Below are 92,531 nucleotides of genomic sequence, written 5' to 3'. Positions count from 1 at the left end.
AACACTCACCCTCCCCCCGCCCCTCCTTTCGCTTCTTGTCCTGGGGTCGGGTTATTTCGTTCTGCTCCCCTCCGGCCGGGGCGGGCCGGCGCCCGCCCGCCCGCCCCCCCCCACCCCTCTGCGTTGTGGGGCCCGGGCAGGGCGTCAGGCCTCCCGGGGGGTGCCCATGACGCGCGCGAAGGTCGCCGGGTCCTCGTCGTAGCCTTGGATGCCCGGGTGGAAGGTCCACTCGCCGGTGTCGTCGCGGACGAACTCGGCGACCGTCGCGGCCGTGCAGCCGAGGACGCCTCCGAAATCGTCCTCCGCCAGGACGGTGTAGTCCTCACGGATGCGCAGGGCGGGCTTGTTGACGTTGGCGAAGGTCTTCGGGCCGGATCCCTGCTGTATGGCGACACCGATGACGACCCGGCCGTACCGGCTGTCGAGGCGGTTCAGCTCGACCGTCATGACCTCGTCCCAGCCGAAGCCCTGGCCGGTCTTGCTGTCACGGTTGAGAGTGATGGTGCCGTCCGGTGAGCGGCTGTCGAAGTGCACGACATAGGCGGGACTGCCGCTCGGCTCGGCCGCCGGGTAGGTCGCCGCGACGATGTCGAGATCCGTGGGCGGCTGTCCGGCGGGGCTCGGGTCCCACTTCACCGCCACCTCGACCTTGCGGATGCCCTTGTTGAGGCCGTTCAACAGAACTCCCCTCCCCGTTCTCCTGTGCTTGCGGGTCGAACTGCCTGGCGGTCCAGGCCAGTTGCCCATCCTCGCATGCGCGCGCGGGCGCTCGCCCGAGTGCAACCGGCCGGAGAGTGACCGGCGCCACGCTCCGTGGCCTTACCATGGCGCGGTGCTGGTCAAGTGGATTCGCTGCACCGTGGTGGACCGCCGCGGTTACGAACGGGGGCAGCGAAAGTGGGCGGGGCTACTGGGGGAGCCGGGATTCCGTGGACAGGGTGGGGGTTGGAGCCGGGCACGACCCGGGGTGGCGCACATCTTCTCCTTCTGGGAGAGCCGTGCCTTCTACGACTCCTTCATGGCGCGCTCCCATGACCGGCTCGCCGCCTCGCAGTCGGGCACCTACAAGGACATGCAGGTCAAGCTCTTCGACCATCGCTTCGATGTGAAGACCGGTTTTGAGCCGCGCTTCACCGACGCCGATCTGGTGCGGGTGGCGCACTGCCGCGTCCACGAGGAGCGGGCGGAGCACTTCGCGCTGATGCAGGAGAAGGTCTGGAACCCCGCGATGGCCGGCTCCCCGGGCATGGTGCGAGGGCTGTTCGGCGAGGCGCCGGGCCATGAGTTCGTGATCCTCTCCATGTGGCAGTCGGCCGCCGAGCACGGCAAGTACCGCGTGGAACGCATCGAACGCCTCGCCCTGAGGGCCCAGATCGAGGCCGATGTGGCCGCTCTGACGGGTGACATTGTGGAAATGGAACCGAGTTGGACGGTTTGAGATCCGGACCGACGTGAGTTTGGATTCCCAACTCTGCTGGTCGATGTGCGGGACTTGTGTGACGTACGCCGTATGACGAGGGACGAGTGCTCGATCCGTCGTCGCCCCCTTTAGGGTTTTGGCATGGCACGACCACGGCGCATCATCCTTGTCCGACACGGCGAGTCAACGGGCAATGTTGATGACACCGTGTACGAGCGCGAGCCCGACCACGCCCTCGCGCTCACCGATCTCGGCTGGCAGCAGGCCGAGGAGACCGGTAAACGGATCCGCGACATCCTGGGGCGCGAGCGCGTCAGCGTCTACGTCTCCCCGTACCGCCGTACGCACGAGACGTTCCAGGCGTTCCATCTCGACCCCGAACTGGTGCGCGTACGGGAGGAGCCCCGGCTGCGCGAGCAGGACTGGGGCAACTGGCAGGACCCCGACGACGTGCGACTCCAGAAGGCGTACCGGGACGCGTACGGGCACTTCTTCTACCGCTTCGTGCAGGGGGAGTCCGGCGCGGACGTCTACGACCGGGTCGGCGGATTCCTGGAGAGCCTCTTCCGTAGCTTCGAGGATCCCGACCATCCGCCGAACGTCCTGCTGGTCACGCACGGCCTGGCCATGCGGCTCTTCTGTATGCGGTGGTTCCACTGGACGGTCGCTGAATTCGAGTCGCTGTCGAACCCGGGGAACGCGGAGATGCGGATGCTCGTTCTCGGGGACGACGGCAAGTACGCGCTCGACAGGCCGTTCGATCGCTGGCGGGACCCGGAATCGTACGGGGCCACCAGTTAGAGTGGCAGGGCGATGACCGCTGACTTCTCTCCCGACGGCCGCCTGGAGCGTGCCCTGGCCAGCCTGCGCGGGCTCGCGGTGGGGGACGCGCTGGGCTCGCAGTACTTCGTGCCTGTGAACTATCCGCTGCTCAAGCGCCGTGAGATCCCGCCCGGCCCCTGGCAGTGGACCGACGACACCGAGATGGCCTGCTCCGTCGTGGCCGTCCTCGCGGCCCACCACCGGATCGACCAGGACGAGCTGGCCCGCTCCTTCGCCGTGCACCACGACTTCGACAGGGGCTACGGACCCGCGGTCAACCGCCTGCTGCGCCTGGTCCGAGAGGGCGGGGACTGGCGCGAGCTGGCCTCCGCGCTCTTCAAGGGCCAGGGGTCCTGGGGCAACGGCGCGGCCATGCGGATCGCCCCGCTCGGAGCCTGGTACGCGGACGACCCCGAGCAGGCGACCCACCAGGCGGAGATCTCCGCCTATCCCACGCACCAGCACCGCGAGGCCGTCGTCGGCGCCATGGCCGTCGCCGCGGCCGCCGCCCTCGCGGCCGATCCGGCCGGCCCGCCGAGTGCCGGGGCACTGCTCGACGGCGTCATCGCGCTGGTCCCCAAGAGCGCCGTCGGCGCGGGGCTACGGCGCGCCCGGGACATGCTCGACTACGCCGACGCGGACACCGTCGCCGCCGTACTGGGATGTGGGCGGCGTACGACGGCGCACGACACTGTGCCGTTCGCGCTCTGGTCGGCGGCGCGCGCCCTCGGTGACTACGAACAGGGTTTCTGGACGACGGCCCAGGTCGGCGGTGACGTCGACACGACCTGCGCCATCGTCGGCGGAGTGGTCGCCTCCGGGAAGGCCGGGGCGCCTCCCGAGGCGTGGGCGGAGCAGACCGAGGCATTTCCGGACTGGCTGCAGGTCGGATAGCCGGGCGAAGGGAACGGCGGTTCCCAGGCCCCACCTGTCCCAACCGCCTCAACTGTCACAGGCTTGCCACAGTGCGCTCTCGACCGTCGTTGAGGGCTGTCCTGCGGCATAGCCTGTCCGCCACGCCGCCTGTTGATCATGACGATAAGCGGCGACGAGGTACCGGCCAGGCCGCCTTCCGCCGCAGCTGCGCGCTGGGCACGGGGGCGTTGCGGGCCGGTCGGGGGAGGGGGTCCCATGTCCGAAAGAGCGCCGACGTCCGCCGCGTCGGAGCCCGCCGGTGCTGTGCCCAGGGCGCGCGCTTCGAGCGCTGATGACCGCTCCGGGGCGGCGGCGCCCACGGACGCCGTACCGGAACGCAAGGGAGGCGGGCCCGCCCCGACAGCGGGCGGACAGCCGACCGCAGCGCCCGGGCTGAGCGACTTCGGTCCCGGCGATCCCGCGCCGATCCGCACCGTGACCCTGTGGGCCGCCCTCGCGGCTGGCGTCCTCAGCATGCTGTTGCTGGGCGACGGACTGGCCGTCAACATACTCGTCGTCGCCGTGCCCGCCACGCTCGCCGTGTACTCCGCCGGACGGCGGGCGGGCCGGCGCCCTCGCCCCTGGGCGCTCGTCTGGGGCGGCGGCGGGCTCGCCCTGCTGACCGTGCCCGCGCTGCGCGCGGCCGAGTGGCCCACGTTCCTCGCCGTCGTCACCGCGCTCGCTGCGGGCTCGCTCGCCCTGCACGGCGGACGCACCTGGCCCGCCGTCCTGCTCGGCCCGGTCGGTGTGTTCACCTCGCTGGTCACCGGGCCGGCCTGGGCCTTCCAGGGGCTGCGCGAGCGAATGGCCGGCGACCGGGGCCGTCTGGCGCCGTTGTTGCGGGCGCTGGTGGTGGCCGCGGTGCTGCTCCTCGTCTTCGGCGCGCTGTTCGCCGGAGCGGACGCGGCCTTCGCGGACCTGCTCGGCGCGCTGGTACCGGACGTCTCCGTGTCCGACGGACCATGGCGGATCCTGCTCCTCGCGCTGGGCCTGTTCGGGACCCTCGCGGCGGCCCGTACGGCGGCCGCGCCCGCCCGCTGGGACCGGGTCCAGGTGCCCTCGGGGCGCGCCCGCGGCCGTGTCGAGTGGGCTCTTCCGCTGGTCGGGCTCGTCGCGCTGTTCGCCGTCTTCAACGCCGTCCAGCTCGCCGTGCTCTTCGGCGGCTACGACGCCGTTCTGAAGAAGACCGGCCAGACATACGCCGAGTACGCGCGCCAGGGGTTCTGGCAGCTGCTCATGGCCACACTGCTCACCCTGCTGGTCATCGTCGTTGCCCTGCGCTGGGCCCCGCGCACTCGATCGAGTGACCGGACGCTCGTGCGGGGTGTTCTGGGAACGCTGTGCGCGCTGGCGCTCGTTGTCGTGGCATCCGCTGTGCGACGTATGGACATGTATGTGGAGGCCTATGGGCTGACGAGACTGAGGATCTCGGTGCTGACCATGGAGCTCTGGCTCGGTCTGGTCATCCTGCTCATCATGGCTGCCGGAGTGTGGGGCGCCCGCTGGCTGCCGCGTGCCGTCGCCGCCAGTGCGGTCGCCGGAGTGCTCGTGTTCGGTCTGGTGTCGCCGGACGAGATGATCGCCGAGCGCAACGTCGAGCGGTACGAGGCCACGGGCCGGTTCGACCTCCCGTACGCGCAGGGGCTGTCCGCCGACGCGGTGCCCGCCCTGGACCGGCTGGAGGAGCCGTTGCGGTCATGCGTGCTGTGGGACATCAAGGAGGAACTGGACGAGCGGCGTCACATTCCCTGGTACGCCACGAGCTGGGGCGAGGCCGAGGCGAGGCGCATCCTGGACGAGAGGCCGCTGGTCGAGGGGGCGAGCGGTCCGGCGTGTGGTGAGCTGGGGCCTGAGCTCTACCGGTGAGTCACCATGCTTGCGCACACGGCTGGAGCACGCCCTTCATCGTGCTCCCGCGTACGGCTGGCTCTATGCCCTGGCCATCGTGCTCCCGCGTACGGCTTGGGCTACGCCCTGGCCATCGCGCTCCCACGTACGGCCGGACCACGCCTTGGCCATCGGTGCCCTGGGCGTGGTCCGGCCGTGCACGGCCGCGTCGGAGCCTGTCCCGTCAGCCTGCGGCGGCGGGTCCGGCCGTGCCGGAGAGGGCTTCCAGGTCGCTCTTGCGGACCCTGATCACCAATACGGCGGTGACAAGGGCGAGTACGGCCATCGCCACGGCCGGTATGAACGCCGTCGAGATGCCCTGGGAGAGCACTTCGTGACTCCAGGGGGCCGGCAGCTGCTGGGTCTTGGCGAATTCGGCCTTCTGCGCGGCCGTGGCCTGTGCCAGGAAGAGCTGCACCTGCTTCTCCGCCTCGTCGCGGCTGGCCGTGCCGAAGACCGTGGTGAGGATGGACAGCCCCAGCGAACCGCCCACCTGTTGTGTGACGTTGAGCAGACCGGAGGCCGCACCCGCCTCGTGCGGGGCAACCCCCGAGACCGCGGTCAGAGTGAGGGTCACGAAGTTCAGGCCCATGCCGAAGCCGAACATCACCATCGGCCCGAGCACCCCGCCGACGTACGAGCTGTCGGGGCTGATGAAGGTCTGCCAGGTCAGACCGAGCACGACGAGCGTCGAACCGACCACCATGAACGGCTTGGGCCCGAGCACCGGCAGGAACCGCTGGGACAGGCCGGCACCCGTGACGATCGCGACGGTCACCGGGAGGAAGGCCAGACCTGCCTCGATCGGCGTGTACCGCAGCACGTTCTGCACGAACAGCACGATGAAGAAGAACATCCCGAACATCGCCGCTGCCAGGCTGAGCATGATCACGTACGTGCCCGAGCGATTGCGGTCGGCGAACATCCTCAGCGGTGTGATGGGTTCCTTGGCCCGGCTCTCGATGAACCCGAATGCCAGCAGCAGGACCACAGCCGCCGAGAAGGAGCCGATGGCCAGGCTGTCGCGCCAGCCGTCCTCCGCCGCGCGGATGAAGCCGTAGACCAGTGAGGCCATACCAGCCGTCGAGGTGAGGGCGCCCGCGATGTCGAATCGCCCCGGGTGGCGCTCGGACTCGCTGATGTACATGGGGGTGACGACGGCGATCAGGACACCGATGGGCACGTTGACGAACAGCACCCACCGCCAGTCGAGCCACTCGGTGAGCATGCCGCCCGCGAGCAGACCGATGGCGCCACCACCTGCGGAGACCGCGGCGAAGACGCCGAACGCCCGGTTCCGCTCGGGCCCTTCGGGGAACGTCGTGGTGATGAGGGCCAGCGAGGTCGGCGACGCGATCGCGCCTCCCACACCCTGCAGGGCGCGTGCCGCCAGCAGTTGCCAGGGCTCCTGAGCGAGTCCACCGAGCAGTGAGGCGAGCGTGAAGACGAGGATGCCGGTCATGAACACACGACGGCGGCCCAGGATGTCACCGGCCCGGCCGCCCAGGAGCAGCAGACCGCCGAAGGTCAGCGTGTAGGCGCTGACCACCCATGTCAGGTCGGTGGTGCTGAACTTGAGCGCGTCTTGAATGTGCGGGAGCGCGATGTTCACAATCGTCGCGTCGAGTACCACCATGAGTTGGCAGGCCGCGATGACGGTGAGCGCGATGCCGGGACGCCCCTCCCGGCGGGCGGTTCCCGGCTTCTGATCCTGAGTCAACGGAGAGGTTGTCACTATGGGTCCCCCACAAATGCCTTAGTGAACGCTCGCGTTCACAGTCGCGCCCACGGTAGTGAGTCCCCCTTAGTGAACGCAAGCGTTCACCAAAGTCATTGCCGTGGTGCGCGCCGCTCGTCCGTTTCCGCTTCTCGCACCCCCACCCCTCAGCTCAACGGAGAAACACAGATGGTCACTTCGCGCTGGACGGCCGCCCCCGATCGGACGGCCTCCCCGCGCCGGCGCGGCGCCGTGCTCGAGCGCGCGATCCTCGACGCCGCGCTGGAGCAGCTGAGTACGGTCGGCTGGAGCGGCCTCACCATGGAGGGGGTCGCCGCGGGCGCCCAGACGGGCAAGGCGGCGGTCTACCGGCGCTGGCCCTCCAAGGAGGACCTTGTCGCGGATGCGCTCCGGGCCGGACTGCCGCGCTTCGAAGGGGCGCCCGATCTCGGAAGCGTGCGCGAGGATCTCCTGGAACTGTGCCGCCAGGCACGCGAGGCGATGTTCTCGCGCCCCGGGTTCGCGCTGCGCTCGGTGATTCACGAATGCGACACAATCCAGGCCGAGCGCTTCCATGGCGTGATCATCGGAGGCGTCGTGGAGCCGACGGTCAAGCTTCTGCGGCAGGTCGTGGAGCGGGGGATTCGTCGTGGCGAGGTGCGACCGGACGCGGCCAACGGCTATGTCTTCGACGCGATTCCGGCCATGATGATGTATCGCTCGAAGATGTGCGGCAGCGAATGGAGTGAGCGGGACATCGAGGAGATGATCGACCAGTTGATGGTGCCGCTGCTTCGCCGGAGGGACGTTTGAGTCGGGTCCGTGACTGGGCTGAAGCCCGGGCTGCGAGGGAGTGGCAGCCGGGTTGCGACGGGGCTGCGACCGGGCTCGCGACGGGGTTGCGGCGCAGTCGTGATGGGGTTGCGGCCGGGGTCGGGATGGGGCTGAGGTTGCCCCGGGAAACCTGGGTGTCGCGGGGGGACGCGGGCGGCGTAGGCTAAGGGCGCCATGCCGTACGAACCACCTACTCACACCGTCGAGCGCTCCCTTCGCGCCACGACCGGAGCGAAGATCATTGCCGGTGTCGACGAGGTGGGGCGCGGAGCGTGGGCCGGCCCTGTCACCGTCTGCGCGGCGGTCACCGGACTGCGTCGACCGCCCGAGGGCCTCACCGACTCCAAGCTCCTGACGATCAAGCGGCGCGAGTCGCTCGCCGAGGAACTGCTGAAGTGGGTGACGTCGCACGCCCTCGGTCACGCCTCTCCGGAGGAGATCGACGACCTGGGCATGACGGCCGCGCTGCGGCTGGCTGCCGTGCGGGCCCTGGAGGCGCTTCCGGTGAGGCCTGACGCGGTCATCCTCGACGGCAAGCACGACTACCTCGGCTCGCCCTGGCGGGTCCGTACGGTGATCAAGGGCGACCAGTCCTGCGTCGCCGTGGCGGCGGCCTCGGTGCTCGCCAAGGTTCAGCGCGACAAAATGATGGCCGAACTGGGTGTCGACCATGCAGACTTCGGTTTCGCGGCCAACGCCGGGTATCCGTCGCCTGTACACAAGGCCGCGCTGGCAGAGCGGGGCCCCACCCCGTACCACCGTTTGTCGTGGGCGTATCTTGATGCGCTGCCTCAGTGGCGGCACCTCAAGAAGGTCCGCAACTGGGCGGACGGAAGCGTTCCGGAGATCGAGGGTCAGCTCGGCTTCGATTTCTGACGGATTCGTTCGCACTCATGTGCCACCCGCCGACGCGAGTCGCAACGGCGTTTGATAAACATCAGCTCATGCCTCTCATTCCCGAGGAGCCTCAGATTCACGAGAGTGCCCAGGGCCCGCGTGCCACTCCGGCCAGCGGCCGGGTCGCGCCGACCCCCCGTCCCGTACCCGGTCCCCGTCCCGCGGCTCCGCCGCGTCCCGGTCGTCCGGGTCCTGCCCGGCCGGTTCCGGCCCAGCGCGCGGCGCATGCCGCGGCCAAGCCCGGACCGTCCGCTCCCGCCGCCACCCCGCAGATCCAGCTGATCCCGGCCTCGGCCGAGGGCGCGCTGGACGCCGCCGAGGAAGCCGTCGACCTTCTGCTGGAGTCGGGCCGAGCCCCCGGCGACGTGCTGGTGATCACCACCGGCGAGTCGCATCCGTGGGCCGACCACGAGCTGTCCTTCGGTGAGGCCGCCTACTGGGCGCAGCACGACGCGGGCGACGACGTCTTCTACGCCGATGCCTCGGCCGTCGAACGGGCCGCGCCGCGTCCCGTGGTGGTGGTCGCCGTCAACGGCGGGACCGACGCCGTCACCGCGCAGGCACTGCCCAAGGCCCTCGGCCGGGCCCGGGCCCTGCTGATCGTGTGCGGCGATCCGCAGACGATCAACTCGGTGCTGGGCGCCGGAGTCTGAGCGACTGCGGACCTGGCCCCGGTCGGCCCGACAGGGCTCACCGGGGAGCCGTGCGTGCCCGGGGACGACAATCAGGGCGCCACTACGGCCACACCCCGCGACGGGGCGCTTCGGCTTGCTTGCGGGGTGTTTTGGCGTGTCCGTAGATGGTGCCGAGGCGGTGCTTGCGACGGGTTCGTGGGTGGGTGCGGCACGGCACGGCTTGTCGGGTGCGGGTGCGGGTGCGGGTGCGGGTGCGGGTGCGGGTGCGGGTGCGGGTGCGTGCGTGCCGGCGCGGCGCGAGTGCGAGCCGGAAGGCGGATGTCGGACGGGATGACGGCGCGACGGGGTGCTTGAGGGCCGACGCTCTTGCCGCACCCCCGCACCCCCGCACCCCCGCACCCCCGCAACCTCGGGCGTGGGTGCGGTGTTTGTCGTAGCCGTGCCGGGGGCCGAGGCGGCTCAGCGTGCCGCTGCTCGGCGCAGGACCTCCGACGCGACGCCGCCGGTACGTGGCATGGGCGGCGGTGCCATGGCCGCGGCGAAGGGCTCGGCCGGTGAGTCCGCGTGGGGTCGGCGGCCGCCGCGGCCCTCGCCGAGGACCTGCCAGCCGTCACGTGTCAGCGTGATGTACGCCCCGCAGCGCAGCCCGTGCAGTGTGCAGGCGTCCCGCAGCCCCCACATCCACGCTCCGTCCTCCTCCGTCCAACGCGCGTCGCCGTCACGGCAGTAGAGCAGCACGGCCGTGCGCACCGGAGTGCGTCGGCGCAGGTCGTGCGGAATGACCCGGCGCAGCTGCGCGAGGAGCGCGTTGCGGAACATCCAGCCGTCGGCCGGGGCCGGACGCCGGATGAACGAGGCGCTCGCCCTCAACCGCTCGTCCGGATCCAGAACGGCGATGACCGCCGTCGAGGGCCGGGGCTGATGCCGAGCGTGCAGCCCGCTGACGACATCCCGGGGATTGCGGAGCAGCGGAATCCCGGCGGCGGCCCATTCCGCGGGCTCGAGCATCCGGTTGGCGGAAGCGGCGGACGGGTCGGCAGACGTCGACATGGAGGCCGCCGAGGACGGAGCGAATCCGAAGGTCACGATCCTCCCTTCGGCTACGCGCCCACACTGCGGGCGGGGGTCGGACTTGGGGGAGCGCACGCCGCAGCAGGAGCCCTACCGATTCACGGGTGGGCCGTGCGGGGAGCGGACTCCAATTCTTCCTGGCGAACTTGGTTGCGGCAACGAGCAATTGGGGCCACTGGCGGTTTTGTGGTGATCCACCGCTTATATCCCTGCGCATAGGACTCGTCAGCAACGTGCAGGCGGCATCGCGCCGACGTCCGGTTGACGGGTCGGTCACGCCCGGACGGCGAGAACGAGGGGCAACACCCCCTGCGCGCCCGCGCGCCGGAGCACGCGCGCGGCGACCGCGAGGGTCCAACCGGTCTCGGTGGCGTCGTCGACCAGGAGCACGGGTCCGCCTGCCTCCTTGAGGGCGACGGCCAGCTCGGGCGGCACGGTCAGCGCCCCGTCCAGCGCCTTGAGCCGTTGCGCGCTGTTGCTACGGGTGACCTGGGCGACCGCGCCGGTGTAGGCCACCGACCCCAGCAGGGGCAGGCGGCCGATCTCGGCGATCCTCGCGCCCAGGGAGCCGATCAACTGCGGCCGGGAGCGGGACGCCATGGTGACGACGCCCACCGGGCGGGGCTGGGCGTCGTCCCGCCCGGAGGCCCAGCCGCCGGGACCCTTCGCCCAGTCGGCCAGCACGGCGACCACGGCCTTCGCCACATCGTCCGGAACCGGTCCGTCGGGGGCCTGCGGCGCAAGCATCGGCCGCAGCCGGTTGCCCCACCCGATGTCGGACAACCGACCCAGCGCCCGCCCCGGAGCGGCCTGCTCACCGGCTGGAATACGCCCCTTCAGATTGACCCCGACCGCCGGCAGCCCCGTCGGCCACATCTTGCGGGGCTCGACCTCGACCCCCGCACGCCCCAACTCGCCGCGCGCCGCATCGAGCGCCGCCGGGGAGACGGAGTCCGTGAACCGGGGTTTCGTGCAGGTGTCGCACCGCCCGCACGGAACGGCGTCCTCGTCGTCCAACTGCCGCCGCAGGAACTCCATGCGGCAGCCCGGTGTCGTGACATAGTCCCGCATGGCCTGCTGCTCGGTCGCGCGCTGCTTGGCGACCCAGGCATAGCGCTCGGTGTCGTACGTCCAGGGAACGCCGGTGGAGATCCAGCCGCCCTGGACCCGCCGTACCGCACCGTCCACGTCGAGGACCTTCAGCATCGTCTCCAGCCGGGAGCGGCGCAGTTCCACCAGCGGTTCGAGTGCGGGGAGGGAGAGCGGCCGCTCGGCGCGCGCGAGGACGTCCAGGGTGCGGCGCACCTGCTCCTCCGGGGGAAAGGCGACCGAGGCGAAGTACTCCCAGATCGCCTGGTCCTCCTTGCCGGGCAGCAGCAGCACCTCGGCGTGCTCGACACCGCGGCCCGCGCGGCCCACCTGCTGGTAGTAGGCGATGGGCGAGGACGGCGAGCCCAGGTGCACCACGAACCCCAGGTCGGGCTTGTCGAAGCCCATGCCCAGCGCGGAGGTGGCGACCAGGGCCTTGACCCGGTTGGCGAGCAGGTCCTCCTCGGCCTGCTGCCGGTCCGCGTTCTCCGTCTTCCCGGTGTACGACGTCACGGTGTGCCCGCATTGGCGCAGGAACGCGGTGACCTCCTCGGCCGCGGCCACCGTGAGCGTGTAGATGATCCCTGAGCCCGGCAGCTCGCCCAGGTGGTCGGCGAGCCAGGCCATTCGATGGGCGGCATCCGGCAGTTCGAGCACTCCGAGGCTCAGGCTCTCCCGGTCCAGCGGCCCGCGCAGGACGAGCGCGTCCGTGCCGCCGCCGGTGCCCAGTTGTTCGGCCACGTCGGCCGTCACGCGCGCGTTGGCGGTCGCGGTGGTGGCCAGCACCGGGACACCAGGAGGGAGGTCGGCCAGCATCGTGCGCAGTCGGCGGTAGTCGGGACGGAAGTCGTGCCCCCAGTCCGAGATGCAGTGCGCCTCGTCGACCACGAGCAGACCGGTCGCGGCCGCCAGCTCGGGCAGGACCTGGTCCCTGAAGTCCGGGTTGTTGAGTCGCTCGGGGCTGACCAGGAGCACGTCGACCGCACCCGCCGTGACCTCCTGGCGGATCGTGTCCCACTCCTCCGTGTTCGAGGAGTTGATGGTCCGCGCGTGGATTCCGGCGCGGGCTGCCGCCTCCACCTGGTTGCGCATGAGGGCGAGGAGCGGGGAGACGATCACGGTGGGGCCCGCGCCCCGTTCGCGCAGCAGCGCCGTCGCCACGAAGTACACGGCGGACTTGCCCCAGCCCGTGCGCTGCACCACCAGGGCTCTGCGCTTGTCCGCGACCAGTGCCTCGATGGCGTGCCACTGGTCCTCGCGCAGCCGGGCGGTGTCCACCTGGGCGCCGACGAGGCGGGCGAGCACGGCGTCGGCGGCCGTACGCAGGTCTTGGCGGTCCGTGGTGGGCAGGTCTTCGTCGTTCATAGCCCCATGCAACCCGATGCCTCGGACATCGCGCGAACGAGCGGGGCGAACTGTGGACAGCTTCTGACGTGGTCATGGTCGGACTTATCCACAGGTCAAAGCGGAATTTCAAGATCCGCGAGATGGTCGCCGCATGACGAATCACAGCGAAGCGGCCGGGGCCTCCGGCAACAGTGACATCAGCGGACAGAACGCATGCGGAGCAAGCGGCGAGCCCTCCGCCTACCTGGGGCACGGTGCGGTCGGCGGACCTCCCGGAGATCAACAGGTCACCCTCCGTACTCCGGCCGAACTCGCCGATGCCCTGCCCTACCTGCTCGGATATCGCCCCGAGGACAGCATCGTCCTCGTCGCGCTCCACGACCGCGACGCCCGCGGACGATTCGGCGGGCGGGCGCGGCTCGGCATCCCGGCCCAGACGGACGACTGGCCGTCCGTGGCCCAGCAGCTGGCCCACGGACTGGTGACCGGAAGCGAGCGCCGGGGCGCCAAGCCGGAGAGCATGGTCGCCTTCCTCTGCCAGGACCCGGCGAGCGGTGAGTCGGCATGCGACGTCATGGAACGTCTGCGGCCACTCGCACAGCTGCTGCGCAGGGCATGCGGCACCCATGACGTCCCGGTGGTCGAGGCCCTGTGCATCTCCGACGGCCGCTTCTGGTCGTACTGCTGCCCCGGCAACGGATGCTGCTCGTCCGAGGGGGAGCCGATGGGGTTGCCGGGCACCTCCGTGCTGGCCGCCGCCGCGACCTACGCGGGTCTTCAGGTGCGAGGAACCCTGAAGGAGTTGCGGGCGCGGCTCATGCCCTGGGAGACAGCGGCCGCACTGCAGCAGGAGGCCGCACTCGACGCCGCCCAGTCCGCCCTCATCCCGCGCATTCTGGACGCGGAGAGCCGCGTGGCCGTGGCCGCGGAGACGCTCGCCGTGGCACAACGCGTCATGGCCCGCTTGGCGGACACCCCGACCGTGGTCGGCACGCTGGACGCGGACCTCCGCGACGACGAACTTCTCGGGCACGACGAAGCGGCCACCTTGATCCTCGGACTCCAGGACCGAGCCACCCGTGATCGCGCCGCGGAGTGGATGGAGGGCGACGAAGCCGCCCCGGCCCTCCGCCTCTGGCGCGCCCTGGCCCGCCGCTGCGTCGGCCCCTACAGCGAGCACGCTGCCGCCCCGCTCACCCTCGTCGGTTGGGTCGCCTGGTCCTCCGGTGACGAACTGGAGGCCCGCGAGGCCCTGGCCATGGCCCTCGCCGCGGACCCGGACTACCTCTTCGCCCGCCTTCTCCACCAGGCCTGCAACGAAGGCCTCGACCCCGAGTCCATTCGACGCTGTCTGCGCGCGGAGCGCAGGGGGCGCGACCTGACGGCGGCCACTGCCGAAGCCGGCGCCGACAGCGGACCAAGCCCTTCCGGCCAGTCTCCCGGCCCGGAGTCGGCCTCGGCTCAGCCGTGCGTCGCCACCGGCCCCCGGCGCCGGCGCAGGCCCCGCCCGGAAGGAAGCCCCGACGCCCGGCCCACCCGGCGATCTCCCGGAGCGGCTCATGCCCGCCGCTCGCGTACGACCGACAGCAACTCGCCCGTCGGCCGACGGCCAGGGCGTGCGGCCGATGGCGCGAGCAGTCGAGCACGGACCCGCCGCGGTACCGGAGGGCAGGCCACGGAGGTGGAGACGTGAGCGCACCGGTTCAGCTCGGGACTCGCGTGGACCGGCTGTCCTGGTTCTGGACGTCCCTGAGTGCCCTGCTCTACTTCTGGGCTCGCGTGTGTGCGGCACCCTGGTTCCGGCCCGGCATTGCGCCCGCCGTACGGCCTCGCCACTCACCCGAGTTCATCGCCGGCCATACGATCCGAACGCCATTCGGTCGGCTTCCTGAGGCGGAGGCGTGACCCGGAGCGGAGGCGTTCCGTTCACCTGTGTGGCGGTACCCGGGGCTCGGCCTCGCCGCCGTATCACCCCGTCCCTCTCCGGCTCCCCACCTGGTGCCGAGCGCACTCCACGCGCGCCGAACGCAGAAGAAGCCGCCCCATGCCCCTGTCCTTCATGCCCGACGCCTACGACGAGGTTCCGTCCTTCCGCAGGTCCACCCAGCCCTCCTCCCGGGCCCGTGGGGAAGCCCCCGGCGCTCCACGCACGGACGTTCGCGGTCCGGCGGCCCTCCCGACGGGCTCACGTCTGAAGGGGCCGGGCGGTCCGGTGTCTGCAGCGCAAGGCACGGGTGGCAGTCCAAGAACACCCCGTACAGGTACGGCAGCCCCTCCAGCCCCGCAGGCGCCGCCCGGAGTCGGGGCCCCCCGCCGTCCTGCTGAGCTGCCACCCGCCCACACCACACTGATCTGCGTGGCCCTACCGGGCCTCGCGATCTCCACGGAACAGGGCCAGCTGACCGGCAACGGACTGGAGGGCTTCTATCGCGCGGGGCGACGCATGCTCTCGCGCTGCCAAGTGCGGGTGGCCGGACGGGAGCCGCTCGCCGTGCAGGCGAGGATGGTCACTGCGGACCGAGCCCGGTTCATGGGGACGCTGCGCACGGCCGGCGGCGCGGGGCCGGACCCGGACGTCATGGTCGAGCGCACGCGGTACGCGGACGGCACCGAGCGGATTACTCTGCACAGCACGGCCCGACGCCCGCTGCGCCTGCCCGTGGAGGTGTCGCTGGGTACGGATCTCGCGGAATTGGGCGCCGTCGCCTCCGGCAGCGCCGGCCCGGAACTGCCCGCGAGCGTCCATGACTCCGGCCTCCGCTGGTCCTGCGCCCATGGGCACTCGACCGTGACCGCCAACCCTCCGCCTGCCGACGCCCTGGCTTCCGCAGGGCTGCTGCGCTGGGAGGTGGACCTCCCGCCCGGCGGCACCCGGAGCGTGGAGCTGCGGGTACGCCCGGACGGCGCGGGGCCCATCAGACCGGTGGGACGGGTCGCGACGAGCCCTCTCGCCCAGGCCCGGGCCGCGGGCGACGACCCGGCGGTTCAGGCCCTGCTGCACACCTGCCTGGAGGACCTAGAGGCCCTGCTGCTGCGCGATCCGAAGAACCCGGCCGACACCCATCTCGCGGCGGGCGCGCCCTGGCGCTGCGGTATGGCTCCCGTCGACGCGCTGGTCGCGGCCCGGATGACACTGCCGCTCGGCACGCGCCTCGCCGGAGGCACCCTGCGCACCCTCGCCCGCACCCAACTCGCGGGCCCGGCGATACAGTCCGGAATGATCCCCGGCCCGAGGCGGGACGCGGGCCCGCATCTGCCCCCGGGCTGCACCGGCACCGAGGCGACCCTCCTGTTCCCCGTGCTCCTCGCGGAGGCCCGGCGATGGGGACTGCCCGAGCAGGAGACCGAGGAACTGCTGCCCACCGCCGAGCGCTGTCTGCGGTGGCTGCGCGCCGCTGTCGGAAGCGGCGGGTATCTGCCCGACCCTCGCCCCGGCGGGCCCCTCCGTTGCGAGACCCAGGCACACGCCCACCGGGCCGCGCTGCTGGGGGCCGATCTTCTCGACGCGTACGGCCGACCGGGCGGGGCCGAGTTGAGGGACTGGGCGAGAGAGCTGCGGACCCGGTTCGGGGCGGACTTCTGGGTCGAGGACCGGGGCGGCGGCAGACCTGCGGCCGCCCGCACCCCGGACGGGCGGGTCGTGCCGCACCTGGGCGTCGGAGCCGCCCACCTCCTTGACACCGGGCTGCTGGGAGCGGGGGAGCAGGCCTCGGGACTTCTCGACAAGGTGCGAACCGAACAGCTCGCACGGCTGCTCGGTGGGCCCGCCATGGACTCGGGGTGGGGGCTGCGGAGCCTGGGCGTGAAGGAAGTGGCCTACAACCCGTTCGGCCATCGCGGCGGCGCCGTACGTGTGCAGGAGACAGCCATCGCGGTCGCGGGGCTGGCAGCGGCCGGATACGAGAAGGAGGCGAGTGCGCTGCTGCGGGGGGTGCTGGCGGCGGCGGAGAGCTTCGGCCATCGGCTTCCCGAGATGTACGCGGGGGAGCAGCGCACGGCAGGGGGCGCCCCGCTGCCGCACCCGGCCGCCTGCAGACCGGCCGCGACGGCGGCGGCCGCAGGGGTGCTGCTGCTCACCACCCTTGTCGGGATCCGCCCCGACGCCCCCGCCGGGACGGTGACACTGCGGCCGGTGCGCAGTGCGCCGCTGGGTGAGATCGGCCTGACGGGACTGCGCGTCGCGGGCGCACCTTTCGCCGTACGCGTCAGCAGGCTGGGACTCGCCATGGTCGAGGAGGCGGCCGAAGGGCTGCAGTTGGGGGTGTGACCTCCTGCGACGGGGGATGAGGGGGTGATCGGCAATGCCACGTCCACGAGGGGTGGTCGGCTCATGAGGTCGGTGTCGGACAGAAGTGGATCAAGTGGGGAAGCGACTCCGAAGGGAGTGTTTATCGTCAGGCAGACGACTATGATCACGGCATGCCCTACGACCCGTCGGACTACCCGCCCTTCGCCGTCACCGTGGACCTGGTCGTGCTGACCGTCCGTCGTCACGCACTCTGCGCGCTGACGGTACGGCGGGGCGAACAGCCGTTCCAGGGGCGGTGGGCGTTGCCCGGCGGCTTCGTGCGGCCGGACGAGGATCTGTCGCAGGCCGCGGCCAGGGAGCTCGCCGAGGAAACCGGGCTGACCGCCCACGAACCCTCCGAGCCCGCGCAGGACAACGGTGCCCACCTCGAGCAGCTGGCGACCTACGGCGACCCGAAGCGTGACCCACGGATGAGGGTCGTCAGCGTCGCCCACCTGGCCCTCGCCCCGGACCTGCCCGCTCCTCGCCCCGGCGGTGACGCGAACAGCGCACGCTGGGCGCCCGTCGAGGAGTTGCTGGAGCAGGGAGGATACGGGCGTGAGGGCGAACCGGCGGCGCCGCTGGCCTTCGACCACGCGCAGATCCTCGCGGACGGGGTGGAGCGGGCCCGTTCCAAGATCGAGTACTCCTCGCTGGCCACGGCGTTCTGCCCGCCGGAGTTCACGGTCGGCGAGCTGCGACGCGTCTACGAGGCGGTGTGGGGCGTGGCACTGGATCCGCGCAATTTCCATCGCAAGGTGACAGGGACGCCAGGCTTCCTCGTGCCCACCGGCGGCACCACCACGCGGCAGGGTGGCCGCCCCGCCCAGCTCTTCAGGGCCGGCGGCGCCACCCTCCTCAACCCGCCGATGCTGCGCCCCGAGGTCTGACAGCGCGCAGCCGGGGCCCCGTCCGTCGCTGCCGGCACGGTCCGCAGGGCGGTGGTTCGCCGGCTTTGGTTCCGCGGCCCGAGCGGTCTGGGCAAGGACACAGGACCGAGGCGTACATCCGCCATCGGTGCGAAGCTAGTCCGGTGGCTGGGAAGCCGCCCTCGAAGTCGGCCTCAAGGTGCCCGAAAAAACGGACATACCACGCTATCTTGCTTCGGGTGATCCAGGCCATCGGATTGACCAGCACCCCCCGCAAGGAGCTTCCGCCCGCCGTCGACGACGTGTCCTTCGAGGCGCACTCCGGCTGCGTCACCGCACTCCTCGGCACCCCGGGGGCGGGTAAGTCGACAGCGCTGAGGCTCATGCTCGAACTGCAAAAGGGCCGTGGAGTCGCCTACTTCAGAGGCCGCCCCCTGCACCGCATCGCCCACCCCACACGAGAAGTGGGCGTACTGCTCGGCGACGTGCCCGGCCACCCGGCCCGCACGGTCCGCGGGCATCTGCGCATGCTGTGCGCGGCCGCTGGGCTGCCCGCCCGGCGCGCCGACGAAGTCCTGGAGGTCGTGGGCCTGGTCAGCCTCCGGGACGCGCGGCTGAACACGCTCTCGCGGGGCATGGACCGCCGCCTCGGGCTGGGCTGCGCCCTGCTGTCCGACCCCCACACCCTCGTCCTGGACAACCCTGCCGGCGGGCTGGCGGTCCGTGAAGGGCGGTGGCTGCACGGCATCATGCGGGCACACGCCGAACGGGGCGGCACGGTCCTGTTCACCACCGGCGACCCCAAGGAGGCCGCACGGACCGCCGACCGGGTCCTCACCCTCGAACAGGGCAGGCTCGTCGCCGACCAGCAGGTCGCCGACTTCGCCCGCACCAGGCTCCGGCCCCGGGTCGCCGTCCGCACCCCGCACGCTGCCCGCCTCGGCGCCCTGCTCACCAAGGAGGCCCGGACCGCACGGCGTTCCGTGGAGATCGTGCGGGAGGGCGGCAATCGGCTCTCGGTGTACGGCAGTACGTGCGCCGAGATCGGCGAGACCGCCTTCCGGCACGGCATCCTCGTACACCAACTCGCGGACGAGATCGGGGACATGGGGCCCACGCCGCCGATGTCTCCGTCGGCCGTCGAAGGGGCCGTGATGCCGGCCGAGAGCCCTCGTGACCCGGTCCAGGAGGCTCAGGGCCTGACCGAGCGGCATCGGATGCCTACCGGTGATCCTCAGCCGACCGTGACCGGACCACGGAGACCGCCCGGCGGCGCACCGGAGGTCGATTCGGAGCCACCGGCCGGCCTCGAGATTCGTGCTCATGCCATGCTGCACGCCGACGCGGCACTTCACGCCGACCTGGAGCTTCGTGCTGAGGCCGAGCCTCATGCGGCCCCCGAGCTTCGTGATCACAGCGCGTCCGGCCTTCGCACTGACTCCGAGCCTCACAGCGCGTCCGGCCTTCGCACTGACTCCGAGCCTCACAGCGCGTCCGGCCTTCGCACTGACTCCGAGCCTCACACCGCGTCCGGCCTTCGTGATCACTCCGAGCCTCACACCGACCCCGAGACCTCTGCGCACCCGGGCCCGGGCCAGACCCCGCCGTCCGACGCGGCCCCGCTGCCTTCGCTCCCACCCCCGATCACCGTCCGCCGGGCGCCGAGCCCGTTGCGGCCGTTGCGCTACGAGCTACGTAGGGCCGGAGGGGTCGGCACCGCGTATGTCACTGCGGCCGCAGTGCTTGTCACCTCCGCTCTCCTGTCCGTGCTGCTGGCGAGGATCGGGCACACCCCACAACCGCGGCTGCTGGCCGCGTGGCCGAGGGAACTGCCGCTGCCGCCCACCGCGATCGGCGCGGGACTGCTCGGCGCGATCTCCTTCGGCGACGAGTTCCGCCACCCCGCCCTGGCTGCGGACCGCGGCACCGTCCCGCGCCGGCTGGGGCTGCTCGTCGCGAAGCTCCTCGTCGCGGCGGCCACCGCGCTGCTGCTGGCCGTTCTCACCGTGGGCTGCGACCTCGAAGTGCTCTACCTCGTCTACGGACCGGAACTGATCTCGGTTCCCGCCGACTGGCTCTCGCTCGGCGCGAGTTGGACGGGCCTCGTCGTGGGATGCGCTTGGGCGGGAGTGCTCGCGGCGGGGGTCTTCCGGTCCACGTCCGCCGGGCTCGCGGCGGTGGTCGCCGTGCCCCTGCTCGTCGTACCCCTGGTGCAGAAGGTGCTGGAGGGGCCGACCGTGCGCAGTGCGGTCGGGTTCCCGATGCGGCTGCGTGAGCTTGTGCTGATGCAGTGGCCGTTCGGGGGAGAGCGCTATCTGGAGGCCGTGGCGCGGGCGATCGCCCAACCCGTGGGCGGGGCACTCCTGTTGTCGCTGACCACGCTGCTGGGCGCCTATCTGCTCACGAACCTGCGCAGCAGGGTCAGGTGATGATCGTCGTCATCCATTCGTGCTCACCGTCCGTGCTCGCCCGCTGGCGCAATGCGTACAACTCCTTGTAGAACGCCCATTTCTTTCCGATAAGGCGTCAATTGCGACGGGGTGAGCGATCACCCTTTCGTGTGCTTTTCACCAAAGACCTCAAGGGAGTTGAGAACGCAGCCGACAAAGGATGCGTGAGTACCCTTGCGCACACCATGATGACCGCCGCCCGCTCCGCCGACTCCGGCCTCACCGGACCGGGCGAACTCGACCGCTACCCGTTCGCCGAGCCCCCGGGTGTCGACCGCGTCGGCCTCCCCGCCTGGGACGGTGCGGACCCCGAGCTGGGGCGCGTGGGCCGACGCGCCGCCGGGAGTCGCGGACGCGGGCTGCACGGCCAACTCGTCCAACAGCTCGGCCAGATGATCGTCTCGGGTGACCTGGGCGCGGACCGCCCCCTCGTGCCCGAGGAGATCGGTCAGCGCTTCGAGGTCTCCCGCACCGTCGTCCGTGAATCCCTGCGTGTCCTGGAAGCGAAGGGCCTGGTCAGCGCCCGCCCCAACGTCGGCACGCGCGTGCGGCCGGTCAGCGACTGGAACCTCCTCGACCCGGACATCATCGAATGGCGGGCCTTCGGCCCCCAGCGCGACGACCAGCGGCGCGAGCTCAGCGAGCTGCGCTGGACGATCGAGCCGCTCGCCGCCCGCCTCGCCGCCGGGCACGGCCGCGACGACGTCCAGCAGCGTCTCGGCGACATGGTCGAGCTCATGGGTCACGCCATGGCCCAGGGCGACCCGCTGACCTTCTCGCGCGCGGACGCCGAGTTCCACTCGCTGCTCATCCAGCTCGCGGGCAACCGCATGCTGGAGCACCTCTCCGGGATCGTCTCGGCGGCCCTGCAGGTGTCCGGCGGTCCGGCAACGGGCTGTGACCGGCCGGGCGAGTCGACGCTGGTACACCATGCCCGGATCGTCGACGCCCTGGCCGCGGGCGACGGAGGGGCGGCCGAGGCGGCCATGCGTCAACTGCTCACCGTCCATCCCGAGGTGGAGCGCGTGGTGCCCGCGCCGCGCGAGCACTGAGGGCGCTGACAGCGAGACGCTGAGGTCGAGACGCTGAGGTCGAGACAAGGGCGGCCAGGCCTGGACGCGAGTCCTGCCGCGGCGTCGCCCCGACCGGCGAACCCGTGCCGCCGGGCCCCATCGGATCCTCCTGGGATTCGGCGGGGTCCGGCGGCGCGACGGACCGCCGGCGCCGGCCGGGACGCGACGGGAGCGGTGATCCCGGCGCGACAGGCGGCCAGGGGAGGGCGGCCGATCTGGGTGGGGAGGGTGATCCGCAATGAAGAGTTCGTTCGGGAATCGTCCGGGTACCCGTCCAAACAGAATCGGTTGTGGCCTTGATCGATTACCTCTGGCAGTGTCTGACCGCTTTTGAGTGCTTACGGGGTGTGACTCGGGCCACGCAGATTGGGCGTAACGCTCGCGGGAAACAGCGCGATGACCTAAGAGGTGACAGCCGCGGAGGGAATACGGACGCCGTTCACGGCGCTGTGCATCTTCCCGGCCCCCGCCCGCACCGTCGGCCCATTCCCAAGCCGGTGGTCGGCTCCTGTCCACAGTGGACGGGGCCGGAAGCCGTTTTCCAACGTTCCGAGAGGTTGTTCGTGTCGGCCAGCACATCCCGTACGCTCCCGCCGGAGATCGCCGAGTCCGTCTCTGTCATGGCGCTCATTGAGCGGGGAAAGGCTGAGGGGCAGATCGCCGGCGACGATGTGCGTCGGGCCTTCGAAGCTGACCAGATTCCGGCCACTCAGTGGAAGAACGTACTGCGCAGCCTCAACCAGATCCTCGAGGAAGAGGGTGTGACGCTGATGGTCAGTGCCGCGGAGCCAAAGCGCACCCGAAAGAGCGTCGCAGCGAAGAGTCCGGCCAAGCGCACCGCCACCAAGACGGTCGCGGCGAAGACGGTGACCACCAAGAAGGCCACCGCCGAAGCCGCCCCCGCGGTGCCCACGACCGACGCCTCCGCCGAGGACGCCGCACCCGCCAAGAAGGCCGCCGCCAAGAAGGCGGTTGCCAAGAAGGCGGCCCCTGCCAAGAAGACCGTCGCCACCAAGAAGACGGCGGCCAAGAAGACCACGGCCAAGAAGGACGACGTCGAGCTCATCGAGGAAGAGGTCCTCGAGGAGACGCCGGGCGGCAAGCCCGGTGAGGAGCCCGAGGGCACCGAGAGCGCCGGTTTCGTGCTGTCCGACGAGGACGAGGACGACGCGCCCGCCCAGCAGGTCGCCGCCGCCGGCGCCACCGCCGACCCGGTCAAGGACTACCTCAAGCAGATCGGCAAGGTCCCCCTGCTCAACGCCGAGCAGGAGGTCGAGCTCGCCAAGCGCATCGAGGCCGGTCTGTTCGCCGAGGACAAGCTGGCCAACGCCGACAAGCTCGCCCCCAAGCTCAAGCGCGAGCTGGAGATCATCGCCGAGGACGGCCGCCGCGCCAAGAACCACCTCCTGGAAGCCAACCTCCGTCTGGTGGTCTCCCTGGCCAAGCGCTACACCGGCCGCGGCATGCTGTTCCTGGACCTTATCCAGGAGGGCAACCTCGGTCTGATCCGCGCGGTCGAGAAGTTCGACTACACCAAGGGCTACAAGTTCTCCACGTACGCCACCTGGTGGATCCGTCAGGCGATCACCCGCGCCATGGCCGACCAGGCCCGCACCATCCGTATCCCGGTGCACATGGTCGAGGTCATCAACAAGCTCGCGCGCGTGCAGCGTCAGATGCTCCAGGACCTGGGCCGCGAGCCCACCCCGGAGGAGCTGGCCAAGGAGCTCGACATGACCCCGGAGAAGGTCATCGAGGTCCAGAAGTACGGCCGTGAGCCCATCTCCCTGCACACCCCGCTGGGCGAGGACGGCGACAGCGAGTTCGGTGACCTCATCGAGGACTCCGAGGCCGTCGTCCCGGCCGACGCGGTCAGCTTCACACTCCTGCAGGAGCAGCTGCACTCCGTCCTCGACACGCTCTCCGAGCGCGAGGCGGGCGTCGTCTCCATGCGCTTCGGTCTCACCGACGGTCAGCCGAAGACCCTCGACGAGATCGGCAAGGTGTACGGCGTCACGCGTGAGCGCATCCGCCAGATCGAGTCCAAGACGATGTCGAAGCTGCGCCACCCGTCCCGCTCGCAGGTCCTGCGCGACTACCTGGACTAGGTAGCCGCTCCGCCCGCGCGGTCGGTCACGAAGGCCCGGTTCCCCCGAAGGGGGCCGGGCCTTCGGCGTGTGTGCGGCATGCGGAAGGCGATCGGGTAGATCACTCTGGGTGTGCCACCCAAGTCCCAGAGTGAGGAGCGCGCATGCGTCGATCCTTCGCCCGACTTCTGGCCCTCGCGGCCACCACGGCCGTCATACCGCTGGCGTCACCGCCACCGGCGACGGCCGAGGTCGTCATCGGCGGTCATCCGGTCGAGATCTCCCAGGCGCCCTGGACGGTGGCGCTCTCCAGCCGTGACCGGTTCGGGGGTACGCGGGCCGGGCAGTTCTGCGGCGGTGTCGCGGTCGGCCGTACGACCGTCCTGACGGCCGCCCACTGCCTCAGCGAGGACGTGCTGGGAGGGTCCCCGGAACGCCTCCCCGATCTGAGGGTCGTCGCGGGCCGAGCTGAGCTCCAGTCCACCGAAGGCATGGAGATCCCGGTGAGCGGCACCTGGGTCGACCCGGGCTACGACGCCTATACGAATGCCGGGGACTTCGCGGTGGTCACCCTGGCCTCGCCGCTGCCCGAGAGCTCCGTCATCGGGTTGGCGGGGGAGGGCGACACGGCGTACGTGCCGGGCACGTCGGCCGCGGTCTACGGCTGGGGGGACATGACCGGCGCCGGCGACTATGCGCAGAGCCTGCGGGCCGCGCCGGTGAAGGTGCTGGCGGACGCCGTCTGTGAGAGGGCCTACCCGGGCAGTGCGGAAGGCAGATACCAGTCCGGCTCCATGGTGTGCGCCGGGGAGCAGAACGGCGGCCGGGACGCCTGCCAGGGGGACAGCGGAGGGCCGCTGGTCGCCCAGGGGAAGCTGATCGGGCTGGTGTCGTGGGGCAGCGGTTGTGGGCTCGCGGGGAGCCCCGGCGTCTACACCAAGGGCTCGTATGTGGCCCGGGTGCTGGCGGCGAGCCGCTGAAGGCTCACTGACGCGCTGTGCGCGTCCGGTGTGGCAATGGCGTGTGCGGCACGAGAGCGGGCGGCCACCCCGTGTGTACGGGAGTGGCCGCCCGGTCACCGGCCTCGAGCCGGTGGCGGCTCGTCGTAGGTGCGAAGCGTCAGCGCTCGTCCTCTTCTGCGGTGGCGGGAGCGGCCGTGAGCCGCTCCGTCTCGTCCTGTATCTCCGCGGCGATCTTCTTGAGCTCCGGCTCGAACTTGCGGCCGTGGTGGGCGCAGAACAGCAGCTCTCCACCGCTCAGCAGGACGACGCGCAGGTAGGCCTGGGCGCCGCAGCGGTCGCATCGGTCAGCGGCCGTCAGCGGGGTCGCGGGGGTCAGAACAGTAGTCACGTCGCCTCTTCTCTAGCTCGACGAGCTGTCGTACCAGGGTCAACATCCAACCAGGCCGAAAACGTTCCCGCTCGCGGCTTTAACTCGAAAAAATCTTTCCGGGCCGGCTGTCTGCTGCCGGTTGGCGGCGAATGAGCCGTAGTGCGTGTCTTCGTGTCGTACGGGTTCGCGCTGTCTGTCGGTGGTCGCTCGGTGGTTCTGGTGGTTGTTCTTTCGGTTGTACGGTCCTCCCGGCTGGGTTGCCGGTTGTTCATGAGGACGTGCCCGGAGCCTAAATGGTTCATGCCTCGAAGGGAACGTGATATGTACTTCACCCCATCGAGGGATCGAACATGCATGCGACCGTGGACTACTGTGAGTTTCCGGCGAGGGTGGCGGTACAACGGCTCTACCAGGCCTCGGTACCCTCGGACCGGCAAGAGAGCCTGGCCCCTTACCCAAATGGGCCTCACCTGAAATTCAGCGAGGAGCGAACCGCGTGACCGCCGACACGTCCGTGCCGTCCACAGCGCTGCTGACCGGAGCAGACCGGGACGGCTCCAACTACACCGCGCGGCACCTGCTCGTCCTCGAGGGGCTCGAGGCCGTGCGGAAGCGCCCCGGCATGTACATCGGCTCGACCGACAGTCGAGGCCTGATGCACTGCCTCTGGGAGATCATCGACAACTCCGTGGACGAGGCCCTCGGTGGTTACTGCGACCACATCGAGGTGATCCTCCACGACGACGCCTCCGTCGAGGTGCGGGACAACGGCCGCGGCATCCCGGTCGACGTCGAGCCCAAGACCGGCCTGTCCGGCGTCGAGGTCGTCATGACCAAGCTGCACGCCGGCGGCAAGTTCGGCGGCGGCTCGTACGCCGCCTCCGGCGGTCTGCACGGCGTGGGCGCCTCCGTGGTGAACGCGCTCTCCGCCCGACTGGACGTAGAGGTCGACCGCAACAGCGGCACGCACGCCATCAGCTTCCGGCGCGGTGTGCCGGGCGCTTTCGCGGGCAACGGCCCGGACGCCAAGTTCGAGGCGAGCAGCGGCCTGCGCAAGACCAAGCGGATCCCCAAGACGCGCACCGGCACGCGCGTGCGCTACTGGGCCGACCGCCAGATCTTCCTCAAGGACGCCAAGCTCTCGCTGGAGCACCTGCATCAGCGTGCCCGCCAGACCGCCTTCCTCGTGCCCGGCCTGACGATCGTCGTCCGTGACGAGTTCGGTCTCGGTGAGGGCGGCAGCAAGGGTGAGGAGTCGTTCCGCTTCGACGGCGGCATCAGCGAGTTCTGCGAGTACCTGGCCTCCGACAAGCCCGTCTGCGATGTCCTCCGCTTCTCCGGTCAGGGCACCTTCAGGGAGACCGTGCCCGTCCTGGACGAGCACGGCCAGATGACACCCACCCAGGTCACCCGTGAGCTCGGCGTCGACGTCGCCATGCGCTGGGGCACCGGCTACGACACGACCCTCAAGTCGTTCGTGAACATCATCGCCACGCCCAAGGGCGGCACCCATGTCGCGGGCTTCGAGCAGGCCGTGGCATCCACGATGAACGAGGTGCTGCGCGCCAAGAAGCTGCTGCGCGTCGCCGAGGACGACATCGTCAAGGACGACGCCCTGGAGGGCCTCACCGCCGTCGTCACCGTGCGTCTCGCCGAGCCGCAGTTCGAGGGCCAGACCAAGGAGGTCCTCGGTACGTCGGCGGCCCGCCGCATCGTGGCGCAGGTCATCTCCAGGGAGCTCAAGGCGTTCCTCACCTCCACCAAGCGGGACGCCGCCGCCCAGGCGCGGGTCGTCATGGAGAAGGCCGTCGCGGCCGCCCGTACGCGTATCGCCGCACGTCAGCACAAGGACGCACAGCGTCGCAAGACGGCCCTGGAGTCCTCTTCCCTGCCTGCCAAGCTCGCTGACTGCCGCAGTGACGACGTGGAGCGCAGTGAGCTGTTCATCGTCGAGGGCGACTCGGCGCTCGGTACGGCGAAGCTCGCGCGGAACTCCGAGTTCCAGGCGCTGCTGCCGATCCGGGGCAAGATCCTCAACGTCCAGAAGTCGTCCGTGACCGACATGCTCAAGAACGCGGAGTGCGGCGCGATCATCCAGGTCATAGGGGCGGGGTCCGGCCGTACGTTCGATATCGACGCGGCCCGCTACGGCAAGATCATCATGATGACCGACGCCGACGTGGACGGCTCGCACATCCGCTGTCTGCTGCTCACGCTCTTCCAGCGCTATATGCGGCCCATGGTCGAGGCGGGACGTGTCTTCGCCGCCGTGCCGCCGCTGCACCGGATCGAGCTGGTCCAGCCCAAGAAGGGGCAGGACAAGTACGTCTACACGTACTCGGACCGCGAGCTGCGCGACAAGCTGCTGGAGTTCCAGAGCAAGGGCGTCCGGTACAAGGACTCCATCCAGCGCTACAAGGGCCTCGGCGAGATGGACGCGGACCAGCTGGCGGAGACGACCATGGATCCGCGACACCGGACGTTGCGGCGGATCAACCTGTCGGACCTCGAGGCGGCCGAGCAGGTCTTCGACCTGCTGATGGGGAACGACGTGGCGCCCCGCAAGGAGTTCATCTCCAGCTCGGCGGCGACGCTGGACCGGTCGCGCATCGACGCGTAGCCACTGCGCCGGGCTCCGGCCGGGCGCTTTGGGCCGAGGGGTGGGTCGGGGGTGCGCCCCCTACTCGCCGTACGGCCGGCCCGCCGTCGGGGTGCGCGCCCCGCGCGGCGGCTCCCTCGGCCCGTACGCGGTCCGGGTGGGTGTCTTCTGCCTCATCGGCGGGAGGCCTGCCGGGGTTCACCTGAAGGGGTGAAGAATTGTGAAGAGGTGCGTCGGGGGTCTTTCCGCTCTGTCCATGCTTGGGCATGCAGTCAAGCACCGGCCGTCCCCGCCGACGCGGGGACGGTTCTGAGAGCCCGGTTGAGCAGCAGGCGGGGCGTGGCCTCGCCGGCGCGGACGTGCGGTACGACGACCCCTGGTACGACGCGCTGGCCTCCGGCTGGGGGGAGTTGGACGGCACGGGCGGGCCCGCCCCGGTCCTTGCCGACGCGCGGGAGAGCCGGAGCGGGGGCGCGGCGGACGTCTATCTGGAGGTCCAGCGGAGTGCGGCCTTTCAGGAGGTGCGCAGCCGGTACCGCAGGTTCGTGATCCCGGGCGTCGCCCTCTTCTTCAGCTGGTACGTCGGGTACGTCGTGACGGCGACCACGGCCCCGGGACTCATGGCTCGGCCGGTGGCGGGCGCGGTGAACGTGGCGATGCTGGCGGGCCTCGGGCAGTTCCTCACGACGTTCCTGTTCACCTGGGCGTACGCACGGCACGCGAGGTTGCGCCGGGACCGGGCCGCGCTCGATCTGCGCTGGGACACCCAGGAGTTGACGCGCGGTGTCGGAGGGGGCGAGCGGTGACCGCCGACCATCAGACGCCGGCGCTGCTGCTGTTCAGCGCGTTCGTGGCGGTCACGCTGGGGATCACGACGTGGGTGAGCCGTAACCGGCATGGTTCGGCGGAGGAGTTCTACGCTGGCGGGCGGCTGTTCTCGCCGATGGAGAATGGTTTTGCCATCGCGGGCGACTACATGTCCGCCGCTTCCTTCCTCGGCATCTCCGGGCTCATCGCCCTCTTCGGGTACGACGGGCTGCTCTACTCGGTGGGCTTCCTGGTCGCCTGGCTCGTGGTGCTGTTCCTGGTGGCCGAACTGGTGCGCAACTGCGGGCGGTTCACCCTCGCCGACGTGGTCGCGGCGCGGATGAGCGAGCGGCCGGTGCGGATCGCTGCGGGAACTTCCTCGGTGACCGTGTCCGTTCTGTATCTGGTGGCGCAGATGGTGGGAGCGGGCACCCTCGTGGCGCTGCTGCTGGGAGGCGAGGGCGAGGCGGCGCGGGCCTGGACGGTCATCGGGGTCGGCGCGCTGATGGTCGTCTATGTGTCGTTGGGAGGGATGCGGGCCACCACCTGGATTCAGATCGTGAAAGCGGTCCTGCTCATGGGCGGGGCGATCGCGCTGACGGTGCTCGTACTGGTCCGGTTCCACGGGAACTTCGACCAGCTGCTGCGGACGGCGGCCGAGCGCAGCGGACACGGCGACGCGTTCCTCGCGCCTGGGCTGAAATACGGCGGTGACTGGATCGCGCGCTTCGACTTCATCAGCCTCGGTCTCGCCCTGGTGCTGGGCACAGCCGGGCTGCCGCACATCCTTTCGCGTTTCTACACGGTGCCCACCGCGCGGGCCGCCCGTCGCTCGGTGGTCTGGGCGATCGGGCTCATCGGCGGCTTCTACCTGATGACGATCGTGCTGGGCTTCGGCGCGGCCGCGATCGTGGGCCCGGAGGCCGTACGAGGGTCCAACGCGGCAGGAAACACGGCGGTGCCCCTGCTGGCCCTCGATCTGGGCGGTGGCGCGGACTCCACTGGCGGAACGGTTCTGTTCGCGATCGTCGCCGCCATCGCCTTCGCCACGATTCTCGCGGTCGTCGCCGGCATCACCCTCGCCTCGTCGGCGTCCGTCGCCCACGACCTGTACGCGTCGCTGAGGCGCAGGCGTTCGAAGCCACACAGCGAGGTGGCCGTCGCGCGGACCGCCGCCGTCGGTATCGGCATGGTCGCGATCGCGCTGGGGCTGCTCGCCCGGGACCTGAACGTGGCCTTCCTCGTCGGTCTCGCCTTCGCGGTCGCCGCCTCCGCCAATCTCCCCGTGCTGCTGTACTCGCTGTTCTGGCGAGGCTTCACCACACGAGGCGCGGTGTGGTCGGTGTACGGCGGCCTCGTCCCCTCCGTGGTCCTTGTGCTGCTCTCGCCCGTGGTGTCGGGAAGCCCCGACTCGCTGTTCCCCGGCGTCGACTTCCAGTACTTCCCCCTGGAGAACCCGGGCCTCGTCTCCATCCCCCTGGGCTTTCTCGCGGGCTGGCTCGGCACGGTCACCTCGGCCGAGCCGCCGGACGAGGCGAAGCACGCGGAGACCGAGGTGCGGTCGCTGACGGGGGCCGGGGCGGTGTGACGGGTGGGGGGCGCATCCTGGGGCGTACGGTCCTCAGGGGGCGCATCGGAGGGGCGCGCCCAGGGTCCTTCGGGATTCCGCAGGGTCTTCAGGGGCGGGTGGCCCACTCGTAGCGGTGCTCCGGGCGGCCCGCGTCGCCGTACTTGAGGGTCAGCCGGGCCCGTCCCGTGCGTTCCAGGAGCTTCAGATAGCGCTGGGCGGTCTGGCGGCTCAGGCCGGTCCGCTCGGCGATCTCCTGGGCGGACAGCGCGCCCTCGGCGGTCATCAGGGCACGGCGTACGAGCTCGGTGGTGGTGGCGGAGTGGCCCTTGGGCAGGTCGGGCTCGCCGCCCGCCGAAAGCGCGCCGAAAATGCGGTCCACCTCGGCCTGTTCGGCCTCGCCGCCGCCGTCCAGGGTGCGGCGCAGCTCCGCGTACGCCTCCAGCTTGGATCGCAGTCCGGCGAACGCGAATGGCTTGACCAGGTACTGGAGCGCGCCGTGACGCATCGCCGCCTGGACGGTCGAGACGTCACGGGCCGCCGTCACCATGATCACGTCGGTCTGATGGCCCCGCCTGCGCATCTCCTGGACGACCACCAGGCCCGTGTCGTCCGGCAGATAGTGGTCCAGCAGGACCAGGTCCACGTGAGGCAGCGCCTCCAACTGGTGGAGGGCCTCGGCCGCGTTGTGGGCCACGCCGGCGACGTGGAAGCCGGCGACCTTCTCCACGTAGGCGGCGTTGACGCGGGCGACTCTGGTGTCGTCGTCCACGATCAGGACCTCGATCATCGCGACTCCTTCTCGGCGGCTGTGATGGCGGCTTCGGGCTCCTGCTCGGGGTCCTGCCGCCCGTGGAGGCCGGCGGCCGGCTCGTCGTCCCGAGCCGGCCCGTCGCCGGGTGCCGTAGAGGTAAGCGTCGGCCCGGTCCCGTGCGTCACCAGTCCCGGCTCCGCGAGGGCGTCGGGCAGGACGACGGTGAACTCCGCGCCCCCGCCCTCCGCCTCCGTGACGCGGGCGCTCCCGCCCTGCCGCTCGGCGAGACGACGTACCAGGGAGAGCCCGATGCCGCGCTCGCGGTGGGCCGGTGGCGTCTTCGTGGACCAGCCGTCCGTGAAGATCAACTCCCGCATGTCGGGCGGTACTCCGGGCCCGGTGTCGCGCACCCGGAGGATCGCCGTACGTCCCTCGGCGCGCAGATCGACCTCCACGCGCGCGTGCGGCGTGCCCGCGACGGCGTCCAGGGCGTTGTCGACGAGGTTGCCGACGACGGTGACCAGCCCACGGGGATCGATCAGCCGGTCCGGCAGCAGTGTGCCGCCCGCGACCGACAGGGCCACTCCGCGCTCGGCCGCGACGGTCGCCTTGCCGACCAGGACCGCGGCCAGCAGCGGATCGTGGATCTTCTCGGTGACCTGCTCGGCGGTCGCCCGGTGGTCGCCGACCACCTCGCCGACGAACTCCACGGCCTCGTCGTACAGCTCCAGTTCGAGCAGACCGAGGAGGGTGTGCATCCGGTTGGCGTGCTCATGGTCCTGGGCGCGCAGGGCGTCTATCAGCCCGCGCGTGGAGTCGAGTTCGCGGCCGAGCTGCTCCAGCTCGGTGCGGTCGCGCAGGGTGGCGACGGCGCCCCCGTCGTCGGTGGGCATGCGGTTGGTGACCAGCACCCGCTGACCGCGCACGGTCAGCAGATCGGTGCCCGTGACCCGCCCGGCCAGCACATCCGTCGTACGGCCGGGGCCCAGGGCGTCGTCGAGCGACCTGCCGACGACTTCGTCGCCTAGCCCGAGCAGCCGCTGTGCCTCGTCGTTCAGGAGGCGTACGCGGCCGGCGCGGTCCAGCGCGACCACGCCCTCCCGGATGCCGTGCAGCATCGCCTCGCGCTCCGCGAGCAGCCCCGCGATGTCGGAGAAGGCCAGGTCACGGGTCTGGCGGTGGACCCGCCGGGAGATCAGATAGGCGGCCAGCGCTCCGACGGCCATGGCGCCGCCGGCGTACGCCAGGAGCCCGGGGATCGCGTGGATCAGCCGGGCGCGCACGCTGTCGTACTCGATACCGACCGAGACGGCGCCGACGATCTTCCCGTCGGCGTCGCGCAGCGGCACCTTGCCGCGGGCGGAACGCCCCAGCGTGCCCGAGTCGATCTCCATGACCTCGTTCCCCGCCAGGGCGCGGCGCGGGTCCGTGGAGACCGTCCGACCGATCTCCGCCGGGTCGGTGTGTGACCAACGGGTCCCGTGGGTGTCCATCACGACCACGTACTCGGCCCCGCTGGCCTTCCGGATGCGCTCGGCCTCGACCTGCACCGGGCCGTTCACGGACGGCGCCGAGGACACCAGGTCCTCGGCGATCTGCGGCTGGGCCGCCGTCGTCTGCGCTATCGCCAGGGCCCGGCGCATCGCCTGGTCGTCCAACTGGTCGCTGAGCGGAGCGAGGAACAGCCCGGTCGCGAGGACGGCGACACCGGCGGCGATCGCCACCTGCATCAGCAGAACCTGCGAGAACACCCGCCGCGGCATACCGAGTCGCAGGCGGCGTGCGGGGGGAGTGGGGCTCATACCCACGACGGTACGTGGGGGGAGTGGGCCGGTCGTAGTGGGGTGTGGCGCGGATCTCAGGTGCGAAGCGTTTGCGCGGCGAGGTGGCCGGGCGGCCAAGCGGCCAGAGCAGGGGAGCAGGGGAGCAGGGGTAGCCGGTGGCCGGGCGGCCGGTGCGGTCGCTGATGGCCTTTGGGGGCCTTCGCGGAACCTTGGGGGGCTCGGGTGGCTTTCGGGGGACGTCAGCCCGTCACTGCCGCCGGGGAGAGTTCTCGTACGGCCACGACGTCCATCCGGGCCGGGGAGCCCAGCGGCGATCCGCAGCTCTCCGGGCGGGGCGGCTCGGCGGCGCCCTGGGCGACCGTGACGCTCCAGAGACGACCGTCGGCGTGCGCGACGGTCACCTCCCAGCGCGGGCTCCTGCCCGTCGTGCCGACCACATCCAGCACGTCGGCGGCTGCTTCGCCGATGGCCGCACGCACCGCCAGTTCGGCCGCCTGGCCGGGGCGCTCCCAGGCGGAGCTCCCACGGCACCCCTCGGTGACCACGCGTCCCTCCCGTACGCCGTGCAGGACCTCCTTGACGTGATGGGCCTCGGCGCGGCCGTACACGTAGCCGAAGGGCAGGACGAGGAGGGTGGGGGAGAAGCGGTGGCCACCCAGATGGGTGACCTCCCAGGTGCCCTCGACTCCGGAGGCGGCCAACTCGGCGGCGAGCGGTCGGCCGAGGAGGGCGCAGCAGCGGTCGCGCTTGCCGTTGGTGCAGACGAACGCGAGGGGGTCGCGGGTGTGGGGCCGACCCCGCAGGACCGTTCCGAAGGTGTGATGGTCGCCCCTGCCGAGGGCGGCGAAGTCGAGGTCGAGGAGCCGCTCGGGGTCGGACGTCGTCGCGCTGTGCAGCCAGGTGTTTCCGGGCACGGTGTGGGCCGCGTACACCTGGCGCTCGCGGACCTCTCGGCAGTCCGCGTGGCGGCCGGGACGCCGGATGAGCGCCACGCGTACGCCGGTGCCCTCCGCCGCGGCTTCGAGGGCACGGCCGAGCACGGGGTCCAGGTGGCTCGAAGTGAGCGCCTTGACGCCCCAGGGGCCCGGCTGCTCCAGCAGCAGCCATGTCCTCGCCGTGGCGGCGGTCCCCGCGAGAGGCTCGTCGAGGTGCCGGGACGCGGATGTGCACGTACTCACAGAGGTGAGCCTAACCTGACTTCCCTGCGAACGACTTTCGGGTGGGCCGAAGGGGTCCCTGCCGGGTCCACAAGCCACGCATTCGGGCCCCGGACTCTGCGCGCGCGTGGATCGGGCGATCGAGCAATACCTGACGGGTCCCCTCCACGGCGGCGCCCCGAGCCGTGCCCTGGACATCCTGGACGCCATCGGGACCCCGGTCGCATCGCCCCCTGGATCCGCGAACGTGTTCACGCCGGCGACCGCATCATCGGCTTCGGGCACCCCGTCTACCGCACCGAGGAGCCCCGCTCCCGCATGCTCCGTGGCATCGCCGAGCACGCGCCCCTGCACACCAACGTCGAGTTCTACGCGGGCGTCGTCATGGAACTCTGCGGTCTGCCACGCGAGGTGTTCACCCCCACCTTCGCGGCCGCCCCGGAGCAGGCAGAGGACTCGAAGATCATCCGCCCCGCGGCACGGTATGTGGGGCCGGGGGCGCCGGAGGCGGTGACGGCGGGATGAGGATGTCGGGGCAGTCAGTGGTCGGCCGTGCGGGGAAGTCGGCAGGGAAACGGTCCGGGACATGGCGATGCCCCGGACCGTCACCTGGCGGGGTCAGGCGTCGGGGATGTCCGTCTTGGCGCGGATGAGGGTTTCGCGGCTGATGACGACGATGCGTTCGTAGTCCGCGCGCGCTGCGTCGGGCGGCAGTTCGCTGTCGAGGGTGGTGGTGGCTTCCGTACCGATGACGGCGAAGTTTCCGTCGCTGAGTTCGAAGATGTCGGGGCAGGTCTGGCCCGTGGCGCTGCCGCGCTCCTTGGGCGAGGCGCCGACTCGACGCACGATCTTCAAATCCGGTTCCTAGGGCAATCGAGCGGGGTGGACCCACATGTGCGCGGAACGCTGCGGGCTGATGGCCCGTCTCGCGTCCGGTCAATTCAAGAGCGGGCCCACGGATGCTCATGAAAGGGCTGCTGCCTCGGGTGGGGATCTGCAGCCCTACGCCGCACATGCAATGACCTGAGCAGGATGTTCCTCCTGCGCAGGATGCGGGCAGAGTACCGGTCGCGCCGTCCGAACGTCTCGTTGAACGAAGGGACTTGGGGGTGAATCACTCGCTCGGCGGTTGCCCTATGACCCACCACTCCTCACTGTCCTCCTGATCCTCGACCAGGTTGTTCATGTCCTCCACCAGACCGTTCATCATCTCGCCCAGCACCGCTTCGTCGGATGTGTCCGGCAGGCTCTCCCGGTGATGACGGGTGGCGGCCCAGTAGTCCCGGAAGATCTTGTTGCGGGACATCACCCGCAGGTGTCCGTACAGTTCCGCCAGACTGAGCGCGCCGATGCGATGGAAGTGCAGTGCGTTGACGTAGAGGGCGTTGGCGAAGAGGTACTGGCGCTGCCGCTCCGGTGGGATGTCGCTCTCGTAGGTGTCGAGCACGGCGGCCAGGGCTGGGTCGGCCATGGCCTTGCACAGCAGGTCGAAGTGGAGCCGGTGCTGCTCGGCGAGCGCGGCGCGCTTGCGCTGTCGGGAGCTTCGCTCCGCCAGGGCGTGGGCGGCTGACGCGAGCCCCTGCCTTGCGGCCGAGCCAAGCCTCCGTATCCCGAAGTTCTGTGTGGCCATGTCAACCCCCGGTTCAGGCAGCCGTCCGCCGGTCGTCGGGTTCGGGGCGACAGGGGTGGGACCGGCGAGCGGTGGGCGGCGCTTGCCGTCTCCCAGTGTTGCCGAGCGGCGCCGGTCGGCTGGGAGGCGGAGAGGAGGCGCACGGAGGGATGCGTGGGTCGCGCGAACGGGCGCCATGCCAAACGTGTGCCCCTCGGGCGCCGCCAACAATCGTTCACTCGACGGGGCGCTCGCCCCCACTCGTATCCTGGTGCGGCATTCCATGGACGTACGAGAGCTGCGGCGTTCCGGTGAGAGCCGGTCCATGAGCCGCCCTCGTGCGGTGGCCGGCCGTGCGCCGGCGCACGCAACGGTGTGAGAGAGGGCGCGTGTTGAGCCAGTCGTCGGGTCCGACCCCGAGTTCCCGTCCGAATGCGCAGGGGGAGCCCGCGTGCCCCATGCCTCGGGCCGCAGCCGCTCCGCGGCAGATCCCCGTCGTCGTCCTCGCCGGGTTCCTCGGTTCCGGGAAGACCACCCTGCTCAATCATCTTCTCCATCGCAGCGGCGGCAGCCGTATCGGTGCTGTCGTCAATGACTTCGGGGCGATCGAGATCGACGCGATGGCCGTGGCCGGGGCGCTCGGGGATTCGACCGTCTCGCTGGGCAACGGATGCCTGTGCTGTGCCGTCGACGTCAGTGAGCTGGATGTCTATCTGGAGCGGCTGGCCGAACCCTCCGCCGGGATCGATGTCATCGTCATCGAGGCCAGCGGGCTCGCCGAGCCGCAGGAGCTCGTGCGGATGGTGCTGGCCAGCGAGAATCCCCGGGTGGTGTACGGCGGCCTGGTCGAGGTCGTCGACGCGGCCGAGTTCCTCGAGACCAGGCAGCGGCATCCCGAGATCGATCGGCATCTCGCCATCGCGGACCTCGTCGTCGTCAACAAGCTCGACCGGGCCGAGGACGGCGAGGGCGTGCTCTCGCTCGTCCGCTCGCTCAGCGACCGTGCGGCCGTCGTGCCCGCCACCTACGGGCGCGTCGATCCCGAGTTCCTCTTCGACTGCCGGCCCTCCGAGGAGCGCATCGGCCAGCTCTCCTTCGACGACCTCCATCGGCATGAGCACGCCGAGGCGGAGGGGGAGGACCACATCGGGCATCTGCACACCGGCTACGACAGCGTCGCCTTCGTCTCCGACGTGCCGATCGCTCCCCGGCGGCTCATGGACTTCCTGGACGGGAGGGCCGACGGCCTCTACCGCATCAAGGGGTACGTCGACTTCGGGCCGCACGACCCCCGGAACCGCTACGCCGTGCATGCCGTCGGGCGGTTCCTGCGGTTCTATCCCGAGCCGTGGCCGGAGGGCGAGCAACCCCGGCTCAGCCAACTCGTGCTCATCGGGGCAGGTATCGACGCCCCCGCCCTGAACAAGGAGCTGGAGGCGTGCAAGGACGACGCCCCACACGCCGACGAACACAGCATGTGGGGCGTCCTTCGCTACGTACAGGAGGCGGCGGCCGAGGAACCCGAGGCCTCCTACGACAACCTGTGAGGGCCCGCGCTCACACCGGCCCCGCCACCGACGACACCGTCTTGCCCAGGGACACCCCCGAGCCGTCGCGGCGCGGGTCGATCTCCGGGAGGTCGGCCGGCATGCCGTTCTTCTGGGCGGCGCGGGCCGGGACCGGGCCCGCCCAGGCGATGGACAGGCAGTCCTCGCCCCTGAGGAACCGCTGGCAGCGCACGCCCCCCGTGGCGCGGCCCTTGCGCGGGTACTGGTCGAAGGGGGTGACCTTCGCCGTGGTCTGGACGGAGTCGTCCAGAGTGCCGCGCGAACCGGCGACGGTGAACACCACCGCGTCCGCCGCCGGGTCCACGGCCGTGAAGGAGATGGCCTTCGCGCCCTCGGTGAGCTTGATGCCGGCCATCCCACCGGCCGGGCGGCCCTGCGGGCGGACCTGCGAGGCCTGGTAGCGCAGCAACTGGGCGTCGTCCGTGATGAAGACCAGGTCCTCCTCGCCGGTGCGCAGCTCGACGGCGCCGACGATCCGGTCGCCCTCCTTGAGCGTGATGACCTCCAGCTCCTCCTTGTTGGACGGGTAGTCGGGGACCACACGCTTGACGACACCCTGCTCGGTGCCGATGGCCAGTCCGGGCGACGACTCGTCGAGCGTCGTCAGACAGATGACCGTCTCGCCGTCCTGGAGGGAGAGGAACTCCGCGAGCGGGGCACCGCCCGAGAGGTTGGGGGCCGTCGCCGTGTCGGGCAGCTGGGGCAGGTCGATCACGTTCAGGCGCAGGAGGCGGCCCGTGGAGGTCACCGCGCCCACCTCGCCACGGGCCGTCGCCGGGACGGCGGAGACGATGACGTCGTGCTTGGTGCGCTTGGCGTCCTCGCCCGCCGTGAAGGGCTCGCCATTGGCCGTACGGGCCAGCAGGCCCGTCGAGGACAGCAGCACCCGGCACGGGTCGTCCGCCACCTGCAGCGGAACGGTGGCCACCTGCGTGCCCGAGGACTCCAGCAGCACCGTCCGGCGCTCGGTGCCGAACTTCTTGGCCACCGCCGCCAGTTCGCCGGAGACCAGCTTGCGCAGCTCCGCGTCCGAGTCCAGGATCCGGGTGAGCTCCGCGATCTCGGCGTTGAGCCGGTCCTTCTCGGACTCCAGCTCGATGCGGTCGAACTTGGTGAGGCGGCGCAGCGGGGTGTCGAGGATGTACTGCGTCTGGATGTCCGACAGGGAGAAGCGCTCCATCAGGCGCTCCTTGGCCTGAGCGGAGTTCTCGCTGGAGCGGATCAGCCGGATGACCTCGTCGATGTCCACCAGCGCGGTGAGCAGACCCTCGACCAGGTGGAGACGGTCGCGCTTCTTGCCGCGGCGGAACTCCGAGCGGCGCCGGACGACCTCGAAGCGGTGGTCGAGGTAGACCTCCAGGAGCTCCTTGAGGCCCAGGGTGAGGGGCTGGCCGTCGACCAGGGCCACGTTGTTGATGCCGAAGGACTCCTCCATCGGCGTCAGCTTGTAGAGCTGCTCCAGGACGGCCTCGGGCACGAAGCCGTTCTTGATCTCGATGACGAGACGCAGACCGTGCTGGCGGTCGGTGAGGTCCTTGACGTCGGCGATGCCCTGCAGCTTCTTCGAACCGACCAGGTCCTTGATCTTGGCGATCACCTTCTCCGGGCCGACGGTGAACGGCAGTTCGGTGACGACCAGACCCTTGCGGCGGGCCGTCACGTTCTCCACGGCCACCGTGGCGCGGATCTTGAAGGTGCCGCGGCCCGTCTCGTACGCGTCCCTGATCCCGGAGAGACCGACGATCCGGCCGCCCGTGGGCAGGTCGGGGCCCGGGACGTGCCGCATCAGCGTGTCCAGGTCGGCGTTCGGGTGCCTGATGAGGTGGCGGGCGGCCGCGATGACCTCGCTCAGGTTGTGCGGCGGCATGTTGGTGGCCATACCGACGGCGATGCCGGACGCGCCGTTGACCAGCAGGTTCGGGAAGGCGGCGGGCAGCGCCACCGGCTCCTGCTCCTGGCCGTCGTAGTTGGGCGCGAAGTCGACCGTGTTCTCGTCGATCGACTCCGTCATCAGGCTCGTCGCGTCGGCCATCCGGCACTCGGTGTACCGCATGGCGGCCGGCGGGTCGTCGTTGCCCAGCGAGCCGAAGTTGCCGTGGCCGTCGACCAGGGGGAGCCGCATGGAGAAGGGCTGGGCGAGGCGCACCAGGGCGTCGTAGATCGAGGAGTCGCCGTGCGGGTGCAACTTACCCATGACCTCGCCGACGACCCGGGCGCACTTCACATAGCCGCGGTCGGGACGCAGGCCCATCTCGTTCATCTGGTAGACGATCCGGCGGTGCACCGGCTTCAGGCCGTCCCGGGCGTCCGGCAGGGCTCGGGAGTAGATGACCGAGTACGCGTACTCCAGGAAGGAGCCCTGCATCTCGTCGACGACGTCGATGTCGAGGATCCGCTCCTCGAACGAGTCGTCGGGCGGCGGGGTCTTCGTGCTGCGGCGGGCCATCGCTGCCGGCTCCTCTTTTTCTGGTCGCTCACCTACGGGGCGCTCACGTCTCCAGCTCACTCTCACCGAGATGTGAACGGGATCTGACGCGGACCATTGTGGACTGCCGCACTGACAACCCTGACACGGCCCGGCGCCGACCACCCGGCCCGGCCTCCCGGGCCGTCGTGTCAACAGCGTGCGCCGACCTTAACCAACCCTCGGCGGCCGCGACCACGGTCTCGCTCTCGGCGTACGGCGCCCGGGAACTTCTCCGGGGGTCCGCACGCTTGCATACAGTGGCAGGACCGGCAGGACAACAGCGGTTTTCACCGACCGCTCTCGCCATCGAAGGGACGTACATGCCCATGGGTCACACGGCCACAGCCGAGGCCGGCTCCGAAGGCCTGACAGTGAAGGAGCACCGCCTGGACAACGGCCTGCGCGTGGTGCTCTCCGAGGACCACCTGACCCCGGTCGCGGCGGTGTGCCTCTGGTACGACGTCGGCTCACGCCACGAGGTCGAGGGCCGTACGGGCCTCGCCCACCTCTTCGAGCACCTGATGTTCCAGGGCTCGAAGCAGGTCTCGGGCAACGGTCACTTCGAGCTGGTCCAGGGAGCCGGCGGTTCGCTGAACGGCACGACCAGCTGGGAGCGCACCAACTACTTCGAGACCATGCCCGCCCACCAGCTGGAGCTCGCGCTGTGGCTGGAGGCCGACCGCATGGGCAGCCTGCTGATCGCGCTCGACCAGAAGAACCTGGACAACCAGCGGGACGTCGTCAAGAACGAGCGCCGCCAGCGGTACGACAACGTGCCCTACGGCACCGTCTTCGAGAAGATCTTCCGCCTGGCCTACCCGGAGGGCCACCCCTACCGCCACACGCCCATCGGCTCGATGGACGACCTGTCGGCGGCCAGCCTGGAGGACGCCCAGCAGTTCTTCCGCACCTACTACGCGCCCAACAACGCCGTCCTCTCGATCGTCGGCGACATCGACCCGGACCAGACGCTCGCGTGGGTCGAGAAGTACTTCGGCTCCATCCCGGCGTACGACGGCAAGCCCGAGCCGCGTGACGGCACGCTCCCCGACATCATCGGCGAGCAGCTGCGCGAGGTCGTCGAGGAGAACGTGCCCGCGCGCGCGTTGATGGCCGCCTACCGGCTGCCCGAGGACGGCACGCGCGCGTGCGACGCCGCCGACCTGGCGCTCACGATCCTCGGCGGAGGCGAGTCCTCCCGTCTCTACAACCGGCTCGTCCGCCGTGACCGTACGGCCGTGACGGCCGGCTTCGGTCTGCTGCGCCTGGCCGGCGCGCCCTCCATGGCCTGGATGGACGTGAAGACCTCCGGTGACGTCGAGGTGCCCGTCATCGAGGCCGCCGTCGACGAGGAGCTCGCCCGGTTCGCCGCGGAGGGCCCCACGGCGGAGGAGATGGAGCGCGCCCAGGCCCAGTTGGAGCGCGAGTGGCTGGACCGGCTCGGTACGGTCGCGGGCCGCGCCGACGAACTGTGCCGGTTCGCGGTGCTGTTCGGCGACCCGAAGCTCGCCCTCACCGCCGTCGACCGCGTCCTCGACGTGACCGCCGAGGAGGTCCAGGAGATCGCCAAGGCGCGTCTGAGGCCCGACAACCGCGCGGTGCTCGTCTACGAGCCCGTCGACGGCGAGGAGGACGACACAGAGGAAGCCGCGGCGCAGGCCGCCGAAACCACCGACGAGACCGAGGAGTCGGCGAAGTGACCGAGCTCGCGACCATGGACTTCCACCCGCAGCCCCAGGCCGGCGAGGCCAGGCCCTGGGCGTTCCCGGCGCCCGAGCGCTCCACCCTCGACAACGGTCTGACCGTCCTGCGCTGCCACCGTCCCGGCCAGCAGGTCGTCGCCGTCGAGGTCCTCCTCGACGCGCCCCTGGACGCCGAGCCCGCCGGTCTCGACGGTGTGGCCACCATCATGACCAGGGCGTTCTCCGAGGGCACCGACAAGCACACGGCCGAGGAGTTCGCCGCCGAGCTGGAGCGCTGCGGCGCCACCCTCGACTCGCACGCCGACCACCCCGGCGTTCGGCTCTCCCTCGAAGTGCCCGTGTCGCGGCTGGCGAAGGCGCTCGGCCTGCTCGCCGACGCCCTCAGGGCCCCCGCGTTCGAGGACAGCGAGATCGAGCGGCTGGTGGCCAACCGGCTCGACGAGATCCCCCACGAGACCGCCAACCCGGGCCGCCGGGCCGCGAAGGAGCTCTCCAAGCAGCTGTTCCCGGCCGACTCGCGCATGTCGCGCCCCCGCCAGGGCACCGAGGAGACCGTCGAGGGCATCGACTCCGCGGCCGTACGCGCCTTCTACGAGAAGCACGTACGCCCCGCGACGGCCACCGCCGTGGTCGTCGGCGACCTCACCGGCGTCGACCTCGACACGGTGCTCGGCGAGACCCTGGGCGCCTGGACCGGCTCCCCGGCCAAGCCGCGACCGGTGCCGTCCGTGACCGCCGACGACACCGGGCGGGTGATCATCGTGGACCGCCCCGGCTCCGTCCAGACCCAACTGCTCATCGGCCGGGTGGGCGCCGACCGGCACGACCGCGTGTGGCCGGCCCAGGTGCTCGGCACGTACTGCCTCGGCGGCACCCTCACCTCCCGTCTGGACCGCGTCCTGCGCGAGGAGAAGGGCTACACCTACGGCGTGCGCGCGTTCGGCCAGGTGCTGCGCTCCGCACCCGACGGCTCGGGCACCGCGATGCTCGCCATCAGCGGCTCCGTGGACACACCCAACACCGGACCGGCGCTCGACGACCTGTGGACGGTGCTGCGCACCCTCGCCGCCGAGGGTCTGACCGACGCCGAGCGCGACGTCGCCGTGCAGAACCTCGTCGGGGTCGCCCCCCTCAAGTTCGAGACGGCCGCCGCCGTGGCGAGCACGCTGGCCGACCAGGTCGAGCAGTACCTGCCGGACGACTACCAGTCGACGCTCTACCGCCAACTCGCCGCCACGGGCACGGTGGAGGCCACGGCCGCCGCCGTGAGCGCCTTCCCGGTGGACCGTCTGGTGACCGTCCTCGTCGGCGACGCCGCGCAGATCGAGGAGCCGGTCAGGGCCCTCGGCATCGGCCAAGTCACCGTCGTACCGGCCGAGTAGAAACCGGGCAGAACGACGCGCGTCTCCGGGGCCCTGGTGACTGAAGAGTCGCCAGGGCCCTCGTTTGTCCCTATTGATGGGGGAGGTTGCACGTCTGCCCTGTGGCGTACGCCTCAAAACCCGTGATCCGTTTGTTATTTCGAAGACGGCGCCCTTAGCGTCGGTCCGGCTGTTCGTCAGCAGTCCGCCGCAGCCGCGGCACCGGACAGTCATCGCCGAGTCCCCGCATGGCGCGAGCCAGGGGAGCCGGGGACCCACCGCAGTCCCTGGGGTGAATCGGGTGCCCTTCGCGAAGCGACGCGAAACGGGGGGCAGCCGTAGGAGACCTTCCTGCTCCGAACCCGTCAGCTAACCCGGTAGGCGAGAGGGAAGGAAAGGACCAGCCACTTCATGGCGTTCACCCGCGCCCCCGGGAAGCACCGCCGTCCCGGCCGTGTGAAGCGCGCGACCACGAGGAACGTGGGCGTCGCCGCTCTCACCACCACCGGTGTCATCGGCACCCTGGCAGCCCCCGCGCTCGCCGCGGAGGAGCCCGCCGTCGAGCAGACCGGTCTCAACCAGATCATCACCCTCGGCGACACGGTCGCCGACCAGGTCGACGCCCAGGCCGCCGCCCAGCAGCAGGCCGCCGAGGTCGCCGAGATCAAGAAGAAGGCGCAGGAGGAGGCCCGCAAGGCAGCCGCCGAGAAGGCCGAGCAGGAACGTGCCGCCGCCAAGGAGCGCGAGGAGATCAAGGCCCGCGCCGCCCGTGCGGCCGAGCGCGAGCGCCTCAACTCCTATGTCGCGCCCATCAGCGGCTCGTACATCTCCACCGGCTACAAGGCCGGCGGCGCCGTCTGGTCCTCCGGCAGCCACACCGGCGTCGACTTCCACGCGGCCTCCGGCACCGCCGTCCTCGCGGTCGGCTCCGGCACTGTCGTCGAGGCGGGCTGGGGTGGCGCGTACGGCAACAACATCGTCATCAAGATGAACGACGGCACGTACACGCAGTACGGCCACCTGTCGTCCATCGGCGTCTCCGTCGGCCAGACGGTCACCCCCGGCCAGCAGATAGGCCTCTCCGGGGCGACCGGCAACGTCACCGGCGCGCATCTGCACTTCGAGGCCCGGACGACCGCCGAGTACGGCTCGGACATCGACCCCGCCGCGTACCTGCGCTCGCACGGCGTGAACATCTGACGCCTCGCTCAGCTCTTCCCGGAAGGCCCTGGCTCACCGAGCCGGGGCTTTCCGCGTTGTGACGTACTCCTTGTCCGTTGTGACACACCTCCTGTCCAAAAAATATCCATGGATTCCGGTCCGCCATCGGAAATTCCGGCTCGCTGCAATAGAGTCACTGGAACACACGTCAATCATCGACGTTTCACGGGGATTAAGGCGGAGGTCGGTCATGCGTATTCCGGCGCACTCGGTATGCACGGCTATCCGCGACGACATCGTCGCGGGTGTCTACGAGCGCGGCAGCCGCCTCACCGAGGAACTGCTCGCGCGCCGGTACGGCGTCAGCCGGGTCCCCGTGCGTGAGGCGCTGCGCACGCTGGAGGCGGAAGGGTTCGTGGTGACCCGTCGGCACGCGGGCGCGTGCGTCGCCGAGCCGACCGAGCAGGAGGCCGCCGACCTGCTGGAGATGCGCATGCTGCTGGAGCCGCTGGGCGCCGCCCGCGCCGCCCAGCGCCGTACGGAGGCACACCTCAAGGTGCTGCGCGGCCTGGTCAGGCTGGGCCAGGAGCGGGCCAGGCGGGGCAACAGCGAGGATCTGCGCTCCCTGGGCGGCTGGTTCCACGAGACGCTCGCACAGGCGTCCGGCAGCCCCGCGCTGACCTCGACACTCGCCCAGCTGCGGCACAAGATCGCCTGGATGTACGCGGTCGAGGCGTCGGCCGACCCCGTGGAGTCCTGGGCGGAGCACGGCGGCATCGTGGACGCCGTCGCGCGTGGCGACAGCGAGCGGGCGCGAACGATCACCTCCCTGCACACCGAGCGCGCGACCGCCGCGCACCGGCTCCGCTTTCCCGCCGCCGGCGGGGCGGAGCGGCCGGATCGTGTGAGGACTTCGCAACACCCTGTAAACATGCCAAGCCTGCGGCATTAACACGGGAGCCGTATACAAAGAGAGCGGAATTTCGAGGGGCATTTTTCCTGCTGCCCGCAGAACGGAAATGCGAAGGGCCCGCCCGATAAATCGGACGAGCCCTTCGACGTGTGTGCGGGTGGCCTTTCAGGCCTTTTCCGCTTTCTCTAGCGGGTCATTCAGACCGTCTCGGGGAGCTCTTCGAGCCCCTCCGCCACGAGCTTGGCCAGACGGTCCAGCGCGATGTCCGCGCCCTCGGCGTCGGAGGCGAGCACGATCTCCTCGCCGCCCTGGGCGCCGAGGCCCAGAACCGCCAGCATGGAGGCCGCGTTGACGGGGTTCCCGTCGGCCTTGGCGATCGTCACGGGGATACCGGAGGCCGTGGTGGCCCGGACGAAGATGGATGCGGGGCGGGCGTGGAGGCCCTCGGCCCAGCCGACGTTGACGCGGCGCTCAGCCATGTGATGCTGCCCTTCAGGTTTCTCTGGTACCTCGAAGAGGTCTAGACCGGGTTGTCTAGACCAGTTTCCCATATGGTGAAGCGGGCCGGAACGGGGCCCACGGCCTGACCGCGAACCGGCTGTCGTGCTTCTGTTGTGCTTCCCCAGACTGCCTCGCGCCGTTGTCGGACGCGAGCCGTACTCTGGGGCCCATGCAGACCTCGTCGGACCGGCACGAGTACCCCGCCCACTGGGAGGCCGACGTGGTGCTGCGCGACGGCGGCACCGCACGCATCAGGCCCATCACCGTTGATGACGCCGAGCGTCTCGTCAGCTTCTACGAGCAGGTCTCGGACGAGTCGAAGTACTACCGCTTCTTCGCGCCGTACCCTCGCCTGTCCGCCAAGGACGTCCACCGCTTCACGCACCACGACTTCGTGGATCGGGTGGGGCTCGCCGCCACCGTCGGCGGCGAGTTCATCGCCACCGTACGCTACGACCGCATCGACGCCGACGGAACGCCCGCGTCCGCCCCGGCGGACGAGGCCGAGGTCGCCTTCCTCGTCCAGGACGCGCACCAGGGCCGGGGCGTCGCCTCCGCCCTCCTCGAGCACATCGCCGCCGTCGCGCGGGAACGCGGCATCAGACGCTTCGCCGCCGAGGTGCTGCCGGCCAACACCAAGATGATCAAGGTGTTCACCGACGCGGGGTACCAGCAGAAGCGCAGCTTCGAGGACGGCGTCGTCCGCCTGGAGTTCGACCTGGAGCCCACCGACCGCTCCCTCGCCGTGCAGCGCGCGCGGGAGCAGCGCGCCGAGGCCAGGTCCGTCCAGCGGCTGCTCGCCCCCGGCTCGGTCGCCGTCGTCGGCGCGGGGCGCACGCCCGGCGGAGTCGGCCGCAGCGTGCTCGCCAACCTCCGGGACGCGGGGTTCACCGGACGGCTGTACGCGGTGAACAAGGCCCTCGGGGAGGACGAGAAGGAACTCGACGGGGTGCCCGCCCACCGGTCCGTCGCCGACATCGGGGGCCCCGTCGACCTCGCGGTCGTCGCCGTCCCGGCCGCCTACGTCCCCGAGGTCGTCGCCGAATGCGGCGAGCGCGGCGTCCAGGGGCTCGTGGTCGTCTCCGCCGGGTACGCCGAGAGCGGCCCCGACGGGCGCGCGCGCCAGCGTGAACTGGTGCGCCAGGCGCGCACGTACGGCATGCGCATCATCGGGCCGAACGCCTTCGGGATCATCAACACCGCCCCCGACGTACGGCTCAACGCCTCGCTCGCCCCCGAGACCCCGCGCTCCGGGCGCATCGGCCTCTTCGCCCAGTCCGGTGCCATCGGGATCGCCCTGCTGTCCCGGCTGCACCGGCGCGGGGGAGGGGTCACCGGGGTTACGGGCGTCTCGACCTTCGTGTCGTCCGGGAACCGCGCGGACGTCTCCGGGAACGACGTCCTCCAGTACTGGTACGAGGACCCCGACACCGATGTCGTGCTGATGTACCTGGAGTCCATCGGCAACCCGCGCAAGTTCACCCGCCTCGCCCGGCGCACGGCGGCCGTCAAGCCGCTCGTGGTGGTGCAGGGGGCGCGCCATGGTTCCGCGCCCCAGGGCCATGCCGTACGCGCCACCCGGCTGCCCCACACCACCGTCTCCGCGCTGCTGCGGCAGGCCGGGGTGATCAGGGTCGACACGATCACGGAACTGGTCGACGCGGGGCTGCTGCTGGCCCGGCAGCCGCTGCCGGCGGGGCCGCGGGTGGCGATCCTGGGGAACTCCGAGTCGTTGGGGTTGCTCACCTACGACGCGTGTCTCTCCGAGGGGTTGCGGCCGCTGCCCCCGCTGGACCTGACCACCGGAGCCTCGGCGCGGGACTTCTACGCGGCGCTGTCGCGGGCCCTGGCCGACGACTTGTGCGACGCGGTGGTGGTGACGGCGATACCGGCGCTGGGAGAGGCGTCGCCGGGCGACGCGGCCCTGGCGGAGGCCTTGCGGTCCGCGACGGCCGCGAACCCTTCGAAGCCGGTGCTGGTCGTGCACGTCGAGCTGGGTGGTCTGGCGGAGGCGCTGTCCGCTGCGGCCAGTACGGCACCACAGGCCGGTGACAAGGCGCCCGGCCCTGTCGGTGGCGCCCAGCCCCTCCCTCCCGCGGAGCGACCCTCCGCCGCGGTGGAGGAGCCTTCGCGGGCCGCCCCTTCCGAGGCGCACCTCATCCCCGCCTACCCCGCCGCCGAGCGGGCCGTCCGCGCGCTCTCCGAAGCCGTGCACTACGCGCAGTGGCGGCGGGAGGCGGCGGAGCCGGGGCGGGTGCCCGAGTACGAGGACATCGACGAGAAGGGTGCGGCCGAGCAGATCGACGCGCTGCTGGCCAGGGGCGAGGGGCTCACCCTCGGGCCGGAGGAGACGGTCGCGCTGCTCGCGCGGTACGGCATCCGCGTGCGGGAGGCGCGGCCCGCGCCCACACCCGACGAGGCCGTGGCGGCCGCGCGGACCATCGGCTACCCGGTGGCGCTCAAGACGACCGCTCCCCACCTGCGGCACCGCGCCGACCTGGGCGGCGTACGGCTCGACCTGGCCGACGAGGAGCAACTGCGGCGGGCCTACACGGAGTTGACGGAGTTGTTCGGAAGGCCGGAGGAGCTGCGGCCGGTCGTGCAGGGCATGGCCCCGCGCGGAGTGGACACGATCGTCCGGACCGTGGTCGACCCGGCGGCCGGTGCGGTGCTCTCCTTCGGGCTGGCCGGCCCCGCGTCGCAGCTGCTCGGTGACATGGCGCACCGCCTGATTCCGGTCACCGAACGGGACGCGGCCTCGCTGGTCCGGTCGATCCGGACGGCACCGCTCCTCTTCGGCTGGCGGGGCTCCGCCCCCGTCGACGTGGAGGCGCTGGAGGAGCTGCTGCTGCGGGTCTCCCGCCTGGTCGACGACCACCCGGAGGTCGTGGCGGTCTCCCTGGAGCCCGTCGTCGTCGCCCCGCACGGCCTGAGCGTGCTCGGCGCGACCGTACGGCTCGCGCGCCCGCCCGCCCGCGACGACCTCGGCCCGCGAACGCTTCCGGTGTACTGAGGAAACGCCGCTCCCGATGGACCGACGGCGGCGCGCGGGTGGCGTACGCACGGCGCGCGGGCCCGTGCATTGATCCGTCCACGACAGAACGGAGACGGCAGAGCGGTCCCTCGCAGTCAGTGCGCCACCGTAGGATGGACGTCATGGCCAAGACCAGTACGACGACCCAGGGGCTGCGTGCGGCGATCGAGCGCAGCGGCTACTACCCGGCCCTCGTGGCCGAGGCGGTGGAGGCCGCTGTCGGCGGCGAGGCCATCAAGTCGTACCTGGTCCATCAGGAGACGACGTTCGACGCGAACGAGGTCCGGCGGCACGTCACCGTCCTCGTCCTCACGGCCAACCGCTTCATCGTGAGCCACACCGACGAGCAGGCCGCGGACACCACCTCGCCGACGCCGTACGCCACGACGTCCACCGAGTCGGTGAAGCTCGGCCGGATCTCGTCGGTCGTCGTCAGCCGGGTCGTCGCCAACCCCGAGTCGTACACACCGGGCACCCTGCCCCGCGAGGTCGTACTGACCATCGGCTGGGGCGCCGTCTCCCGCATCGACCTGGAGCCCGCCGCCTGCGGCGACCCCAACTGCGAGGCGGACCACGGATACACGGGCAACTCGACGGCGGACGACCTCAGCCTGCGCGTCAGCGAGGCCGGGGACGGCCCCGAGACCGTGCGCCAGGCCCTCGCCTTCGCCCAGTCCCTCTCCGAGGCGACCGCGGACCCCGCCCGCTGATGGCACTGCCCACCTGGGACCACCCGGAGCCCCTCGCCGTCGGCTCCGCACCCGTGCCCGAGTACGGCGCGGGCTCGCTCGCCGACCTCCTGCCCACCCTGGCGTCGGGCATGGGAGTCCCCGGTACGACTGCCGTCATACAGGAACTGACGGCGGCCGACCGGAACTGCGTGTTCCTGATCGACGGCCTGGGCTGGGAGCAACTGAAGGCGCATCCGGACGAGGCGCCCTTCATGACCGCGCTGCTGGAGTCCTCGCGCGGCGGTACCGGCCGCCCCCTCACCGCGGGCTACCCCGCCACCACCGCGACCTCCCTCGCCTCCGTCGGCACCGGCCTGCCCCCGGGCGCGCACGGGCTGCCCGGCTACACGGTGCGCAACCCCGAGACCCAGGAGCTGATGAACCAGCTCCGCTGGCAGCCCTGGACGTCCCCGCGCGAGTGGCAGCCGTACCCCACGCTCTTCCAGCTCGCCGACGCGGCGGGTGTGCATACCGCCCAGGTCACCTCTCCGGCCTTCCAGAGCACCCCCCTCACCCAGGTCGCGCTGAGCGGCGGCACCTTCCACGGCCGCCTCTCCGGCGAGGACCGCATGGACGTGGCCGCCGAGCAACTGGCCGTGGGTGACCGCTCGTTGATCTACACGTACTACTCCGAGCTGGACGGCGCCGGCCACCGCTACGGCGTCGACTCGGACGCCTGGCGCGGCCAGCTGATGCACGTCGACCGGCTGGTGCAGCGCCTGGCGGAGCAACTCCCGCCGCGCACCGCCCTGTACGTGACGGCCGACCACGGCATGATCGACATCCCGTTCGACGAGCAGCACCGCATCGACTTCGACGAGGACTGGGAACTGCGCGCCGGGGTCGCCCTCCTGGGCGGCGAGGGCCGCGCCCGCCATGTCTACGCGGTGCGGGGTGCCGAGTCGGACGTCCTGACCTGCTGGCGCGAGGTGCTCGGCGAGCAGTTCTGGATCGCCTCCCGTGACGAGGCGATCGCGGCGGGCTGGTTCGGCCCCCGAATCGACGACCGTGTGTACGCCCGCATCGGCGACGTGGTCGCGGCGGCGCGCGACGACGTCCTGATCATCGCCTCCGAGCGTGAGCCCAAGGAGTCCGCGATGGTCGGCAACCACGGCTCGATGACCCCGGTGGAACAGCTCGTTCCCCTCCTCCAAGTACGCTCCTGAGGTCCGCCAGCCGGTCCCGTCGCCCCCTCGCCCTCCTCGCCGAAAGGTGTTCAACTCACCATGCCCGAGCTGGTGTTCTTCTCCGGAACCATGGACTGCGGGAAGTCGACGCTGGCCCTCCAGTTCGCGCACAATCGGTCGGCGAGGGGACTGCAGGGACTGATCTTCACTCGGGACGACCGTGCGGGGGAGGGCAAGCTCTCTTCACGGCTCGGTCTGGTGACAAACGCGGTCGAGGCGGTGCCGGGGATGGATCTGTATGCCTATGTCGTCGACCGGGTCTCTCAGGGCGGCAAGGTCGACTACTTGATCGTGGACGAGGCGCAGTTCCTGGCGCCGGAGCAGATCGATCAGTTGGCGCGGGTCGTGGACGACCTGAATCTTGATGTCTTCGCCTTCGGTATCACCACCGACTTCCGCACGAAGCTCTTCCCGGGCTCGCGGCGGCTGATCGAGCTGGCGGACCGGATCGAGACGCTGCAGGTGGAGGCGATGTGCTGGTGTGGGGCGCGTGCCACGCACAATGCCCGCACGGTGGATGGCGAGATGGTGGTGGAAGGTGAGCAGGTCGTTGTCGGTGACGTGAACGGTCTCGCCGCGGAAGTCGGCTACGAGGTGTTGTGCCGGCGGCACCATCGGCGCCGCATGACGAGCGCTTCCGCCCACGCCGGCGCGCTCTCGCCGGATGTCCTGCCGGTCGCCCCTGCCTGAGCGTCGCCGGCCGAAGAGGTCCTGGTTCACCGTGCCGTGGTCCGCAGGGCCGCTCCGTCCCCGCCTGTCCGGGCGCTGAGATGACGGGGGAACTCACTCGACGGTCAACTGGGGGAAGGGGACGACGAACATGCCGCCCGCCCGGACGAAGTCGGTCAGGCCGGCGGTGATGTCGTCCCGGAAGTTCCAGGCGAAGAGCACGCAGTAGTCCGTGCGCGCCCGGTCGAGGGTGTCGGTGGGCAGGACCGGGATGCCGGAGCCCGGGACATGGAAGCCGTGCTTGCGAGGGTTGTCGTCGACGATGCGGTCGATGGCGTCGTCGATGCCGGCCTGGGCCATCAACGTGACCGCACGGGCCGAGGCACCGTAGCCGGACAGGCGCTTGCCGCGTGCCCGCAGACCGTGGATGACGTCGTGCAGGCCGGTGTTGATCCGCCGGGTTCGTGCGGCGAAGTCGTGCAACAGGGTGCCATCGGTCAGGCCCGCGGCCTCCTCCCGGTGGAGCAGGTCCGTGACCGCGGGGGAGACGTCGGCGGGCCGCACGGTGTCGGCCGGGCGCAGCCAGCAGCGGATGGAACCACCCTGGGTGGGGACCTCCTCGACGTCGACGACGCTCAGGTCGTGGCGTTGCGCCGCGATCCGCAGCGCGTGCAGGGAGAAGTACGACATGTGCTCGTGGTAGATGAATTCGTACATGCCGGCGACGGCCATGGGGAGCAGGTGCGCCGCCTCCACCACGGCGTGTGCCGTCGGTTTCAGGAGTCGGCGGATGCCCCGCAGCGTGCCGGCCAGGTCGCCCACGTGCGCCAGCACGTTGTTGGCCAGGACCAGGTCCGCCGGGCCCTGTTCGGCGAGGATCTTCTCGGCGACCGAGTCGTCGAAGTGCGTGGCATGGGTGGGGACGCCGGACTCCTCGGCGTGACGGGCCAGGTCGACGGCCGGGTCGACGCCGAGCACCCGCATACCCGCGGCGGCGAACTCGCGCAACAGCGTGCCGTCATTGGAGCCGACCTCGACCACCGTCGCCCCGGGCGCCAGCCCGTGTCGGACGGTGAGCTTGTGGGCGAGCGCCCCGTAGTGCCGCAACAGACCGGGTGCGGCGCCGGTCGCGTACTTGTAGTCGCGGAAGAGGAGGTCCCGGTCCACCAGTTCGGCGAGCTGCACATGGGTGCAGGCGCCGCAGCGCACCAGCCGCAGCGGGAATCTCGTGCCACGCCGCGCCTCGTCCGCGGTGGGCGCGAGGGCGTTGGCCGGCGGGGTGGGACGCAGTTCCAGGACTCCCTCCAGTGCCTTCGAGTGGCACAGCAGGCAGGCTCCGGTGGCCGCGACGGCGGTTGACGGGTAGGTGATCATCCGTCCCTCCGGCTGTGCAGTTCGCCGATGCCCTTCAAGTAGGGGGCGACCTCGGGGCGTTCCTCCAGGGGGGCGACGCGGACGATCTCGTCCTCGTAGCGCCGGCCGCGGCGGTCCCAGTCCGAGAGCGCCACGAAGACGGTGTGCTCCGGGAAGACGGTGGTGTGCGGGACGCCCTTGGGGCTGATCACCGACTCGCCGGGGCCGACCTCGGCCACCGAGATCCTGTGGTCGGCGTCCTCCTCGATGTAGATCATGCGGCCGGACACCACATACATGAGGTGGCTCTCGTTGAGGTGGTAGTGGTTGCCGCGTACGGCACCGGTCTCCGACTCGATGACCATCGTTCCGGCCGTGTCGAAGTGGGGCAGCGCGGTGATCCGGCCGCGGAGGTCGGCGTGCACGGCCTCCGGAGGGATGATCTGCCGGGCGTCGGAATCGGTGGGGTGCTGGCTGGACAACGGGGATCCTCTCGCAGGGTTCGTTCGTCGGTCAGGCCACGACGGGTGAGTGGGCGTTCCAGTGGAAGTCGGCGTCGAGGTCACCGGCGGTGCGCTTGGCGAGCAGCCAGTCGCGCCGGTCGGTGTCGGCCCAGCCGTCGCCCGCCTCCCCCAGCGGATGGCGGAGCCGGTGACGGTAGGCGTCGATGACCTCGCGCAGGCCCTGGGCGGCGGTGCAGGTGGAGCGGAACTCCTCGAAGGCGGAGTGGAACTTGTCGAAGCAGACGGCATAGCTGCGGTTGTCCGCCGCGGGGTTCTTGGTGACGGTGACGTCGGGCACGAGCTCGCGCGTCATGGCGACCACGTCGACGATGCGGTGGTTCTGCTCCGGGAAGCCGACGTTGAAGACCTCGCCGGCGAGATGTCCTCCGTCCGCGTCCAGGACGAGGCGGATGGCGCGAGCCGCGTCACGCACATGCAGCAGGGGCCGCCACAGCAATCCCTCGCCGTTCATCCGGATCTCGCCCCATCGGCTGGCGGTCAGGGCGATGCGGTTGACCATGAGGTCGCTCCGGAAGGACGGCGAGTCGCCGAACAGGGTCGCAAAGCGCAGCGCGACCGGGGCGAACGACTCGTCGGCCAACCGCAGCACCTCGCGTTCGGCCTTCACCTTGCTGACCGCGTAGGCGGTTTCGGGGGCGACGGCGTCGGACTCCGTCAACTCGCCGACCCGCGCCGCCCCGTAGACGCTGCACGAGGAGGCCAGGACGTACGACCGGATGCCCAGCGCCTTGGCCATCCGTGCCAGACGCGCGGGAGCGTGCGCGTTGATCTGGTGCGTGGCGGCCACCGACAGTTCGCCGCAGGCGTCGTTGCACATGGCGGCGAGGTTGACCACCGCGTCGCAGCCCACCAAGTCGTCGCGGGTGACCCGTCGGACGTCTCGCCGGGGTTGTGTCGGGGCGGTGTCGAAGAACCCCGTGTCCAGACCGACGACCTCGTGTCCGTCCCGCAGCAGTGACTGCTCCAGAACGGAACCGAGATATCCGCGGTTCCCCGCCAGGAAAATTCTCACAGTTCTACCTCGCACCGGTTCATTGATCATTGAGACGTGCTGTCGAGTCGAGCGTCACCAGCAGGTCGGTCACGGCCCTGTCCCGGCTGTCCGAGATGTGCCGCCGGGTGTCGCCACCAGGTGAGGCGACGGCGTCCAGGAACCCGCGGATCTGGCACAGCAGCGGTTCTTCGGCCGCCTCGAACACCTGCCTCCGGCAGACGTCGAACAGCCGTCGGTCCTGCCATACGGCGACGAGATCGGCCCCGTCGTACAGATGGATCTTCTTCTGCCGCACCCGGGAGTCGGAGGACACCCGGACGCGTCCCCGGCCGGTCCGCATCGGCAGGTCGACCTCGACGGTCGCCGTGCCGGACAGGCCCCTGGTGACTCGCACCCGGGCTGTCGCCATCCGGTCGGCAGCCACATCGCCGAGCAGGCCGGCGATGCTGAAGACGTGGGGGAAGTACTCCCAGACCAGGTCCTGCACCCCGGTACCGGGAGCAGGCTTGGTCCAGGTGAGACGCCAGTCGGGGGCGGTCAGCCGCCGGGCCGTCGTGGCCAGTCGCCGCAGGCTCTCGTCGAAGCAGTGTGTGTACCCGGTCCGCAGGACCAGGCCGCGGCTGCGTGCTTCCGCCTGCGTCCGTTCCAGATCGGCCCGACTTGTCACCGCCGGTTTCTCCATCAGGACGTGCAGCCCGCGGCGGAGGCACTCCAGGGTGAGCTCGGCATGCGCGTGCCGGGGGGTCACGATGGCGACGGCGTCGAGCGGACGGTCGAGTGCGTCGGTGAGGGAGGTCGTGTGCCACACGGCCGGATAGTGGGCGGCGAGCCATCCGGCGTCGGCGCCGTGGTGCCGGGAGTGGCACACGGCGACCGACGCCCCCAGCCGCGTGGCGATCCTCAGGTACTGACGCCCCCAGGAGCCGATGCCGACAAGAGCCAGCCTGGGCCGCACGGTGACTCCTCCGGCCTCAGGGGACGCGCCAGCCGACGTCGGCGATCTCCAGCAGCGCCGTGCCCTCCGTGTACAGCATGAACGGCACGTCCACGTGCCGCAGGTCCATGCCGACCGCGGCCAGCTCCGCCAAAGGCACCGACAACAAGGTCCACTCACCGTCCTTCGCCTCGCGCAGCCTCGGCGCCAAGTCCACGCCGGGCTGGGCGGGGTAGTCGTCGTGGCAGGCCAGGAACAGGGCCGTGGAGGGCGGCTGGAGGACACGGACGCGGAAGCGTACGTGGGCCCCGGCGTCCAGATGACCGCGCAGGTCGGCGGGTGCGCCCGTGGGTGACTCGGCGTAGGCGAAGGCCGGGTAGCCGTTGAAGCGCAGTCGCAGCCCGGTACCCCCACCGGGGGCGGGCACCGGATCGGAGTGCACGATGTGGCACCGCATGGGTCCGGTGAGTGGAATGTCCTCACGGGACCAGGTGTTGTGACCGCCGACCCGCAGCCGGTACGGGGTGCCCTGCGCGTCGAGGACACGGAGCGGGCCGTCCACCGGGGGCGGCGGCGGTACCGCCCGCGGTTCGTCCGGCGGCAGGGGCCCGACGGCGGGGGCCGGGTCGTGCAGGGACAGGCCGTGGCCCACCGGGAAGAGCGGGGTGTACCCGCCCTCAGGGGCGGTCTCCTCGGCCGGTACGCGGTAGTCGGGCAGGTGGGGCGGGATCCGGTTGACGGCGGCGGAGTCCCGGGTGCGCGGCCAGGAGGACGGCAACCGGCCCTGGAAGTCGAACGCGGGCGCGCCTTCGTCCCCGGCGAACAGCACGTCGGTGATGCCCTCGGCGTACGGTCCGGGCAGCCAGGCGCTGACGAAGGCGTGGGAGAGGTTGATCTCCTCGGTGCAGTACAGCGGCCTGCCGGTGAAGAAGACGGTGACGACGGGCAGGCCGGCGGAGTGCAGTCGGCGCAGTACCTCCAGGTCTCGGGCGTAGGACAGCTTCAGGTCGGCGTAGCCGAGGGAGCGCCACGGCTTGAGGGTGCCCCGCATCTCGGCATAGGAGTCCTCGCCGAGAGCGACCACGGCCACGTCGAAGGCAGCGGCGTCGGCGTGCTCCAGCGCCGGGTCGAGGGTGCACCGTTCGGAGCCGACGACCGAGCGGACCGCGTCCGCCAGTGTGGTGCCGTCCGGCAGATCGGCCCGGTCCACGTCGTCGCCCTGCCAGGTGAGGGTCCAGCCACCGCACTGCTTGCTCAGGTCGTCGGCGGCGCTGCCGGTCACCAGCACCCGGGCGGTGCGGGAGAGCGGCAGCAGGCCCGGAGTGTTCTTGAGCAGGACCAGTGACTTGCGGGCCGCCTCGCGGGACAGCGCCCGGTGCTCGGCGCAACCGACGACCGGCGCTTGGGCGCGGGCGAGGGCGCGGTCCCGGGGGCGGGGCTTGTCCCACAGGCCGAGTCGCATCTTCACCCGCAGTACGCGGGAGACCGCGTCGTCTACGCGGGCCATCGGGATGACCCCGTCGCGCACGTATCGCACCGTCGTACGGTGCACGCTCTGCCAGGCGTCACGGCCGGCGATCATCAGAACGTCCAGCCCGGCGTTGATCGCATAGCCGGCGTCCCCGCCGGAGCAGCCGGCGACCTCGGCGTGCGCGTCCCAGTCGCTGATGACGATGCCGTCGAAGCCGAGTGCGTCCTTGAGCACGTCGGTCAACAGGTAGCGGCTGCCGTGCACCTTGTCGTTGTACGGCTCGGCGCGGCCGGGAGTGTGGTCGTAGTTGGCGGGGTTCGCCCAACTGCTGAAGGAAACCATCACGCTCTGCGCGCCGGCCTCGATGCCGGCCAGGAAGCCCTGGGCGTGGATGTCCCTGAGCACCGCCTCGGAGCAGCGAGCGGTGCCGCGGTCGGCGCCGTTCTCGGTGCCGCCGTCGGCGATCCAGTGCTTGAGGGTGGCGATCACCTTGCCGTCGGTGCGCAGCGTGGCGACGTCACCCTGGAGGCCCTCGACCATGGCCCGGCCGTAGGCGTGGACGAGGGCGAGGTCCTCGCCGTAGCCCTCGTAGTAGCGGCCCCAGCGGCGGTCGCGTGGAGTCGTGACGGTGGGAGCGAAGATCCAGTCCATGCCCGTGGCGGCGACCTCGCGGGCGGTGGCCTCGCCGATGCGCCGCACCAGGTCGGGGTCCCCGGCCGCGCCGAGACCGATGTTGTGCGGGAAGACGGTGGCACCGTGCACGTTGTTGTGCCCGTGCACCGCGTCGGTGGCCCACATGAACGGGATGCGGAAGGGCCGGTCCCGCCAGGCCTCCTCGGCCGCCGTCCAGAAGCCGTCGACGGCGTCCACCCAGTCCTGGACGGTGGCGTGTCGCTTGTCGCCGGGCCAGATGCCGGCGCCGTTGAGGGCCGAACCGACTTTGTAGTCGCGCACGTCCTCGGGGGTCAGCTGGGCCAGCTCGGGCTGGATCATCTGGCCGACCTTCTCCTCCAGCGTCATCTGCCCGAGGATCTCGGCTACTTGGCGCTCCACCGCCGGGTCCCGCGGGATCGCCGAGGTGGGCCGGGGCCACTGTGCCAGTGGCCGCAGGGCGGGCAGCCCGACGGTTTCGGGCGCCCCGGCGCTCCCTGTCACGGTCGTCACGGTCGTCGTCACTTCCCTTCCCGAGCACCGGGGCCGACGCCCGGCTCGGCGATCCAGAACTTCTCGGTCCGCGCGGCGAACACCCGCTCCTGGAACGGCAGCGGCACGACCGGCCGGGTCTGCCCCGGTGCGTACAGTTCGACCTGGGTGCGGTGTTCGCGGAACGCGGCCTGCTTCTGCGGCGCGTACGCGCTGATGTCGAAGGACACCAGCCGCTCGGTGCCCCCGCCCGGGTCGGCCGCCGGGTTGCGGTTGACGAACCCGAACTCCTCCTCTGTGCGCTCGTCCCAGACCACGTACCGGTACACGGCCGGGGTGAGCTCCAGTTCGGCCAGAACGGACACCACCGTCTCGCCGGTCAGCCGGTGGTCGGCATTGAGCTCCCTCACCTCGTGGGGGATGTACACCTCGGTGACGCTCCGGTGCTCACGCAGGATCTCCAGCACGTCCCGGCGGAACTCGGGCAGGTGCTCGGCGAGCCGGGTGTCGGGGTAGTCGAGGAACCGCACCGCCTCCTTGTCGAGCCCCATCGCCTTGGCGGCCATGCGGGCCTCCTCGCGACGGACCACGCGCAGTTCGGTGGGCGTGGGGTCGGTGTGGATGCCCAACACGGCCGAGTGCGACATCGCGCCATCGGTCGCGAACACCACGCCGACCCGGCCTCCTCCGGCGGCGAGCCGGGCGATGGTGCCGCCGCAGGCGATCACCTCGTCGTCCGGGTGCGGCGAGAAGACCAGTACCCGGGGCGCGTCGCGCCGCGCCTCACGGTCCTTCCAGGTCCATATGCCGAGCACGGGCGGGGTCAACGGTCATCTCCCGGAAGGGACGCCGCGGTCGCCGGTTCGTCGGCCTGCCCCGCCTCCGCGGCGGCCCGCTCGGCGTCCATCTGGTCGATCGGCCGGATCACCGTGCCGAACCGGTCGGTGACCTCGCCGTCGGCCAGCCCCCGGGAGCGCAGGATGTCCTCGATCTCGTGGAAGTGGTTGTCCGGCACCAGGCGGGCGACCGGAGTGTCGTACTTGGCGGCGAAGTACTGGTAATTGTGCGCGGCCGAGCGCATGTTGGCCTCGTAGCTCTTCGGATGCGGGACATGCAACGCGGTCGCGTCACGGCGCAGTACGAAGCGGGCGCCCGCCATGCGCAGCCGGTAGCTGAGGTCGACGTCCTCGGCGCCCCAGGAGCGGTACGCCTCGTCGAAGGCACCGACCTTGCGCAGGAGTCCGGTGTCGGCCGACGAGTTGCAGGTCCACCACATCAGCCAGGGCGCCGTCAGGGCGTCCAGGTCCTCGCCGTAGCGCTCGTAGTAGTCCTCCCGGATGTCCAGCCAGCGGCGTTGCGCGGTGAACTCGGCGAAGGACGCGTCCGGGTCGGCGAAGTCGATGGCCTCGGTGATCTCCTCGCCGTCCTCGTTGCCCTCGTTGAAGCAGAAGACGTAGCCGACGACCGCGGTGGGCGCGGACGTCTCCCGGTGCGCGGCCAGGTGGGCGGCCAGCGCTCCGGAGTGCAGGATCACCCCGGAGTCCACGAGCACGCAGACGTCGGCGCGGGCGTGCTCGATGCCGGCGTTGCGGGCCTTCGCGGCCCGGTAGCCCTCGTCCTCCTGGAAGCAGTAACGGATGTCGAGCCGGTCGCGGTAGCCGTCGACGACCTGTGCGGTCTCGTCGGCGGAGCCGTCGTCCGAGACGACCACTTCGAAGCGGTCGCCGGCGTCGAGCCGCTGGCGGCACAGGGAGTCCAGGGTGTGTCTGAGCAGTCCGGCGCGGTTGTACGTGGGTATGACGACCGTGCAGGCGGGCGGCGTGGTCACGCGGCGCTCCCTTCTCGGGGGTCGGGGGAATCGGCGGGGTGGTCGGCGGGAGCGGAACGCAGGAACAGCACGAACAGCCCGGCCAGCCCGGTCAGCCCGGCGCACACCCAGAAGACCTGTGCGTAGCCGGTCCAGGTGGCCACCGTGCCGACCGCGAGGCCGCCCAGGAACATCCCGGCCTTGAAGGCGCTGGAGTACAGGGCCGAGGCGGTACCGAACCTGCCGGGCAGGCTGTCCTGGAGCATCACGACGGGGATGTTCAGGGCCACCGCGGCCCAGGCGGCGTTGAGGGGCTGCAGCGCCAGCAGCAGCGGGCGGCTGCCGTTCGCGACCGGGAGGAGGGCGAAGAACAGGGTGGCGCAGACGGTGGCCGCGACCATCAGCCGCCGCTTGCCGATGCGGTCCGCCCAGACGCCGACCATCACCATCAGCGGGATCTCCAGCGCCGCGCTCACCCCGAGGAGCAGGCCGGCGAACTGGGCGCTCATCTCCAGCTCGTCGGTGATGTAGAGGGGGAGGTTGATCTGGTACATCATGTTGGCGCCGAGCAGCAGCACGACGGATCCGAGCACCAGCATCGTGTGCAGTCCGACCCCGGCGAACATCGCCCGCAGCCCGGGAGGCGGCTCCTCGTCCGGCTTGTCGGGATCCGATCGGTCGGGGTGCGATCGGTCGGGGTGCGGCAGCCCCCAGCGGCACAGCGCCGCCGCCAGCAGCGACAGGCCGGCCGTCGTGGCGTACAGCACGGTGAAGGACCAGTGGGCGATCAGCCAGAAGGCGAGCGGGGGGCCCACCACCCAGGCCAGTGAGGTGACCGAGCGCAGGAAGCCGTTGAAGAAGGGGGCGTCCACGCCCCGCGCGTCCGCCAGTTCGCGGGTGTAGGCGAAGAGCTGGCCGAAACAGGCGCCGCCCAGGCCGAACAGGACCATGCCGGTCAGGAGCAGCACGTAGTAGTCGCGCAGGAACGTGTAGCAAAGGGCCCCGGCGGCGTTCAGCAGTGCGGTGAGCACCAGGATCGTACGGCGGTCGCGCAGGCGGTCGGAGAGCGCTCCCACCACCACGTCCGTGCCGATCTCCGCGATCGAGCGGGCGGCGAAGAACAGGCCGACCATCAGGGGCGTCGCGGCGACCGCCTCCGTCAGGAAGAGGCTGGTGGTGGGCACGAGGAACGCACCGGCCACCCCCACGACCGCGGTGGCGCCGATCAGGTTGCGCACCGCGGGATCGCCGACCAGTCGCCACCGGCTGCCCGCCCGCGAGCCCTTCACGGCCGGGGCTGTCACGCGGCCCTCCCCTCCGCCGTGTCGGCGGGCTCGGTGTCGCGTTGCCGGTACGGCAGCCAGGGCTGCAGCTCCCGTCCGGCGGGAACCCGCGAGGCCGCGGCCAGATCGGCCGCGTCGATCTCCCCGCGGGCCAGCAGTTGTTCCCGGGTGGCGGGGGGCAGCGCGGCCAGGACGCGGTGCCGTACTCCGGCCAGGTCCAGCCGCCCGTCGTGCACGGCGGGCAGTGGCCGGGCCTGCCCCGGGCGCAGGTTGGCGGGGTCGAATTGGCTGGAGACGAGGGTCCAGTAGTCCCGGAAGTGCACCGAGGGGTCGGGCAACGCGCCGCTGAGGAGGCCGAGGCGGATGGTCTCCAGCCAGCAGTCGAGGTAGCGCCGGTCGTGGAGCGCGGACATGTGACGGGTGCACCACTCGGCGCGCTCGGCGGGACCGGGCAGCGTGGTCTTGCCGCCGAACACGCTCAGCACCCAGCCGGCGATGGCCTCGAAGTAGGGGCAGGCCGTGCCGAACGCCTCGGTGTCCACGGGGGTGTTGACCACGGCGAGGGTCGGGTCGTGCCGCCAGAAGTGGTGCTCGTACAGGTCCTCGCGGCGCAGGTCGTCGATGAACCCGTAGTCGGGCGGCTCATAGCCGAGGCACAGCACCACGGTGTCGTACCGGCCGGTGGTGCCGTCCGCGAGGACCGCCTGCCCGTCGGGGGCGAACCGCGCGAGGGCGGGCACCGGGTGTACCCCGCCGCCGTGCACCGCGGGCACGATCGTCTCGTTGACGTGCACCGCCCCGTGGAAGCCCCGCTGCGGCAGCAGGCCGGTGGCCCGGTACATGCGCATGTACTCGGGCAGCCATTCGGCCAGCCAGTCCAGGTACGCGCCGTACGGCACCTCCTCGACGAGGACCCGGCCCACGTAGGAGAACAGGGCGTCGTTGTGGGCACCGGCGATGCTGCGCGGCAGGAACAGCGCCTTGCGGCGCACGGACCAGTCCACCCGGGCGGCGTGCGGCGCCAGGTCGGCGGCGATGTCGGCGCCGCTCACCCCGCCGCCGACGACCAGGACCCGCTGCCCGGCGAATTCGGCCGGTCCGCGGTACTCGGGGGCCGTGAGCACACGGACCCCGGTGCCGGACGACGGCACACCGCCGTCGGGGAGCCGGGGCCGCCACAGCTCGCCATTGGCGACCAGTATGGCGTCGGCGTGCTCGGAGAACTCCGAGAACTGGGAGTGCTCGGAGTGCTGGGCGGTGCCGCTGGAGCGACGGGCCGTTATCCGCCAGCGTCCGTCGTCCTTCGCCACCCGGACGACCTCGTGGCCGAATCGCACCGCGTCGAGGAGGCCGAACTCCTCGGCGTACGAGCGCAGGTACGTCTGGACCTCGGCCTGGGTGGGGAAGTCGGTGGCGAAGGCGGGAGGGTGGTCGGAGAACGGCATGCTCATGCGCGAGCTCTGCATCCGGACCCCGTCGTACGCGCCGCCCGATGCGGGGTTCCAGATACCGCCGAGGTCCTGGTGCTTCTCGTAGCAGACCACGTCGTGGCCGTCGGCGAGAGCCTGCTTGACGCAGGTGAGCCCCGCAGGACCGGCTCCGATCACGGCTAAGCGCATGTGGGCTCCTGGCCTTGATGAGGGGGATGTACGGACAGGCGCCGGGCAAGGGGCCGGCGTCAGATGAAGAGGTCGAAGTCCTCGACCAGATCGGCCGGTTCGGGACGCTCCGCGAGCAGGGACATCTCCTGGTTCGTGGCGTGCCGGGCGCACACGAAGCGGCAGTCCTCGCTGGGGTCGATCACCGTGGTGTCGGCCGCCGCCCACATCTCGGCGAAGTCCATCCGCTGGATGTCGCCGATGAGACCCTTGGGGTTGCCCCGGTGATAGGGGCAGACGAAGACGCCGGTCGGGGTGATGGTGGTGCGCAGCTCGGCGACCCCGCAGCTGTGGTACTCCTTGGGCTGCACGGGGTCGGCACCGCGGCGCACGGCCTGCCAGTTGGAGGAATGCAGGACGTGGAAGGAGCCGTCCTTCAGCGCGCGCAGCCGGGCGATCTGGTCCTCGACCACCTCGATGTCCTCCGGACGCTGGTTGACCGTGTAGTGGTCCTCGTCCAGCATCGCCTTGACCTCGAAGTAGTCGCAGCCGATCTCACGGGCCAGCATCCCGGCCTGGTACACCTCGTCGTAGTTGGAGTCGGTGACCTTCCCGTCGTCGTCGAAACGCTGCATGAGCAGGAACGAGTAGCCGAGCCGGCCCTGCTTGCGTGCGCCGAGCAGCCGCATGTTCTCGACCACCTGCGGGAAAGCGCTGCGCTTGCCCCGGCTGGGGCGGAATGCCTGGTAGGTGTCCGGGGTTCCGGCGTCCACCGAGACGCGCACCCAGGACATCATCCCGGCCAGCTGGTCGATGTGGCGATGGATCTGGGTGCCGTTGGTGACCATGCCGAGCTGGATGCCGGCCTCGTGGAGCACCTCGATGATCCGTCCGACGGAACGGTGAAGTAACGGTTCTCCGCCGCCGATCAGGATGACCGCGCGGACCTCCGAGGCGGCCAGCTCGTGGGCGAGACGGACGATGCGGTCCTGACCTATCTGGCCGTGATGCAGCACCTGGGAGCTGATGCACTCCGGACAGGCGAGGTCGCACACGGTCGTGGGGTCCAGATCGACCACGAGCGGCGAGGACAGGCGCTTGCCGCGGGCGACGTCGAGGACGGCGGGGTGGACGGAACGCTGGTAGAGCTTGCCGACCAGGTCGAGATTGCGCCCCACGAATTGGATGCCGAGGGTGGATCCGGGCTGAACGGAATTGCTGTCAGGCATGCGTGCGGCCACTTTCCGGTTCGATTCGATACGAAGGGCGGACGGACGGCCGGGAGCGGATGCAGGAAGTGACAGGGGGGTTGGGAGCGCTCCCAAGACGGTGGCCGAAATGGTCGACGGGTGTCAACCGGCTATCGGGAACCGATCGCACGCCTATGCCAAATGGCTTGAATCAAGGGGCTCTTGACAACGAAAAGAGGGTCGAGAATTGTGGGAGCGCTCCCACGGCGGGCCGTGGTGGGCGAGGGGTTCTGCTACGTCACCAGGGAGGCCGGAACCGATGACCGCCGCGGACACCGAGCGCGTGGGGAGCGAGCCCGTGGACGGGCTGCCCGCGGACTTCGTCTGGGGTGCGGCCACGTCCGCATACCAGATCGAGGGGGCCGCTGCCGAGGACGGACGGACGCCGTCCATCTGGGACACCTTCAGTCACACACCGGGTGCGGTGGCGGGCGGCGACCACGGTGACGTCGCCTGCGACCACTACCGGCGCATGCCCGAGGACGTCGCCCTGCTCGCCGGCCTCGGCCTCGGGGCCTACCGCTTCTCCGTGGCCTGGCCCCGCGTCCAGCCGAACGGCAAGGGGCCGGCGAATGCGCGCGGGCTCGCCTTCTACGACCGTCTGGTCGACGAACTGCTGGCCAAGGACATCACCCCCTGGGCCACGCTCTACCACTGGGACCTCCCCCAGGCGCTGGAGGACGCGGGCGGCTGGCCGAACCGCGACACCGCGTACCGTTTCGCCGAGTACGCCGGGATCGTGGCCGAGGCCCTCGGCGACCGGGTGAACCACTGGATCACCCTCAACGAGCCCTACTGCGCGGCGATGCTCGGCTACTACCACGGCGTCCACGCTCCCGGCCGCAGGCACTTCCCCGACTTCGTCAGGGCGGCGCACCATCTGCTGCTCGGCCACGGCCTGGCCGTCCAGCAGGTGCGGGCGCAGGCGGCCCGGCCGCCACGGATCGGCATCACCGTCAACCCCCTCGTCGCGCACCCCTTCTCGGACGCGCCGGAGGACGTCGAAGCCGCCCGCCGGGCAGACGCGCTGGGGACACGCCTCTACCTCGACCCGGTGCTGCACGGACGCTATCCCGCGGACCTGCTCGCCGACCTCGCGCCGCACGAGGCCGGGCCGCCGGTCGAGGACGGCGACCTGCGGGCCATCGCACAGCCGCTGGACTTCCTCGGCGTCAACTACTACTTCCGGGACGTCGTGCGCCCCTCCGACGAGCCGCACGGATACCGGACGGTCCCGCAGACCGATCGCCCATCGACCGCGATGCCGTGGGAGATCTATCCGGAGGGCCTGACCGACCTGCTCGTCCGCATCTCCCGGGAGAATCCCGGTCTGCCGCTCTACATCACCGAGAACGGTGCCGCCTTCGACGACACGAGCTCTCCCGTGGACGAGACAGGGCGCATTCAGGACACGGACCGCATCGCCTTCCTCACCGACCACCTCGCGGCCATCGGCAAGGCCCGCGCGGGGGGCGCGGACGTCCGCGGCTACTTCTGCTGGTCACTGATGGACAACTTCGAGTGGGCGTACGGCTATGCCAAGCGTTTCGGCCTCGTCCACGTGGACTACGCCACGCAACGGCGCACACCGAAGGCCAGCGCTCTGTGGCTGCGCGACATGGCGGTGGCCTCCCGGACGCGGTGAGACCGACGACCCGTCACCCCGCAAACCGGTTCCGCGGAGTGCGCCCACCGCCGCGCCGACAGGGCGTGTCGTGCATCAGGTGAGTTCCTCCTCGAAGGAGTCATTCGGTGAGTACGCCGGCGGATCACCTGATCGGGACGGCCGCGCGTCGAGGTCCAGACGGTCTGACGAGGCAACCAGGGAGCACCTCAGGGCCACCCGATCGTGCGGCCGACCGGGTCCACGGATCAGCGTTCCGTGTGCACCACCGCGAACTTCGCTCCCTCCGGGTCGGCGAGGGTGGCCACGGGACCGTGCGGGGTGTCGTGGGTGGGCTTGAGGACATGGCCGCCGAGTTCGATGACGCGGTTGGCGGTCTCGTCGGGGTCGGTGACCTCGAAGTAGGTCAGCCAGTGCGGGCCCCGGTCGCGGGGGAGGGCACTGCCGACGCCGTGGATGCCGGCGACGGGGCGGCCCCCGATGTGGAGGGTGACGTAGTCGAGGTCGGCGGAGACGACCGGCTCCTCCTCGTAGCCGAAGGCGGTCTCGTAGAACTTGGCGACCAGCGAGCTGTCCACGGTGAGGAGTTCGTCCCAGGCGGGGGTGCCGGGGACGCCGGTGATGTCCGCGCCGAGATGCTCAGCCGCCTGCCAGATGCCGAAGACGGCGCCCGCCGGATCGGAGGCGATCGCCAGGCGGCCCGCCTCCCCGGCGTCCAGCGGGCCGACACCGACGGTGCCACCGCAGTGCCGTACGGTCTCCGCCGTCCGGTCCGCGTCGTCCGAGGCGAAGTACGGCGTCCAGGCGATGGGCAGATGACGGTCGGGCGGCAGCTGTCCGATGCCCGCCACCTGACGCCCGTCGAGCAGCGCCCGCACGTACGGGCCGAGCTGCTGGGGCCCGGGCTGGAACTCCCAGCCGAACAGCGCCCCGTAGAAGTCCTGGGTCGTGGCCATCCCGTGCACCATCAGACTCACCCAGCAAGGTGTGCCCGGTGGACGCGCCGTACCGTTCAGGCCGCTCGACCCCCGCGCCTCGGTCATCGTCACTCTCTCCTCGGCCCCTCGCGGCGGCCGTGTCCGTCCGCCCTCCGTACGCGTGTACCGCGTCCACGCGCGATCACGCCCCGTGCCGATGCTCGCACCAGCCGTAGTGCCACAGGCCCGCGCCGCACCGCCGCGCGACGCGTGCGTGGGCGAGCCTGCCCGGCTTGCCGGTAGCCCGTCGCTGTCCGCGCCGCTGCCGTGCGGTGTCCATCGGCTGTACGGCATGTGCCCGGTCCCGTACTCCTCGTGATCGGCACCGTCCGGCGGGCAGAGTAGCCGGAGCTGGACGACGCGGCCACCCCGTGCGCGAGGATGGGGACCATGAACGCCATCATCTCCGCCGCCGACCTCGCGAGCGAGCTGGCGGGAGCGAACCCCCCGGTCCTCCTGGACGTCCGCTGGCAGTTGGGCGGCCCGAACCTGCGCCCCGAGTACGAGCGGGCGCACCTCCCGGGGGCCGTCTTCGTCGACCTGGACGCCGAACTCGCCGGTCCGGCGGGCCCCGGCGGCCGCCACCCGCTGCCCGACCCGGAGGCTTTCGGCACGGCGATGAGGGCCGCCGGGGTCTTTGCCGACCGTGCCGTCGTCGTCTACGACGGCGGGCTCAACTGGGCCGCAGCGCGCGCGTGGTGGCTGCTCCGCTGGGCGGGACACCCCTCGGTGCGGGTCCTGGACGGCGGTCTGGCGGCGTGGGAGGGCCCGTTGACGGCCGAGATCCCGGATCCCGCGCCCGGCACCTTCGTACCCGCTCCGGGCGCGCTGCCGCTGCTCGACGCGGACGGCGCCGCCGCGCTGGCCCGCACCGGGCTGCTGCTGGACGCACGGGCCGCCGAGCGTTACCGCGGCGACGTGGAGCCCATCGACCCCGTCGGCGGCCACATCCCGGGCGCGGTGTCGGCTCCCACCACGGAGAATGTGGCCGAATCCGGCCGCTTCCGGTCCGCCGCCGAACTCGCCGACCGCTTCAAGGGATTCGGCGTCACCGCCGACTGCGAGGTCGGCGTCTACTGCGGCTCGGGTGTCTCCGGCGCCCACCAGGTGCTGGCGCTGGCCGTCGCGGGCATCCCGGCGGCCCTGTACGTCGGTTCGTGGTCGGAGTGGTCCCGGGACGGCAGCCGCCCGGTCGCCACCGGGCCCGACCCCCAGTGAGTCACCACTGACGGCACGCCGTGGGGCCCGCGTCTGAACGACGCGGGCCCCACACACGTATGAATGACCGATCCTGCACCGAAGAGAAACGGATCTGCATGAACGACCGGTCGCATTCCCCACCGCTGTAGTCCGTTACTCCTGTTTCTTGCGTCGTGTACCGAAGACGATCTCGTCCCAGCTCGGCACCGCCGCGCGACGGCCCGGGCGGACGCCGTCGGCCTCGGCCTGCCGGTCGGTGGCGCCGATGAGCCGGTCGCGGTGGCCGTTGACCGACCGCGGCATGAGGACGTCCGCGTAGGCGGAACCCGCCGAGGCCGCGGGGGCGGCGGACTCCTCCTCCGCCACTTCCTCGACGGAGACGGGCTCCTCCTGCGGTTCGGCGGAGGGCAGTTCGGGCACGACCAGGTCGCCGCGGTAGCTGGGGACGGCCTCCAGGATGCTCGTGAGCGAGTCGCGCTCGCTCACGATCTCCTCGTCGGCCTCCGAGGGAGGCGGCAGGACGGGACGTTCCGCCTGGCGGTCCAGGGGGCGGTCACGGGGCAGCCGCGCGATCCTCGGCACGAACGGGAAGCTCGGCTCGGGCGTCCCGAGGTCGTCGGACTCGCCGATCAGTGAGCGCGCCTCGTCGTCGACGGCCTGGACGAGCCGCCGGGGCGGGTCGTACGTCCAGCTCGCCGAGTGCGGTTCGCCCGCGACCCGGTAGACCAGCAGGACCTCCCAGGTGCCGTCGTCGCGGCGCCACGAGTCCCATTGGACCGTGTCCTTCTCGGCGCCGCGGATCAACAGCCGCTCCTGGACGGCCTCGCCGAGCTGCGGACCGGCGGCGTTCTCGCCGGGGCGGCGGACCGGGGTCTTGCGTGCCCGCTCGGCCATGAAGGCACGCTCGGCCAGCACGGGCCCCTCGAACCGGCGTACCCGGTCCACGGGGATACCGGCGAGCTGCGCGACCTCCTCGGCCGTGGCACCCGCGCGTATACGCGCCTGGATGTCACGGGGGCGGAGATGGCTCTCCACCTCGATCTCGATCTGACCGAGGCGGGGACGGTCGCCGCGCACGGCGGCACGCAGCCGTTCGTCGATCGGCAGCGTGTACTCCGTGGAATCGGCAGCCTTCAGCACCAGCCGTGTGCCGTCATTGGAGACGGCCACGACACGCAGTTCGGGCATGGGGACCTCCCGGGTGGTGCCTGCCGACGTCACGTGCGTCGCTGCTTCCGCTAGTCGAGTGTGGCCTGCCCGGGTGCAGCCTGCCACAACCTTGCCGAGTTGCCCGGCGTGTCGGGCGTGAGCCCGAGGCCGCCGTTATGGCACGGTAACCTATTCGCAACGCTAAGTGACGAACCTCATCACCCTGTGCAACGATCCCCCTCCCGGCGGTCCTCGAAGGCCCCGGACACCCTGGCGGGAGTCCGGACCCAGGGCTCGCAACAGTACTCCATTCGGGCCACTTGCGTGGATCGGCACGCCGCTCGACTTCTTGCGGGAGACACCAATCAGCCGCCGGAACAGACCATTTCGTGACCCCCGGGAGAGAGGTGCTTCACATGATCACCAGAACCGCCCGACCGGTCAGGCTCCGAGCACCCGGCGCAAGTAGTCGTTCTGGAACCGCCGTTCGGGGTCGAGCCGGTCACGCAGCGCGGTGAACTCGCCGAAGCGGGGATAGACCTTGGAGAAGTAGTCCGTGTCCCGCGTGTGCACCTTGCCCCAGTGCGGCCGCCCCTCGTGCGCGGTGAAGATCCGCTCGGCGGCGGTGAAGTACGCCTGATAGGGCGTGCCCTTGAACATGTGCACGGCGACGTAGGCGCTCTCCCGGCCGGAGGCGGTGGACAGGGTGATGTCGTCGGCCGGGGCCGTACGCACCTCGACGGGGAAGCTGACGCGCAGATTCGAGCGCTCGACCATCGCCTTGAGTTCACGCAGCGTGTCCACCAACGCCTCGCGCGGCACGGCGTACTCCATCTCCACGAAGCGCACCCGGCGCGGGGACGTGAAGACCTTGTAGGGGATGTCGGTGTACGTCCGCGCCGACAGGGCGCGGCTGGAGATCTGCGCGATGGTCGGGATGGTGGCCGGGACCGCCTGGCCCACCCAGTTGGCCACCTGGAAGACGCCGTTGGAGAGGAACTCGTCCTCGAACCAGCTGTTCAGCTGTGGTACGGGCTTCTCGGGGCCGGCGCTGCGGTTGTTGCGCTTGGTGTTGGTGTTGCCCGTGTGCGGGAACCAGTAGAACTCGAAGTGCTCGTTCTCGGCGTGGAGTTCGTCGAACTCGGCCAGCACCTTCTCGAACGGCATCGGTTCCTCGCGTGCCGTGAGCAGGAAGATCGGCTCCACGGCGAAGGTGATCGCGGTGACGATGCCGAGGGCGCCGATGCCGACACGGGCGGCGGCGAAGACGTCCGGGTTCTCCGTCGCGGAACAGGTGAGCACCGAGCCGTCGGCAGTGACCAGTTCGAGTCCCCGGATCTGGGCGGCGATCGAGGCCGAGTCGCGGCCGGTGCCGTGCGTGCCGGTGCTGGTCGCGCCGGAGACCGTCTGCTCCATGATGTCGCCCATGTTGGTGAGCGACAGCCCCTCGCGCGCGAGAGCCACATTGAGTCTCTTGAGCGGAGTGCCGGCGGCCACGGTGACGGTCATGGCCTCACGGTCGATCTTGCGTATGCCCGTCAACAGTTGAGGGCGGATCAACACGCCGTCGGTCGCGGCGGCGGCCGTGAAGGAGTGGCCCGTGCCGACGGCCTTCACCCTGAGGTCGTCCTCGGCGGCCTTGCGTACGGCTGCGGCGAGTTCTTCGACGGTGACAGGGGTGACCTCACGTACGGGCCGGGCGGTGACGTTCCCCGCCCAGTTACGCCACGTGCCGCTCTTCCCGATCACTGTGGTGCTCATGGGGCCCTCCCCGCCTAGGAGCCGGCCTGCGCAGCCGGCCGTACCCGAGGAAACCGACCGCGACCGCGACGGCTCCGGACACCGCCGAAACCCCGTACCCCGCCTCCGCCCCGGCCGCGTCGATCACCCAGCCGGCCACGGAGGAGCCGAACGCGAACCCGGCCGCGAGGCCGGTGCTCACCCAGGTCATGCCCTCGGTCAGTTGCGCGCGTGGTACGTGCTCCTCGACCAGGGCCATCGTCGTGATCATCGTGGGTGCGATGGACAGGCCCGCCATGAAGAGCGCCACGGCCAGAAACGGCAAGTTTCCGACCAGTAGGAGGGGGATCATACTCACGGCCATGCCGCACACGCCCAACAGCCATCGACGTTCCGCCGCCCCCGAGAAGCGCATCAGCCCGAAGGCGATGCCCGCGGCGCACGAACCGGCCGCGTAGAGGGCCAGGACGACGCTCGCCGCGGCCTTGTGGCCCCGCTCCTCGGCGAAGGCCACGGTGACCACGTCGACGGCCCCGAAGATCGCCCCGGTCGCCACGAAGGTGGCCACCAGGACCTGCAGCCCGGGTGAGCGCAGCGCCGAACGGGCCTTGTGGTGCCGCTCGCGCGGGTGCGGCGCCGGTTCGGTGGCGCGCTGGGCGGTCAGCCAGAAGACGCCGACCGCGAGGAAACAGGCGGCGAGCAGCGGCCCGGCCTCCGGGAACCACGCCGTCGACAGCCCGATGGAGATGATCGGTCCGAAGACGAAACAGACCTCGTCGACGACCGACTCGAAGGAGTACGCGGTGTGCAGCTGCGGGGTGCCCCGGTACAGGGCCGCCCAGCGAGCCCGTGTCATCGCCCCGAGGCTCGGCACACAGCCGATGCCGGCCGAGCAGACGAACAGCACCCAGTCCGGCCAGTCGTAGTGCGCGGCGAGCAGCAGCCCCGCGGACGCGGTCAGCGCGACGAGGGTCGCCGGGCGCAGCACGCGCCGCTGTCCGTGCCGGTCCACCAGGCGCGAGATCAGCGGGCCGAGCATGGCGGCGGACAACGCGATGGTTGCCGAGAGCGCGCCGGCCAGGCCGTACCGCCCGGTGAGCTGGGAGATCATCGTGACCACGCCGATGCCCATCATGGACAGCGGCATCCGGCCGAGGAGACCCGCGGCGGTGAAGCCCTTGGTGCCAGGCGTGGCGAACAGGGCGGTGTAGGGGCTGGGCACGGGGTCTCCGGTCGTTCCGGGAAACGGGGGCCTCGTAAGGCGCGAACGCAGTCGATACAGCTTACGAGTGAGGTAACCCCACGTCATCCTCGGGTCCGGGCCGGGATCCCGGCTGTCGGTGCCGGGTGGCAGGATCGAGACATGCCACACGCGCACGACGCCACCCCCTACGACGCCCTGCTCCTGCTCTCGTTCGGCGGCCCGGAGGGCCCGGACGACGTGGTCCCGTTCCTGGAGAACGTGACGCGCGGGCGCGGCATCCCCAAGGAACGCCTCAAGGAGGTCGGGCAGCACTACTTCCTGTTCGGCGGGGTCAGCCCCATCAACGACCAGAACCGCGCCCTGCTCGACGCCCTCCGCAAGGACTTCGCCGGGCACGGCCTGGACCTGCCGATCTACTGGGGCAACCGCAACTGGGCGCCCTATCTGACCGACACGCTGCGCGAGATGGTCGCCGACGGCCGGCGTCGCGTCCTGGTCCTCACCACCAGCGCGTACGCCTCCTACTCGGGCTGCCGCCAGTACCGCGAGAACCTCGCCGACTCCCTCGCCGCCCTGGAGGCCGAGGGCCTGGAGCCGCCGAGGATCGACAAGCTCCGGCACTACTTCAACCACCCCGGCTTCCTGGAGCCCATGATCGACGGTGTCGTGGAATCGCTCGCCGCTCTCCCCGAGGACGTCCGGGACGGCGCGCACCTCGCCTTCTGCACGCACTCCATCCCGAACGCCTCGGCGGACACCTCCGGCCCTGTCGAGGACCACGGCGACGGCGGCGCGTACGTCGCGGAGCACCTGGACGTCTCGCGGCTCATCGCCGACGCCGTGCGCGAGCGGACCGGCGTGGAGCACCCCTGGCAGCTCGTCTACCAGTCCCGCTCCGGCGCCCCGCACATCCCGTGGCTGGAGCCGGACATCTGCGACCACCTGGAGGAGCTGCACGGGTCCGGGGCCCCGGCCGTCGTGATGGCGCCCATCGGGTTCGTCTCGGACCACATGGAGGTCCTCTACGACCTCGACACCGAGGCCATGGCCAAGGGCGAGGAGCTGGGCCTGCCGGTGCGCCGCTCGGCGACCGTGGGCGCCGACCCCCGGTTCGCCGCCGCCATCCGCGACCTGGTCCTGGAGCGCGCCGCGACCGAGCGGGGGCAGGGCGACGTCACACCCTGCGCCCTCGGCGCGCTCGGCGCCAGCCACAACCTGTGCCCGGTCGGCTGCTGCCCGGCCCGCGCCCCGCAGCCCGCCGCCGCGGGCGCCGACAGCCCGTACGCGTGAGGAGCACCGTGACCGACCAGTCAGAGCGTCCGGACGGCCTGAGGGCCGAACTGCTGGAGATCGCCCTGGACGCGGCCCACCGCGCGGGAGCCTTCCTGCGCGACGGCCGGCCCGACGATCTCGGCGTGGCCGCCACCAAGTCCAGCGCGGTCGACGTCGTCACCGAGATGGACATCGCCTCCGAGAAGCTGATCACCGGCCTGCTCGCCGAGCGCAGGCCGCACGACGGCGTGCTCGGCGAGGAGGGCGCCAGCGTCGAGGGCACCAGCGGCGTCCAGTGGGTGATCGACCCCATCGACGGCACCGTCAACTACCTGTACGGGCTGCCGAGTTGGGCCGTGTCCATCGCGGCCCGGGTGGACGGCGAGACGGTCGTCGGCGTGGTCCACGCCCCGGTGCGCGGCGAGACCTACCGGGCCGTCCTCGGTGAGGGCGCGTACGTGAACGACCGCCCCGCGCGCGTGCGCCCCGTCCCGGAGCTGGGACTGGCCCTCGTCGGCACCGGCTTCGGCTACCGCGCCGAGCGCCGGGCCCGGCAGGCCGACGTGCTGCGCGAGCTGATCCCTCACGTGCGGGACATCCGGCGCGGGGGCTCGGCCGCGATCGACCTGTGCGACGTGGCCGTGGGCCGCCTGGACGCGTACTACGAGCGCGGTCTGAACGCCTGGGACTACGCGGCGGGCGACCTCATCGCCCGGGAGGCGGGCGCCCTGACCGGTGGCCGCCCCTCAGAGCCCCTCTCACCCGACCTGACCATCGCGGCCCCACCCGGCCTGTTCGAGGTCCTCCAGGCCCGCCTGGACGAGCTGGGCGCCTGGCACGACTGACGGCTCACGCATCGGGCGCCTTCAGGGACTGCAGAAGAGGGCGCCCTACGGCGAGTGAGCCGAAGGGCGCGCCTGTGTCGGGAGGGGGAACGCGCGGAGGCCCGAAGGGTCGCGCACGATCGCCTCCCGACACAGGCAAAGAGCGCCCCGGAGGCGAACCGAGCCCCAAAAAGCAGGACCCCCGCCTGGATCTGCCGGGGGTCCCGCTGTCGTGCGTATGGGCTCTGGATCAGACGCTGTACGCGCCGACCTCCACACCGTGATCGGCGGCGAGGCGGCGCAGGTCGTCGAGCTCGCCCTGCTCCACCTCGACGAGGAAGTCGTCGCCCTCGTCGCGAGCCCTGGTCAGGTCGGACTCGGTCGCCCTTATGCGCTGCAGAAGTCCTGCGGTGAATGCGTCCATGCTGCGCCCCCTCGTCCTGGGTCGTGGGTCGATGGCACGGGGGTGTGCCGTTCGGAAGGGGCGATCACGTCTCCTGGATGCCCAGCGCCGCCCTGGCCGGGCGGCGACGGTGCCGGACACCCACGCCCGCTCTGCGGAAAAGCGGATGGCTGCGTACCGCATGGTGGGGCGGCACAAGCAGAGTGTGATCGCGGGGTGTAAAGCCGTCCTCCCCCCGGTCTCTCGGACGGAAACCTCAACCGGACGAAAAAATCCCGTATTCCCGGCCGCGCGCCTTCGGCCTTCCTGTCCCAGGGTCGCCTTACAGCCGACTTACGGCCGAAAAAGGCAGGATGGAGGTCACACACCCACGAACACCCTGCCCGAGTGCGCTTTCGACGCGCTACGCGGGTGGACACAGGAAGGACAAGCGACGTGCGCGTACTCGTCGTCGAGGACGAGCAACTGCTCGCCGATGCGGTGGCCACCGGACTGCGCCGGGAGGCCATGGCCGTCGACGTCGTGTACGACGGTGCGGCCGCCCTGGAACGCATCGGCGTCAACGACTACGACGTGGTCGTCCTCGACCGCGACCTCCCCCTCGTCCACGGCGACGACGTCTGCCGCAAACTCGTCGAGCTCGGCCTGCCCACGCGCGTGCTGATGCTCACCGCGTCCGGCGACGTCAGCGACCGTGTCGAGGGCCTGGAGATCGGCGCCGACGACTATCTGCCCAAGCCGTTCGCGTTCAGCGAGCTGATCGCGCGCGTGCGGGCCCTCGGCCGGCGGACGAGCATGCCGCTTCCGCCGGTCCTCGAGCGCGCCGGCATCAAGCTCGACCCCAACCGCCGCGAGGTCTTCCGCGACGGCAAGGAGGTCCAGCTCGCGCCCAAGGAGTTCGCGGTCCTGGAGGTGCTGATGCGCAGCGAGGGCGCCGTCGTCTCGGCGGAACAGCTCCTGGAGAAGGCCTGGGACGAGAACACCGACCCGTTCACCAACGTCGTGCGCGTGACGGTCATGACCCTGCGCCGCAAGCTCGGTGAGCCACCGGTCATCGTCACGGTGCCCGGCTCCGGCTACCGGATCTGATCCGCCATGGCCACCACCCCCGCGCCGCCGCAGGCGCCCCCCAAGCCCACCTGGGACCCCAGGAGGGCGCAGAACCCGCTGCCGTGGCTGCGCCCGACCATCCGGATACGGCTGACGCTGCTGTACGGCGGCATGTTCCTGATCGCCGGGATCCTGCTGCTGTCGATCATCTACCTGCTCGCCGCCCAGGCGGTGAACACGGGAAACGCACCGCTGTTCAAGATCGTGGGCGGCGCGAACATCAGTGTCACCAGCGACAAGTGCCCCGCGGTCGACGCCGACTCGACCAACGTGCCGCTCAGCGAGTTCAACGCGGCGATCTCCGCCTGTATCGACGACCAGCGTCGGGCCGCCCTGGACAGCCTCCTGAGCCGTTCCCTGCTGGCCCTGCTCGGGCTCGCCGTGATCGCGTTCGCCTTCGGCTACGCGATGGCGGGCCGCGTGCTCGCGCCGCTCGGCCGGATCACCCGCACCGCCCGCGCGGTGGCGGGGTCGGATCTGTCCCGCCGTATCGAGCTGGACGGCCCGGACGACGAGCTGAAGGAACTGGCGGACACCTTCGACGACATGCTGGAACGGCTGCAACGTGCCTTCACGGCCCAACAGCGGTTCGTCGGGAACGCCTCGCACGAGCTGAGAACACCGCTCGCGATCAATCGCACGCTCCTGGAAGTGCATCTCTCCGACCCGAACGCGCCGGCCGAACTGCAACAGCTGGGCAAGACACTGCTGGCCACCAACGAGCGCAGTGAGCAGCTCGTCGAGGGGCTGCTGCTGCTCGCCCGCAGCGACAACCAGATCGTCGAGCGCAAGCCCGTGGACCTCGCCGAGGTGGCCTCCCAGGCGATCGACCAGGTGCGGTCCGAGGCGGACGCCAAGAAGGTGGAGATCCGCGGCGAGCGGGCGCCCGCGGTCGTCCAGGGCAACGGCGTCCTGCTGGAGCGGATCGCCCTGAACCTCCTCCAGAACGCCGTCCGGTACAACGTGCAAGGCGTCGGAGGCTGGGTAGAGGTCACCACGGAGCTCCAGCACGGTCAGGCGGTGCTGGTCGTCACCAACACCGGGCCCGTGGTCCCGGCGTACGAGATCGACAACCTTTTCGAGCCGTTCCGGCGGCTGCGTACGGAGCGCACGGGGAGCGACAAGGGTGTGGGTCTCGGGCTGTCGATCGTCCGGTCCGTGGCCCGCGCGCACGGTGGCCACATCGCCGCCCGGCCACGCGAGGGAGGCGGGCTGGTGATGCGGGTGACCCTGCCTGTCTGAGAAAATGGCCCCGGCTCCGGGACGTGTTCGCTTTGCGCGGAATTTCCCGGCGGCCTGATCGAAACGGTCGCGCGCGACCAATGTGTGATCGATCACATGGGCGAATTTCCAGCCATCTACTGAGCGTGATCATGCGCCTGCCGGAAAGCCGGGAAAATGCGGGTTTTCGGGGGTTGAGATCACGGGAAGTACATGCTGAGGCGCTTTGAAATGCAGCCTGAGGACCGTGTACGGTCCCGTTCGCCATCCAAGCCGATCACTCTTGAGGAGTCCGGTTGGGTGTCGATTGAGTAACAGACCTTGATGTGAGGCAAAATCTCCGCCTCAGGTCGGGCACAAGTCCGGCCTCTCACGCGTTACGTGCGCTGGAGACACCGCAGACACCCAGAGGGGGAGAGCGCGACATGGCAACGGATTACGACACCCCACGCAAGACCGACGACGACGTCGACTCGGACAGCTTGGAAGAACTCAAGGCTCGCCGGAACGACAAGTCGACCTCCGCCGTGGACGTCGACGAGTTCGAGGCCGCCGAAGGCCTGGAACTGCCCGGGGCCGACCTCTCGAACGAGGAGCTGGCCGTCCGGGTGCTGCCCAAGCAGCAGGACGAGTTCACGTGCATGAGCTGCTTCCTGGTGCACCACCGCAGCCAGCTGGCCCGCGAGAAGAACGGTCAGCCCATCTGCCGCGACTGCGACTGAGGCAGGGTCGGCCGTGACTGGCTCGACCCCTCCTTGGAAGCGCCGCTTCCGCAAGAAGGAGGCGGACCAGGGGCCGTACGACGGCTCCGACGGCGTGCGTGAAGACGAGCGGGGCTCCTCCGACCAGGGAGCGGCCTCGCTCGAACGTGCGTCCGGCACGGCGTCGGGGGGCGCCACGGATGAGCAGGGACGCCTGCCCGTACCGGTGGACACTCCGGCGCCGGTCGCCAGACGACGCACCGTCGTCGTCCGGGACGGACTGAAACAGGGCCTCAAGACCGGGGCACGCAAGAGCGGTGAGGGAGCCAGAGCAGGGCTCGCGTACATCACCGACCGGGTCATCGAGATCGCCCCACGGATCCCCGTACGCGACCTCGCTGCTCTGCGCGCCCAGTTCCCGGGCCTGGGGCCCGAGCAGATCGCCGACAGGCTCGTCGCCGGGGCCGCGAACGCGTCGTCCACGGTGGGCGCGGGTGTCGGGGCCGCCGCGATGCTGCCGGCGCCGCCCGCCATGCCGGCGGAACTGGCCGCTGAGATCACCGGGGTCGCCGCGATCGAGCTCAAGCTCATCGCCGAGCTGCACGAGGTGTACGGGGCGCGGCCGCCGGGGAACCTGCGGCAGCGCAGCGCCGCCTACCTGGACTCCTGGTCCGGTGAGCGCGGGATCGACGTGACCAAGCCGTCGACGGTCAACTCGGCGCTCGGCGGGCAGATGAAGCGGCAGTTGCGGCAGCAGATCATGAAGCGGATGGTGCGCAATCTGCCGAACCTGATGCCGTTCCTGGTCGGGGCCGCCGTCGGGGCGGTCATGAACCGCCGGGACACCAAGCAGCTCGCGGAGCGGATCCGTAAGGACCTGCGGCGGACGCAGGTGCCGTGGGAGGCGTTGCCGGAACTGCCGCCGCTGGAGAGGCCCGTGGATCCACTGACGGTGGGGGAGCTGCCGAAGGAACTCGGCGGGGGGTGAGCGGGAGCCGCGCTGGGCGCACCCGGTCCGTCGATCGGCCCGTCGATCGGGCGCGCCCGAGTTCGGCACCGCCGGAAACGCGCCGTGGTGGCTGATCGCCGTCGTGGCGGAGGGAAATACCGCCGGCGGTTAAGAGTTCGGCGAGAAAAGCGCGGTGGCGCAGAGCCCTCGACGGCGGCCCACAGCTGTCGCGGGACGAGGGGGGTTCACGCCGTCGTCCTCGCCGTTTCCAGGGCCGCCGCCAGGCGTTCCGGCTCCCTCGTCGACAGGTAGACGTACGGGGTCGGGTCGGCCGGGTCGGTCACCGGGATGCGCAGGGCGGTGGGAATGTAGGCGCGGAGGAGCATGAAGGCATGGGGGTTGGCCTTGTGGGTGCGCCAGGCCTGGGCTTCCTCGCGGTCCAGGATCTCGGGCTCACCGAGGGCGTTCACCGGGATCTTCGCCTCGCCCGCGATCAGGGAGCCGCCGACGACGCGGATGCGGACCGAGCCGTAGGAGCTGGCGACGACCGCGGCGGCCGCGGTGCCGCCGGCGAGGCCGCCCAGCAGGGGCAGGGTGCCGAAGGGCAGCAGGATGAGGGCCATCGAGACGCCGACCAGGAAGCAGACGAGCCACCAGGAACGGGGAGCGGTGAGGCGTTCTTCGTACGGCGAGGCGGAGAGCTGCATGGCGTCAAGCTTGGCATGCGGGACGTCCGCCCCCGGAAGAGGGCCGTCCGAGGGGAAACCCTGCCCGTAGGGGCGGTGGCCGGACGCTGACGGACGGGTAAGGTCTGCGGCTGTGAGAGGTACTTCCGCGGTCCTGCAGCCCCCGGCGGACGCCACGGCGCCCGTACGGCATCCCGAGGCGCCCGCCCCCGGTGAGCTGCTGGGCGCGCACTACGGGCAGTGTTTCGGCTGCGGTGACCAGCAGCCCCACGGGCTGCACCTGGAGGCGAGGGCCGGTGAGGGCGTCACTCTCACCGCCGAGTTCACCGTGCGCACCGCGCACCAGGGCGCCCCGGGCCTCGCGCACGGCGGAGTCCTGGCCAGCGCGCTCGACGAGACCCTCGGCTCTCTCACCTGGCTGCTGCGCACCATCGCGGTGACCGGGCGGCTGGAGACCGACTTCGTGCGGCCCGTGCCCGTCGACACCGTCCTGCACCTGAGGGCCGAGGCGACGGCGGTGGCCGGGCGGAAGATCTACGCGACCGCGGAGGGACGCATCGGCGGCCCCGACGGCCCGCTCGCCGTGCGCGCCGACGCGCTCTTCATCGAGGTCGAGGTCGACCACTTCATTGACCACGGCCGCGAGAAGGAGATCCAGGCGGCCATGAACGACCCGGACCAGGTCCGGCGGGCCCGCGCCTTCGAGGTGAACCCGTGAACGGCGGCCGTACCCCTCTCGACGTCCTGATCCGGCGCGTCGACCCCGACGTGCCGTTGCCGGACTACGCGCGGCCCGGTGACGCGGGCGCCGATCTGCGCACCACGGAGAGCCGGGAACTGAAGCCGGGCGAACGGGCCGTACTGCCCACGGGAGTGTCCATCGCGCTCCCGGAGGGGTACGCGGCCTTCGTGCACCCACGGTCCGGTCTCGCCGCCCGCTGCGGCGTCGCCCTGGTGAATGCCCCGGGGACGGTTGATGCCGGGTACCGTGGGGAGATCAAGGTGATCGTGGTGAATCTCGACCCGCATGAAGCCGTGCGGTTCGAGCGCTTCGACCGGATTGCCCAACTGGTCGTCCAGCAGGTCGAGAAGGTGCGCTTCCAGGAGGTGGCGGAGCTTCCCGACTCGGCGCGGGCCGAGGGGGGCTTCGGGTCCACCGGCGGTCATGCCGCCGTGGGCGGCACAAGCGGCACAACGGGTGGGAATCGATACGCTTCGGTCGTATCCGACCGGGAAGGACAGTGACGTGTTCGGACGTCGCAAGAAGAAGGGTTCCGCTGAGGACGCGGCGGACGCGGCGAGCGAGGCCGAGCAGGTCGACGGCGTAGCCGGAGAAGTCGACACTGAGGCGGACGAGGTCGAGCGGGAGCGTGTGCGGCTCGAGCCCGAGCCCCGGCCCGACGGGCCGTGGGACAGCTCCGAGGTGCGCGATCCCGGCGAGGGCCGGGTGGACCTCGGCGGCATCTTCGTGCCCGGGGTCGACGGCATGGAGCTGCGGGTCGAGGTCGCGGGCGACGCGATCGTCGCGGCGACCGTCGTGCTGCGCGACAGCGCGGTCCAGCTGCAGGCCTTCGCCGCGCCAAAGCGCGAGGGCATCTGGGGCGAGGTCCGTGAGGAGATCGCCTCCGGCATCACCCAGCAGGGCGGTGTCATCGACGAGGTCGAGGGCCCGCTGGGCTGGGAGCTGCGGGCCCAGGTGCCGGTGCAGCTGCCGGACGGCACGGGCGGCTTCCAGGTCGTCCGGTTCGTCGGTGTGGACGGGCCCCGCTGGTTCCTGCGCGGGGTGATCTCCGGCCGGGGCGCGGTGGAGCCGCAGACCGCCGGGCTGCTGGAGCAGATCTTCCGGGACACCGTCGTCGTACGCGGTGACGGGCCCATGGCCCCGCGTGACCCGATCGTGCTGAAGCTGCCGAACGACGCGCAGATGGTCCCCGAGGGGGTCCAGCAGGAGGAGCAGGCCGGTTCCCGCTTCTCCGGTGGCATGGGACAGCTGCAGCGCGGGCCGGAGATCACCGAGGTTCGCTGAGCGCTCGACAGCTCCGCCGAAGGACGTTGGGGAGCCGCGGGTCCGTTCGGGCCGGTCGCGCGGCTCTCCGTGCCCTTGCGGGGCGCGGGCGTCAGGGTTGCGTCAAAGAGGGCCCACAGCCCGCCTCCTGCCCCCTTTACCGTGATGGCCGGCCGTAAGGTCGACGCTGCGTAGGCGGCGGTCACGGGAAGACAATGGGGCCATGGGACGCGGGAAGTTTCGGATCTACCTCGGTGCGGCACCGGGCGTCGGCAAGACGTACGCGATGCTGTCCGAAGCCCACCGTCGGCACGAACGGGGCACCGACTGTGTGGTGGCCTTCGTGGAGCACCACGGCCGGCCCCGCACCGAGGTGATGCTGCACGGGCTCGAACAGATCCCCCGCCGGGAGCTGGAGTACCGGGACGCGGTCTTCACCGAGATGGACGTGGACGCCGTTCTCGACCGGCGCCCCCAGGTGGCCCTCGTGGACGAGCTGGCCCACACCAATGTCCCCGGCTCCCGCAACGACAAGCGCTGGCAGGACGTGCAGGAGCTGCTCGCGGCCGGCATCGACGTGATATCGACCGTCAACATCCAGCACCTGGAGTCGCTCGGCGATGTCGTCGAGTCGATAACCGGTGTACGGCAGCGCGAGACCGTCCCTGACGAGGTGGTGCGCAGGGCGGACCAGATAGAGCTGGTCGACATGTCACCGCAGGCGCTGCGGCGGCGGATGGCGCACGGCAACATCTACCAGCCGGACAAGGTCGACGCGGCACTGTCGAACTACTTCCGGCCCGGGAACCTGACCGCGCTGCGGGAGCTGGCGCTGCTGTGGGTGGCGGACCGGGTCGACGAGTACCTCAACGCGTACCGCAGCGAGCACGAGGTCTCGAGGATCTGGGGCTCGCGCGAGCGCATCGTGGTCGGACTGACCGGCGGCCCCGAGGGCCGGACCCTGATCCGCCGGGCCGCCCGGCTGGCGGAGAAGGGGGCGGGCGGCGAGGTCATGGCCGTCTACATCGCGCGCAGCGACGGGCTGACCTCCGCCTCACCCAAGGAACTCGCCGTCCAGCGCACCCTCGTCGAGGACCTCGGCGGCACCTTCCACCACGTCGTCGGCGACGACATCCCGGCCGCGCTGCTGGCCTTCGCGCGCGGCGTCAACGCCACCCAGATCGTGCTCGGCGTCTCACGCCGCAAGAGCTGGCAGTACGTGTTCGGGCCGGGCGTCGGCGCCACCGTCGCCCGGGACTCGGGGCCCGACCTGGACGTCCACCTGATCACACACGACGAGGCCGGAAAGGGGCGCGGGCTGCCCGTCGCCCGGGGCGCGCGGCTCGGGCGGGCCCGGATGATCTGGGGCTGGCTGGTCGGGACGGTGGGCCCCGTACTGCTGGCGCTGCTCCTGGCCAACTTCGAGACCGACCTCGGCCTCGCCAACGACATGCTGCTGTTCCTGTCGGCGACGGTGGCCGCCGCCCTGCTGGGCGGTCTGCTGCCCGCTCTGGCCGCCGCCGTGCTGAGTTCGGTGCTGCTCAACTGGTTCTTCACCCCGCCGGTGCACAGCCTGACGGTCGACGACCCCAAGAACATCGTGGCCATCGCCGTCTTCATAGGGGTCGCGGTGGCGGTGGCGTCCGTCGTGGACCTCGCGGCCCGGCGCACCCACCAGGCGGCCCGGTTGCGCGCCGAGTCGGAGATCCTGTCCTTCCTCGCGGGCAGTGTGCTGCGCGGCGAGACGAGCCTGGAAGCCCTGCTGGAACGCGTCCGCGAGACCTTCGGCATGGAGTCGGTGGCCCTGCTGGAACGGGAGAGCGACGTGGACCCGTGGACCTGCGCCGGCAGCGTGGGCCCACGGCAGGTGGACCGTCCGGAGGCCGCGGACGTGGACATGCCGGTCGGTGACCACATGGCGCTCGCCCTCTCCGGGCGGGTGCTGCCCGCCGAGGACCGCCGGGTGCTGGCCGCGTTCGCCGCCCAGGCCGCCGTCGTACTGGACCGCCGACGGCTCCAGCAGGAGGCCGACCAGGCCAAGGAACTCGCCGAGGGCAACCGCATCCGCACCGCGCTGCTCGCCGCCGTCAGCCACGACCTGCGTACGCCGCTGGCCGGCATCAAGGCCGCGGTCACCTCCCTGCGCTCGGACGACGTCGAGTGGTCCGAGGAGGACCAGGCGGAACTGCTCGAAGGCATCGAGGAGGGTGCCGACCGGCTCGACCACCTCGTGGGCAACCTCCTCGACATGTCCCGGCTGCAGACCGGCACGGTCACCACGCTGATCCGCGAGATCGACCTCGACGAGGTGGTGCCGATGGCCCTCGGCGGCGTACCCGAGGGCAGCGTCGCACTGGAGATCCCCGAGAGCCTGCCCATGGTGGCCGTCGACCCCGGGCTGCTGGAGCGCTCGGTCGCCAACATCGTCGAGAACGCCGTCAAGTACAGCCCGCCCGGCACGCCCGTCCAGGTCTCCGCCAGCGCCCTCGGCGGCCGCGTGGAGGTCCGCGTCACCGACCGTGGCCCCGGCGTCCCCGACGAGGCCAAGGACCGTATCTTCGCCCCGTTCCAGCGTTACGGCGACGCCCCGCGCGGGGTCGGCGTGGGACTCGGACTCGCGGTGGCGCGCGGCTTCGCCGAGGCCATGGGCGGGACCCTCGACGCCGAGGACACACCCGGCGGAGGCCTCACCATGGTGCTCACGGTGCGGGCCGCGTCGAACGGCTCGGAGCCGGACGGGGCCGTGTCGCGGGACGCGGCCATGTCGGCGGACCGGTCCGGGTCGGCTGGCCCGTCCGCGTCGGCGGGCCCGGCCAATTGGGCAGATCGGTCCGGGTCGGTGGATCCGTCCGCGTCGGCGGACCCGGCCGGGTCGGTGGTTCCGTCCGCGTCGGCACGTCCGGTCAGGCCCGCAGGAACGGCCATATCGGCAGAAAGGCGAACCACATGACCCGGGTGCTCGTGGTCGACGACGAGCCGCAGATCGTCCGCGCGCTCGTGATCAACCTGAAGGCGCGCAAGTACGACGTCGACGCGGCCCACGACGGCGCGACCGCCCTCGCACTCGCCGCCGCCCGCCATCCCGACGTCGTCGTCCTCGACCTCGGGCTGCCCGACATGGACGGCGTCGAGGTCATCAAGGGGCTGCGCGGCTGGACCCGGGTGCCGATCCTCGTGCTGTCGGCCCGGCACTCCTCCGACGAGAAGGTCGAGGCCCTCGACGCGGGCGCCGACGACTACGTCACCAAGCCCTTCGGCATGGACGAGCTGCTCGCCCGGCTGCGCGCCGCCGTCCGCCGCGCCGAGCCCGTCGGCGGGGAGGAGGGCGACGTGCTCGTGGAGACCGCCGACTTCACCGTGGACCTGGCCGCGAAGAAGGTGAACCGGGACGGCAAGGACGTCCGGCTGACCCCCACCGAGTGGCACCTCCTGGAGGTGCTGGTCCGCAACACCGGACGCCTGGTCAGCCAGAAGCAGCTCCTGCAGGAGGTCTGGGGGCCGTCGTACGGGACGGAGACCAACTACCTCCGGGTGTACATGGCACAGCTGCGGCGCAAGCTGGAGGGCGATCCGTCGCGGCCGAGGCACTTCATCACCGAGGCGGGGATGGGTTACCGATTCGAGAAGTAGCCGGGGGTACGGCTCTGTCGGCGGGCCCCGGTACGCTTTTTGCCATGAGTGCTGTTCCTCGTTCCGAGAAGCCGGCGGGCCGGTTCCGGCGCATGCTCGACCGGCTCTCCTCGTCCCAGACGGACCTGGAGTCGGAAGAGCTGCGCGAGGACACGGACACCGCGGGCTGTACGCGCATCTGTGACTGCCACGACCGACAGATAGTGACGGTTACTGGTACCTTGCGCACGGTCACGCTGCGCCCCCGGGCCGGTGTCCCGGCCCTGGAGGCCGAGCTGTTCGACGGTTCGGCCGCCCTGGACGTGGTGTGGCTCGGCAGGCGCTCCATCGTCGGGATAGAGCCGGGGCGCAAGCTGATCGCATCCGGCCGGGTCTCGATGAGCCGGGGCCGTAGGGTGCTGTTCAATCCGAAGTACGAACTCAGACCCCTCGGACGGGAGTAGCCGGTGACGTCGCTCGACAAGCCGACGGAAGACGCCCAGCGGGGCGCCCAGGACGCCCAGGGCGGACCGGACGGCTCGCACGACTCGAGGGCGGTGACCGAGGCCGCGTTGTTCGAGGCGTTCGGCGGCGTTCGCGGCATGGTCGAGACCGTGCTCCCGGGACTGCTCTTCGTCTCCATCTTCACGATCAACAAGGACCTGCACTCCGCGGCCCTCGCGGCTCTCGGTGTGTCCGTCCTGCTGGTCGTCGTGCGGCTCGTCATGAAGGACACCGTCAAGCACGCTTTCAGCGGTGTCTTCGGGGTCGCCTTCGGTGTGGTCTTCGCGATGATGACCGGCAACGCCAAGGACTTCTATCTGCCGGGCATGCTCTACACGCTGGGCCTCGGCCTCGCCTACATCGTCACGACGGTGGCGGGTGTGCCGCTGATCGGCCTGATGCTCGGCCCGGTCTTCAAGGAGAACCTGTCCTGGCGGACCCGGAACCCCGGCCGCAAGAAGGCGTACGCGAAGGCCAGTTACGCCTGGGGCGCGATCCTGCTCGGCAAGTGCGCGATCCTCTTCCCGCTGTACTGGTGGGCCGACACCACGCAGCTGGGCTGGGTGCTCATCGCCCTGAAGATCCCGCCGTTCCTGCTCGCCGTATGGCTGACCTGGATCTTCCTGGCGAAGGCGCCGGCTCCGATCGACGTGTTCGCGGAGATGGAGGCGGAGGAGCGCGCGGCGGAGGAGCGGAAGGCTGCGGCGCGGTCAGCCGACTAGGCACCCGGTGTGGTTGCGGGCCTGCCGGGGGCTGCTGCCCCGGGCCTGCCGGGGGCTGCCGCCCCCAGATCCCCGCTTCGGCCTGAACGGCCTCGTCCTCTAGCGTCGGACGGGCTGGGTGTGCACCGAGAACGAAGGGGCGCCCGGAAACTTCCGGGCGCCCCTTCCATGCATCGGCCTCCGGTGTCAGCTCGTGGCGTCCTCGCGCCGTACCGACAACAGGTCCTCCAGCTGCTCCTCACGCGCCTGCGCGGCCACGAACAGGAGCTCGTCGCCCGCCTCCAGGGAGTCGTCCGAGGTGGGGGTGAGGACCCGGGTGCCGCGGATGATCGTGACCAGGGAGGTGTCCTCCGGCCACTCCACCTCGCCCACCCGCGTACCGGCCAGGGCCGACTCGGGCGGCAGCGTCAGCTCGACCAGGTTCGCGTCCCCGTGGCTGAAGCGGAGGAGGCGGACCAGGTCACCGACGCTCACGGCCTCCTCGACCAGGGCCGACATCAGCCGGGGGGTCGACACGGCCACGTCCACGCCCCAGGACTCGTTGAACAACCACTCGTTCTTGGGGTTATTGACACGGGCGACGACGCGGGGGACGCCGTACTCCGTCTTCGCCAGCAGGGAGACGACCAGGTTGACCTTGTCGTCGCCGGTCGCGGCGATGACGACGTTGCAGCGCTGGAGCGCCGCCTCGTCCAGGGACGTGATCTCGCAGGCGTCGGCCAGCAGCCACTCCGCCTGGGGGACGCGCTCGACCGAGATGGCGGTCGGCGCCTTGTCCACGAGAAGGACCTCGTGGCCGTTCTCCAGCAGTTCGCCCGCGATCGAGCGGCCGACCGCACCGGCTCCGGCAATGGCGACCCTCATCAGTGACCGCCCTCCTCGTCGGGGCCCTCGGCGAAGGACGCCTCGACCTTCTCCACGTCGTCCGTACGCATCATCACGTGCACGAGGTCGCCCTCCTGCAGCACCGTCTGCGAGGTGGGCAGCATCGCCTCGCCCAGGCGGGTGAGGAAGGCGACGCGGACGCCGGTCTCCTCCTGCATCTTGCTGATCTTGTGGCCCACCCAGGCCGAGGAGGCGTGCACCTCGGCGAGCTGGACGCCGCCGGTGGGGTCGCGCCACAGCGGCTCCGACCCGGCGGGCAGCAGCCGGCGGAGCATCTGGTCGGCCGTCCAGCGGACCGTGGCGACCGTCGGGATGCCCAGACGCTGGTAGACCTCGGCGCGGCGGGGGTCGTAGATCCGCGCCGCCACGTTCTCGATGCCGAACATCTCGCGGGCGACCCGGGCGGCGATGATGTTGGAGTTGTCGCCGCTGGAGACGGCGGCGAACGCGCCCGCCTCCTCGATGCCCGCCTCGCGCAGCGTGTCGCGGTCGAAGCCGACGCCGGTGACGCGACGGCCGCCGAATCCCGAGCCCAGACGACGGAAGGCCGTGGGGTCCTGGTCGATCACGGCGACCGTGTGCCCCTGTTGCTCCAGGGTCTGGGCGAGGGTGGAACCCACTCGCCCGCAGCCCATGATGACGATGTGCACGACCGTCCTTCCGGTGTCAATAGCTACTGCTCAGCCGAAACGTCAAAAATCAGGGTCTCAGACAGTCGCCCAAGCTACACACGCGCGGTCAACCAAGGGCACCCCTGTGCGGTTTCGGGTTACATCGTGGGACGTCGTCGGCTGATCCGGCGGACGCTGATCATCGTCAGGACGCCGAGTCCGACGAGGGAGGCGATGGCGCCGATCAGCTCCGCGGTCGCGGCCTGCATGGAGTCTCCAGAGGGTGAGGGGACGGGATTCGTCATACAGAGGTTCGTCATATAGACATGAGGACGCCGTCCATTAGGTCGGAGGATGCGTGACATGGCGCACTTCCGGGCCCCGGGCGGACCGATTTCACTCCGGGGCCCGCCGGGATTTCACCCGGATGTGCCCAGAACCAGTCGGGGCGCTTACGATCCTCTGCGTGTCCAAACTGACCGACGTGCCCAAACGGATTCTGATCGGGCGCGCTCTGCGCAGCGACCGGCTGGGCGAAACGCTCCTGCCGAAGCGCATCGCACTCCCCGTCTTCGCCTCCGACCCGCTCTCGTCCGTGGCGTACGCACCCGGCGAGGTGCTCCTGGTCCTCTCCATCGCGGGCGTGTCGGCCTACCACTTCAGCCCCTGGATCGCGGTCGCGGTCGTCGTGCTGATGTTCACCGTGGTGGCGTCGTACCGGCAGAACGTGCACGCCTACCCCAGCGGCGGTGGCGACTACGAGGTGGCGAACACCAACCTCGGCCCCAAGGCCGGGCTCACCGTCGCCAGCGCGCTCCTCGTCGACTACGTCCTCACCGTCGCGGTGTCCATCTCCTCCGGCGTGGAGAACCTCGGCTCGGCCATCCCCTTCTTCGTCGAGCACAAGGTGCTGTGCGCGATCGGGATCATCGTGCTGCTCACGCTGATGAACCTGCGCGGGGTGAAGGAGTCCGGGAAGCTCTTCGCGATCCCGACGTACGTCTTCGTCGTCGGCGTGTTCCTGATGATCGCGTGGGGTGCGTTCCGCGGGCTGGTCCTCGACGAGACCATGCGGGCGCCGACCGCCGACCTGGAGATCAAGCCGGAGCACCAGGGGCTCGCCGGTATCGCGCTGGTCTTCCTGCTGCTGCGGGCCTTCTCCTCAGGCTGCGCCGCCCTCACCGGTGTCGAGGCGATCTCCAACGGCGTCCCCGCCTTCCGCAAGCCCAAGTCGAAGAACGCGGCGACCACCCTGGCCCTGATGGGCTTCTTCGCCGTCACCATGTTCTGCGGCATCATCGTCCTCGCCATGCTCACCAAGGTGCGGATGGCCGAGAACCCGGCGGTCGACCTGCTGCGCGACGGCACCCCGGTCGGTGACTCCTACGTCCAGAACCCGGTGATCTCGCAGGTAGCCGCCGCCGTCTTCGGTGACGGCACGTTCTTCTTCGTCCTCCTGGCCGCCGCCACCGCGCTGGTCCTCTTCCTGGCCGCGAACACCGCCTACAACGGCTTCCCGCTGCTCGGCTCGATCCTCGCCCAGGACCGCTACCTCCCGCGCCAGCTGCACACCCGTGGCGACCGCCTCGCCTTCTCCAACGGCATCGTGCTCCTCGCGGGCGCCGCCATGCTCCTGGTGTGGATCTACGGCGCCGACTCCACGCGCCTCATCCAGCTCTACATCGTCGGTGTGTTCGTCTCCTTCACGCTGAGCCAGACGGGCATGGTCCGGCACTGGAACCGCCATCTGCGCACCGAGAAGGACCCGGCCAAGCGGCGCCACATGGTCCGCTCCCGCGCGATCAACACCTTCGGCGCCTTCTTCACGGGCCTGGTGCTGATCGTCGTCCTCGTCACCAAGTTCACGCACGGCGCCTGGGTCGCCCTACTCGGCATGGTGATCTTCTACGCGACGATGACGGCCATCCGTAAGCACTACGACCGGGTCGCCGCGGAGATCGCCGCGCCGGACGGCCCGAGCGACGACGTCGTACGGCCCTCCAGGGTCCACTCCGTGGTGCTGATCTCCAAGATCCACCGCCCCACCCTGCGGGCCCTCGCCTACGCCAAGCTGATGCGCTCCCACACGCTGGAGGCGCTCAGCGTCAACGTCGACCCGGCGGAGACCAAGGCCCTCCAGGAGGAGTGGACGCGGCGCGGCATCGACGTACCGCTGAAGGTCCTCGACTCGCCGTACCGCGAGGTCACCCGGCCGGTGATCGAGTACGTGAAGGGGCTGCGCAAGGAGTCCCCGAGGGACGCGGTGTCGGTCATCATCCCCGAGTACGTGGTCGGCCACTGGTACGAGCATCTGCTGCACAACCAGAGCGCGCTCCGGCTCAAGGGCCGACTGCTCTTCACACCGGGTGTCATGGTGACCTCCGTGCCCTACCAGCTGGAGTCCTCCGAGGTCGCCAAGCGACGGGAACGCAAGCGGCAGGAGTGGAACGCGCCGGGTTCGGTACGGCGTGGCCCGGCGGACGAGCGCTCCAAGGAGTCCTCGGCCAACAAGAGCTGACGTTCGTGGTCAACGGCCGGACGGCACCCACGTAGACTGGTGGGCTGTTGTCCGGCCGTTGCGGCTTTCCGTTCTTTGGAGTCACCCCACCATGCAGGCAGAACCGAGGAAATCGCTGGTGGGAGAGGAGTACGAGGTCGAGGTCGGCCCCGTCGCCCACGGCGGCCACTGCATCGCCCGTACCGCCGAGGGCCAGGTCCTCTTCGTCCGGCACGCGCTGCCCGGCGAGCGGGTCGTGGCGCGGGTGACGGACGGCGAGGAAGGCGCGCGTTTCCTGCGGGCGGACGCGGTCTCGGTGCTGTCGGCCTCCAAGGACCGCGTCGAGGCCCCCTGCCCCTACGCCGGGCCCGGCCGCTGCGGCGGCTGCGACTGGCAGCACGCCAAGCCGGGGGCCCAGCGCCGGTTCAAGGGCGAGGTCATCGCCGAGCAGCTGCAGCGCCTCGCGGGCCTCACGCCCGAGGAGGCGGGCTGGGACGGCACGGTGATGCCGGCCGAGGGCGACAAGGTGCCGGCGGGCGAGGTCCCGGCGTGGCGTACGCGGGTGCAGTACGCGGTGGACGACTCGGGTCGGGCCGGGCTGCGCAAGCACCGCTCGCACGAGGTGGAGCCGATCGACCACTGCATGATCGCGGCGCCGGGCGTCTCCGAACTGGGCATCGAGAAGCGGGACTGGACGGGCATGGCGTCCATCGACGCGATCGCCGCGACGGGCTCCCAGGACCGTCAGGTGATCCTTGAGCCCCGGCCGGGTGCGCGCCTGCCGATCGTGGAGCTGGACAAGCCGGTGTCGGTGATGCGGGTCGAGGAGAAGGACGGGGGCGTGCACCGCGTCCACGGGCGCCCCTTCGTCCGTGAGCGTGCCGACGACCGTACGTACCGTGTGGGCAGCGGCGGCTTCTGGCAGGTCCACCCGAAGGCCGCCGACACCCTCGTCAAGGCGGTCATGCAGGGGCTGCTGCCGCGCAAGGGCGACATGGCGCTGGACCTGTACTGCGGGGTGGGACTGTTCGCGGGCGCCCTCGCCGACCGTGTCGGCGACAAGGGCGCGGTCCTCGGCATCGAGTCCGGCAAGCGGGCCGTCGAGGACGCGCGTCACAACCTCGCCGACTTCGAGCGGGTCCGCATCGAGCAGGGCAAGGTCGAGGCGGTGCTCCCGCGCACGGGGATCACGGAGGTCGACCTCATCGTCCTGGACCCGCCCCGCGCGGGCGCGGGCCGCAAGACCGTCCAGCACCTGTCGTCCCTGAGCGCCCGCCGGATCGCCTACGTCGCCTGTGACCCGGCGGCGCTGGCTCGGGATCTGGGGTACTTCCGGGAGGGTGGGTATCGGGTGCGGATGCTGCGGGCGTTCGATCTGTTTCCGATGACCTCGCATGTGGAGTGCGTGGCGATTCTTGAGCCCGCAGCAAAGGGCGTCTGACCTGCTGTTCTTCTGGTTTCACAGATTGCCTCGCCAGCTGGCCGTGAGGTCCCGGGAACCGGGGGTCTACGGGGCGGGCAGGGGCGCAGCGCCTGCAGCATGGCGCGCACGGCACGCTCTGTGGCCGCGCTTCGGTGACCACCACGGTCAGTGCGTCGGTGGTCCGCACTTCGTCGAGGCTGTCCTTCACGCAACCATGGTCGGGACCAATCGAGTCGTCGGCTGATTTCTTGAGGGGCAGGGGGCGCGAAATGGATGTTCGGCAGCTGCAGTACTTCCTTGCGATTGTTGATCGTGGGGGGTTCAACCGTGCTGCCTCGGCTCTGTACGTGTCGCAGCCGTCGCTGTCGCAGGCCGTGCGGGCACTGGAGCGTGATCTCGGCTCCGAGCTGTTCCATCGCATCGGGCGTAGGGCAGTGCTGACGGAGGCCGGAAGGGCTCTGATCGAGCCTGCCAGGGAGGCCGTGCGGAGTCTGGAGACGGCGCGGGCGAGTGTGGCGGCGGTGCATGAGCTGCGTGAGGGGCGCCTGGATGTGGCGTCCATGCCGTCGCAGGCGGTGGAGCCGCTGACGAGTCTGGTGAGTGCTTTCAGCCATCGGCATCCCGGCGTCTCCGTGGCCATCAAAGCGGCGTTCACCTCGCGTGACGTGATCGACATGGTGCGCACGGGTGCCGTGGAGTTGGGGCTTTTGGCGTCCGCCGGTCCCATCTCCGACAAGGAGGTCGCCTCACACGCGCTGGGGCGGCAGCGTTTTGTGCTGATGGTGCCGGCCGACGGCCCGTTCGCTGATCGGACGGCGGTGGAGTGCCGGGAGCTCGCGGGACAGCGGCTGATCGTCCTTACGTCGACGCGCTGCGGGAACAGGGCATCGAGTTCACCGTTGCCGCGGAGACCGAGCACCGTGTGTCGCTCATGCCCCTGGTACTGGCCGGGGTCGGACTCGCGGTGGTCACGGATTCCTGGCGGGACGTTGCCCGGCGGCTGGGCGCCCGCATGCTGGACATCGAGCCGAGGGCCACCTTGGACGTCGCCCTCGTCAGCCGCCGCGGCAGCCTGTCGCCTGCGGCAGCGGCGTTCGTCACGGCCGCCACCTCGGCCGCCGACAGCTGACAGGCATGGCTGATGAGGCAGATCCCACCGCGTCCTGGACGCCTCACGGACCGCCTTGCTGCAAGCGACGGTATGACGACGCACCACGGCATTGCACTGACCACCGGGGACGGCATCTGCGCCGAGGTACTGCCCCCCGCACAGCAGATCCTCGATGTTCTGGGCCGCCGCGACGGCTTCTGCCTCTCCCGCACGTCGTACGACGACTCTCCGGCCCATCCGCGTCTTCACAGGCGTCGACAGGCCAGTGCGCGGCGCGCGGCCGGGCGAGGTCGGGTTCGTCGTCGTGTGCGAGAACGTGGAAGGTGAGTGCAGCGAGTGCGGAGACCGACGCAACAGCCGGTTCGCCGGACGAGATCGCCGTGCAGGAGGCGTGTTACCCCGGCCGACGTCATGCGCGTGCTGGGCTACGCCGTCACGCCGGCCTCTCGGCGCAGCGGCCGCCTGGCCTCCGCAACTCCCCTCGGTGGCTCCGGTAGTCGTTCAGCCAGCGGAGACCTTCGCTCGTGCCGGCGCGGGGGATGGACTCGGAGCCGATCCACCCGTCGAACGCCAGCTCGTCTACCACGTCGAGCAGGTGGCGGACGTTGAGCTCACCCCGGTCGGGCTCGTTGCGGTCGGGCACGCCCGCGATCTGCAGATGACCGACCCGGCCGGCCGGCACGTCGCGGCGCAGGGTCGCGGTGAGATAGCCCTCGACGATCTGGCAGTGGTAGAGGTCGAGCTGCACCTTGAGATTCGAGGCTCCCACCTCCTGCACCACGGCGTGGGCCTCGGTCTGGGTGCTCAGGAAGTATCCGGGCATGTCGCGGCCGTTGATCGGGTCGATCAGGATGTCCACGCCCGCGGCGGCGGCCCGTTCCGCGGTCCAGGCCAGGTTGATCAGGTAGGTGTCGCGGTGCTGGACCCGCTCGACCGGTGTCGCGTCCGGGGGGACCAGCCCGGCCATCAGGTGCACCCGCGGGCAGCCCAGCGCCGCCGCGTACTCCAGCGCCCGGTCGACCCCGGAACGCACCTGCGCCTCGCGTCCGAGCAGTGCCGCCATTCCGCGCTCTCCGGACTCCCACGCTCCGGGAGGCGCGTGGAAGAGCACGCCGGGGCGTGGACCGTGTGTTCGCGGCCGTCGACCGGGTCGACGATGCGGCCGAGGACATCGCCTTCCGCGACTTCGCCGATGATGTCGGCGTCGAAGGAGAACTCCGGGTACCACAGGCCGGTGGCCTCGGCGGTGACGCCGGCGGACCAGACCCACTCGCGGACCGGTGCCGGGGCGGAGCCGTCCTGGTCGAGGACGCCCAGGTGGCGCAGTGCCTTCAGCAGGCCGTCGAGGCGGCGGAGGGCGGTGGCCTCGTCCCGTCGGCCGAGCTCGCCCACCTCGACGAGGACCGCCGAGATGCCCCGGCGGGCGGCGGCCGCGTGGCTGT

Annotated in this window: 75 protein-coding genes, 3 pseudogenes and 1 riboswitch; of the genes and pseudogenes, 46 read left to right on the top strand and 32 right to left on the bottom strand. The window is 70.9% G+C overall.

The window, feature by feature from the left end; all coding sequences use genetic code 11:
* Positions 1-144: 144 nt before the first annotated feature.
* Entirely contained in the window at positions 145-678 is a 534-nt protein-coding gene (locus tag ACWD26_RS30530; RefSeq protein ID WP_451275183.1) for a TerD family protein, read from the bottom strand.
* A 154-nt stretch (positions 679-832) separates the two neighbouring features.
* Here ACWD26_RS30530 and ACWD26_RS30525 point away from each other — a divergent pair, with 154 nt between their 5' ends.
* The 4 genes from ACWD26_RS30525 to ACWD26_RS30510 all read left to right on the top strand — a co-directional run bounded on the left by ACWD26_RS30525 (position 833) and on the right by ACWD26_RS30510 (position 5,023).
* Positions 833-1,438: a YdbC family protein gene (locus ACWD26_RS30525; protein ID WP_451275182.1), complete on the top strand. Its 606-nt coding sequence runs from the start codon at positions 833-835 to the stop codon at positions 1,436-1,438.
* 123 nt (positions 1,439-1,561) lie between these two features.
* Positions 1,562-2,221 (top strand): histidine phosphatase family protein, encoded by a 660-nt coding sequence (locus ACWD26_RS30520; protein WP_451275181.1) that lies wholly within the window; start codon positions 1,562-1,564, stop codon positions 2,219-2,221.
* Positions 2,222-2,233: 12 nt separating this feature from the next.
* Positions 2,234-3,136: an ADP-ribosylglycohydrolase family protein gene (locus ACWD26_RS30515; RefSeq protein ID WP_451275180.1), complete on the top strand. Its 903-nt coding sequence runs from the start codon at positions 2,234-2,236 to the stop codon at positions 3,134-3,136.
* Between the two features lie 237 nt (positions 3,137-3,373).
* Positions 3,374-5,023: a DUF4153 domain-containing protein gene (locus ACWD26_RS30510; RefSeq protein ID WP_451275179.1), complete on the top strand. Its 1,650-nt coding sequence runs from the start codon at positions 3,374-3,376 to the stop codon at positions 5,021-5,023.
* 205 nt (positions 5,024-5,228) lie between these two features.
* Here the strand turns inward: ACWD26_RS30510 and ACWD26_RS30505 are convergent, their stop codons facing one another.
* Complete coding sequence (locus ACWD26_RS30505) at positions 5,229-6,779, bottom strand: MFS transporter (RefSeq protein WP_451275178.1); 1,551 nt, start codon at positions 6,777-6,779, stop codon at positions 5,229-5,231.
* A gap of 171 nt (positions 6,780-6,950) precedes the next feature.
* On the opposite strand from ACWD26_RS30505, the gene ACWD26_RS30500 reads away from it, so the two are divergent.
* The 3 genes from ACWD26_RS30500 to ACWD26_RS30490 all read left to right on the top strand — a co-directional run bounded on the left by ACWD26_RS30500 (position 6,951) and on the right by ACWD26_RS30490 (position 9,145).
* Positions 6,951-7,574 carry a TetR/AcrR family transcriptional regulator gene (locus ACWD26_RS30500; protein WP_451275177.1) on the top strand — a complete coding sequence of 208 codons (624 nt, stop codon included), beginning with the start codon at positions 6,951-6,953 and terminating at the stop codon, positions 7,572-7,574.
* 195 nt (positions 7,575-7,769) lie between these two features.
* A complete protein-coding gene (locus ACWD26_RS30495) occupies positions 7,770-8,471 on the top strand; it encodes a ribonuclease HII (RefSeq protein ID WP_451275176.1) in 702 nt (233 codons plus the stop codon).
* Between the two features lie 68 nt (positions 8,472-8,539).
* Positions 8,540-9,145, top strand: coding sequence for a hypothetical protein (locus ACWD26_RS30490; protein ID WP_451275175.1), 606 nt, complete (start codon positions 8,540-8,542; stop codon positions 9,143-9,145).
* Between the two features lie 441 nt (positions 9,146-9,586).
* Here the strand turns inward: ACWD26_RS30490 and ACWD26_RS30485 are convergent, their stop codons facing one another.
* Both ACWD26_RS30485 and ACWD26_RS30480 read right to left on the bottom strand, forming a co-directional pair.
* Positions 9,587-10,213, bottom strand: coding sequence for a hypothetical protein (locus tag ACWD26_RS30485; RefSeq protein WP_451275174.1), 627 nt, complete (start codon positions 10,211-10,213; stop codon positions 9,587-9,589).
* A 258-nt stretch (positions 10,214-10,471) separates the two neighbouring features.
* Entirely contained in the window at positions 10,472-12,652 is a 2,181-nt protein-coding gene (locus tag ACWD26_RS30480) for a RecQ family ATP-dependent DNA helicase (protein ID WP_451275173.1), read from the bottom strand.
* A 133-nt stretch (positions 12,653-12,785) separates the two neighbouring features.
* On the opposite strand from ACWD26_RS30480, the gene ACWD26_RS30475 reads away from it, so the two are divergent.
* The 7 genes from ACWD26_RS30475 to ACWD26_RS30445 all read left to right on the top strand — a co-directional run bounded on the left by ACWD26_RS30475 (position 12,786) and on the right by ACWD26_RS30445 (position 24,381).
* Positions 12,786-14,327: a DUF4192 domain-containing protein gene (locus ACWD26_RS30475; RefSeq protein WP_451275172.1), complete on the top strand. Its 1,542-nt coding sequence runs from the start codon at positions 12,786-12,788 to the stop codon at positions 14,325-14,327.
* A gap of 663 nt (positions 14,328-14,990) precedes the next feature.
* A complete protein-coding gene (locus ACWD26_RS30470; RefSeq protein ID WP_451275171.1) occupies positions 14,991-16,901 on the top strand; it encodes a glycogen debranching N-terminal domain-containing protein in 1,911 nt (636 codons plus the stop codon).
* A gap of 152 nt (positions 16,902-17,053) precedes the next feature.
* Positions 17,054-17,812 (top strand): NUDIX hydrolase, encoded by a 759-nt coding sequence (locus ACWD26_RS30465; protein WP_451275170.1) that lies wholly within the window; start codon positions 17,054-17,056, stop codon positions 17,810-17,812.
* A gap of 218 nt (positions 17,813-18,030) precedes the next feature.
* On the top strand, positions 18,031-20,220 hold the full coding sequence (locus ACWD26_RS30460) for an ATP-binding cassette domain-containing protein (protein WP_451275169.1): 2,190 nt from the start codon (positions 18,031-18,033) through the stop codon (positions 20,218-20,220).
* Between the two features lie 185 nt (positions 20,221-20,405).
* Positions 20,406-21,293 carry a FadR/GntR family transcriptional regulator gene (locus ACWD26_RS30455; protein WP_451275168.1) on the top strand — a complete coding sequence of 296 codons (888 nt, stop codon included), beginning with the start codon at positions 20,406-20,408 and terminating at the stop codon, positions 21,291-21,293.
* A gap of 584 nt (positions 21,294-21,877) precedes the next feature.
* Positions 21,878-23,422: an RNA polymerase sigma factor gene (locus ACWD26_RS30450; protein ID WP_451275167.1), complete on the top strand. Its 1,545-nt coding sequence runs from the start codon at positions 21,878-21,880 to the stop codon at positions 23,420-23,422.
* Between the two features lie 143 nt (positions 23,423-23,565).
* Positions 23,566-24,381, top strand: coding sequence for a S1 family peptidase (locus tag ACWD26_RS30445; RefSeq protein WP_451275166.1), 816 nt, complete (start codon positions 23,566-23,568; stop codon positions 24,379-24,381).
* Positions 24,382-24,520: 139 nt separating this feature from the next.
* Here the strand turns inward: ACWD26_RS30445 and ACWD26_RS30440 are convergent, their stop codons facing one another.
* Positions 24,521-24,751 (bottom strand): DUF7455 domain-containing protein, encoded by a 231-nt coding sequence (locus ACWD26_RS30440; RefSeq protein ID WP_013000244.1) that lies wholly within the window; start codon positions 24,749-24,751, stop codon positions 24,521-24,523.
* A 478-nt stretch (positions 24,752-25,229) separates the two neighbouring features.
* Between ACWD26_RS30440 and ACWD26_RS30435 the strand changes: the two genes are divergently transcribed.
* From ACWD26_RS30435 to ACWD26_RS30425, 3 genes are all read left to right on the top strand, one after another.
* Positions 25,230-27,353 (top strand): DNA gyrase/topoisomerase IV subunit B, encoded by a 2,124-nt coding sequence (locus ACWD26_RS30435; RefSeq protein WP_451275165.1) that lies wholly within the window; start codon positions 25,230-25,232, stop codon positions 27,351-27,353.
* 245 nt (positions 27,354-27,598) lie between these two features.
* Positions 27,599-28,138 (top strand): DUF485 domain-containing protein, encoded by a 540-nt coding sequence (locus tag ACWD26_RS30430; protein ID WP_451275164.1) that lies wholly within the window; start codon positions 27,599-27,601, stop codon positions 28,136-28,138.
* Positions 28,135-29,727 carry a solute symporter family protein gene (locus ACWD26_RS30425; protein WP_451275163.1) on the top strand — a complete coding sequence of 531 codons (1,593 nt, stop codon included), beginning with the start codon at positions 28,135-28,137 and terminating at the stop codon, positions 29,725-29,727. Before ACWD26_RS30430 ends, ACWD26_RS30425 begins: the two co-directional genes overlap by 4 nt.
* Positions 29,728-29,815: 88 nt before the next feature.
* Here ACWD26_RS30425 and ACWD26_RS30420 read toward each other — a convergent pair whose 3' ends face one another.
* From ACWD26_RS30420 to ACWD26_RS30410, 3 genes are all read right to left on the bottom strand, one after another.
* Entirely contained in the window at positions 29,816-30,496 is a 681-nt protein-coding gene (locus ACWD26_RS30420) for a response regulator (RefSeq protein ID WP_451275162.1), read from the bottom strand.
* On the bottom strand, positions 30,493-32,262 hold the full coding sequence (locus ACWD26_RS30415; protein WP_451275161.1) for an ATP-binding protein: 1,770 nt from the start codon (positions 32,260-32,262) through the stop codon (positions 30,493-30,495). The genes ACWD26_RS30420 and ACWD26_RS30415 overlap by 4 nt, the downstream gene beginning before the upstream one ends.
* 221 nt (positions 32,263-32,483) lie before the next feature.
* The gene (locus tag ACWD26_RS30410) at positions 32,484-33,422 is read right to left on the bottom strand and encodes a sucrase ferredoxin (protein ID WP_451275160.1); all 939 of its coding nucleotides are present in this window, start codon (positions 33,420-33,422) and stop codon (positions 32,484-32,486) included.
* A gap of 130 nt (positions 33,423-33,552) precedes the next feature.
* Here ACWD26_RS30410 and ACWD26_RS30405 point away from each other — a divergent pair.
* Positions 33,553-33,926 (top strand): annotated as a pseudogene (locus tag ACWD26_RS30405) (citrate/2-methylcitrate synthase); the annotation flags it as partial.
* Positions 33,927-34,019: 93 nt separating this feature from the next.
* Here the strand turns inward: ACWD26_RS30405 and ACWD26_RS30400 are convergent.
* On the bottom strand, positions 34,020-34,256 hold the full coding sequence (locus ACWD26_RS30400) for a hypothetical protein (RefSeq protein ID WP_451275159.1): 237 nt from the start codon (positions 34,254-34,256) through the stop codon (positions 34,020-34,022).
* A 259-nt stretch (positions 34,257-34,515) separates the two neighbouring features.
* Positions 34,516-35,031 (bottom strand): DUF6082 family protein, encoded by a 516-nt coding sequence (locus tag ACWD26_RS30395; RefSeq protein ID WP_451275158.1) that lies wholly within the window; start codon positions 35,029-35,031, stop codon positions 34,516-34,518.
* 437 nt (positions 35,032-35,468) lie between these two features.
* Between ACWD26_RS30395 and ACWD26_RS30390 the strand changes: the two genes are divergently transcribed.
* A complete protein-coding gene (locus tag ACWD26_RS30390; protein ID WP_451275157.1) occupies positions 35,469-36,557 on the top strand; it encodes a CobW family GTP-binding protein in 1,089 nt (362 codons plus the stop codon).
* A 10-nt stretch (positions 36,558-36,567) separates the two neighbouring features.
* Here ACWD26_RS30390 and ACWD26_RS30385 read toward each other — a convergent pair whose 3' ends face one another.
* The gene (locus ACWD26_RS30385) at positions 36,568-39,024 is read right to left on the bottom strand and encodes a DNA gyrase/topoisomerase IV subunit A (protein WP_451275156.1); all 2,457 of its coding nucleotides are present in this window, start codon (positions 39,022-39,024) and stop codon (positions 36,568-36,570) included.
* Positions 39,025-39,371: 347 nt separating this feature from the next.
* On the opposite strand from ACWD26_RS30385, the gene ACWD26_RS30380 reads away from it, so the two are divergent.
* From ACWD26_RS30380 to ACWD26_RS30365, 4 genes are all read left to right on the top strand, one after another.
* Positions 39,372-40,745, top strand: coding sequence for a M16 family metallopeptidase (locus ACWD26_RS30380; protein ID WP_451275229.1), 1,374 nt, complete (start codon positions 39,372-39,374; stop codon positions 40,743-40,745).
* Positions 40,742-42,130, top strand: coding sequence for a M16 family metallopeptidase (locus tag ACWD26_RS30375; protein WP_451275155.1), 1,389 nt, complete (start codon positions 40,742-40,744; stop codon positions 42,128-42,130). Before ACWD26_RS30380 ends, ACWD26_RS30375 begins: the two co-directional genes overlap by 4 nt.
* A gap of 203 nt (positions 42,131-42,333) precedes the next feature.
* A riboswitch (cyclic di-AMP (ydaO/yuaA leader) is annotated at positions 42,334-42,508 on the top strand.
* 12 nt (positions 42,509-42,520) lie between these two features.
* Complete coding sequence (locus ACWD26_RS30370; protein WP_451275154.1) at positions 42,521-43,309, top strand: M23 family metallopeptidase; 789 nt, start codon at positions 42,521-42,523, stop codon at positions 43,307-43,309.
* Positions 43,310-43,520: 211 nt separating this feature from the next.
* Positions 43,521-44,222 carry a GntR family transcriptional regulator gene (locus tag ACWD26_RS30365; protein WP_451275153.1) on the top strand — a complete coding sequence of 234 codons (702 nt, stop codon included), beginning with the start codon at positions 43,521-43,523 and terminating at the stop codon, positions 44,220-44,222.
* A 158-nt stretch (positions 44,223-44,380) separates the two neighbouring features.
* Here the strand turns inward: ACWD26_RS30365 and ACWD26_RS30360 are convergent, their stop codons facing one another.
* Positions 44,381-44,662 (bottom strand): HPr family phosphocarrier protein, encoded by a 282-nt coding sequence (locus tag ACWD26_RS30360; protein WP_451275152.1) that lies wholly within the window; start codon positions 44,660-44,662, stop codon positions 44,381-44,383.
* A gap of 191 nt (positions 44,663-44,853) precedes the next feature.
* Between ACWD26_RS30360 and ACWD26_RS30355 the strand changes: the two genes are divergently transcribed.
* From ACWD26_RS30355 to ACWD26_RS30340, 4 genes are all read left to right on the top strand, one after another.
* Complete coding sequence (locus ACWD26_RS30355) at positions 44,854-47,697, top strand: bifunctional acetate--CoA ligase family protein/GNAT family N-acetyltransferase (RefSeq protein ID WP_451275151.1); 2,844 nt, start codon at positions 44,854-44,856, stop codon at positions 47,695-47,697.
* Positions 47,698-47,840: 143 nt separating this feature from the next.
* The gene (locus ACWD26_RS30350) at positions 47,841-48,428 is read left to right on the top strand and encodes a DUF5998 family protein (protein WP_451275150.1); all 588 of its coding nucleotides are present in this window, start codon (positions 47,841-47,843) and stop codon (positions 48,426-48,428) included.
* Entirely contained in the window at positions 48,428-49,615 is a 1,188-nt protein-coding gene (locus ACWD26_RS30345) for an alkaline phosphatase family protein (RefSeq protein ID WP_451275149.1), read from the top strand. The genes ACWD26_RS30350 and ACWD26_RS30345 overlap by 1 nt, the downstream gene beginning before the upstream one ends.
* Positions 49,616-49,675: 60 nt before the next feature.
* Complete coding sequence (locus ACWD26_RS30340) at positions 49,676-50,326, top strand: thymidine kinase (RefSeq protein ID WP_451275148.1); 651 nt, start codon at positions 49,676-49,678, stop codon at positions 50,324-50,326.
* Positions 50,327-50,419: 93 nt separating this feature from the next.
* Here ACWD26_RS30340 and ACWD26_RS30335 read toward each other — a convergent pair whose 3' ends face one another.
* From ACWD26_RS30335 to ACWD26_RS30290, 10 genes are read right to left on the bottom strand one after another with little or no spacing between them, the layout of a single operon-like run.
* Complete coding sequence (locus ACWD26_RS30335; protein WP_451275147.1) at positions 50,420-51,679, bottom strand: class I SAM-dependent methyltransferase; 1,260 nt, start codon at positions 51,677-51,679, stop codon at positions 50,420-50,422.
* Positions 51,676-52,140: a cupin domain-containing protein gene (locus ACWD26_RS30330; protein WP_451275146.1), complete on the bottom strand. Its 465-nt coding sequence runs from the start codon at positions 52,138-52,140 to the stop codon at positions 51,676-51,678. The genes ACWD26_RS30335 and ACWD26_RS30330 overlap by 4 nt, the downstream gene beginning before the upstream one ends.
* Positions 52,141-52,171: 31 nt before the next feature.
* A complete protein-coding gene (locus ACWD26_RS30325; protein ID WP_451275145.1) occupies positions 52,172-53,194 on the bottom strand; it encodes an NAD-dependent epimerase/dehydratase family protein in 1,023 nt (340 codons plus the stop codon).
* Positions 53,195-53,213: 19 nt separating this feature from the next.
* The gene (locus ACWD26_RS30320) at positions 53,214-54,131 is read right to left on the bottom strand and encodes a Gfo/Idh/MocA family protein (protein ID WP_451275144.1); all 918 of its coding nucleotides are present in this window, start codon (positions 54,129-54,131) and stop codon (positions 53,214-53,216) included.
* A 16-nt stretch (positions 54,132-54,147) separates the two neighbouring features.
* Positions 54,148-56,757: a glycoside hydrolase family 3 N-terminal domain-containing protein gene (locus tag ACWD26_RS30315; RefSeq protein WP_451275143.1), complete on the bottom strand. Its 2,610-nt coding sequence runs from the start codon at positions 56,755-56,757 to the stop codon at positions 54,148-54,150.
* Entirely contained in the window at positions 56,754-57,551 is a 798-nt protein-coding gene (locus ACWD26_RS30310) for a PIG-L deacetylase family protein (RefSeq protein ID WP_451275142.1), read from the bottom strand. The genes ACWD26_RS30315 and ACWD26_RS30310 overlap by 4 nt, the downstream gene beginning before the upstream one ends.
* Entirely contained in the window at positions 57,548-58,552 is a 1,005-nt protein-coding gene (locus ACWD26_RS30305) for a glycosyltransferase (protein WP_451275141.1), read from the bottom strand. Before ACWD26_RS30305 ends, ACWD26_RS30310 begins: the two co-directional genes overlap by 4 nt.
* Entirely contained in the window at positions 58,549-59,835 is a 1,287-nt protein-coding gene (locus tag ACWD26_RS30300; RefSeq protein WP_451275140.1) for a sugar efflux transporter, read from the bottom strand. Before ACWD26_RS30300 ends, ACWD26_RS30305 begins: the two co-directional genes overlap by 4 nt.
* A complete protein-coding gene (locus ACWD26_RS30295; RefSeq protein WP_451275139.1) occupies positions 59,832-61,433 on the bottom strand; it encodes a flavin-containing monooxygenase in 1,602 nt (533 codons plus the stop codon). The genes ACWD26_RS30300 and ACWD26_RS30295 overlap by 4 nt, the downstream gene beginning before the upstream one ends.
* A gap of 59 nt (positions 61,434-61,492) precedes the next feature.
* The gene (locus ACWD26_RS30290) at positions 61,493-62,641 is read right to left on the bottom strand and encodes a radical SAM protein (protein WP_451275138.1); all 1,149 of its coding nucleotides are present in this window, start codon (positions 62,639-62,641) and stop codon (positions 61,493-61,495) included.
* 280 nt (positions 62,642-62,921) lie between these two features.
* Between ACWD26_RS30290 and ACWD26_RS30285 the strand changes: the two genes are divergently transcribed.
* The gene (locus ACWD26_RS30285) at positions 62,922-64,307 is read left to right on the top strand and encodes a GH1 family beta-glucosidase (RefSeq protein WP_451275137.1); all 1,386 of its coding nucleotides are present in this window, start codon (positions 62,922-62,924) and stop codon (positions 64,305-64,307) included.
* A 227-nt stretch (positions 64,308-64,534) separates the two neighbouring features.
* On the opposite strand, the gene ACWD26_RS30280 is transcribed toward ACWD26_RS30285, so the two are convergent.
* Entirely contained in the window at positions 64,535-65,329 is a 795-nt protein-coding gene (locus ACWD26_RS30280) for a VOC family protein (RefSeq protein WP_451275136.1), read from the bottom strand.
* Positions 65,330-65,653: 324 nt separating this feature from the next.
* Here ACWD26_RS30280 and ACWD26_RS30275 point away from each other — a divergent pair, with 324 nt between their 5' ends.
* Positions 65,654-66,481, top strand: a complete 828-nt coding sequence (locus ACWD26_RS30275; RefSeq protein ID WP_451275135.1) for a sulfurtransferase — start codon at positions 65,654-65,656, stop codon at positions 66,479-66,481.
* Positions 66,482-66,616: 135 nt separating this feature from the next.
* On the opposite strand, the gene sepH is transcribed toward ACWD26_RS30275, so the two are convergent.
* The 3 genes from sepH to ACWD26_RS30260 form a co-directional block, all read right to left on the bottom strand.
* Positions 66,617-67,651 carry a septation protein SepH gene (gene sepH, locus ACWD26_RS30270; RefSeq protein WP_451275134.1) on the bottom strand — a complete coding sequence of 345 codons (1,035 nt, stop codon included), beginning with the start codon at positions 67,649-67,651 and terminating at the stop codon, positions 66,617-66,619.
* 402 nt (positions 67,652-68,053) lie between these two features.
* Positions 68,054-69,373 (bottom strand): D-arabinono-1,4-lactone oxidase, encoded by a 1,320-nt coding sequence (locus ACWD26_RS30265; RefSeq protein WP_451275133.1) that lies wholly within the window; start codon positions 69,371-69,373, stop codon positions 68,054-68,056.
* Positions 69,333-70,574: an MFS transporter gene (locus tag ACWD26_RS30260; RefSeq protein WP_451275132.1), complete on the bottom strand. Its 1,242-nt coding sequence runs from the start codon at positions 70,572-70,574 to the stop codon at positions 69,333-69,335. The genes ACWD26_RS30265 and ACWD26_RS30260 overlap by 41 nt, the downstream gene beginning before the upstream one ends.
* Before the next feature lie 141 nt (positions 70,575-70,715).
* Between ACWD26_RS30260 and ACWD26_RS30255 the strand changes: the two genes are divergently transcribed.
* Both ACWD26_RS30255 and ACWD26_RS30250 read left to right on the top strand, forming a co-directional pair.
* A complete protein-coding gene (locus tag ACWD26_RS30255) occupies positions 70,716-71,846 on the top strand; it encodes a ferrochelatase (RefSeq protein ID WP_451275131.1) in 1,131 nt (376 codons plus the stop codon).
* Between the two features lie 8 nt (positions 71,847-71,854).
* Positions 71,855-72,673: an inositol monophosphatase family protein gene (locus ACWD26_RS30250; RefSeq protein WP_451275130.1), complete on the top strand. Its 819-nt coding sequence runs from the start codon at positions 71,855-71,857 to the stop codon at positions 72,671-72,673.
* Positions 72,674-72,902: 229 nt separating this feature from the next.
* Here the strand turns inward: ACWD26_RS30250 and ACWD26_RS30245 are convergent, their stop codons facing one another.
* Positions 72,903-73,076 carry a hypothetical protein gene (locus ACWD26_RS30245; RefSeq protein WP_192829560.1) on the bottom strand — a complete coding sequence of 58 codons (174 nt, stop codon included), beginning with the start codon at positions 73,074-73,076 and terminating at the stop codon, positions 72,903-72,905.
* A gap of 414 nt (positions 73,077-73,490) precedes the next feature.
* On the opposite strand from ACWD26_RS30245, the gene ACWD26_RS30240 reads away from it, so the two are divergent.
* The 4 genes from ACWD26_RS30240 (at position 73,491) to ACWD26_RS30225 (ending at position 77,075) form a co-directional block, all read left to right on the top strand.
* Positions 73,491-74,144, top strand: a complete 654-nt coding sequence (locus tag ACWD26_RS30240; protein WP_045561067.1) for a response regulator transcription factor — start codon at positions 73,491-73,493, stop codon at positions 74,142-74,144.
* 6 nt (positions 74,145-74,150) lie between these two features.
* Positions 74,151-75,407, top strand: a complete 1,257-nt coding sequence (locus ACWD26_RS30235) for a sensor histidine kinase (RefSeq protein ID WP_451275129.1) — start codon at positions 74,151-74,153, stop codon at positions 75,405-75,407.
* 404 nt (positions 75,408-75,811) lie between these two features.
* Positions 75,812-76,108, top strand: a complete 297-nt coding sequence (locus ACWD26_RS30230; RefSeq protein WP_005481602.1) for a DUF4193 domain-containing protein — start codon at positions 75,812-75,814, stop codon at positions 76,106-76,108.
* 13 nt (positions 76,109-76,121) lie between these two features.
* Entirely contained in the window at positions 76,122-77,075 is a 954-nt protein-coding gene (locus ACWD26_RS30225) for a hypothetical protein (RefSeq protein WP_451275128.1), read from the top strand.
* A gap of 206 nt (positions 77,076-77,281) precedes the next feature.
* Here ACWD26_RS30225 and ACWD26_RS30220 read toward each other — a convergent pair whose 3' ends face one another.
* Positions 77,282-77,743 carry a DUF3093 domain-containing protein gene (locus ACWD26_RS30220; protein WP_451275127.1) on the bottom strand — a complete coding sequence of 154 codons (462 nt, stop codon included), beginning with the start codon at positions 77,741-77,743 and terminating at the stop codon, positions 77,282-77,284.
* 112 nt (positions 77,744-77,855) lie between these two features.
* On the opposite strand from ACWD26_RS30220, the gene ACWD26_RS30215 reads away from it, so the two are divergent.
* The 7 genes from ACWD26_RS30215 (at position 77,856) to ACWD26_RS30185 (ending at position 84,562) form a co-directional block, all read left to right on the top strand.
* A complete protein-coding gene (locus ACWD26_RS30215) occupies positions 77,856-78,440 on the top strand; it encodes a PaaI family thioesterase (protein ID WP_451275126.1) in 585 nt (194 codons plus the stop codon).
* The gene (gene dut / locus ACWD26_RS30210; protein ID WP_451275125.1) at positions 78,437-78,967 is read left to right on the top strand and encodes a dUTP diphosphatase; all 531 of its coding nucleotides are present in this window, start codon (positions 78,437-78,439) and stop codon (positions 78,965-78,967) included. The genes ACWD26_RS30215 and dut overlap by 4 nt, the downstream gene beginning before the upstream one ends.
* 1 nt (position 78,968) lies before the next feature.
* On the top strand, positions 78,969-79,748 hold the full coding sequence (locus tag ACWD26_RS30205; RefSeq protein WP_451275124.1) for a DUF3710 domain-containing protein: 780 nt from the start codon (positions 78,969-78,971) through the stop codon (positions 79,746-79,748).
* 202 nt (positions 79,749-79,950) lie between these two features.
* Positions 79,951-82,677 (top strand): DUF4118 domain-containing protein, encoded by a 2,727-nt coding sequence (locus ACWD26_RS30200; RefSeq protein ID WP_451275123.1) that lies wholly within the window; start codon positions 79,951-79,953, stop codon positions 82,675-82,677.
* Positions 82,674-83,357 (top strand): response regulator, encoded by a 684-nt coding sequence (locus tag ACWD26_RS30195; RefSeq protein WP_451275122.1) that lies wholly within the window; start codon positions 82,674-82,676, stop codon positions 83,355-83,357. Before ACWD26_RS30200 ends, ACWD26_RS30195 begins: the two co-directional genes overlap by 4 nt.
* Before the next feature lie 44 nt (positions 83,358-83,401).
* Positions 83,402-83,800, top strand: coding sequence for an OB-fold nucleic acid binding domain-containing protein (locus ACWD26_RS30190; protein WP_451275121.1), 399 nt, complete (start codon positions 83,402-83,404; stop codon positions 83,798-83,800).
* Positions 83,801-83,803: 3 nt separating this feature from the next.
* Complete coding sequence (locus tag ACWD26_RS30185) at positions 83,804-84,562, top strand: DUF3159 domain-containing protein (RefSeq protein ID WP_451275120.1); 759 nt, start codon at positions 83,804-83,806, stop codon at positions 84,560-84,562.
* 186 nt (positions 84,563-84,748) lie between these two features.
* Here ACWD26_RS30185 and ACWD26_RS30180 read toward each other — a convergent pair whose 3' ends face one another.
* Entirely contained in the window at positions 84,749-85,426 is a 678-nt protein-coding gene (locus ACWD26_RS30180) for a potassium channel family protein (RefSeq protein ID WP_451275119.1), read from the bottom strand.
* The gene (locus ACWD26_RS30175; RefSeq protein WP_451275118.1) at positions 85,426-86,097 is read right to left on the bottom strand and encodes an NAD-binding protein; all 672 of its coding nucleotides are present in this window, start codon (positions 86,095-86,097) and stop codon (positions 85,426-85,428) included. Before ACWD26_RS30175 ends, ACWD26_RS30180 begins: the two co-directional genes overlap by 1 nt.
* 427 nt (positions 86,098-86,524) lie before the next feature.
* Between ACWD26_RS30175 and ACWD26_RS30170 the strand changes: the two genes are divergently transcribed.
* From ACWD26_RS30170 to ACWD26_RS30155, 4 genes and pseudogenes are all read left to right on the top strand, one after another.
* The gene (locus ACWD26_RS30170; protein WP_451275117.1) at positions 86,525-88,576 is read left to right on the top strand and encodes an APC family permease; all 2,052 of its coding nucleotides are present in this window, start codon (positions 86,525-86,527) and stop codon (positions 88,574-88,576) included.
* A 91-nt stretch (positions 88,577-88,667) separates the two neighbouring features.
* The gene (locus tag ACWD26_RS30165; RefSeq protein ID WP_451275116.1) at positions 88,668-89,996 is read left to right on the top strand and encodes a class I SAM-dependent RNA methyltransferase; all 1,329 of its coding nucleotides are present in this window, start codon (positions 88,668-88,670) and stop codon (positions 89,994-89,996) included.
* Between the two features lie 251 nt (positions 89,997-90,247).
* A pseudogene (locus ACWD26_RS30160) lies at positions 90,248-90,373 on the top strand (LysR family transcriptional regulator); the annotation flags it as partial.
* A gap of 165 nt (positions 90,374-90,538) precedes the next feature.
* A pseudogene (locus ACWD26_RS30155) lies at positions 90,539-91,107 on the top strand (LysR family transcriptional regulator substrate-binding protein).
* A gap of 415 nt (positions 91,108-91,522) precedes the next feature.
* Here the strand turns inward: ACWD26_RS30155 and ACWD26_RS30150 are convergent.
* Positions 91,523-92,152 carry a hydroxypyruvate isomerase family protein gene (locus ACWD26_RS30150; RefSeq protein WP_451275115.1) on the bottom strand — a complete coding sequence of 210 codons (630 nt, stop codon included), beginning with the start codon at positions 92,150-92,152 and terminating at the stop codon, positions 91,523-91,525.
* On the bottom strand, positions 92,056-92,531 hold a 476-nt coding region (locus tag ACWD26_RS30145; RefSeq protein WP_451275114.1), incomplete at its 5' end, for a succinylglutamate desuccinylase/aspartoacylase family protein. The genes ACWD26_RS30145 and ACWD26_RS30150, both read right to left, overlap by 97 nt.

This window comes from Streptomyces sp. NPDC002787, from assembly GCF_053592095.1.
This window is presented reverse-complemented; position numbering and strand designations above follow the sequence as displayed.

Excerpts from the sequence above, each read along its gene's own strand:
- ACWD26_RS30520 (WP_451275181.1), top strand. The coding sequence starts at position 1,562 with ATGGCACGACCACGGCGCATCATCCTTGTCCGACACGGCGAGTCAACG.
- ACWD26_RS30515 (WP_451275180.1), top strand. The coding sequence starts at position 2,234 with ATGACCGCTGACTTCTCTCCCGACGGCCGCCTGGAGCGTGCCCTGGCC.
- ACWD26_RS30510 (WP_451275179.1), top strand. The coding sequence starts at position 3,374 with ATGTCCGAAAGAGCGCCGACGTCCGCCGCGTCGGAGCCCGCCGGTGCT.
- ACWD26_RS30500 (WP_451275177.1), top strand. The coding sequence starts at position 6,951 with ATGGTCACTTCGCGCTGGACGGCCGCCCCCGATCGGACGGCCTCCCCG.
- ACWD26_RS30495 (WP_451275176.1), top strand. The coding sequence starts at position 7,770 with ATGCCGTACGAACCACCTACTCACACCGTCGAGCGCTCCCTTCGCGCC.
- ACWD26_RS30490 (WP_451275175.1), top strand. The coding sequence starts at position 8,540 with ATGCCTCTCATTCCCGAGGAGCCTCAGATTCACGAGAGTGCCCAGGGC.
- ACWD26_RS30480 (WP_451275173.1), bottom strand. The coding sequence starts at position 12,652 with ATGAACGACGAAGACCTGCCCACCACGGACCGCCAAGACCTGCGTACG.
- ACWD26_RS30475 (WP_451275172.1), top strand. The coding sequence starts at position 12,786 with ATGACGAATCACAGCGAAGCGGCCGGGGCCTCCGGCAACAGTGACATC.
- ACWD26_RS30465 (WP_451275170.1), top strand. The coding sequence starts at position 17,054 with ATGCCCTACGACCCGTCGGACTACCCGCCCTTCGCCGTCACCGTGGAC.
- ACWD26_RS30445 (WP_451275166.1), top strand. The coding sequence starts at position 23,566 with ATGCGTCGATCCTTCGCCCGACTTCTGGCCCTCGCGGCCACCACGGCC.
- ACWD26_RS30430 (WP_451275164.1), top strand. The coding sequence starts at position 27,599 with ATGCAGTCAAGCACCGGCCGTCCCCGCCGACGCGGGGACGGTTCTGAG.
- ACWD26_RS30420 (WP_451275162.1), bottom strand. The coding sequence starts at position 30,496 with ATGATCGAGGTCCTGATCGTGGACGACGACACCAGAGTCGCCCGCGTC.
- ACWD26_RS30415 (WP_451275161.1), bottom strand. The coding sequence starts at position 32,262 with ATGAGCCCCACTCCCCCCGCACGCCGCCTGCGACTCGGTATGCCGCGG.
- ACWD26_RS30395 (WP_451275158.1), bottom strand. The coding sequence starts at position 35,031 with ATGGCCACACAGAACTTCGGGATACGGAGGCTTGGCTCGGCCGCAAGG.
- ACWD26_RS30390 (WP_451275157.1), top strand. The coding sequence starts at position 35,469 with ATGCCTCGGGCCGCAGCCGCTCCGCGGCAGATCCCCGTCGTCGTCCTC.
- ACWD26_RS30385 (WP_451275156.1), bottom strand. The coding sequence starts at position 39,024 with ATGGCCCGCCGCAGCACGAAGACCCCGCCGCCCGACGACTCGTTCGAG.
- ACWD26_RS30380 (WP_451275229.1), top strand. The coding sequence starts at position 39,372 with ATGGGTCACACGGCCACAGCCGAGGCCGGCTCCGAAGGCCTGACAGTG.
- ACWD26_RS30370 (WP_451275154.1), top strand. The coding sequence starts at position 42,521 with ATGGCGTTCACCCGCGCCCCCGGGAAGCACCGCCGTCCCGGCCGTGTG.
- ACWD26_RS30365 (WP_451275153.1), top strand. The coding sequence starts at position 43,521 with ATGCGTATTCCGGCGCACTCGGTATGCACGGCTATCCGCGACGACATC.
- ACWD26_RS30360 (WP_451275152.1), bottom strand. The coding sequence starts at position 44,662 with ATGGCTGAGCGCCGCGTCAACGTCGGCTGGGCCGAGGGCCTCCACGCC.
- ACWD26_RS30355 (WP_451275151.1), top strand. The coding sequence starts at position 44,854 with ATGCAGACCTCGTCGGACCGGCACGAGTACCCCGCCCACTGGGAGGCC.
- ACWD26_RS30350 (WP_451275150.1), top strand. The coding sequence starts at position 47,841 with ATGGCCAAGACCAGTACGACGACCCAGGGGCTGCGTGCGGCGATCGAG.
- ACWD26_RS30345 (WP_451275149.1), top strand. The coding sequence starts at position 48,428 with ATGGCACTGCCCACCTGGGACCACCCGGAGCCCCTCGCCGTCGGCTCC.
- ACWD26_RS30340 (WP_451275148.1), top strand. The coding sequence starts at position 49,676 with ATGCCCGAGCTGGTGTTCTTCTCCGGAACCATGGACTGCGGGAAGTCG.
- ACWD26_RS30335 (WP_451275147.1), bottom strand. The coding sequence starts at position 51,679 with ATGATCACCTACCCGTCAACCGCCGTCGCGGCCACCGGAGCCTGCCTG.
- ACWD26_RS30295 (WP_451275139.1), bottom strand. The coding sequence starts at position 61,433 with ATGCGCTTAGCCGTGATCGGAGCCGGTCCTGCGGGGCTCACCTGCGTC.
- ACWD26_RS30290 (WP_451275138.1), bottom strand. The coding sequence starts at position 62,641 with ATGCCTGACAGCAATTCCGTTCAGCCCGGATCCACCCTCGGCATCCAA.
- ACWD26_RS30285 (WP_451275137.1), top strand. The coding sequence starts at position 62,922 with ATGACCGCCGCGGACACCGAGCGCGTGGGGAGCGAGCCCGTGGACGGG.
- ACWD26_RS30280 (WP_451275136.1), bottom strand. The coding sequence starts at position 65,329 with ATGACCGAGGCGCGGGGGTCGAGCGGCCTGAACGGTACGGCGCGTCCA.
- ACWD26_RS30275 (WP_451275135.1), top strand. The coding sequence starts at position 65,654 with ATGAACGCCATCATCTCCGCCGCCGACCTCGCGAGCGAGCTGGCGGGA.
- sepH (WP_451275134.1), bottom strand. The coding sequence starts at position 67,651 with ATGCCCGAACTGCGTGTCGTGGCCGTCTCCAATGACGGCACACGGCTG.
- ACWD26_RS30265 (WP_451275133.1), bottom strand. The coding sequence starts at position 69,373 with ATGAGCACCACAGTGATCGGGAAGAGCGGCACGTGGCGTAACTGGGCG.
- ACWD26_RS30255 (WP_451275131.1), top strand. The coding sequence starts at position 70,716 with ATGCCACACGCGCACGACGCCACCCCCTACGACGCCCTGCTCCTGCTC.
- ACWD26_RS30245 (WP_192829560.1), bottom strand. The coding sequence starts at position 73,076 with ATGGACGCATTCACCGCAGGACTTCTGCAGCGCATAAGGGCGACCGAG.
- ACWD26_RS30235 (WP_451275129.1), top strand. The coding sequence starts at position 74,151 with ATGGCCACCACCCCCGCGCCGCCGCAGGCGCCCCCCAAGCCCACCTGG.
- ACWD26_RS30230 (WP_005481602.1), top strand. The coding sequence starts at position 75,812 with ATGGCAACGGATTACGACACCCCACGCAAGACCGACGACGACGTCGAC.
- ACWD26_RS30220 (WP_451275127.1), bottom strand. The coding sequence starts at position 77,743 with ATGCAGCTCTCCGCCTCGCCGTACGAAGAACGCCTCACCGCTCCCCGT.
- ACWD26_RS30200 (WP_451275123.1), top strand. The coding sequence starts at position 79,951 with ATGGGACGCGGGAAGTTTCGGATCTACCTCGGTGCGGCACCGGGCGTC.
- ACWD26_RS30195 (WP_451275122.1), top strand. The coding sequence starts at position 82,674 with ATGACCCGGGTGCTCGTGGTCGACGACGAGCCGCAGATCGTCCGCGCG.
- ACWD26_RS30190 (WP_451275121.1), top strand. The coding sequence starts at position 83,402 with ATGAGTGCTGTTCCTCGTTCCGAGAAGCCGGCGGGCCGGTTCCGGCGC.
- ACWD26_RS30180 (WP_451275119.1), bottom strand. The coding sequence starts at position 85,426 with ATGAGGGTCGCCATTGCCGGAGCCGGTGCGGTCGGCCGCTCGATCGCG.
- ACWD26_RS30165 (WP_451275116.1), top strand. The coding sequence starts at position 88,668 with ATGCAGGCAGAACCGAGGAAATCGCTGGTGGGAGAGGAGTACGAGGTC.
- ACWD26_RS30150 (WP_451275115.1), bottom strand. The coding sequence starts at position 92,152 with ATGGCGGCACTGCTCGGACGCGAGGCGCAGGTGCGTTCCGGGGTCGAC.